90 protein-coding genes, 1 riboswitch and 1 other annotated feature (2 of these 92 cut by a window edge) are annotated in these 115,343 nt (G+C 50.2%); of the genes, 19 read left to right on the top strand and 71 right to left on the bottom strand.

All coding sequences use genetic code 11. The features are described 5' to 3' along the window. The 10 genes from pstA to ABCW45_RS05070 form a co-directional block, all read right to left on the bottom strand. Window positions 1-343 carry the 5' portion of a phosphate ABC transporter permease PstA gene (gene pstA / locus ABCW45_RS05115; RefSeq protein ID WP_343220424.1) on the bottom strand. It extends 536 nt beyond the left edge of the window, so 343 of the gene's 879 nt are visible here — the first part of the coding sequence; the start codon lies at window positions 341-343; its stop codon lies beyond the left edge, outside the window. 3 nt (window positions 344-346) lie between these two features. Then, complete coding sequence (gene pstC, locus ABCW45_RS05110) at window positions 347-1,330, bottom strand: phosphate ABC transporter permease subunit PstC (protein ID WP_343220423.1); 984 nt, start codon at window positions 1,328-1,330, stop codon at window positions 347-349. Between the two features lie 167 nt (window positions 1,331-1,497). After that, the gene (locus tag ABCW45_RS05105; RefSeq protein ID WP_343220422.1) at window positions 1,498-2,454 is read right to left on the bottom strand and encodes a phosphate ABC transporter substrate-binding protein; all 957 of its coding nucleotides are present in this window, start codon (window positions 2,452-2,454) and stop codon (window positions 1,498-1,500) included. A 534-nt stretch (window positions 2,455-2,988) separates the two neighbouring features. Then, window positions 2,989-4,749, bottom strand: coding sequence for an LCP family glycopolymer transferase (locus tag ABCW45_RS05100; protein ID WP_343220421.1), 1,761 nt, complete (start codon window positions 4,747-4,749; stop codon window positions 2,989-2,991). 16 nt (window positions 4,750-4,765) lie between these two features. After that, entirely contained in the window at window positions 4,766-6,184 is a 1,419-nt protein-coding gene (locus ABCW45_RS05095) for an undecaprenyl-phosphate glucose phosphotransferase (protein ID WP_117469303.1), read from the bottom strand. A gap of 329 nt (window positions 6,185-6,513) precedes the next feature. Further along, entirely contained in the window at window positions 6,514-7,500 is a 987-nt protein-coding gene (locus ABCW45_RS05090) for a glycosyltransferase family 2 protein (protein WP_343220420.1), read from the bottom strand. Then, window positions 7,497-9,695, bottom strand: coding sequence for a glycosyltransferase family 2 protein (locus ABCW45_RS05085; protein WP_343220419.1), 2,199 nt, complete (start codon window positions 9,693-9,695; stop codon window positions 7,497-7,499). Before ABCW45_RS05085 ends, ABCW45_RS05090 begins: the two co-directional genes overlap by 4 nt. After that, the gene (locus ABCW45_RS05080) at window positions 9,692-10,654 is read right to left on the bottom strand and encodes a glycosyltransferase family 2 protein (RefSeq protein WP_343220418.1); all 963 of its coding nucleotides are present in this window, start codon (window positions 10,652-10,654) and stop codon (window positions 9,692-9,694) included. Before ABCW45_RS05080 ends, ABCW45_RS05085 begins: the two co-directional genes overlap by 4 nt. Before the next feature lie 265 nt (window positions 10,655-10,919). Further along, window positions 10,920-11,873 carry an NAD-dependent epimerase/dehydratase family protein gene (locus ABCW45_RS05075; RefSeq protein ID WP_117469209.1) on the bottom strand — a complete coding sequence of 318 codons (954 nt, stop codon included), beginning with the start codon at window positions 11,871-11,873 and terminating at the stop codon, window positions 10,920-10,922. Window positions 11,874-12,030: 157 nt separating this feature from the next. After that, entirely contained in the window at window positions 12,031-14,007 is a 1,977-nt protein-coding gene (locus ABCW45_RS05070) for a thiamine pyrophosphate-binding protein (RefSeq protein WP_343220417.1), read from the bottom strand. A 432-nt stretch (window positions 14,008-14,439) separates the two neighbouring features. On the opposite strand from ABCW45_RS05070, the gene ABCW45_RS05065 reads away from it, so the two are divergent. Next, entirely contained in the window at window positions 14,440-15,762 is a 1,323-nt protein-coding gene (locus ABCW45_RS05065) for an N-acetylmuramoyl-L-alanine amidase family protein (protein ID WP_343220416.1), read from the top strand. 128 nt (window positions 15,763-15,890) lie between these two features. Here the strand turns inward: ABCW45_RS05065 and ABCW45_RS05060 are convergent, their stop codons facing one another. From ABCW45_RS05060 to ABCW45_RS05025, 8 genes are all read right to left on the bottom strand, one after another. Then, entirely contained in the window at window positions 15,891-16,082 is a 192-nt protein-coding gene (locus tag ABCW45_RS05060; protein WP_117469206.1) for a hypothetical protein, read from the bottom strand. Continuing rightward, window positions 16,082-16,228 carry a hypothetical protein gene (locus ABCW45_RS05055; RefSeq protein ID WP_015553355.1) on the bottom strand — a complete coding sequence of 49 codons (147 nt, stop codon included), beginning with the start codon at window positions 16,226-16,228 and terminating at the stop codon, window positions 16,082-16,084. Before ABCW45_RS05055 ends, ABCW45_RS05060 begins: the two co-directional genes overlap by 1 nt. 408 nt (window positions 16,229-16,636) lie before the next feature. Then, window positions 16,637-17,428: an HAD-IIB family hydrolase gene (locus tag ABCW45_RS05050; RefSeq protein WP_343220415.1), complete on the bottom strand. Its 792-nt coding sequence runs from the start codon at window positions 17,426-17,428 to the stop codon at window positions 16,637-16,639. A gap of 10 nt (window positions 17,429-17,438) precedes the next feature. Continuing rightward, window positions 17,439-18,626 (bottom strand): trigger factor, encoded by a 1,188-nt coding sequence (tig, locus tag ABCW45_RS05045; RefSeq protein WP_343220414.1) that lies wholly within the window; start codon window positions 18,624-18,626, stop codon window positions 17,439-17,441. 295 nt (window positions 18,627-18,921) lie between these two features. Next, window positions 18,922-20,313 carry an aminopeptidase gene (locus ABCW45_RS05040; protein WP_343220413.1) on the bottom strand — a complete coding sequence of 464 codons (1,392 nt, stop codon included), beginning with the start codon at window positions 20,311-20,313 and terminating at the stop codon, window positions 18,922-18,924. 141 nt (window positions 20,314-20,454) lie between these two features. Continuing rightward, window positions 20,455-20,910, bottom strand: coding sequence for a D-aminoacyl-tRNA deacylase (gene dtd, locus ABCW45_RS05035; RefSeq protein WP_343220412.1), 456 nt, complete (start codon window positions 20,908-20,910; stop codon window positions 20,455-20,457). A 109-nt stretch (window positions 20,911-21,019) separates the two neighbouring features. Continuing rightward, the gene (locus tag ABCW45_RS05030) at window positions 21,020-21,739 is read right to left on the bottom strand and encodes a GTP pyrophosphokinase (RefSeq protein WP_021905580.1); all 720 of its coding nucleotides are present in this window, start codon (window positions 21,737-21,739) and stop codon (window positions 21,020-21,022) included. 68 nt (window positions 21,740-21,807) lie between these two features. Next, window positions 21,808-22,704, bottom strand: a complete 897-nt coding sequence (locus tag ABCW45_RS05025) for a S1 RNA-binding domain-containing protein (protein ID WP_015553349.1) — start codon at window positions 22,702-22,704, stop codon at window positions 21,808-21,810. A 306-nt stretch (window positions 22,705-23,010) separates the two neighbouring features. Here ABCW45_RS05025 and ABCW45_RS05020 point away from each other — a divergent pair, with 306 nt between their 5' ends. Beyond that, on the top strand, window positions 23,011-23,739 hold the full coding sequence (locus ABCW45_RS05020) for a phosphatase (RefSeq protein WP_117469202.1): 729 nt from the start codon (window positions 23,011-23,013) through the stop codon (window positions 23,737-23,739). Between the two features lie 130 nt (window positions 23,740-23,869). Here the strand turns inward: ABCW45_RS05020 and ABCW45_RS05015 are convergent, their stop codons facing one another. The 3 genes from ABCW45_RS05015 to ABCW45_RS05005 form a co-directional block, all read right to left on the bottom strand. Next, the gene (locus ABCW45_RS05015) at window positions 23,870-24,313 is read right to left on the bottom strand and encodes a hypothetical protein (protein ID WP_015553347.1); all 444 of its coding nucleotides are present in this window, start codon (window positions 24,311-24,313) and stop codon (window positions 23,870-23,872) included. A gap of 201 nt (window positions 24,314-24,514) precedes the next feature. Continuing rightward, window positions 24,515-25,960, bottom strand: coding sequence for a sensor histidine kinase (locus ABCW45_RS05010; RefSeq protein WP_343220411.1), 1,446 nt, complete (start codon window positions 25,958-25,960; stop codon window positions 24,515-24,517). Next, a complete protein-coding gene (locus ABCW45_RS05005; RefSeq protein WP_343220410.1) occupies window positions 25,957-26,661 on the bottom strand; it encodes a response regulator transcription factor in 705 nt (234 codons plus the stop codon). Before ABCW45_RS05005 ends, ABCW45_RS05010 begins: the two co-directional genes overlap by 4 nt. 520 nt (window positions 26,662-27,181) lie before the next feature. Between ABCW45_RS05005 and ABCW45_RS05000 the strand changes: the two genes are divergently transcribed. The 3 genes from ABCW45_RS05000 to ABCW45_RS04990 all read left to right on the top strand — a co-directional run bounded on the left by ABCW45_RS05000 (window position 27,182) and on the right by ABCW45_RS04990 (window position 31,261). After that, a complete protein-coding gene (locus ABCW45_RS05000; protein WP_343220409.1) occupies window positions 27,182-28,627 on the top strand; it encodes an amidohydrolase in 1,446 nt (481 codons plus the stop codon). A 451-nt stretch (window positions 28,628-29,078) separates the two neighbouring features. After that, window positions 29,079-30,224 carry a glycerate kinase family protein gene (locus ABCW45_RS04995; protein WP_343220408.1) on the top strand — a complete coding sequence of 382 codons (1,146 nt, stop codon included), beginning with the start codon at window positions 29,079-29,081 and terminating at the stop codon, window positions 30,222-30,224. Between the two features lie 68 nt (window positions 30,225-30,292). After that, window positions 30,293-31,261 carry a D-2-hydroxyacid dehydrogenase gene (locus ABCW45_RS04990; RefSeq protein ID WP_343220407.1) on the top strand — a complete coding sequence of 323 codons (969 nt, stop codon included), beginning with the start codon at window positions 30,293-30,295 and terminating at the stop codon, window positions 31,259-31,261. Between the two features lie 130 nt (window positions 31,262-31,391). Here the strand turns inward: ABCW45_RS04990 and ABCW45_RS17905 are convergent, their stop codons facing one another. From ABCW45_RS17905 to ftsH, 16 genes are all read right to left on the bottom strand, one after another. Next, entirely contained in the window at window positions 31,392-31,643 is a 252-nt protein-coding gene (locus tag ABCW45_RS17905) for a hypothetical protein (protein WP_425518589.1), read from the bottom strand. Window positions 31,644-31,816: 173 nt separating this feature from the next. Beyond that, window positions 31,817-33,019 (bottom strand): pyruvate kinase, encoded by a 1,203-nt coding sequence (locus tag ABCW45_RS04980; protein WP_343220406.1) that lies wholly within the window; start codon window positions 33,017-33,019, stop codon window positions 31,817-31,819. 230 nt (window positions 33,020-33,249) lie between these two features. Then, the gene (locus tag ABCW45_RS04975; RefSeq protein ID WP_015553338.1) at window positions 33,250-33,462 is read right to left on the bottom strand and encodes a FeoA family protein; all 213 of its coding nucleotides are present in this window, start codon (window positions 33,460-33,462) and stop codon (window positions 33,250-33,252) included. Window positions 33,463-33,790: 328 nt separating this feature from the next. Next, the gene (gene tuf / locus ABCW45_RS04970; RefSeq protein WP_015553337.1) at window positions 33,791-34,984 is read right to left on the bottom strand and encodes an elongation factor Tu; all 1,194 of its coding nucleotides are present in this window, start codon (window positions 34,982-34,984) and stop codon (window positions 33,791-33,793) included. 140 nt (window positions 34,985-35,124) lie between these two features. After that, a complete protein-coding gene (gene fusA / locus ABCW45_RS04965) occupies window positions 35,125-37,251 on the bottom strand; it encodes an elongation factor G (protein WP_343220405.1) in 2,127 nt (708 codons plus the stop codon). A 15-nt stretch (window positions 37,252-37,266) separates the two neighbouring features. Then, on the bottom strand, window positions 37,267-37,737 hold the full coding sequence (gene rpsG, locus ABCW45_RS04960; protein ID WP_021905592.1) for a 30S ribosomal protein S7: 471 nt from the start codon (window positions 37,735-37,737) through the stop codon (window positions 37,267-37,269). A 256-nt stretch (window positions 37,738-37,993) separates the two neighbouring features. Then, window positions 37,994-38,413 (bottom strand): 30S ribosomal protein S12, encoded by a 420-nt coding sequence (gene rpsL, locus ABCW45_RS04955; RefSeq protein WP_117483763.1) that lies wholly within the window; start codon window positions 38,411-38,413, stop codon window positions 37,994-37,996. Between the two features lie 243 nt (window positions 38,414-38,656). After that, window positions 38,657-39,061 (bottom strand): PaaI family thioesterase, encoded by a 405-nt coding sequence (locus tag ABCW45_RS04950; protein WP_015553334.1) that lies wholly within the window; start codon window positions 39,059-39,061, stop codon window positions 38,657-38,659. A gap of 308 nt (window positions 39,062-39,369) precedes the next feature. Beyond that, complete coding sequence (locus ABCW45_RS04945) at window positions 39,370-40,299, bottom strand: collagen-like domain-containing protein (RefSeq protein ID WP_343220404.1); 930 nt, start codon at window positions 40,297-40,299, stop codon at window positions 39,370-39,372. A 128-nt stretch (window positions 40,300-40,427) separates the two neighbouring features. Further along, window positions 40,428-41,525: a glycosyltransferase gene (locus ABCW45_RS04940; RefSeq protein WP_343220403.1), complete on the bottom strand. Its 1,098-nt coding sequence runs from the start codon at window positions 41,523-41,525 to the stop codon at window positions 40,428-40,430. Between the two features lie 262 nt (window positions 41,526-41,787). Further along, window positions 41,788-42,858: a hypothetical protein gene (locus ABCW45_RS04935; protein WP_118736399.1), complete on the bottom strand. Its 1,071-nt coding sequence runs from the start codon at window positions 42,856-42,858 to the stop codon at window positions 41,788-41,790. A 238-nt stretch (window positions 42,859-43,096) separates the two neighbouring features. Beyond that, the gene (locus tag ABCW45_RS04930; RefSeq protein ID WP_343220402.1) at window positions 43,097-44,266 is read right to left on the bottom strand and encodes a cation diffusion facilitator family transporter; all 1,170 of its coding nucleotides are present in this window, start codon (window positions 44,264-44,266) and stop codon (window positions 43,097-43,099) included. Window positions 44,267-44,531: 265 nt separating this feature from the next. Continuing rightward, a complete protein-coding gene (gene rpoC, locus ABCW45_RS04925; RefSeq protein ID WP_343220401.1) occupies window positions 44,532-48,203 on the bottom strand; it encodes a DNA-directed RNA polymerase subunit beta' in 3,672 nt (1,223 codons plus the stop codon). Window positions 48,204-48,222: 19 nt separating this feature from the next. Beyond that, window positions 48,223-52,086, bottom strand: a complete 3,864-nt coding sequence (gene rpoB / locus ABCW45_RS04920) for a DNA-directed RNA polymerase subunit beta (protein WP_215705015.1) — start codon at window positions 52,084-52,086, stop codon at window positions 48,223-48,225. Window positions 52,087-52,326: 240 nt separating this feature from the next. Continuing rightward, a complete protein-coding gene (locus ABCW45_RS04915; protein ID WP_343220400.1) occupies window positions 52,327-53,538 on the bottom strand; it encodes a hypothetical protein in 1,212 nt (403 codons plus the stop codon). Between the two features lie 372 nt (window positions 53,539-53,910). After that, entirely contained in the window at window positions 53,911-55,761 is a 1,851-nt protein-coding gene (ftsH, locus tag ABCW45_RS04910; protein ID WP_215705017.1) for an ATP-dependent zinc metalloprotease FtsH, read from the bottom strand. Window positions 55,762-56,081: 320 nt separating this feature from the next. Continuing rightward, window positions 56,082-56,318: a binding site (T-box leader), on the top strand. A 197-nt stretch (window positions 56,319-56,515) separates the two neighbouring features. Between ftsH and ABCW45_RS04905 the strand changes: the two genes are divergently transcribed. The 3 genes from ABCW45_RS04905 (at window position 56,516) to ABCW45_RS04895 (ending at window position 59,422) form a co-directional block, all read left to right on the top strand. Further along, the gene (locus ABCW45_RS04905; RefSeq protein ID WP_343220399.1) at window positions 56,516-57,613 is read left to right on the top strand and encodes an ABC transporter substrate-binding protein; all 1,098 of its coding nucleotides are present in this window, start codon (window positions 56,516-56,518) and stop codon (window positions 57,611-57,613) included. Window positions 57,614-57,765: 152 nt separating this feature from the next. Beyond that, on the top strand, window positions 57,766-58,656 hold the full coding sequence (locus ABCW45_RS04900) for an ABC transporter permease (protein WP_343220398.1): 891 nt from the start codon (window positions 57,766-57,768) through the stop codon (window positions 58,654-58,656). After that, window positions 58,649-59,422, top strand: coding sequence for an ABC transporter ATP-binding protein (locus ABCW45_RS04895; protein WP_015553323.1), 774 nt, complete (start codon window positions 58,649-58,651; stop codon window positions 59,420-59,422). Before ABCW45_RS04900 ends, ABCW45_RS04895 begins: the two co-directional genes overlap by 8 nt. 282 nt (window positions 59,423-59,704) lie before the next feature. Here ABCW45_RS04895 and ABCW45_RS04890 read toward each other — a convergent pair whose 3' ends face one another. The 5 genes from ABCW45_RS04890 to ABCW45_RS04870 all read right to left on the bottom strand — a co-directional run bounded on the left by ABCW45_RS04890 (window position 59,705) and on the right by ABCW45_RS04870 (window position 67,917). Then, window positions 59,705-61,084 (bottom strand): MATE family efflux transporter, encoded by a 1,380-nt coding sequence (locus ABCW45_RS04890; protein WP_117551723.1) that lies wholly within the window; start codon window positions 61,082-61,084, stop codon window positions 59,705-59,707. 1,519 nt (window positions 61,085-62,603) lie between these two features. Next, entirely contained in the window at window positions 62,604-63,380 is a 777-nt protein-coding gene (locus tag ABCW45_RS04885) for an IclR family transcriptional regulator (protein WP_117469192.1), read from the bottom strand. Between the two features lie 141 nt (window positions 63,381-63,521). Further along, on the bottom strand, window positions 63,522-65,345 hold the full coding sequence (gene rho / locus ABCW45_RS04880; RefSeq protein ID WP_117483756.1) for a transcription termination factor Rho: 1,824 nt from the start codon (window positions 65,343-65,345) through the stop codon (window positions 63,522-63,524). Between the two features lie 334 nt (window positions 65,346-65,679). Then, window positions 65,680-67,014, bottom strand: coding sequence for a replication-associated recombination protein A (locus ABCW45_RS04875; RefSeq protein WP_117469301.1), 1,335 nt, complete (start codon window positions 67,012-67,014; stop codon window positions 65,680-65,682). A 93-nt stretch (window positions 67,015-67,107) separates the two neighbouring features. Continuing rightward, window positions 67,108-67,917, bottom strand: a complete 810-nt coding sequence (locus ABCW45_RS04870) for a polysaccharide deacetylase family protein (RefSeq protein ID WP_117471640.1) — start codon at window positions 67,915-67,917, stop codon at window positions 67,108-67,110. A gap of 871 nt (window positions 67,918-68,788) precedes the next feature. On the opposite strand from ABCW45_RS04870, the gene ABCW45_RS04865 reads away from it, so the two are divergent. Further along, complete coding sequence (locus tag ABCW45_RS04865) at window positions 68,789-69,472, top strand: helix-turn-helix transcriptional regulator (protein WP_015553315.1); 684 nt, start codon at window positions 68,789-68,791, stop codon at window positions 69,470-69,472. Between the two features lie 112 nt (window positions 69,473-69,584). On the opposite strand, the gene ABCW45_RS04860 is transcribed toward ABCW45_RS04865, so the two are convergent. From ABCW45_RS04860 to ABCW45_RS04830, 7 genes are all read right to left on the bottom strand, one after another. Next, window positions 69,585-71,183: an AAA family ATPase gene (locus ABCW45_RS04860; RefSeq protein ID WP_343220397.1), complete on the bottom strand. Its 1,599-nt coding sequence runs from the start codon at window positions 71,181-71,183 to the stop codon at window positions 69,585-69,587. 178 nt (window positions 71,184-71,361) lie between these two features. After that, window positions 71,362-72,321 carry a threonine ammonia-lyase gene (locus tag ABCW45_RS04855; RefSeq protein WP_015553313.1) on the bottom strand — a complete coding sequence of 320 codons (960 nt, stop codon included), beginning with the start codon at window positions 72,319-72,321 and terminating at the stop codon, window positions 71,362-71,364. Between the two features lie 119 nt (window positions 72,322-72,440). Further along, window positions 72,441-73,250, bottom strand: a complete 810-nt coding sequence (locus ABCW45_RS04850; protein ID WP_117469189.1) for a carbon-nitrogen hydrolase family protein — start codon at window positions 73,248-73,250, stop codon at window positions 72,441-72,443. Between the two features lie 229 nt (window positions 73,251-73,479). Next, a complete protein-coding gene (locus tag ABCW45_RS04845) occupies window positions 73,480-73,848 on the bottom strand; it encodes a hypothetical protein (protein WP_117471638.1) in 369 nt (122 codons plus the stop codon). A 188-nt stretch (window positions 73,849-74,036) separates the two neighbouring features. Beyond that, the gene (locus tag ABCW45_RS04840; protein ID WP_015553277.1) at window positions 74,037-74,453 is read right to left on the bottom strand and encodes a PaaI family thioesterase; all 417 of its coding nucleotides are present in this window, start codon (window positions 74,451-74,453) and stop codon (window positions 74,037-74,039) included. 68 nt (window positions 74,454-74,521) lie between these two features. Continuing rightward, the gene (locus tag ABCW45_RS04835; protein ID WP_343220396.1) at window positions 74,522-74,992 is read right to left on the bottom strand and encodes an LURP-one-related/scramblase family protein; all 471 of its coding nucleotides are present in this window, start codon (window positions 74,990-74,992) and stop codon (window positions 74,522-74,524) included. Window positions 74,993-75,006: 14 nt separating this feature from the next. Then, the gene (locus ABCW45_RS04830) at window positions 75,007-76,065 is read right to left on the bottom strand and encodes a tRNA dihydrouridine synthase (RefSeq protein ID WP_425518592.1); all 1,059 of its coding nucleotides are present in this window, start codon (window positions 76,063-76,065) and stop codon (window positions 75,007-75,009) included. 532 nt (window positions 76,066-76,597) lie between these two features. Between ABCW45_RS04830 and citC the strand changes: the two genes are divergently transcribed. Both citC and citX read left to right on the top strand, forming a co-directional pair. Continuing rightward, window positions 76,598-77,614 carry a [citrate (pro-3S)-lyase] ligase gene (gene citC, locus ABCW45_RS04825; RefSeq protein WP_117483755.1) on the top strand — a complete coding sequence of 339 codons (1,017 nt, stop codon included), beginning with the start codon at window positions 76,598-76,600 and terminating at the stop codon, window positions 77,612-77,614. 300 nt (window positions 77,615-77,914) lie between these two features. Continuing rightward, a complete protein-coding gene (citX, locus tag ABCW45_RS04820; protein ID WP_343220394.1) occupies window positions 77,915-79,420 on the top strand; it encodes a citrate lyase holo-[acyl-carrier protein] synthase in 1,506 nt (501 codons plus the stop codon). Window positions 79,421-79,592: 172 nt separating this feature from the next. Here citX and ABCW45_RS04815 read toward each other — a convergent pair whose 3' ends face one another. The 4 genes from ABCW45_RS04815 to ABCW45_RS04800 form a co-directional block, all read right to left on the bottom strand. Beyond that, the gene (locus ABCW45_RS04815) at window positions 79,593-80,048 is read right to left on the bottom strand and encodes a type IV pilin protein (protein WP_343220393.1); all 456 of its coding nucleotides are present in this window, start codon (window positions 80,046-80,048) and stop codon (window positions 79,593-79,595) included. A 181-nt stretch (window positions 80,049-80,229) separates the two neighbouring features. Further along, window positions 80,230-82,530 (bottom strand): xanthine dehydrogenase family protein molybdopterin-binding subunit, encoded by a 2,301-nt coding sequence (locus ABCW45_RS04810; protein WP_343220392.1) that lies wholly within the window; start codon window positions 82,528-82,530, stop codon window positions 80,230-80,232. Then, the gene (locus ABCW45_RS04805; protein WP_117471634.1) at window positions 82,527-83,009 is read right to left on the bottom strand and encodes a (2Fe-2S)-binding protein; all 483 of its coding nucleotides are present in this window, start codon (window positions 83,007-83,009) and stop codon (window positions 82,527-82,529) included. The genes ABCW45_RS04810 and ABCW45_RS04805 overlap by 4 nt, the downstream gene beginning before the upstream one ends. A gap of 61 nt (window positions 83,010-83,070) precedes the next feature. Further along, the gene (locus ABCW45_RS04800) at window positions 83,071-83,859 is read right to left on the bottom strand and encodes an FAD binding domain-containing protein (RefSeq protein WP_117483752.1); all 789 of its coding nucleotides are present in this window, start codon (window positions 83,857-83,859) and stop codon (window positions 83,071-83,073) included. Window positions 83,860-84,053: 194 nt separating this feature from the next. Between ABCW45_RS04800 and ABCW45_RS04795 the strand changes: the two genes are divergently transcribed. The 5 genes from ABCW45_RS04795 to ABCW45_RS04775 all read left to right on the top strand — a co-directional run bounded on the left by ABCW45_RS04795 (window position 84,054) and on the right by ABCW45_RS04775 (window position 88,652). Continuing rightward, complete coding sequence (locus ABCW45_RS04795) at window positions 84,054-85,160, top strand: ABC transporter substrate-binding protein (RefSeq protein WP_343220391.1); 1,107 nt, start codon at window positions 84,054-84,056, stop codon at window positions 85,158-85,160. Further along, complete coding sequence (locus ABCW45_RS04790) at window positions 85,120-86,130, top strand: FecCD family ABC transporter permease (RefSeq protein ID WP_117513713.1); 1,011 nt, start codon at window positions 85,120-85,122, stop codon at window positions 86,128-86,130. Before ABCW45_RS04795 ends, ABCW45_RS04790 begins: the two co-directional genes overlap by 41 nt. A gap of 6 nt (window positions 86,131-86,136) precedes the next feature. Further along, window positions 86,137-86,940: an ABC transporter ATP-binding protein gene (locus tag ABCW45_RS04785; protein ID WP_343220390.1), complete on the top strand. Its 804-nt coding sequence runs from the start codon at window positions 86,137-86,139 to the stop codon at window positions 86,938-86,940. Between the two features lie 142 nt (window positions 86,941-87,082). After that, on the top strand, window positions 87,083-87,445 hold the full coding sequence (locus ABCW45_RS04780) for a winged helix-turn-helix domain-containing protein (protein ID WP_343220389.1): 363 nt from the start codon (window positions 87,083-87,085) through the stop codon (window positions 87,443-87,445). Window positions 87,446-87,779: 334 nt separating this feature from the next. Then, the gene (locus tag ABCW45_RS04775) at window positions 87,780-88,652 is read left to right on the top strand and encodes an NTP transferase domain-containing protein (protein WP_158553037.1); all 873 of its coding nucleotides are present in this window, start codon (window positions 87,780-87,782) and stop codon (window positions 88,650-88,652) included. A gap of 141 nt (window positions 88,653-88,793) precedes the next feature. Here ABCW45_RS04775 and ABCW45_RS04770 read toward each other — a convergent pair whose 3' ends face one another. The 7 genes from ABCW45_RS04770 to ABCW45_RS04740 form a co-directional block, all read right to left on the bottom strand. Then, on the bottom strand, window positions 88,794-90,191 hold the full coding sequence (locus tag ABCW45_RS04770) for a uracil-xanthine permease family protein (protein WP_117469178.1): 1,398 nt from the start codon (window positions 90,189-90,191) through the stop codon (window positions 88,794-88,796). Between the two features lie 283 nt (window positions 90,192-90,474). Further along, complete coding sequence (locus ABCW45_RS04765) at window positions 90,475-91,503, bottom strand: transglutaminase domain-containing protein (RefSeq protein ID WP_117483748.1); 1,029 nt, start codon at window positions 91,501-91,503, stop codon at window positions 90,475-90,477. Window positions 91,504-91,734: 231 nt separating this feature from the next. Next, window positions 91,735-92,361, bottom strand: coding sequence for a uridine kinase (gene udk, locus ABCW45_RS04760; RefSeq protein WP_343220388.1), 627 nt, complete (start codon window positions 92,359-92,361; stop codon window positions 91,735-91,737). Between the two features lie 5 nt (window positions 92,362-92,366). Then, window positions 92,367-93,287: a carbohydrate kinase family protein gene (locus tag ABCW45_RS04755; protein ID WP_117469175.1), complete on the bottom strand. Its 921-nt coding sequence runs from the start codon at window positions 93,285-93,287 to the stop codon at window positions 92,367-92,369. Window positions 93,288-93,542: 255 nt separating this feature from the next. Continuing rightward, window positions 93,543-93,983: a ribose 5-phosphate isomerase B gene (gene rpiB, locus ABCW45_RS04750; RefSeq protein ID WP_015553253.1), complete on the bottom strand. Its 441-nt coding sequence runs from the start codon at window positions 93,981-93,983 to the stop codon at window positions 93,543-93,545. A 314-nt stretch (window positions 93,984-94,297) separates the two neighbouring features. Further along, entirely contained in the window at window positions 94,298-95,425 is a 1,128-nt protein-coding gene (aroC, locus tag ABCW45_RS04745; RefSeq protein WP_117513707.1) for a chorismate synthase, read from the bottom strand. 6 nt (window positions 95,426-95,431) lie between these two features. Next, window positions 95,432-96,484: a lactonase family protein gene (locus ABCW45_RS04740; RefSeq protein ID WP_117469173.1), complete on the bottom strand. Its 1,053-nt coding sequence runs from the start codon at window positions 96,482-96,484 to the stop codon at window positions 95,432-95,434. A gap of 315 nt (window positions 96,485-96,799) precedes the next feature. On the opposite strand from ABCW45_RS04740, the gene ABCW45_RS04735 reads away from it, so the two are divergent. Genes ABCW45_RS04735 through ABCW45_RS04725 form a run of 3 tightly spaced genes read left to right on the top strand, consistent with a single transcriptional unit; the run spans window position 96,800 to window position 100,630 of the window. Then, window positions 96,800-97,876, top strand: coding sequence for an ABC transporter ATP-binding protein (locus tag ABCW45_RS04735; RefSeq protein ID WP_021904493.1), 1,077 nt, complete (start codon window positions 96,800-96,802; stop codon window positions 97,874-97,876). Beyond that, the gene (locus ABCW45_RS04730; RefSeq protein WP_144364093.1) at window positions 97,869-98,690 is read left to right on the top strand and encodes an ABC transporter permease; all 822 of its coding nucleotides are present in this window, start codon (window positions 97,869-97,871) and stop codon (window positions 98,688-98,690) included. The genes ABCW45_RS04735 and ABCW45_RS04730 overlap by 8 nt, the downstream gene beginning before the upstream one ends. Next, window positions 98,690-100,630 (top strand): extracellular solute-binding protein, encoded by a 1,941-nt coding sequence (locus tag ABCW45_RS04725; protein WP_117551733.1) that lies wholly within the window; start codon window positions 98,690-98,692, stop codon window positions 100,628-100,630. Before ABCW45_RS04730 ends, ABCW45_RS04725 begins: the two co-directional genes overlap by 1 nt. A 304-nt stretch (window positions 100,631-100,934) precedes the next feature. Here the strand turns inward: ABCW45_RS04725 and ABCW45_RS04720 are convergent, their stop codons facing one another. From ABCW45_RS04720 to ABCW45_RS04670, 11 genes are all read right to left on the bottom strand, one after another. Next, a complete protein-coding gene (locus ABCW45_RS04720) occupies window positions 100,935-102,617 on the bottom strand; it encodes a DEAD/DEAH box helicase (protein ID WP_015553246.1) in 1,683 nt (560 codons plus the stop codon). Between the two features lie 273 nt (window positions 102,618-102,890). Next, window positions 102,891-104,084 carry an MFS transporter gene (locus ABCW45_RS04715; protein ID WP_015553245.1) on the bottom strand — a complete coding sequence of 398 codons (1,194 nt, stop codon included), beginning with the start codon at window positions 104,082-104,084 and terminating at the stop codon, window positions 102,891-102,893. A 258-nt stretch (window positions 104,085-104,342) separates the two neighbouring features. Further along, window positions 104,343-105,149, bottom strand: a complete 807-nt coding sequence (locus ABCW45_RS04710) for an HAD-IIA family hydrolase (RefSeq protein WP_343220387.1) — start codon at window positions 105,147-105,149, stop codon at window positions 104,343-104,345. Between the two features lie 18 nt (window positions 105,150-105,167). Then, window positions 105,168-105,857, bottom strand: coding sequence for a response regulator transcription factor (locus ABCW45_RS04705; protein ID WP_015553243.1), 690 nt, complete (start codon window positions 105,855-105,857; stop codon window positions 105,168-105,170). A gap of 30 nt (window positions 105,858-105,887) precedes the next feature. After that, window positions 105,888-107,375 carry a sensor histidine kinase gene (locus tag ABCW45_RS04700; protein ID WP_117469139.1) on the bottom strand — a complete coding sequence of 496 codons (1,488 nt, stop codon included), beginning with the start codon at window positions 107,373-107,375 and terminating at the stop codon, window positions 105,888-105,890. A 450-nt stretch (window positions 107,376-107,825) separates the two neighbouring features. Then, on the bottom strand, window positions 107,826-109,013 hold the full coding sequence (gene metK, locus ABCW45_RS04695) for a methionine adenosyltransferase (protein WP_015553232.1): 1,188 nt from the start codon (window positions 109,011-109,013) through the stop codon (window positions 107,826-107,828). Between the two features lie 107 nt (window positions 109,014-109,120). Then, a riboswitch (SAM riboswitch) is annotated at window positions 109,121-109,238 on the bottom strand. A gap of 318 nt (window positions 109,239-109,556) precedes the next feature. Then, a complete protein-coding gene (locus ABCW45_RS04690; RefSeq protein ID WP_015553231.1) occupies window positions 109,557-110,849 on the bottom strand; it encodes a UDP-N-acetylglucosamine 1-carboxyvinyltransferase in 1,293 nt (430 codons plus the stop codon). A 121-nt stretch (window positions 110,850-110,970) separates the two neighbouring features. Next, the gene (locus ABCW45_RS04685; protein WP_117513697.1) at window positions 110,971-113,448 is read right to left on the bottom strand and encodes a hypothetical protein; all 2,478 of its coding nucleotides are present in this window, start codon (window positions 113,446-113,448) and stop codon (window positions 110,971-110,973) included. A 20-nt stretch (window positions 113,449-113,468) separates the two neighbouring features. Then, window positions 113,469-113,813 carry a hypothetical protein gene (locus ABCW45_RS04680; protein WP_133304035.1) on the bottom strand — a complete coding sequence of 115 codons (345 nt, stop codon included), beginning with the start codon at window positions 113,811-113,813 and terminating at the stop codon, window positions 113,469-113,471. Between the two features lie 274 nt (window positions 113,814-114,087). Continuing rightward, entirely contained in the window at window positions 114,088-115,008 is a 921-nt protein-coding gene (locus ABCW45_RS04675) for a nucleotidyltransferase family protein (RefSeq protein WP_117503631.1), read from the bottom strand. Between the two features lie 236 nt (window positions 115,009-115,244). After that, a protein-coding gene (locus ABCW45_RS04670) for a chloramphenicol acetyltransferase (RefSeq protein ID WP_015553227.1) crosses the window boundary here: on the bottom strand, window positions 115,245-115,343 show its 3' end. 546 nt of this gene lie beyond the right edge of the window; the window shows 99 of its 645 coding nt (coding positions 547-645); its start codon lies off the right edge, out of view; the stop codon is at window positions 115,245-115,247.

The raw sequence follows: 115,343 nt of genomic DNA, 5'->3' as shown, positions 1-115,343 counted from the left end.
CAACGATGGACGGAAGGGAAGAAAGTGTCTCGATACACATTCTCAGAAACTTTGTCATTTTTCCCTGTTTCGCATACATGGCCAGATAAATTCCGGCGCAGACACCGAGGGGGATGGATACCAGCAGGGAGATAAATACGAGATAGATCGTGTTGAACAACTGGTTTCCGATGCTTCCTTTTCTCGCGAAGCGGAACATATCCGGTTTTGCCCCCATGAGACCGCCGATGATGACCTTACCCGCAAAGCCGATCAGAAGAGCGAAGAAGAAGATCGCAACCAGGTAGAAAATGGCTGTCATAACGCGGTCCACACCGCGTGAACGTCTGATCTTACTTTCCATGGTCTAATTTTCCCCCTTTGCTGCGAACTGCTTTACCGGCACTGCGGTCGTGCTGGTTTTCACAGAAGTGCTTGTTTTTTCTTCTTTCTCCGGCTTTACCGCTGTCACATGATGGATCAGGAAGATGAAGAACAGGGAGATTGCGAATAACAGCAGTGCCATGGTCCAGAGTGCGGATTTCATCTCGCCGCCCTCCATGGCGTTGCCCATCTGGGCCGCGATCTCGGTGGTCAGAGTCTTTGTCGTTGAAAAAATGCTTGTGGGAAGCGCTGTTGTCTGACCGATGACCATGGCAACCGCCAGGGCCTCACCGAAGGCTCTCGCGAGACCTAAGATCACGCCGGAAATGATTCCAGGCGCTGCCGCCGGAACTACGATCCGGTATATGGTCTGCCAGCGGGTGGAGCCAAGTCCGTACGCTGCCATTCTGCATTCCTTCGGTACGGAGTGAAGGGCATCCGCCGCAACACTTGTGATCGTCGGGAAGATCATGACCGCGAGGACCAGCCCCGCTGCCAGGATAGAATGTCCCACCTGACGGTCAAACACGGTCTTGATCGCCGGTACAAGCACTGTGAGTCCCACCCATCCGTAGACAACCGATGGGATTCCGGCAAAGATCTCGACTACCGGGCGGTAGAATTTCTCTCCGAACTTCGGGGAGATCTCCGTGATGAAGATCGCTGATCCCAGGGAAAACGGAGTCGCGATAAGAAGTGCCAGGCCGCAGGTGCAGAGCGACCCAGCGATGAAGATCAGCGCACCGATGCTGCCGCCGCCTGCCATATTATCTTCCGGTGCCCAGTCTGCAGATCCTAAGAATTCCAGGAAGGAATGTCTGTAAACCAGGAATGTGGATGATCCCTTGTATACAAGGAACGCGCCGATCACGATCGTCAGAAGAATTACGAACAGTCCACAGACGGTCATCAGATCCCGCCACAGATATTCTCTGACGAACATGCTTTTTTCTTTACCATTCTTCATAAGTCCTCCTGCTTCCTATATTCGAAGCAAATTCTATCATAAATCATATCGGGGCGGGCCAGATTCGTCTGCCCCGCCCCTGTTTCGCAGCTCTCTTGTCCATGTCCTCTTTTTTCTTTCATCCGGTCGGATCATGGCTCACTGCCCGGTCTTAAGTTTTGTCTCAATTAATGCTCAGTATTTGTCATCTTGGAAGATACGCCGTATCCTAAGGATTCCATCTTTGCGCCGTACTCATCGGACATGATGTAGTCAAGGAATGCGCTTACAACTTCGTCCGGCTCACCCTTTGTATACATATGCTCAAATGTCCATACCGGATATTTTCCAGCGTATGTATTTTCAAGTGTCGGCTCTGCGCCATCGATCGCTACGGTTGCAACTCCCGCATCACCTGTCAGATAGGAAAGTGCTACATATCCGATCGCACCCTTTGTATCTTTTACATTCTGAAGAAGAACACCGGAATCATCTGTTTCCATGGAAGTATTGGAAGCTTCCTCGTTTCCGTCGAGAGCGTATTTCTGGAAGGTTGCTCTTGTACCGGAAGATGTCGGTCTTGTTACAAGGACAATGCTCTCATCCGGTCCGCCAACCTCTTTCCAGTTTGTTGTCTTTCCTGTGAAGATGTCGATGAGCTGCTGTTTTGTAAGATTCTCAACGCCGCCTTCTTTTACATCGTTGTTTACGATCGGAGCCATTGTGACTACGCATACCTGATGATCAACAAGCTCTTTTGCCTGTGTCTCGTCAAGCTTTGCGGAGGCCTCAACATCGGAGTTACCGATATTTACGGTTCCCTCGGAAACCTGCTTTAAGCCCTCTCCGGATCCTCCTGCGTCGATCGTGATGGAAACGTCCGGGTATTTCTCGATAAACATGTCTGCTGCATCGTCAACCAGCGGTTTTAATGCGGAAGAACCTGCCGCTGTGATCGATCCTGTAAGATCTGCTTTTTTCTCTGCTGCTGTTGTCGCTGCTTCTTTTGCTGTCTCTGCTGCTGCCGCAGTTGTTGTCGCTGCTGCTGTCGTGGATGCTGTACTACTGCTGCTTCCGCATCCTGTCATCATGCTGACTGCTAATACTCCTGCACCTGCAAGTGCCATTACTTTTCTTGTTTTCATAATTCTTTTCTCCTCCTCAAAGGTCTTTGTTTTTGTTTTTTCGTAACTATTCAGTAGGTCTGCGCACTTGCTGCGCTGACCGTAAGAAAACATAGGCTGGAAGGCAAAAATCCCATCAGCGAAGCTGATCTGGAATGGATTTTTGCACGTAACTAATGAAGGTACTGAATAGTTACGTTTTTTCTTTCTCTGTACAGTATTATTTTTATCACGAATCCCCGAAACCAAAAACCATGGTTCGGTAACTACTTTGTATAATCTATGTAAATTGTAAATTCAGATTTTCGTTTGAAAATATAGCCGGGTAAAACCTTTCCACTGTGCCGGACTACCGCGAATTCAAAAAAATCAGCCATTTGTCGAGATTTTTCACAGTAGTACCGTTATCGCACAGGTATGGATATGGCCCGCTGCACGCAAAAAAAGACGCACCATCTGGTAGTCTGGAATATTTCTTCCAAATCAATCAGACGATGCGTCTTGATCCTTAAGATCCTATATTTCCTTTATAACCTTTTTGCCTGGCCCTTGTTCCTAAACTCCAGCAGCCGGACCTTCCGGTGCAACTGTTCCGCCTGGAACAGTCACAGAACTCGGTCCTTCTGTCTGGGCTGCCGGGCCGGCGCTTGTGGTCGCCTCCGGAACAGCGGTGGACTTTTCATATCCCGGTCCCACCGGATTCTCCGCTGTGGTCTCCTGCGGATTTGACGGACGGAACTCCTCCGTGGAAGTCTCCGCCTCATCTGTCGGGCTCACTGCGTGACTCTCTGTCGGCTTCACATAGATATTTCCATGCTCATCCGTCTCATAAGCGGCGCTGGTCTCATGGCTTCCGGAAGAAGTTTCGATCGGCTTGCCGTCCGGTCCTGTCTCAGTTTCACCCGTGCTCTCAGATTCCTTCTTGGATTCTTCGAGCATGGACTCCATCTGGGATTCTTCCTGACTCTCCTGCTTACTCTCCTCTTCAGCGGAAAGTGTCGTGGCCTCCGTCTCGCCCTTCGGGATATATCCCTGATCCGTCGCTACATGATCGATTTCCTTGCCAGCCTTATTCAGTCCAGTAAGTTCAGCGATCTTATTGCTGATCGTCTGGACCGTGCTGGATGGCTTGTAGTCCTCTTCACCATAGAGGAACTTGTGAAGGCTTGTAACATTGCTCACGAGTGTCTGCGGGATAACACAGGACAATTTCAGCTTGCCGATCTTCATCTTCTGCTCTCCGCGGGCTGCCGGGAATCCGGTCGTCTCACCGAGATGGTATTTCGTGACATTCTTCGCCATCGGAAGGATATCATTCATATTGATATTTGTCGCGCACATCGCGGACATATTGCCGATCAGGCTGTTTAATGTCGCAAAGTCTGCCTTTTTCGCCTTCTCGAATGCCTTCTGGATTACAAGTCTCTGGCGCTCTGTACGCGCATAGTCACTGTCCATCAGACGAAGACGTCCATAGGCAACGGCCTGTACGCCATCCAGATGGTTCACACCTGCTTTCTTTAACTGTACAGAACCAATTCCGGTACCTTTTACCGTCTCTGTGATGAACGCGTTGATGTAGTAGAACTCGGACTTACTGATATCGATGTCGACACCGCCGAGGATGTTGATCGCTGTTGCGACTGCCTTCCAGTTGAACGCTACATAGTGGGTGATGTTGAGATCCAGATTCTTATTCAGGGCTTTTACGGCCTGTTCCGGACCACCCATCGCATATGCCGCGTTGATCTTATTGTATGTGTTCTTGTCGCTCACATTCAGGTAAGTGTCGCGGAATACGGATGCCAGCTTGATCTCTCCGGTCTCACGATTTAAGTTCACGATCATGATAACATCGGACTGGTTGCCTTTTCCTGTGGAATTGTCACGGGAGTCCAGGCCAAATACCGCAATGGTCCAGTAGCCTTTTTCCATCTTATCTCTCATTTCCAGAGAGATGTTCTCATTCCGAACGTCCGCAATATCAAAATTATTCTGTCCGTTCATCTTTCCGAAGTTGTGCCGGATATAGCCGTAAACCGCTGCGGCAAAACCCAGGACCAGAACGATCAGGGCGATCAGAACACCGATGATGATCTTTTTCTTCTTGTTTCCGTTTTTCCGTCTTCTGTGATTGTGGGAAGCTGCCCCATGGCTCTTTGCTGCGGCACGGCCTGCACGGCTTCCCGGGTCAGCACTCATAGAATACAGATCTTCCGTCCTGTGAGTGCGGCGTTTTGCGGACGTCTCACTCTCGCTCTCACGCCGTCTGCTCTTTCTGGCGCGGGAACGGTCTAATTCGTCTTCATAATTCATGTCATTTGTCCTCGTCTTAGTAAGCGTTTTTATTGATGAATCCCTTGAAAACCGTCAGGAACATGATCTTGAAATCAAGACCAAGTGTCCAGTTCTCGATATAATAGAGATCATGCTCGATCCGTTTAATGATCGAAGTGTCTCCACGGTAACCATTCACCTGCGCCCAGCCGGTAAGGCCCGGACGGACCTGATGCTTGATCATATATCGCGGGATTTCTTCCTTAAATTTTTCAACGAAAAATGGCCGTTCCGGTCTCGGACCCACAAGACTCATATCACCAATCAGGATATTAAAGAACTGCGGCACCTCGTCGATGCTTGTACGGCGGATAATTTTTCCGATGAGAGTTACACGGGCATCTCCCTTTGTTGTCCAGCGGCTCTTCTCCTTGCCCGGATCCTGAACCGTCATGGAACGGAATTTATACATTTTAAACGGCCGGTTGTGAAGGCCGACACGTTCCTGACAAAAAATGATCGGTCCCGGAGATGTCAGCTTGATGAGCACTGCCACGATCAGCATGATCGGGGAGAAAAGTACGATCCCCACGATCGCACCCACGATATCGACGGCTCTCTTTACCATCGCATTCATCGGATCATTCAACGGAACGCGGCGGATATGGATCACCGGCAGGCCCTGGAGATCTTCCATATACGGGATCGTCGGGATAATGTTCCCGTAATCCGGGATAAACTTCGTGTGCACGCCGGATTTTTCACAGAGAGCAACGATATGGCGGAGTTTTTCATACTCGCTCAGGCTCAGTGTGACGGCGATCTCATCGAGACTGTTCTGCTCTAAAATATAGTCGAGGTCCTCGATGCAGCCGATGACCTTTACTCCCTTATACTCACTTCCGCGTTCCTTCGTATCATCAATGATCCCGCGGATCGTGTACCCCCATTCCGGATTCTTGTTTACCCGGTCGATAAACCCTTCCGCTGCGGAGGAATAGCCAACTAACAGGATATGTTTCTGATTGTATCCTTTTGAGCGCATGGAACGAAGCACGATCCGGATTCCATTCCGCTCAATGGTCATAAACGCCACGTTCAGCACATAGAAATATACGACCAGTCTCTGGGAGAAGTTGTAGAGATGCGGCTCTTTTCTTCCAAAGTACAGGATCAGACCAAAAATAAGGAGTCCGATCGTGTTTGCCTTGAATATCTTTCCGAATTCATTTCTGCGTCCGAGTACACGCTTCGGCGTGTACAGTCCAAAAAAGGAGTACAAAAGCAGATACGCCGGAATAATGACAAGGAGCGCGCCAAAATAAAAACCGACCTCAAGTGTCCGTTTTCCGAGCAGGTTCGCCCATCCGCTTCCGATTACGATAAACCATGCAAGCAGATAAGAGAATGCGGTCACGAAGGCGTCAAGCACAACGTGAAAACGGTTGAGGCTCTTCTGATTATCTTTGATCATATAATTTTCACCCTGTTTTCCAAGGAACATGCCGGTCAGAATTCTTTCCGTGGTCAGCGCATGCACAGCTGCGCCAGCCAATTCCCCACGGCAGGTATTTTCAACTATACCATGCCCCGGCAGACTGCCTTTCTAAGGTCACTCCTCCGGACATAGTACCGCCATCATAAAAAATATGCATACATAGTATACATAAAATTTACCTATTTGCATATAAACGATTTCTTAAGAAAATCTGAGATTTCCGTAAATTATTCGTTTATTTTGCATAAAAGCAGCCGTTCAGTCTATCCGCACTGAGCCGGCCCCACAGCGTCCGGCGAAGAATCTCAGGCTTTCGCTCCAAGCTTCGCCGCCTGTCTCCTGGAAAACTCATAAATATAGACTGCGGTTCCGGCGATCAGCTCAAGCTGGATCCCGATCTCCCGCTGTAATCTTCCCTTAAAGGAAGGGACGCGTTTACAGTCCTTTAATGTTTTGATCCCCTCAAGGAATCCGGACACATAGTCTTTTCCGAATCCCATCTTTTTAAAGAACAGGAACTTTACAAATGTTCCCGCGAGAAGACACGGAGAATTTAAAAGTACCTGCCAGGTGCGCATATTTTTGTAATTCAGATACACATTATTCCTCGCGGCAAGCTTCACCTTAAAGGAATTATACTTCGATCCGCTTGTCCCGCTGCCTACATGGTACACCACAGCTTCCGGGCAGAATACGTTGTCATATCCGTAAAGCTTCGCCCGGTATCCCACATCGATATCCTCGAGGTAGGCGAAATGCATCTCATCGAAGTATCCGATGGTCTCAAACACTTCCCGGCGGTAGATTGCCGCACCGGCACACGCCGTAAAGACGCGGCAGCTCTTTTTATAAAGCTTTTCCGGACGCCCGACGCCCCGCTGGAACGCCCAGCCGAGGACGCTGTACATGTCTCCGGCATCGTCCATGAGGTCCGGATGGTACATCTGGATCATCTTGCTGCTGACGGAAAAGATCTTCTCCGACCGGTCCATGGCCCTCTCCAACGCTTCGACGTAGTGGGGAGCCACTTTTGTATCATTATTTAATAAGATCACATAAGGCGTATCTGCCGCCCTGATCCCCACGTTTACTGCACCGGAAAAGCCAGTGTTTTCCGGAAGAAAGATCGACGGGATCTCCCGCTCCTTCAGCCACTCCACGCTGCCGTCCGTGGAACCGTTGTCCACCACCAGGATCTTGAAATCCTTTGTCGTCTGCTTTTCCAGTGCCTCAAAGCACGGTTCCATAAACGAAAGTCCGTTGTAATTCGGAATTATGATCGTTGTCTTCATTCGTCTAACGGTACCTCCAGTTTATATGGTTCCCCGATTTTTTCCTTTTTCAGGTCACGCAGCGCAAAATTTGATTTTCTCAGTGTCAGGTTCGGATTGTAGTACGGATCTCCGTCTCTCAGGATCTCCGGCCAGCGCTTCGCGAAGGTGGCGATCTCACGGTTAAATCGCTCCACCTTCTCCGGTGTGTCCTCAAGTCCGCGGGACTTGGATTCATAGTGGTGAAGCACCGCATAAGGCGCGTATACTACAAGTTTTCCGATCTTTCTCACCTTCATGCAGTAATCAATATCATTGAAAGCCACCGCGAGCTCTTCCGTAAATCCGCCCACAGCGTCAAATACGGAGCGCTTGCTCATCATGCAGGCCGCTGTGACCGCGCTGTAATCCTGGGCACACATCGCACGGTTGAAATAGCTGTTCTCGGATTTATGAAGTCCGATAAACGTATGACCGGCGATACCGCCGAAACCGATAACAACACCGGCGTGCTGGATCGTGTCATCCTCGTAGAGCAATCTCGCTCCGGCGATCCCCACGTCCTCCCTCTGGACAAAGCCAAGCATCTCTTCCACGAAATTCTTTGCGATCAGCTCGATATCGTTGTTCATGAACAGGAGATACTCACCCTTTGCGTGCTGTACGCCGAAATTGTTGATCGCGGAGTAGTTGAACTCTCTCTCCCAGCGGACAACGTGCACGTTCGGGAACTCCTTCTGGATTTTCTCGTAGTAATCCCAGGTCGCCTGTTCCGTACTGTTGTTCTCCACGATGACGAACTCCAGGTTCTTATAGGTTCCCTCCGTCAGCATCGGGCGGATGCAGTTATCGAGATCCACGGTGTGGTCCTTGTTCGGGATAATTACAGAGACCAGCGGGTCATCCTTGATCTCAAACGTCGTGTGATAGATCCCGTAATCCACACCCTTTTCCACCTTTTCTGCCTCAATGCCCACTCTCTTATAGTGGTCCATGATGGCACGGGAACCGGCTGTGAAGGCATAAAGCTTGCTCTCGGGGTTGCTCGCCGTGGAATTTGGGTGGCAGCGCCAGTGATAGAGCACCTTCGGGATATGGCAGATCTGCTTTGCATTCTCTGTACAGCGGAAAATAAAGTCGTAATCCTGGGCTCCGTCATATTCCGGCCGGAAACCGCCGACTTTATCGAGCAGTTCTTTTTTCACCACAAACAGATGGCAGATATAGTTGACGCTCGTCAACAGGTCCGGATTGAAATCCGGCTTGAAATGCGGGTCGAACAGTTCATCCCCATCCATGTCAAGCTTGTCCTCATCGGAATAGAGGACATCGCAGTTTTCATTCTCATTCAGTTTTTTCGCGCACTCAAAGAGCGCGTTCGGTGTCAGACGGTCATCATGATCCGCAAGAACAATGAAATCACCTTCTGCCATCTCAAGGGCGGCGTTCGTATTTCCGGAGATACCGCGGTTTTCCCCCAGTACCTGATAGCGGATCCTCGCGTCTTTCTCCGCATATTTCTTTAAAACATTCTCGACACTCTCACCCGCCGGGCTGCCGTCCGCGATGCAGAGTTCCCAGTTCGCGTAGGTCTGCTCCACGATGGAGTCCAGCATTTCCTTCAGGAATTTCTCCGGAGTCTTATAGACCGGGATCACGATCGAAAATTTCGGCATATAATCGAACTTCTTTTTCTTCTGCTCTTCCAGCTCTTCCTCTGACGGTTTCGTGAGATTCCACCACTCTGCGTAGTCGTAATCGTCATCAATCCCCTGGATCTTGTGCTTGGATTTTAAGATCAGGGCTTTCAGGCCATTTTCCTTTAAGAAGTCCCAGGCAACATGGACTGTCTCCATGTTCATAAGGTTCATGAGCTTCTGTACCTTGCGGTTTGCCGCGCCGGTTTTTCTGCGGATCGTCATATCGCTGTATTTCACACGGGTCGTCTTCTTCTCGCCGCAGATCACAAGATAATAATTCTTTCCATGTTCATACGGAAAACGGATATCAAAGCCGAGATCACGGTCGATGATCTTCTTATAATAGATCTGGCTCACGTCATCTCTTCTCGTCGGAACGATCTTTGCCTTCACCGGCTGTCCCGCTTCATCCTCGACCCGGTAGGTGATCACGGAATCCGGGTTGCTCTCAACAGCCCAGCCATTTAACTGGATCGTCTGCTCCCGGACTCTCATCACTTCAACACTGTACTTCATACTTCCTCCTGTGCACCGACCGGTGTATCAAAATTGATGCGCTCCTCCTCCACAACGAGCGGGCGGTGCATCACACGGGTATTGATGCTCATGATATACTCGCCAAGCAGGCCGATAAAGAAGATCTGGACAGATCCAAGAAAACACATTCCGATGAGAAGCGGTGCCATACCTGCCATAAAGCGGTCCCAATATAAGAGTTTCATGATCAGATATATGACTGCTACGATAAAGCTCACGCCACCGCAGAAGGCGCCGAAAAAGGTTGCCAGACGCAGGCCCGCTTTTGTGTAAGATGTAAAGCTGAGCATTGCTGCGTCATATAATTTATAGAAGTTATTGTGGGTCTTTCCCGCGCGGCGCTTCGGCTGCTCGTACGGGATCTCTTTTCTCTTAAAGCCTAACTCCGCAACGATCCCGCGAAGGAACGGGGTCGGATCGTTTAAGTTTCTTAAGACCTCGATAAACTGTCTGTCATAGAGTCCGGATCCTGTAAAGTGCTCGATCTGCTCCACGTCGGATAATTTCCGGATCAGTTTGTAGTAGCAGCTTCTGAGCCAGTACATCACCGGGTTCTCTTTGCTGCTCGTCTTGATTCCGATGACGATCTTATAGCCATTCTCCCACTCGTGGACATACTTCGGAATCAGTTCCACCGGATCCTGGAAATCCGCCACCATGGAGATCACGCAGTCACCGGTTACCTGAAGGATTCCATAATATGGAGAATTGAACTGTCCAAAGTTTCTCGCGTTGAAGATCGCCTTGATCTTCGGATTCTTCGCGCAGAGCATGCGGAGCAGTTCTCTCGTCTTATCGGTGGAGTCGTTGTCGATGAAGACCAGCTCATAGTCGTACTGAGGCAGTTCTTTTGTGATAATGCCGATGACCGCTTCGCTGATCGGAACGACATTCTCCTCCTCGTTATAGCATGGAATCAAAACGCTGATTTTTTTCATGTTATATTTTCTTCTTCCTTAAATTTTACCTGACCGGTACCTTCGGGCACCTTTGTCAGTTTCTTTCAGCAGTGCGGCGGGCGCCGATCTGCTGAACTTTTTTTCTAAATTGTTGCCTAGTCTTTAACTTTTATCATTGTAACCATTTTTTCTGTTTTGTCAATACTCGACGTATTTCGCGGCATTTTTTCCCAATCTGTGATCGGTCTGCATTTTCAACTGATTGCTGCCCTCTCTGCCACCCCAGAATTGCTTTCTCGTTCAGTTAAATGGTTCTCTTTCTGAGCGCGATCATCCTTGTAATTCCGGTCTTGAAATCGACCTCTGGCTTCCATCCCGTCACCGTCTCCAGCTTTTCGATGGACGGCATCAGATTGATCAGACCTTCGGCGTTCTCCCCGCGGGTGTTGTATTGGCTCTCGCCCTGTCCGCCGCAGAGTTCGTGGATCTCCTCCACAAATTCCTTTAATACCTTTGTCTCAGCACCGCCGAAGTTAAATACAGGATTTTCAAGTCCCTCAAACGCACTTTCCGGGGCTTCGCAGAGTGCCGCCATCCCTCTAGCCAGATCGTCGATATAGAGGAAATTCCACTTCTGGGTACATGCCCCCAGAGACATTTCCTTATTACTTAAGAATATGTCCAAACAGGACTCCACTAACGTCCACGGGTGGTCCCCGGGGCCGTAGGCGCTGAAGATCCTGGCGTGAATGTACCGCAGTCCCAGTTCATCACAGAGTTTTTCTCCCTTTTCCCGCATGGCAAGCTTCGCCTCTCCATACAAGGATTTCGGCTCGCAGACCGTGTTCTCCGTGATCAGATCCTGGTGCATTCCGTACTCCGCCTGGGAGCCGGAGAACAGGAACTTTTTACAGCCTAGGGCTTTCGCCGTCCGAATCGTCTCCAGGGAGATCTCCATATTCTTCTCCTGAAGCGCCTTGTCCGTTCTTGACGCGCTCCCGGATCCGCCCCAGCCGAAATGGCAGAACACGTCCTGCGGTTTTGTCACTTTTTCTAAAAGTTTTTCCGGCTCGGAAAGATCATTTTCCGTCACGAGAAGACGCCCGGATAAAAGTGCCTCCTCATTTCCCTCAAGGATCGTATCAAGTTTTGAGGATTTGGGGCGCACAATGGCGGTCACCGTGTGCCCTCTCCGTAAGAGTTCCCGCACCGTTGCTGCGCCGACAAAGCTCGTCGAACCTGTCATGATGATATTCATATTCTGCTGCCCCTTTCCTCATTTAACGCTGATCAATCATCCATCTTACTCCCGGTTGCCTGTATATTGTACATGATGTTACTGTACACGGGTAGAAATTTTCTGAACCATCTTGCATTTTCTTCTAAGTTCCATGTCCCAGGCACACTGAATCTTCTTATTTATTCTCTACTAACGGAATAATCATATTTTTCTTCAGCTCTTCCTCCGGAAGGAACGGAGCCAGATCCTCGAGCGGTACGGATACCATGGTTCCGTCCGGCAGCATCTTTGCGGCTGCCTTCGGCTCGAAGCCCTGTTTCATATCCACGAAGATCTCACAAATCACCGGACCGTCCATGGCAAGTGTCTTCTCGACCGCCTCGCCGAGCTCACTGTTGTGGTGGGCTGCCACATACGGATAACCGTATGCCCATGCAAGCTTCTCCATGCTCGGGAAGCTTAAGTCGTGGCTGTCCACGCCGATTCCCACTAACGGCTCATGGAAGTGGGTCTTCTGGGTCTGGCGGATGGAATGGTAACCGCCGTTGTTGATCAGGAAAATCTTGATTCCCATATGGTGATGAACGATGGTCTGGAGCTCCTGAAGATTCATCTGGATACTTCCGTCACCTGTCACAAGGATGATGTCCTTTGTATGGTCTGCGACCCAGGCACCGATAGCTGCCGGAAGGTCGTAACCCATGGACGCAATGGCAGAGTTGCTGATGAACCGCTGTCCTTTCTTCATCTCATAGGCATGTCCGCCTACCACGCACGCGGAGCCATTTCCCACAACGGTGATCTGATCTTCCTCGACGCGCTTACTGATCTCCTTGATCGCGGCATATACGTTTGCCGGTTCGTCGTCACCAGCCTCATAGTGTTTCGGAAGAACGACCGGATATTTTTCTTTCCATTCCTGACAGCGTCTGATCCACCAGTCTACGGCTTCTTTGTCCTTTGCTCCACCGTTTGGATCGAACTCTTCCTCATCGAGGACGAGCTCCAGCTTCTCGAGAAGGTCCTTGACGTCAGCATGGACCGGCATGTCAACATGGACCGTCGGTTTCTTTAACTCCTCGGCGTCGATATCATTGTAGATCACATAGGCCTCTCTCGCCCAGGTCGGGTAGTTATAGCCCACCTGACGGATTGAGAGACGGCTTCCCAATGACAATAAGAGATCGCTGTTCTGTACCGCAAAGTTTCCGGCACGGTCACCCATATGTCCGGCACGTCCCACATAGAGCGGGTCTGTGTCATACATGCAGTCGATGCTGTTCCAGCCAGTGACAACCGGGATTCCAAGCTTCTTTACGACTCTCGCGAATACATCGAACGCCTTTCCGATCCGGATTCCGTTTCCGGCATTGATCACCGGGCGCTTCGCCTCGCGGACCTTCTTTAAGATTTCTCTCGCCTGCTCTACTGTCACAGGATCCGGCAGTTTCACACGTTTTTCGCCCTGTCCGCTCACATCGGACGGGATCATTGCCGGTTTTCCTTCAACTTTATTCATCATGCAGATCGTACATCCGGAACATCCGGTTCCGTGACCGGACCAGCCGGTTCCGCCTGCTTCGTAATCGTCCTTATCAAATCCGAGAAGCGCTTCCGTCTCAATGTATGCCCCCTGAACATTCAACGGAATATCGAGCCAGCACGGGCCCGGTCTTCCTGTCTGCGCCAGATAAAGTGATTTCTCCAGACAGAAACGGATCCGCATCGGATCCAGCACCATCTCGCTGTACTTTGTCATGCAGTCGATCGCTTTTGTAATCTCGAATTCCTGATCCCCCATCGCACGGATCCCCAGTCCTGTGCTGTGGGCGGTCGTGTCATAGCGGACCTGTCCGGATAAGACGAGCATCGGGATCGAATCGAGCCATCCGCCGACTACTCCGGTGATCGCGTTTGTTCCGCCGGGACCTGTTGTCACGCAGAGAGCCGCGATCTTGTTATGGATCCTCGCGTAGGCCTCAGCCGCGATGGCACAGGCCTGCTCGTGATGGTTAAAATAGCAATGCAGTCCCGGCTGATGTCCAAGTCCGTCATCCAGGTGCATCGCGCCTCCGCCCGTCACCATAAACGCGTCGGTGATGCCCTCGTCTACCAGCTTCTGGGCAATATAATCAGAAACCTTCATTCTCATAAGTGAAACCTTCTCCTCTCTCAAGATAATACCTTTCTCGATTATACCATGCGGACCGCATACAGTCCAGTAGATCATATTTTTGTAAGGTTTTCAGTAACTGTTCAGTAGGTCTGCGCACTTGCTGCGCTGACCGTAAGAAAACCTAGGCTAAAAGGCAAAAATCCCATCGGCGTAGCCGATTTGGAATGGATTTTTGCATGTAACTGTGAAGGTACTGAACAGTTACGGTTTTCGCAGGTCTTCCCCGGCGGCACTCTCCGCCTTAATTTTCCGCATTTTCCATCCCATGAAATGCTTTCCACGGCGTTCCAGATATGCCAGGAACCTACACTGGAATCCGGCCTCCACAGCCTGTTATAATCAGCCCGTAAACGAAAACACCACGACAAAACATTTCAATTTTCATATCAAAAAGGAGAGAAAACGATTATGAAAAAACAGACAAAGATTGCTGCGGTCTTGTCCGCGGCAGCATTTATGATGATGGTCTCCGGCCTGCCGGTCTATGCGGCATCCTACGGCTGGGTGACAGAAGGCGACGCAAAGGTCTACTACGATGAGGACGGGTACCTCACCACCGATGCCTGGAGAAAGCGCGGAGAAGACTGGTTCTATCTCGGTGAAGATGGACAGATCGTAAAAAGCGCAAAGATCGACGAGTACTATGTGGATGACGAAGGAAAGATGGTCACAAACGCATGGGTGGAGTTAAAGAATGAGGAAGATCCGGACTCCCCGGAGACACCGGATACCTTCTGGTACTACTTTGAGAAGGACGGGAAGTCCGCTGTCTCCAAGTGGGTGAAATTCGACTCCAAATGGTACTATTTCGATGAATCCGGCCATATGGCAACAGGAAAGACGGAGATTGACGGGGCGACCTACTACCTCGGAACAGAAAAAGACGGTTTCATGCGGACCGGCTGGATCCGTTTAGAGGAAAACAGCCACGCACCGGGCGCTTCCGAGAGCTGGTACTACTTCAATTCCGACGGCAAGATGGTGACCACCCAGTACGATAAGAAGATCGACGGAAGCTACTACACCTTCATCGACGGAAAGATGCAGACGGGCTGGGTCCTGATGCCGTCCAAGTCTGACGTGACAGACAGCAACGCCGCATCCCCGAAGATCACCGACTACCAGTACTACGGAGCAGCCGGGGACGGAAAGCGCGCCGAAGGTTTCCGCTCCATCGAGGGCATTTCCGGGATCCACGCTGCAGATGAGGTCTACACCTTCTACTTTAAGGCCGGAAAGCCGTATGTTTCCGATAAAAAGGGAAATTCCCTGTTCACCATCAACGCGAAAAAGTATGCGTTCAGTGACCTGGGAATCATGCAGACAGGCAGACAGATCGCGAACGTGGCGAACGATGAGATCGCAAACTTTTACTTCGGTGAGGACGGTATCGTAAAGACCGGAAAACAGGCGATCTACAACGAGGAGACCGGTGAGACCGAGAACTGGTTCTTCCACACCGACGGTGACAAGAAAGGGCAGGGCTACCACGGTCTCCGCGACGGCATCCTCTACGTCTACGGAAAAAGACAGGACGCCACCGCCGACCAGAGATATGCACCGGCTGATTTAAACGGCGTGACCTACCTCGTAGGGACCACCGGAAACGTGCAGAAAGCATCCGCTTCCTCCACTTCCTCCGCGAAGCCGGAGCTGGGACGCGGATATAAGGACATCAAAGACGCGAACGGCAAGATCTGGACCGTGGATACGACCGGAATCGTGCAGTAACGCTGACCATCCACACCATAGATAAAGTTTGAGTCCTCTGGGACTCTTACAAAATGCATAATTGCAAAGGTGCCGGACTCTCTCGCTCAGAGTCCGGCACCTTTTATCTCTATACTGTAATTATCCTTTTATCTTCCTGCTTCTTCATCCCAACTGCCGTCCTCTTTTACAAGCCAGCCGTCCGGAGTTCTCTTCCTTGCGCACATAATTCCTCTGGTTCCGTCGGAGACAGGATTCAGATAATACCACCTTCCATCGATGAACTGCCATCTTCCGCTGATCTTCTCCCAGTGATACTCGCCTGCGCTGCCTTTCCTCACTATTTACTTTCCGTAATATACTCTTTCACCAGGCGGTTCAGTGTGCATTTCATCTGTACCACAATGTCCATCAGCCTGTCGTTCTCTTCGCGAAGCCTTTGGTTTTCTTCTTCCAGAGCATTTTTGCAATGTCTCTCCATGCTCATTGTTTTCGTCCCCCTTACGCCTCGTCAGCAGCCGCCCTTTCCTGCGTCCACTTCCTTTTACTTAAATATATAATACATTTTCCGGCAATTGAAAAGTGGTTTTTGAACGCAAGTTTCGACACGGTTCGAAGGACACACGATATGCATGGACAAAGTTCTGCGCCGCAAGACTCCTGCTGCCCACAAACGGCAGACCTCGTGCAACAGCGAAATCAATATAAAAAAGAATGTGCCTTGGCACATTCTCGCGCCTCGCGCGGTCGCTTGCGACAATCTACATCTTCGCGCGAGTGCGCATCTTTGGCACGTTAGTGCCTTTTTATGTAACAGGGAATTCCTCGGAATTTCCTGTTACATAAAAAAGCGGCAGTCCCGCCAAAAAAAGCAAGACTGCCGCCAGATTTTCTCTTATATGATATGAAGCTGCTCAAACGCCCAGGCGATCCCGTCGTCTTCGACATCTTTGGTGATGAAAGTTGCGTAGGGTTCAAGCCCCTTCGCATGATTCTCCATAATAATGCTGTTTCCGGCATACCGGATCATCGCCAGATCGTTCATGCTGTCCCCAAAGGCATAGGAATCTTCCCTCGCGATCCCATATCTCTTTAAGATCACTTCCATCGCCGTCGCCTTATCGTACCCCGTCGGCACGCACTCGTAGAGTCCGTGTCCCCGGTCGATGGCGGTCACGTCCGGTGCCAGGATCTTTAAAAAACCTTCCTCGTCACTGTTCTCGTCCGCAAGAACACAGAACTTATCAAAATCCACCAGCTCCGTATTCCAGTCCGCGCTGGCCAAGCCCTGGTTCTTGTAGACCACATTTTTCACATGCTCGATCTCATCCATGTGGGAGACACCGGTCTGCACCGTACATGCCTTCGGTCCCTCTAAGATTCCGTCAAGTTTACACTCGAGGATCGCCTTTTGGAGCTCCCAACGGCGTTTTGCGGAGATTTTTCTGTGGAGCAGGGCTTTTCCCTCCGCCTCTATGTAGGTTCCACAGCCGCAGAGGTAGCCGTCCACCGGTACTTTCCCCTCAACATCCTTCATCAGACATCTCGTCCTCCCGGAGTTGATGAAAACCAGGTGTCCGGCGCGGCGCGCCTCTGTTAAAGCAAGCGCCGCGCTCTTCGGGAGCTCCTTCGACGCATCCACCAGGAGCGTCCCATCGATATCAAAAAATAATGCTTTTCTCTTCATGATCTCCGTATTAGTTTGCTGCGGAACTGCTCTCGCTCTCCTCGGCAGCAGTCTCTTTCTCTTCAAGAATATTCTCAGCCTCTGTTGTCTCGGCTTCTGTCTCCGGTGCCTCTACATATGTGGAGTTGTCGATCAGGTAGTAGTAAACAGCGCCCATGTCGAAAATCTGCTTTGCGGAATCCTCGCCGTAGGTCGTGATCATCTGCGCCGCGTTCTTGAAGTAGTTCATAACAGCGAGCTTATCTTTCTGTTCATCTGTCGCAGAAAGGTTCTCCTCTGCCTGGATCGCGTTTAAAATGATCTGCTGTTTTACAAGGTTCTCTGCTGTGTCGCGGAGTCCGTCCTCGTCCGTTCCCAGGAACATGCTGAGGAACTGATCGAACTCAAGTCCATAGCTGCTTGCATAGCTGGAATATGTGCTCTTTAACTGGTTGAACATATCATCAACGGCATCCGGGTCAGCTGTAACCTCGGAGTTGTTGATGACCTCGTTTAAGAGCTCACTTCCTGCCGCGTTGAAGAACTGGCTGTCAGCCTCTGCCTGAAGCTCCGCACGTACTTCCTCTTTTAACTGGTCAAGAGTCGCTGTATCATCGTTGTAGTAACGTTTTGCGAGATCATCATCCACCTTGCTGTCGGCCTCAGATTTTAACTGGTTTAATTTTACATGGAAGACGACTTCCTGGCCTGCGAGGTCAGCGCTGCTGTAGTTGTCCGGGAATTTTAAGTTTAAGTCTTTCTCATCGCCGACATTCATGCCGATGACGCCGTCCTCAAAGCCGTCGATAAATGTGCCGCTGCCAAGCTTCAGGTCATAGCCCTCTGCGGTTCCGCCTGCAAATGCCTCGCCATCCTTTGTGCCGGAATAGTCGATATTTGCGGTGTCACCTTCCTGGGCCGGGCGTCCCTCGATGGTTACCGGGTACTCCGCGCAGAGTTCTTTTAATCTTGTCTCGATCTTGGCGTCAGTAACTTCCTCTTCCTTTGCGGAGAAGGTCAGGTTCTTGTAATCTCCGAGAGTGACGCTCTCCTCGTCGTGAAGTTCTTCCTCGGATTTTGTCTCTGTCTCAGTTGGCGCGGATGCTGTCTCCTCTACAGCCGCGGAGCTGCTCTCAGCATTCTGATTCTTATTTCCGCATCCTGTCATGATCATTGCAGCTGCAGCAACACAGATACCTGCTTTTATAATTTTTTTCATGTTCTCGTTTCCTTCCATTCTGTCTCTATTTCTCCGCGCGCTGCCCATTTCCTGGATCACCCGCGCGTAATATCCATTCTAACATACCGCCACGCGAAAAAAAAGTGTATTCACAGAATTTTAAGATATTAGTGTCCAAAGGTCTGAAGTCCGCCGCAAGCTTGCTTGCAGGAGGATTTTGGATCTTAGTATCAGAGAGGTCAAAAGACTTTTTGACCTCAACATCATTTTAAGAGAAAAGCAAAAAACATCCTGTAAGGATCATGATCCCGCCAGGATGCTTTTTTACTATCTCTTATTTATAGAATGCACAAAACGCCTTATATGTATTGTACACATCAAGCTTCGAAGCCAGCTCAAACGGCGCATGCATGGAAAGGATCGGAACACCGAGATCCACGACATCCACATCCATCATCGCCACAAACTGGGCGATGGTTCCGCCGCCGCCCGCGTCAACGGCACCAAGCTCACCGGTCTGCCAGTAAACGCCATTCTCTTCCATGATACCGATGACCTTCGCCATGGTCTCCGCGCTGGCGTCGCTACTGCCGGATTTTCCTCTCGCGCCTGTGTACTTTGTGAGCACACAGCCTTTGTTTACATAACTGGAGTTTCTGTTCTCGTAAACACTGGCGAACGTCGGATCATATGCCGCATTTACATCGGAGGAGAGGCAGATGGAATGGCGCAGAACGGTCTTTGTGTCCGCCCCAAAGCTCTCCGCAAGATCCTCAACCGCATGGTGGACGTAGTCGGAGTGAAGTCCCGTATTTCCGACGGAACCGATCTCTTCCTTATCTGTAAGGATCGTGAATGTGGTGTGCTCCGGATTCTTCGCAGCAATCTCCGCCATCAACGCTGTATACGCGCACACACGGTCATCCTGTCCATAGGAACCGATGAGGCCGCGGTCCAGTCCGATATCAACGGCCTTGTATGCCGGAACCATCTCGATCTCCGCACGGGTGAAATCCTTCTCCGTGATTCCGTAGCGGTCATTCAATAACTTCATCGCAAGGAGCTTCGCCGGATTCTTGATCTTCTCGTTCTCCTCGTCATGGTACGGGATGGAGCCGATGATGATGTTCAGCTCCTCGCCCTTTAAGCCCTCGCCGAGCTTTCTTCCGTTCTGCTCTGCCGCAAGGTGCGGGAGAAGGTCTGTCACGCAGAACTGCGGATCGCCCTCTTTCTCGCCGATGGAGACCTCAACAGTCTCCCCGTCCGCCTTCATAACAACGCCGTGCATGGATAACGGCACGGTGCCCCACTGATATTTGCGGATTCCGCCGTAGTAGTGCGGCTTTAAGTAGGCGATCTCGTCCTTTTCAAATAATGGGTTCGGCTTTAAGTCCAGGCGCGGGGAATCGATATGGGCACCGTTCATGCGCAATCCCTCGTTCAGATCCTTTGTACCGATGGTGGAAGCGATGATCGCTTTCTTTCGGTTTACCCAGTAGATCTTGTCGCCCAGCTTGTAGGACGCCTTCGGGTCAAATTCCTTGTATCCGGCGTTCGTTAAGAGCGATACCGCTTTTTTCACACATTCTCTCTCGGTCTTTCCCTCATTTAAGAATGTCTTGTATCCCTCGCAGAAATTCTGCGCCTCCGGAATCTGTTCCGGCGCTTTTTCTCCGATGTGCGGAGCTTCCCAGAGAAGTGCTTTTTCCAGATCTTTGCCGTTCATGCTAAAAACCTCCGTATGTGTATTTTATGAATTATAACAACTCACTCACGCTGCCTGGTCCGAATCAGTCTGTTTTATGGAAACCATTTTCGACCTGGACACATGTTCAAATCCCTGCATGCAGCTGTCGTGTCTTATCTCTTACTTTGTAAGCAGATCTTTACTGTCGAGCATCAGTGTAAATGGACCATCGTTTAACAGGTCCACCTTCATATCTGCCCCGAACTCCCCATGTGCCACCTTCTCCACATGCATCCTGCACCGCTCCATAAAGTATTCATAGAGGCGGTCCGCATGATCCGGCGCTCCGGCGTCAGTAAAGCTCGGGCGGTTGCCCTTTCTGCAGTCCGCGTACAGCGTAAACTGGCTCACAACAAGGATCTCGCCGCCCACATCCTGGAGTGAGCGGTTCGTCTTTCCGTTCTCATCCTCAAAAATGCGGAGCTTGCAGATCTTGTCCGCCATCTTGTCCGCAATGCTCTCGTCATCCGTGTCGGAGACGCCGAGAAGGATCAGGAATCCCTGTCCGATGGATCCCGTCTCCTGTCCGTCCACATGGACCGACGCGTGTTTTACTCTCTGTAATACGACTCTCATGTTTCCTCCGGCGCTCTGCCTGCACTCCATTTTCCGTACCGGCAGATCCGCCCACAAATTTTATATTTTCGCTGCTGGAATTCCCTGTCTTAACAAGAGCGGAAACGGCCTACGTTGGACCGTTTCCTGCAAGTTCTTCCTGTCTTTTTTCTGCCTTTTCCCGCTCGCGGCGCTTTTCTTCCTCAACACGCCGCTCTTCCTCCTCGACCGCCATGATCGCCTGGTTTAAGGAGAACATCTTCATGTCCAGCATATCCACCATATCGGCACAGGACTTCAACTCCCGCTCCAGATAATCCGGCGCTTTTCCCTCAAATTTATAGGCGATCTTGTGCTCTAAGGATGCCCAGAAGTCCATGGCGATAGTCCGGATCTGGATCTCGACCTTCGTGTCCCGCTTTCCTTCCGACAGATAGACCGGGATCGTCACTACCATATGGTAGCTCTTGTATCCGTTCGTCTTCGGGTATTTAATGTAGTCCTTGACATGCAGGACCGTGATATCCGCCTGTCTTGCGATCATATCCGCGATCGGATAAATGTCGGACATAAAGGAACAGATGATCCTGATTCCCGCGATATCATTTAAGTGCTCCACCATATTGTCGATCGAGACTTCACATCCATCATTCTTCAGCTTTTTCACAATACTCTCCGGTGTCTTCAAGCGGGAAGTGATATGCTCGATCGGATTGTAATTGTACAACTGGATAAATTCATTGTTTAAAATCTCGATCTTCGTGTTGATGGATTTTAACGCGGAGCTGTATAAAAACATCGTTGATTTCCACTGATCGATCTGATCAAAGCCTCCAGACTCTTTTGTCATGCTGACGCCCCCTTTCTTTGCAGCCGGGAACGTTCCGTCCATGCGACCATGTCTTCACGCGTTCTCTGCTACAGCTTCAGACCCTTTAAGAGATCCGCAAGACCTGTGCTTGCCTGACCTTCTTCCTTATATCCGTAGGTGTCCTCAGCTTCTCTCTCCTCTTCCTCCTCGATCAGCTCCTTCATAGACAGACTGATCTTGTTGTTTGCGGTGGAGATAATTTTTACACGTACTTCCTGTCCCTCTTTCAGAACAGCGCCCGGATGTTTGATCCTCTTTGTGCTGATCTGGGAGATATGGAGGAGACCGGTAAGTCCGTTCTCAAGCTCTACAAATGCGCCGTAGTCCTTTAAGGTCTCGACGGTACCCTTCATGACAGCGCCGACTTCGCATTTTGCAATTTTTTTGTTTGTCTCTTCCTGTTTCTTCTCTCTGGCTGCCTCGCGGCCGGATAATACGAGGCGGTGTGTCTCCTCGTCGGCGGTGATAACGGTTACCTCGATGGTCTTTCCGTCGAATTCCTTTAAGTCTTCCACATACTCGTCGCTCAGGCGGGAAGCCGGAATAAATCCGCGGATTCCTTCCAGGTACGCAACGGCGCCGGCGTTTACGATCTCTGCGATCTTTACCGGGACAACGGTGCGCTCTTCCATCATATTTTTCAGCTTATCCCACGCGAGGACCTGATTTGCTTCCTTCTTTGAGAGGACCATATTTCCCTCGCCGTCGTTTGTCGCCATCACGGTGGCTGTGATCTCGTCGCCCGGATGGATCATCTCTGCCATGTTGAAATCAGGATCTTCGCTCAGGTCGTCCTTGCGGATCACGCCGTCCGCGTAAGCCTTCAAGTCCACGATCACCGCGTCATCTGTCACATCGATCACGGTACCTGTCACAACATCGCCAACTCTAATTTTTTTAAGGGAAGCTTCCAGCTCCTCTTTGTAATCGTCCATGGATTCCATATGTCATCTCTCCTTTTCTCACCATCTGCCCTTACGCCGTTGGACGGCATAATTATGAATAGTAATTCCTTTCTCTATTTAACCATATTCTGTGAATATTTGCCATAGTTTTCACAAAAAAATCATGATAAAATGTGCATAGTAATTACTGTACACGGGTAGGAGTTTTCTGAGCTGAAAATTCCGTACAATACAGTGGCGGTAGTGGATTTTGCCGATCTGGAATGCGAAGCATCGGCAAAATCAGTTACTGTTTGCGCAAAGCGTGAGCAGTAACGCATAGTATATATTTTGGAGGCACTCACCATGAAAGATTATGCTGACCTGCATACCCATACCATCGCCAGCGGACATGCCTATGGAACCATCACGGAGATGGTCCATGCCGCCGCTTTAAAGGACCTGCCGATCCTCGGCATCACCGAACACGCCCCGTCCATGCCCGGAAGCTGCGGGGAGATGCAGTTTTGTAACTTCAAAGTGATCCCGCCGGTCTTGGAGGGCGTCCGCCTTTTATTCGGCTGTGAGTTAAATATCGTAGATTATAAAGGAACCATCGACCTGTCGGAAAAGATGTTAAAGCGGTTATCCTACACCGTTGCCAGTCTCCATGACCTCTGCTTAAAGCCGGGAACAAGGGAAGAAAACACCTTCGCTGTCGTCACAGCATTAAAAAATCCATATGTCACGATCCTCGGACACCCGGATGACGGAAAATTCCCGCTGGACTACGAGGCGGTAGTGAAGACCGCAAAGGAGCACCACCGGATGATCGAGCTCAACAACACATCCCTGACCCCGGGCGGATCCCGCATCCACGCATACGAAAATGACCGGATCATTCTTCCTCTCTGTGCAAAATACAAGGTTCCGGTTATCATGAACAGCGATGCCCACTTTACGACGGCTGTCGGGGAACATGGACGGGCGGAGGCCCTCTTAAAGGAGTTAAACTTTCCGGAGGAACTGATCGCAAACTATCATCCGGAGATCCTGAAGGAATATATTCCGGATTTAGCTGACTTCCAGGGTTGAATCATCTGATAAAAGGGGGCTTGCCTTTACTGCTGGCAGCATATTTCAGCTGTCTGACAGCACAAAAAACGGCTGCGAAGTTTTATTTCACTTCACAGCCGTTTCCTCTTTCGTAAAAATCATTCCAGAATTACTTCAGCAGTTTGTCGACCTTCGCCCACAGTGCCTGCAGTTCCTTCTGATCGCTCAGACGGTCTTTCTGGATCCGGATAATATTCTCCAGCGCCGCATTCGCGCCGTCCGCATTTAACTTCTCGTCACAGGTCTTCTTCGCCTTTGTGTACGGGTCCATGCTCTCCTGATCCTCTTCCTGCTCTGCCTGGAGCTTCCGGATCTTCTCCACAAGCTTTACCGCCTCGTCCGACGGGTTCTTTACATCCTGCCAGTTTAAAAGGTGGGTGTTGTTCTCCGCGTTGATCGTATCCAGTGCAATACTGTTCTTTAACATCGTTTTCCAGTTGTCCGAGATCGCCGTCTCATACGTCTGCTTCGCAGTCTTATTATCCGCAAAAGCTGTCAACGGCATTCCCGCAAGACATACCAGAAGACCGAATAAAAATAAAATCCTCTTCATCTTCGTGTCCTCCTCATTGCAAGCTGATAATCAATCTCTTGACACTTTCGTGCTCCCGAGATACTAAAACATCTGAAACCCACCCGATTTTACTTTTTATTCAATAGGTGGATATTTTCCATGTTCCGTTCATTCAAAGAATATCTGCAAATGTCTGCTTATCACACTTACAAGTCCACTCTCTGAACTGTTATCATCTTATCACACTTCTGTCCATTCTTCTACGGCAAAGCTGCGGCAATCCTGCGGCAGTATGATCGTAAATATGGCACCTTCCGGCGAGGCTTTTGCCGCAATATCGCCTCCCATGTACTCCATGGAGCGTTTTGCGATGGAAAGCCCCAGCCCGTGATTTCCGTTCTTCCCTTTATAAAAGCGATCGAACAGATGAGGAAGATCGTCTTCCAGGATTCCCGGCCCGTCGTCCCGGATCGTGATCTTTAGCTGTTCCCCGTTCTCCTCCACGGAGATCCAGACCATCTCCTTTGCGTATCGGATACAGTTTGATGTCACATTCGAGAACGCCCGGCCTAAAAGCATCACATCCGAGATAATTTTATGCTCATCCCCCGGCAAAAATTCCAATTTTATTTTTTTCTGATACGCAAGTCCCTCAAGGCGCTCGATCTGGTCCTCGATGTACTCCCGGATCCCCAACTCCACCGGCACGACCTGGTACCGCATCTGGTCCATTCTCGTCAACGTCAGGATCCCGTCAACAACTTCCGTCAGGCGGCTGCTCTCGTCCAGGATCACGCCTGCTGCCTGGGAGACGTCCTCAAAGACGCCTCTCTGGATTCCCTGGGCATAACCGCTGATGGACATAAGCGGCGTTCTGAGCTCATGGGACGCGTTCTGGAAAAACACACGCTCCGCCTCGTCTGCCTTTAAGAGATTGTCCTGCATCTGGTTGATCTCATTCTCCAGCTCGTAGAGCTCCTTTACGTTGGTCCCAGTCTCGACTTTCTTAAACTTCTTCTCACCGATTCCCCGGGCTGCTTCGCAGAGACGGCTCACCGGAGTCGAAATACTTCCCGCGACGAACCAGAACAGCACAATGGACACGCCCGCCATCGCTCCCATAATCATGAGCACCAGTCTCGACACCTCATTTAAGATCACGCTGGTATCGTGGATCGGACAGTATAAGAGCACATTCTGGACATGACCGGGCCGGTTCTGACCCACATCCAGAAAATAGAGCATATATTTTGTGTCACCGATGGTCTCCTCCGTGATCTCCCCGCTCTCGAACGCCGGATCATTTCCGGTCATTCTCGTCAGAAATTCCGAGTACATCTGGGTCATCTCCGGCTGGTCATCATAGTTTTTCGGGTACAGCACCCGGTAATTATTTCCAATGACCAGCATTTTCGACTCCCCGGACTCTGTCTGAGCCGCGTTCCGCAGGGCACTCAAGAGACTCTTCCCGGCATCCGGCGCATTAGTTTCGTCCGGCACGTCCAGGTTGCTGTATTCGTCCGCCAGTTCCTCCACGGTCTTCACCATCTGCCCAAGGTCACGCTTCGCGTTGTAGTTCATATGTCCGTCCAGCGCATAGCCGAACACGAACCACGCCGCAACCGGGAACGCGATCAGAAGAAACATCACCGGGAGGAATATCTTCATCCGGATACTCAATTTCATGCCTCTCCTCCACTCGTCAGGCGAAATCCGTAGCCCCATACGGTCTCGATCTTCACGGTGCTCTTCTGGTCCTTCAGCTTCTTTCTGAGACGCTTCACCATGTCATCCACAGCTCGGGTGTCAACTTCCCTGCTGTCCACCTTCCAGAGAGATTTTAACAGGTCATCACGGCTCGCCGCATGTTCCTGGCGCTCCAGCATATGGCACAGGAAGTCGAATTCCAGCGGTGTCAGGGCAAAATCTTTGTCCTTTAACTTCGCGGCACGGCGCTTCGGGTAGAGCTTGATATCCCCGATCTCATAGGAATCCTTCGCCTCTTCCTCCTGTCCGGAGAATGTGTCCACGCGGCGGAATAACGCCTTGACTCTCGTCACAAGTTCCAGCGGCAGGAACGGTTTTACCATGTAATCGTCGCTTCCGAGAGTGATTCCGGTGATCCGGTCTAACGGGGAATCCTTTGCAGAGACAATGATGATCGGAACATGGCTCGTCTTCCGGATCTGGGTGCAGACCGTGAGGCCATCCATCCCCGGCATCATGATATCGAGGATGCAGAGGTCCGGCGCTTTTTTCTGGAACGCGTCAAGAAGGGACTCGCCATCCCCGAAGCACTCCACCTCATATCCCTCTTTTTCCAGGAAATTTTCTATCAGAAAACAAATGTTTTTTTCATCATCCGCCACATAGATCAGCTTTGGCATAATTTTCCCTCCTGTATTTCTATTATCTGCCAGGATGCGCAGCCCATTCCGCCGCCTTTCGGCAGTCTGCGTTCCCGAGTTTTAGCTTCTTTGTTAACGCCCATTATACCATGCCTTTCCTTGCATGGTAAATACCTGCCGCAGAATTGCCGCACGACCGCCCGGACCCGCGTCTCATTCTAATCATCTGAATATTGTAACTGTTCAGTGCCTCACAGTTACGGGCAAAAATCCATTCCAAATCGGCTTCGCCGATGGGATTTTTGCCTTTAAGCCTATGTTTTATTACGGTCAGCGCAGCAAGTGCGCAGACCTACTGAACAGTTACTGAATATTTTCAATTTCTGCTCCTGCATCCCGGAACAGAGGACAAAACTTCGCAGAAAATTGTCCGCAAGACTCTTTTTCCCATTGTACTTTTCAACAAACTATTGTAAACTAACTCTATATCACAGCGCAGTGTGAAAGAAATGTTTTTCCCACTCGCCATCCAACATTTTCAGAAAGGACGGAATCTCACATGAATAAAGACCTGGAATTTCTCACCCGCGTGATCGACGAAAAATCCGCGAAGATCCTGGATGCCAACGATAAGATCTGGGAGTATGCCGAGCTGGCGTTCCATGAGACAAAATCGGCTGCCCTGTTAAAATCAATCTTAAAAGAAGAGGGCTTTGCCTTGACGGAAGGCGATGCCGGAATCCCGACCTGCTTTACCGGAACCTTTTCCTACGGAACAGGAAAACCTGTCATGGGAATCCTCGGCGAGTATGATGCCCTGTCTTCCTTAAGCCAGAAGGCCGCTGACCCGCACAAGGAACCTTTAAAGGAAGGCGCTCCGGGACATGGCTGCGGCCACTGCGCGCTCGGTACCGGCGCTCTCGCCGCTGCCCTGGCTGTCAGGGAATACCTGATCGCCAACAAGAAGGACGGAACCATCATCTACTTCGGCTGCCCGGCTGAAGAAGGCGCAGGTTCCAAGCAGTTCATGGCCCGCGCAGGCATGTTCGACGATGTCGATTTCGTATACTCCTGGCACCCGGCAACAAAGAACGCCGTCGAGTGCAATCACAGCAACGCCATCATGGGCGCAAACTTCTATTTTAAGGGTGTTGCCTCCCATGCAGGCGCAACCCCATACCTCGGAAGAAGTGCCCTGGACGCCGTTGAACTCATGAACGTGGGCTGCAACTACCTGAGAGAGCACATGATCCCGGAAGCGAGGATCCACTACGCTTACATCGATGCCGGCGGAACCGCCCCGAACGTCGTACAGGATCACGCGACGATCCGCTACGAGGTCCGCTCTCCGTGGGTCTACCAGGTAAAAGAGCTCTTCGAGCGCGTAAAAAATGTTGCCCGCGGCGCCTCCATCATGACCGATACCACCTTTGAGTGCAAGCTTTCCATGGCGTTCACCGAATATCTTCCAAACAACGCCCTGGCGGCGGTTGCGGACGAGTGTTTACAGGAAGTCGGCGCTCCGAAATGGGATGACGCGGATTACAGGATGGCAAAGGAATTCTTAAATACCTACCCGGCGACCACCCTGGAAAACATCAAATCCCAGATCATTGAGACTTACGGGGAAGACCGCTTAGAGGAGATTCTTGAAAGGCCGCTGGATTCCGAGATCCACCCGTTCAACCCGGATAAGATCAAGCTGACCGCCGGCTCTACAGATGTGGGTGATGTCGGATACGCCGCCCCTACCTTAAATATCAATATTGCCACCGCATGTATCGGAAATGTCGGACACTCCTGGCAGATGGTTGCCCAGTCCTGCAGCCCGTTAGCCCACAAGGGACTCCTGACCGCAGCAAAAGTCCTGGCTCTCTCCTGCATCCGCACCATGGACCGCCCGGATGTGATCGAAGCCGCAAAGAAAGAACTCCACAAGAGAAACGGTGGACACTATTCCTGCCCGCTGCCGGATTCTGTTGAGCCGCCGTTAGATACATACTAAACCGTCGATTCACGGTTCTCCGCAGACTCCATCTTTCACAATTTGAAACTGCTTTATCTGTAAAATCTTGTCTGCGTGAGTTCAGTCTTTCATACAAAAAACGGATATTTTGTTACAGTTCAGCCATGCGCTGGTTTGAATGAGAAAGTGTGTTGCAAGCTTGCTTGCATAAGCACTTTTTCATCCAAATCAGCATATGGTGGAACCACCAAGCTTCTTGTTTTCATGAATATGAAAACAAGAAGATGTAATGGCTGAACTGTAACGATATTTTTCAGTAAGTTGATCAGGGTACATGTTCGTACTCTGATTTTCTGTTATAATGATAATATTTCAATAGCCTGTTCCTATACGGAACTAACCGGAAAGTATAAGCTCTCGACTTAAAATCCATGCTTTATCAGCCACTCAATACAGTGGTTCTACTGTGTATACAAGGGAGGAACGGAACATGAACATACTGATCGCCGCAGATTCCTTTAAGGGAAGCTGCTCTGCCAGACAAGTGACCGATACCATTGAACGTGCCGCAAAAAATGTAATCCCGGATGTGACCATCACAAAGATTCCTGTCGCTGACGGCGGAGAGGGAACCGTTGATGCCTTGGTTGCTGCCATGAAAGGAACAAAAGTCAGCGTTCCTGCCCATGATCCTTTGGGGCGCCCAATAACCGCCGAGTATGGACTTCTCCCGGACGGCAGCGCCGTGATCGAGACCGCTGCGGCGTCCGGACTTACCTTATTAAAACCTGAGGAGCGGGATGCCCTGCACGCGTCCACCTTTGGAACGGGCGAGCTGATCCGTCACGCCCTGGAACATAGAGTTAAAAAGATCATCTTAGGTCTCGGCGGAAGCGCCACCACCGACGGCGGCGCCGGGCTGGCAGGCGCCCTTGGAATCTCGTTTCTCGATAAGGATGGGAAGGAACTGGAACCAGGCGGTGTCCACTTAAGGGAACTTGCCTCGATCTCCACGGATGGGCTTTTGAGGGAAGCCGCCGGATGCGAGTTTTTGGTTGCCTGCGATGTAAAAAATCACCTTTGCGGAGCCCTCGGAGCAGCTGCCGTGTTCGGACCTCAGAAAGGGGCTGATGAGGAGCAGGTGAAGATTCTTGACACGGCGCTCGCTCACTATGCCGCAGTTTTGAAGGATAAACTCCACTGCGCTGCCGCCGACACCGACGGGAGCGGAGCGGCAGGCGGCCTGCTCTGCGGAATTCTCCCGTATTTCCCGGTGACGATCTGCTCGGGAATCGACCTGGTTCTGGATCTCACGGATTTCGATGAGCATGTGAAGCAGGCGGACCTTGTAATTACGGGCGAAGGACGGATTGACTTCCAGTCCGCGCTGGGAAAAGTTCCTGTCGGTGTCGCGGAACGCGCAAAAAAAGTCAGGAATGTTCCGGTGGTTGCCATCGCCGGGGCGAAAGGCGACGGATGCGAAACGCTTTATAATTTCGGGATCGATGCGATCTTCGACACGGTTCCGGGCGTCATGTCGTTGGAGGATGTGATGAGTCGTGCGGAGGAGAATCTGCTGAATACTGCAGAGAATGTGCTTAGACTGTTTCAGATTGGAAATATTTTCACTTTCTGAGCCTTTTGGCGGATACTCTTCTGTGTTTTATCTGCCCACAATTTTTTCAAAAAAGGAGACGATTATATATGAAGCTTGTAGTTTTAGATGGATATACAGAAAACCCGGGCGATTTAAGCTGGAACGCGTTAAAAGAATTCGGTGACCTCACCGTCTATGACAGAACTTCCTTCACAGAATCACCTCTGATCACTGAACGTATCGGTGATGCCGAGATTATCATCACAAATAAGACCCCGATCTCCCGTGAGACCATCGACAAGTGTCCGCGTATCAAGCTGATCGCGGCTCTCGCCACCGGCTACAATGTCATCGACTATAACTACGCCGCTGAAAAGGGAATTCCTGTCGTAAATGTTCCGACATACGGAACCGCATCTGTCAGCCAGTTCTCCATCGCTCTTCTCCTTGAGATCTGCCATCACGTCGGCCACCATGACAAGACTGTCCATGAAGGAAAATGGGCTGAAAACATTGACTGGTGCTACTGGGACTATCCGCTGATCGAGCTGGAGGGAAAGACCATGGGCATCATCGGCTTCGGGCGCATCGGTCAGGCTGAGGGACGCATCGCGAAAGCGCTCGGCATGAACGTCATCGCCTATGACCTCTACCCGAATGAATCCGGCCGCGCGATCGCGGATTACGTTACCCAGGATGAGCTTTTCGCGAAGGCTGACGTGATCTCCCTGCACTGCAATCTGACCCCGGAAAACGCAGGACTCATCAACCGGGAAAATATCGCGAAAATGAAGGACGGCGTGATTCTTCTGAACAATGCCCGCGGGCAGCTTGTCAACGAGGTGGACCTCGCAGAAGCGCTTGCTTCCGGCAAAGTCGCTGCCGCCGGTCTCGATGTCGTTTCCACTGAGCCGATCAAGGCTGACAACCCGCTCTTAAAAGCTCCAAACTGCATCATCACCCCGCATATTTCATGGGCTCCGAAGGAAAGCCGCAGGCGGATCATGGACTGCACTGTGGAGAATATCCGGGCGTTCTTAAACGGAAAACCGGTTCATGTAGTGAACATGAAATAATTTTGACTGGGCATATCAGGCTTTTTAGCGCCACTGTGTCACAGGAAATTATCTGGAATTTCCTGTGACATTTCATTTCAAAAATTCCTGTCGTCATTTGCTATCCAGGAGAAAGGAAATGTTCCGTTCCTTACGATACTGAACTACATTTAAAATTATGAATGAATCGATCCACAAATATTTCCGCGTCGGTGCGCTCCAATGGATGAGTTTTCCCGACAAAGCCTCCCTCATGGAACCGGCTCCATACGCGGCAAAATTCGGCGCCGAGATGCGGATGACCCACAACAATTTCGGTCTTCTCGTAGATCTCTCCCACATCCCGGTCACCCATGAGACCAGCCAGTTCGTCTTCCGCACGCTCCGCCCTTACATCACCCATTTAAAAATACGTTCCATCCCGGTGTGCCAACGGTTCTTTCTAAGCTCTGGATGAAAGAATCGTACCTGCCGTAGATGGAACGTATTTTTTCGCTTTCTAGTCATTCTACTTATTTTTTCTTTCTGGATTTTTCGCACGTCAAGTGCATCAATTTGTCAAACACTTGCAATTGTTTATCTATTTTCTTCCTTCTCCGCGCTTCTCACCGTATTCACCATATACCGGATGACTTCCACCGGGTAATCTCCGACCGCAGTCTCCCCTGTCACCATGATTGAAGCAGCGCCATCCATCACAGCATGGAAGATATCATTTACCTCCGCACGGGTCGGGACAGGGCTACGCTCCATGGAGGCCAGCATCTGGGTCACTACCATGAACGGCTTTCCCGCCGCCCGGCACTTCTCGGCGATCTGGCGCTGGACACCCGGAAGGTCCCAGAGATGAACGGCATTTCCAAGGTCACCCCTGGCGATCACGATCTCATCCGCCGCCGGAAGAAGTTTCTCCAGTTTCCGGACGCCATCCATATTTTCGATCTTCGCGAAGAGCCTGATATCCTCCGCTCCCGCCTCCCGAAGCGCCTCTTTTACGCACTCCAAGTCACTGTGATCTCTCACAAATGGCTGCATGACACCGGTCACGCCCATCTCTTTTGCGATCTTAATGTTTGCAAGGTCAGAATTTGTCAGCGTCGGCGGATAGATCTTCGCGCCCGGAAGAGCCGCGCTCTTTCTGCTCTTTAGGAGACCGCCCCAGAGGACCTTTGCGAAATAACGCTTTTCCTGAGTGTTTTCTCCACCATTCTCGGTCACATTTTCCGCTTTTTCCACAATTTTTAAATGGATCTTCCCATCGTCCAGGAGAACTTCCTGGCCCGGAATCAGGTATGGGAAAGTGAGTTCCGGAAGCATGATCTTCGCATACTCTCCAGGTGCTTTCACATGGTCACGTTTATTTTGGGACCGATCAGCGTTTCCAGAACCTTTTCCAAATGTATTTTTCTCAGCTGGTATTTTCTCGATATCTTTATTTTCAGATTTCTGTGCGATTTCTTTTCTATCTGCCCCACCTACTGAGGAATCCTTCACTTTTTCTGGGATTCCGCATATCTCTACAATATCCCCATTCTTCAACGAAACAGGCTCAGAGATGGTTCCAGTTCGCAGTTCCGGTCCCTGAAGGTCCACGAGAAGCTGCGGTTTTACCCCGCATTTTTCTGCTGCGCGCTTCATCTTTCCAATCAGATCCCCTGACTCTGCGAGCGTAACATGGGACAGGTTCAGCCGCATTCCTGTCATTCCCAGTGAAAACATCTCCGCCAGCACCTTCTCGCTTGCGCACGCCGGTCCCAGCGTTCCGTATATATTCACCATCTAAACGTCCTCCTGATCCTTATTCTTCCTCAAGCATATCATAAGGCGATGGGATTGTCATCCAGTTTCCCTGCGGGAAGAACTTTTCCCGACTTTCCTGGCTACAGAACCTGCCACCGGCAGCTTTTTCCAGATGCATGGCAATATAAAAGGTGCGCCAGACCTTTTTTCTCTGTCCGCCACACCTTCTTTTATCGAAGATCCCATTCTTTATTTATCTTTCAAAAACCTTAAACCTGGATTCTATCCGCAACTTCACATCCGATCGCGACTCTGCACATGTCATTTCCAATGATCATCCAGTCATTGTTCCGCAGGATCACATCGATCGGGTTTCCCTCGCAGAAATCGTGGCGATGAAGAAAATCCATCACCTTCTGGTTTCCGAGCATCCACTTAATTGTATAACGTTCCCCTGATTTTGCCGTTGATAAAGCCTGCATAATAACGCCCCCTGATCCTATGCTTTACAATTGTTTTATCGGATATTGTCTGTAAATTTATATGAATTTATTCATTTTGTATCTTCTTTTTATAGAATACTCCTCAAACTATTGGTTAGTCAAGCGTAAAATCAGTTAGGTGCATGTAATCTTTTCGTCTACGGCAAAATCACAAATTCGGTACTGCTAACATAGCATATATTGTTTTTGTAACAGAAAAACCCGCAGAACAAAGTTCTGCGGGTCTCTTACGCTTGGACACAAATATCTCACGGAGATACTATATTTATTTTTTCGGTGCAAAGCACCTCGGTATTAGATTCGTTGATTACTCGATGATTGTAGCAACTCTACCGGAACCAACAGTTCTGCCGCCCTCACGGATAGCGAAACGAAGACCCTGCTCCATAGCTACCGGATGGATAAGCTCGATTGTCATCTCAACGTTGTCGCCCGGCATGCACATCTCTGTACCTTCCGGAAGCTCGCAAACGCCTGTAACGTCTGTTGTTCTGAAGTAGAACTGCGGACGATAGTTGTTGAAGAACGGTGTATGACGACCACCCTCGTCTTTAGTAAGAACGTAAACCTGAGCTGTGAATTTCTTGTGGCAGGTTACGGAACCCGGTTTAACAAGACACTGACCTCTCTGGATCTCTGTTCTCTGAACACCACGAAGAAGAGCACCGATGTTATCACCAGCCTGAGCCTGGTCAAGGAGCTTACGGAACATCTCGATACCAGTTACAACTGTCTTACGAGTCTCCTCGTGAATACCAACGATCTCAACCTCATCATTAAGTTTAAGAGTACCACGCTCTACACGGCCTGTAGCAACTGTACCACGACCTGTGATTGTGAATACATCCTCGATCGGCATAAGGAACGGCTTATCTGTGTCACGAACCGGATCCGGAATGTAGCTATCTACAGCGTCCATAAGTTCCATGATCTTGTCGCCCCACTCACCATTCGGATCCTCAAGAGCCTTAAGAGCGGAACCCTGGATGATCGGAGTGTCATCGCCCGGGAACTCGTACTCGTTAAGAAGATCTCTGATCTCCATCTCTACGAGCTCAAGAAGCTCCGGATCGTCAACCATATCGCACTTGTTCATGAATACTACGATGTACGGTACGCCTACCTGACGGGAAAGCAGGATGTGCTCTCTTGTCTGAGCCATAACACCATCAGTAGCAGCTACAACGAGGATAGCACCATCCATCTGAGCAGCACCAGTGATCATGTTCTTTACATAGTCAGCATGGCCTGGGCAGTCAACGTGTGCATAGTGTCTCTTCTCTGTCTGATACTCAACGTGAGCTGTAGAGATTGTGATACCACGTTCTCTCTCTTCCGGAGCTTTATCGATATCTTCAAAGTTCTCAGCTGTGTTACCTGCAACTCTTGCTGCAAGAACTTTTGTGATTGCTGCTGTTAATGTTGTTTTACCATGGTCAACGTGTCCAATGGTACCAATGTTACAATGCGGTTTGGTTCTTTCAAACTTAGCTTTTGCCATTTTAAAACGTCCTCCTTAATTTTGCGCCCATTGGGCTATCATATTTAACTTAGGCTGAATACTATTATATTCCATTCGAAAAAGTTTTTCAAGCCTATTCTTGCTATATGCAAGAGGAAACCGGAAATAATCCCGTGGGATTATTTCGCAGCGCCCTTTCTCTCAGCGATGATCTTCTCCTGAACGCTCTTCGGTACCTGCTCATACTTCTCGAAGAACATGGAGTAGTTACCACGACCCTGTGTTCTGGAACGAAGGTCTGTGGAGTAGCCGAACATCTCAGCAAGCGGAACATATGCCTTAACCATCTTGCCGCCGCCGATATCTTCCATACCCTCGATACGTCCACGACGTGCGTTAACGTCACCGATAACGTCGCCCATGTACTCCTCAGGCATTGTAACCTCTACCTTCATGATCGGCTCAAGAAGTACCGGGTTACCTTTCGCCATAGCATCCTTGAATGCCATGGAACCAGCGATGTGGAATGCCATCTCGGAAGAGTCGACCTCATGGTAAGATCCATCATATACATCTGCAGCTACGCCGAGTACCGGGAATCCGCCAAGGATACCGGCCTTTGTAGCCTCTTCGATACCTTCGCCGACAGCCGGAATGTATTCCTTCGGAATAGCACCGCCGACAACGGAAGAAGTGAACTTGAATGTCTCTTCGCCGTTCGGATCCATCGGTGTGAAGTGTACTTTACAGTGACCGTACTGTCCACGACCACCGGACTGCTTCGCGTACTTGCTGTCTACGTCAACAGCCTTAGTCATTGTCTCTTTATAAGCAACCTGCGGAGCACCAACGTTAGCCTCTACCTTGAATTCACGAAGGAGACGGTCAACGATGATTTCCAGATGCAGCTCACCCATACCGGAGATGATGGTCTGGCCTGTTTCTGTATCAGTATGAACACGGAATGTCGGGTCCTCTTCAGCAAGCTTTGCAAGAGCCTCGCCCATCTTATCCTGTCCGGCTTTTGTCTTCGGCTCGATTGCGATATCGATAACCGGCTCCGGGAATACCATGGACTCAAGGATTACCGGATGCTGCTCGTCACAGATTGTATCACCAGTTGTTGTGGACTTGAATCCAACTGCAGCGGCGATATCACCGGAGTAAACCTTGTCAAGCTCGTGTCTCTTGTTTGCATGCATCTGAAGGATACGGCCAACACGCTCTTTTTTATCTTTTGTTGCGTTTAATACGTAGGAACCGGAGTTCATTGTTCCGGAGTAAACACGGAAGAATGCAAGTTTACCTACGAACGGGTCTGTCATGATCTTGAATGCAAGTGCGGAGAACGGCTCATCATCGGAAGAATGACGAACTACTTCGTTGCCCTCAAGGTCAACGCCCTTGATCGGCGGGATGTCAAGCGGAGACGGCATGTACTCGATGATCGCATCAAGGAGCTTCTGTACGCCTTTGTTTCTGTATGCTGTACCGCAGCATACCGGAATTGCCTGACACTCGCAGGTTGCTTTACGAAGAACCTTCTTCATCTCATCAACGGTCGGCTCCTCACCCTCAAGATACTGCATCATGAGGTCATCATCGAGCTCGCAGATCTTCTCAACGAGTTCGCCGTGGTAAAGCTCTGCATCATCTGCCATATCTTCCGGAATGTCTGTTACGGAGATATCATCGCCCTTATCATCATTGTAGATGTAAGCCTTCATCTCGAAGAGGTCGATGATTCCCTTGAACTCGTCTTCCTTACCGATCGGGAGCTGGATGCAGATCGCGTTCTTGCCAAGTCTTGTACGGATCTGATCTACACAGCCGTAGAAGTTTGCACCAAGGATATCCATCTTGTTGATGAATGCCATTCTCGGTACGTTGTAGGTATCAGCCTGACGCCATACGTTCTCGGACTGCGGCTCTACACCACCCTTTGCACAGAAAACGCCAACAGCGCCATCAAGTACACGGAGGGAACGCTCAACCTCAACAGTGAAGTCTACGTGGCCTGGTGTATCGATGATGTTGATACGGTGCTCAAGTGCGCCAGCCTTCGGCTTTGTCTTTTCCTGAAGAGTCCAGTGACAAGTCGTAGCTGCGGATGTGATCGTGATACCTCTCTCCTGCTCCTGCTCCATCCAGTCCATGGTAGCTGTACCTTCGTGAGTATCACCGATCTTATAGTTAATACCAGTATAATAAAGGATACGCTCTGTCGTTGTTGTCTTACCAGCATCGATATGAGCCATGATTCCGATATTTCTGGTTCTCTCTAACGGATATTCTCTTCCAGCCAAGGATTTTTCCTCCTATTAGAATCTGTAGTGAGCAAATGCCTTGTTAGCCTCAGCCATCTTATGCATTTCCTCTTTCTTCTTTACAGATGCGCCTGTGTTGTTTGCAGCATCCATAATCTCGTTTGCAAGTCTCTCTACCTGGGTCTTCTCGCTTCTCTTACGGGAATAGAGAGTGATCCAGCGAAGGCCTAATGCCTGTCTTCTCTCCGGCTTAACCTCGATCGGTACCTGGTATGTTGCACCACCGATACGTTTTGCCTTAACCTCGAGAACCGGCATGATGTTGTTCATAGCCTCTTCAAATACTTCTACAGCGTCCTTACCAGTCTTTTCAGCGACCTCTTCGAAAGCGCCGTAAACAATCTTCTGAGCAACGCCCCTCTTACCATCAAGCATGATGTTGTTGATCAGCTTGGTTACAACTTTGTTGCTGTAAAGCGGGTCTGCTAATACGTCTCTTTTCTGAGTATGTCCTTTACGTGGCACGTTACTTCCCTCCTTAATTATAAAAATTATATCATCGGTACTCACATGTTTCCATAAAATGTGTTCGCGCGCGGTTTTCTATCTATTTCCTGCAACCACAGGTCAAATACCACCGGCACTAATATGCGTTGTACGCATTCACTTTATTCCTGTTAGTGATCCCTATGCGGTTGTTCAAGTTTCTATCGACCGCCACTTAAGACGGGAAACTCGAACTCCGCTTCGCTACGTTTGAGTAGCAATAATTGCTTCGCAATTATTTTTTATCTTTCGGTCTCTTTGCGCCGTACTTGGAGCGAGCCTGTCTTCTGTTGGCAACGCCTGCAGTATCAAGAGTACCTCTGATGATGTGGTATCTGGTACCCGGAAGGTCCTTAACACGACCACCACGGATCAGAACAACGGAGTGCTCCTGAAGGTTATGTCCCTCACCCGGGATATAGCTTGTTACTTCAATACCGTTGGAAAGACGTACTCTGGCAATCTTTCTAAGAGCGGAGTTCGGCTTCTTAGGAGTTGCAGTCTTAACAGCTGTGCATACACCTCTCTTCTGCGGAGCAGATGTATCTGTGGCTTTCTTATGAAGGGAATTGTATCCTTTCTGGAGTGCCGGAGCTGTAGATTTCTTTACAGTAGTCTCTCTACCTTTTCTTACTAACTGGTTAAATGTTGGCATTCTTTTCACCTCCTGTGATATTGACTGTTGGTTGCTGCTTTCAGCCTTTATGCGCACAAAAAACGGGACGTACCCGATGCACGCCCCATTATTATATACAGAGTTTTTCTGCATGTCAAGGAGAAACCTTAAATTTTCTTTGAAAATACGGCGTTTTTCGATCATGACACGCCTGGATGAGTTGTCTCAAATTTATCTCTTGTGATTTTGACAGGTTTGGCCTGTTTTTCTCCTGCCAGGAGACTACTCTCCAAGACAGAACATGTCCACGGTCACATCAGCGAGAAGATCTCCCTTTTCATCTGTCACTTCACTGCGGACGATTGTGATGGATCTGCCGCGGCGGATCAAGATGCCTTTTGCATAGACCGTTCCCTCCGATACGTTCCGGATAAAGTTTATATGGGCACTCTGGGTCACATATTTTCTTCCGTCGGCTCTGGCCGTGAGGCCTGTTACCACATCTGCCAGAGCATAGAGCATTCCGCCATGGACCATGCCCATCAGGTTTGTCACGCCGTGAGTGATCTTCATACTGATCTCACTGCATTCCGGGGAGATCTTTTCAATCTTCATATTGGTATATCCCATAAATGGATTGTGTTTTACATACTCGTCCGGGTCGAGGACGTTCCATGTTTCTTTCATGACTTTTTCCTCCTTCTGCGTTCCGGCAGTGTCAATAATCCCATCGCACAGCCGGTCCGGAATAGATTTTTGCCCGCAACTGCAAAGGTACTGAACTGTTACAAGCACTGTATATTTTCAGACAGGATTTTACCATACCGGAAATTTTCATGCAAGACCCCCGGTGCGATTTGATCCCCCCCGATGCGATTTAGTCCACATCCGATACACATTCTGGAACGATACCGCTCCCGGGCTGAACCGTTACAAATCTCTTTCGATCCTGAGGGAGACCGCATCTGCGGTCTCCTCTTTTAATCTATCCTTCGTTAGGGATTGGGTGCCAGAAGTCCAGCCGTTCTCAGATTTGCAAGTAATTCATTAAACTGATTCACCACGTTCTCCGAGTCTGTGGCATTTGCCACCGGAGCGGCCGCTGTCACTGTCCCTGCGGGACCTGTCGGACCGGTTGGCCCCTGTGGACCCATCGCACCTGTCGCTCCCACTGCTCCTGCCGGACCCATCGGGCCCATCGGACCTGTCGCTCCCACTGCTCCTGCCGGACCTATCGGACCCATCGGACCTGTCGCTCCCACTGCTCCTGCCGGACCCATCGGGCCCATCGGACCTGTCGCTCCCACTGCTCCTGCCGGACCCATCGGGCCCATCGGACCTGTCGCTCCCACTGCTCCTGCCGGACCCATCGGGCCTATCGGGCCTGTCGCTCCCACTGCTCCTGCCGGACCCATCGGGCCCATCGCTCCTGTCGCTCCCGGCGCTCCTGCCGGACCCATCGGACCTGTCGCTCCCACTGCTCCTGCCGGACCCATCGGGCCCATCGGCCCTGTCACCCCCGGCGCTCCTGCCGGTCCCATCGGGCCCATCGGGCCTGTCGCTCCCGGCGCTCCGTCAAATCCCGGAAACCCCTGTGGACCTCTCGGTCCTTCAGGCCCCGGGCATCCCTGAGGGCCTCTCGGACCCTGCGGTCCTCGGCAGCAGCAGGTTCCGTGTCTCCAGCCATATCCCCAGCCGCTTCCGCAATTTCCGCCACAGCCGCCTCTTCTGTTTCCTCCGCAGCCACAATTCCCACCGCAGCCACCTCTTCCATCTCCGCCACAGCCCTGCGTTCCGTCCCAGCGGTCTCTTCCGTCTCGGCCACAGCAACAGTTCCCATCCCAGTGTCCTCTCTCGTCTCCACCCCGGCAGCTCTCTGCTCTGCAGTCCTCGTTCTCCCAGAAATCATATTCATAATTGCGCATGATCAATTCCCCTTTCAGCATATTTTCCTGGCGGACATCCCATACAGGTTGTTCGCTTACTATAATCTATGCTGCCCGTCCGAAACTGCTACTTCTGCGATTTTTTGTCCAAAACTCCTGCTGTCACCTCACTGGATCCATTCAATTTGCCGCTCTTTTCTTTTCTCAAAATATTTCCTGTTTAACTGGCATGTCTCCGTCCCCGGCCGGCACCTCTCCGCCAGCTCATTATACCGCTCCGCCGTTTTCCATTCCCCCAGCCTGTCATAGCATACACACATCTGCAGATACGGAATATATCCCCGGCACTCCGGCATCACAAAACCGTCCTCCCCGGTCCACCTTCCGGTCTGAACTGCCTGCCCGTACCAGAAAATTGCGTCGCGATAGCGCCTGGCCGAGAAGAACCACCATCCGAGATCACAGCAGAGCTCCGGCTTCGGGATCCCCTCAGAAAGTCCGGAAAGCAGAAACTTTAGTGCCCGGTCCCGGTCTCCGATCCGATACATACAGTACGCTCCATGCCTGCAGGCATCCACCCGGTCTTCCCGCCAGCCATCCGGCAGTTCCAGATATTCCGAAAATACGGAAGCGGCATCCCGGTATCTTCTGTGGTAATATAATTCCTTTCCGTAATAATACTGATCCCGCGGAGATAATTTTCCATTCTCCCGGAGCATCTGCTCAAATATCCGAAGATTCCTGTCCGGATCCCCTGTCCCCACTTTCCGGTGCTCGATCATGATATCTTCCCGCACTACTTTTCCAAAGGGTTCCACTGCCTCGTGGATGCGCCCTTTCCATACGGCTTTTCCGCACCGCCTTAAAAGACGTTCTCTATAAAAGAAAAATGACGGTGCGCCATCCCCGTCATATCCAACCGCGTATTTCATCATCACCACATCCGGCCATTCGTCATCCAGCTGTCTCTTAAGATCCATTAATTTTCTCCGTTCCTCCTGCCTTACCACATCATCTGCATCCAGCCAGAACAGGTAATCCCCCGTTCCCCTGGAAAAAGCAAAATTTCTCGCCGCTGCAAAGTCATCCTTCCATTTAAAATCATAAACCTTGTCCGTAAAAGAAAATGCGATCTCCTTCGTCCGGTCCGTAGATCCCGTGTCCACAATTATGATCTCATCCGCAAATCCCTGCACGCAGGCCAGGCATCTTCCGAGGACCTTTTCCTCATTGCGCACGATCATGCATAGGCTGATGGATACCATAATCTCTCCCTCTTTGTCCTGTTTCTTCTATCTTAATATATGAGAGATGCTCCAATCTGCTATTCTCCCAGACGCAGCTGCAGGCAGATCTCATTACAGTTGAAACTCCATTTCTGCAAAGCCTGCCGCTTCCATCTGTGAACAGGGATTTCCTGTGGCACAAAAAGGCGCTGATCTGCCATGACCTCTCAGCCATACGCAAACCAGCGCCCATTTACACTTCACTTTTTAACGAGCCAGACCGGTTCCGATTCTACTGCCCCTATTCCGCATCTGCCACATAAGCCACAGCAATATCTTCGTAGCCATCTGTAGATGGGATCTCAAAATAAACTTCCTTGCCCGGATTCTTATATGTCATATTGATATCCATCTTATAGTTCATCTCATCAGCTTCGGATGTTGTATGATCTGTGACACTCATTCCGTAGTCCATAAACATCTTCATAGCCTCGCAATAGCCATCTTTGTTGACCGTCATCTCGCCGTTCGACTCATTGATCTTCATGTCCAGAGTGACCCCAAGCTCCTCGTAGGTCTCTGCGGTCGCGCTGGTAACTGCGGTCAGGATCTCGTTGATCTTCTGGTCATCAATAGTGAATGCAAGTTTCCTTGTGTCACCGCTTGTATACATTCTCAAGCCTTTGACAACATCCGTATCCAGATCCATGTTGATCTGTGTGGCCTGAGCTTTCGCAGCTTCCAGATCCATGGCCTGCCTGTACTTGATGCCCATAGTGTTCACATACATGTATCCGTCTGTGTAGAACATATCGATCGGCACTGCGGTTCCAAGCGTATCCGCGGTACCCTTGCATACAAACTGCATGTCTCCGTTCGCGTCCTCTTTCATCATCAGCTTCATATTCATGGACATATCAATATTCTGTCCGAGATAAGACATGGTGATCGTATAGTCCACATCGATATTCGCGCTCGGGAGAGACTCGCTAAGCTGCTGTGCTTCCTCATAGACCTTCAGCGCCTCCGGATCGTTCTCCGCGACAGCGGTCGGAACTGCCTTTACCTGGGTAACACCATTTACGCTCCAGGCACCATTTTTGTCGATCTCATATCCGTCCGCATGACCCGTATTTGTCTGCGCATATCCGGCATTCATCTGCAGATAACCGGAATTTCCAAAATAATAGCACTGTGCCCAGCCATCATGATCACCATCGATCCAGTACCAGCCGTTCCGGCAGTAGGAACCGTCATCGTTCTCATACCACCTGCCGTTCATATCCTCGTGCCATTCGCCCGCGAATGCCGGGAAGGACAGTGCCATTGCTAACGGCATCGCTGCAGTAAGGATCATTTTCCACTTTTTCATAAAAGAGACCTCCTTAAAATTCAACAACCGCGTCGGTCATCTGCACAAGTTTCCAGATGCCGGAGCGCCTGTTCTGTCACCCATCTGCCCACATACTTCCGTGAGTTCCATATCTCAAGTATAGCAGTTCAACCATGCAATCGCAAACCATTTTTCCTGTAGACTTCTTACGTTTTCTTTAACTGCAAAAATCCGGCAAAGCGCTTCTGCACGCTCTGCCGGATTCAATCTCTTTTCTTTATTCCAGATATGACTGCTCTGCCTGTATCACTGCGTAATAACCATCCCATTTCTCTGAGATCAGGTTCGCGATCCCCTGTTTTACCTCTTCGTTCGTTTTCCCATACTGGAATGGAACCACCGCATCGAAGATCAGGTTCGTATGGGTTGGACCCTGGATCATGCGGAAATCATGGATGGTGACGCCCGGAAAATGTTCGTTGATCATGTCAACAACTTCCTTTTTTGTCTCATTGATCGCCTCGTTATTCACGACGATCGGATCCATGTGGATCACGGCCTCACAGCCAAGTTTTTCCTTCAATTCCTTCTCGATCCGATCGATCACATCGTGGATCTCAAAGATATCGCAATCCCCGGACACTTCCCCGTGGAGGGATATCATGCGCCTCCCCGGGCCGTAATCGTGGACCACTAGATCATGGATCCCAAGGATCTCAGGATGAGCCATAACGATCGTCTTGATCTCATTTACAAATTCTCTGGAAGGCGGTTCTCCGAGAAGCGGATTCAGGGTATCCTTCGCCGCGCCAAATCCTGCATACAATACAAAGCATGCCACCAGGCAGCCGCACCATCCATCGATACTAATGCCTGTCACATGGGCCACAGCCATGGAGATCAGAACCGCCGTTGTCGCGATGGAATCGCTCATACTGTCCATAGCCGTCGCTTTCATGGTCTCCGACTGGATCTTTTTGCCGACTGTCCGATTGTAAAAGCACATGTATCCCTTTACACAGATGGAGACCACAAGGATCCCCACCGCCAGAGCGCCTGTCTCCACCGGCTCCGGATGAAAGATCTTCTCTATGGAAGTTTTGAAAAGCTCGATTCCCATGAGAATGATGACCATGGAAACTCCAAATCCGGAGACATACTCGATGCGCCCGTGTCCAAAGGGGTGATCCGCGTCAGCCTTCATGCCGGAAAATTTAAATCCCACAAGAGAGATAAAGGATGATCCTGCATCTGACAGGTTATTGAATGCATCCGCCGTAATAGCGATGGATCCACTGATCACACCCGCCAGATATTTTCCGGCAAACAGAAATACATTGAGCGCGATGCCCACAATACTGCAGAGCATGCCGTAGGCACGGCGCACATCGCTGTTCCCGAATTGATCTCTGTTTTTAATAAATAAGCCGGACAGTATCGTAATCATGTAAAACACCTCCATCGGTCCGCACACTTGCCGCGCCAAGCCAAAAATCAAGAAATTGTAATTCAGGTCTTCTCACATTCAGCACAGAAAGCCCATCGGCTCGCCGAATCGTTACAAGTTGCTTTCTTCTAACCATCTGTATACTCAAACAGCGAGGAAAAACATGATCTTTCATGTTCTCCTCGCTGTTCTTATATGCCTCAGCATACGGAAAAGTTCCTGTTTCCAGAAAGCTTTCCGATATATTTATTTGTCAAAATACCGATCACTCATCGACATCCTGTGTATCATCCTCGTTGAGAATGATTTTATCTGCTTCCTCAAGCGGAGCATCCGTCTCCTCCTGCGGTTCTTCAGCAACCGGTGCTTCCTGCTCCGGCTTCTTCTCCTCGATCTCGCCTGTGCTGAGCTTGATATTGCGGTAACGCTTCATTCCGGTACCAGCCGGGATCAGCTTACCGATAATAACATTCTCTTTCAGACCGATCAGGTGATCGACCTTACCGTTGATCGCAGCCTCAGTAAGAACCTTTGTGGTCTCCTGGAAGGATGCGGCGGATAAGAAGGAATCGGTTGCAAGGGATGCCTTTGTGATACCGAGCATGACCTGTTTGCCCTCTGCCGGCTGTTTGCCTGCAGCGATGAGCTCCTCGTTCATCTCGTTGAAATCAAGAACATCCATGGATACGCCCGGAAGAACGTCGGAATCGCCGCTCTCCTCGACACGGATCTTCTTTAACATCTGACGCACGATCATCTCGATATGCTTATCGTTGATCTCTACACCCTGTAAGCGGTAAACACGCTGTACCTCACGGATCATGTAATCCTGTACGGCACGAACGCCCTTAACCTTTAACAGGTCGTGCGGGTTGATGCTACCCTCTGTAAGAACGTCGCCGGCCTCGAGAACCTGTCCGTCCGCAACTTTGATTCTGGAACCATAGGGGATCAGATAAGTCTTGGAGTTTCCTGTCTCCTGGTCCGTAACGATGATCTCACGTTTTTTCTTTGTATCTTTAATTGTAACAACACCACCGAATTCAGCGATGATCGCAAGTCCCTTCGGGCGTCTGGCCTCGAAAAGCTCCTCGACACGGGGAAGACCCTGTGTGATATCGCCGCCGGCAACACCGCCGGAGTGGAATGTACGCATGGTCAGCTGTGTACCAGGCTCACCGATGGACTGTGCGGCAATGATACCAACAGCCTCTCCGACCTGTACCGGCTGGCCTGTCGCCATGTTTGCGCCGTAGCACTTGGAGCAGACACCGATATGGCACTTACATGTCAGGACTGTACGGATCTTAACAGTATTTCTGCCGAGCTTCTCAAGAACCTTGATAACGGCTGCGGCACGTTTCGGTGTACACATATGGTTAGCCTTAACAACAACTTCTCCGGTATCCGGATCTGTGATCGTCTCAGCGATATATCTGCCTGTCAATCTCTCCTGCAGCGTCTCGATGGTCTCTTTACCGTCCGTAAAGCCCTCGATCTCCATGTACGGGATCGTTCCCTTGCTTTCACAGCAGTCTGTCTCACGGATGATAAGGTCCTGGGATACGTCAACAAGACGTCTTGTCAGGTAACCGGAGTCGGCTGTACGAAGAGCGGTATCGGACATACCTTTTCTCGCACCATGTGCGGAGATGAAGTACTCAAGTACGTCAAGACCTTCACGGAAGTTGGACTTGATCGGGAGTTCGATCGTGTGACCGGTCGTATCCGCCATGAGTCCTCGCATACCGGCAAGCTGCTTGATCTGCTTATCGGAACCACGGGCTCCGGAGTCCGCCATCATGAAGATGTTGTTGTATTTATCAAGACCTGTCAGAAGGTCATGTGTCAGCTGGTCATCGGTTGCTTTCCATACATCGATAACTTCTTTGTAACGCTCTTCCTCTGTGATAAGACCACGGCGGAAGTTCTTAGCGATACGGTCAACGGTAGCTTCTGCGTCTGCAAGGAGCTGCTTCTTTGTTGCCGGGACAGTCATATCGGAAATGGATACGGTCATAGCTGCTCTTGTGGAGTACTTGTAACCGATCGCCTTGATATCGTCCAGGGTGATCGCTGTCTGGATCGCTCCGTGTGTATTGATGACTTTCTCGAGGATCTGCTTTAACTGTTTCTTCTTTACGAGGAAATCGATCTCCGGCTTTAACTCGTTGCCCGGGATCGTTCTGTCTACAAATCCAAGATCCTGTGGGATGATCTCGTTGAAGAGGATACGTCCGACAGTTGTATCAACGATACCAGTCATTGTTCTTCCATCCGGAAGAGTCTTTGTCACACGGACTTTGATTCTTGCGTGAAGAGTAACGGCACCGTTCTCATATGCAAGAAGTGCTTCGTTCGGGCTCTTGAAGAACATTCCCTCGCCCTTTGCGCCCGGTCTCTCCTGTGTCAGATAGTAGATACCGAGAACCATATCCTGGGAAGGAACGGCTACCGGACCACCATCAGACGGCTTTAACAGGTTGTTCGGGGAGAGAAGAAGGAAGCGGCACTCTGCCTGTGCTTCCATGGTAAGCGGAAGGTGAACCGCCATCTGGTCTCCATCGAAGTCCGCGTTGAATGCGGTACAAACGAGCGGATGAAGCTTGATCGCCTTACCTTCTACAAGGATCGGCTCGAACGCCTGAATACCAAGACGGTGAAGAGTAGGAGCACGGTTTAACATAACCGGATGCTCTTTGATTACATCCTCAAGTACGTCCCAGACCTCTGTCTGGAGGCGCTCAACCATCTTCTTCGCGTTCTTGATGTTATGTGCGGTTCCGTTAGCAACGAGTTCCTTCATAACGAACGGTTTGAAGAGCTCGATCGCCATCTCCTTCGGGAGACCGCACTGATAGATCTTAAGTTCCGGTCCAACGACGATAACGGAACGTCCGGAATAGTCAACTCGCTTACCGAGAAGGTTCTGACGGAAACGTCCCTGTTTACCCTTTAACATATCGGAAAGGGACTTTAATGCACGGTTTCCAGGACCTGTAACCGGTCTGCCGCGTCTGCCGTTATCGATCAGGGCATCAACGGCCTCCTGAAGCATTCTCTTCTCGTTGCGGACGATAATATCCGGAGCACCGAGCTCAAGAAGTCTTGCAAGACGGTTGTTACGGTTGATGATTCTTCTGTATAAGTCATTTAAGTCGGATGTCGCGAAACGTCCACCGTCAAGCTGAACCATCGGACGGATATCCGGCGGGATAACCGGAATCACATTCATGATCATCCACTCCGGTCTGTTTCCGGAGCTGCGGAATGCATCTACGACCTCAAGACGTTTGATGATTCTCGCTCTCTTCTGGCCGGATGCCTCCTGAAGAGCTTTTCTAAGCTCTTCGGAGTCCTTATCCAGATCGATATTCTTTAAAAGTTCCTGAACAGCCTCAGCACCCATTCCCACACGGAATGTGCCGTAGCCATACTTTTCAACAGCATCACGGTACTCTTTCTCAGAAAGGACCTGTTTTAACTGAAGACCGGTGTTTCCGGCATCCAGAACGATATAGGAAGCAAAGTACAGGACTTTCTCGAGGACTCTCGGAGAGATATCCAGAATCAGGCCCATACGGCTCGGAATACCTTTAAAATACCAGATATGGGATACCGGAGCAGCAAGCGCAATGTGTCCGATACGCTCACGGCGGACGCTGGATTTTGTTACCTCAACGCCGCAGCGGTCACAGATAACACCTTTATATCTGATTTTCTTGTATTTACCACAATGACACTCCCAGTCCTTGGTCGGTCCAAAGATTCTCTCACAGTACAGACCGTCTTTCTCCGGCTTTAAGGTTCTGTAGTTGATGGTCTCTGGTTTCTTAACCTCACCATGGGACCATTCCAGAATCTTTTCCGAAGAGGCAAGTCCGATACGGATCGCGTCGAATGTCATCGGCTGATAAGTTTCATTTGTCTCAGGCATGAACGGTACTCCCTTCTAATTATTTGTCGTCATCCTCGGTATAATCGTCATCGACATAGTCGTCTTTGGCACCGTCGTTTGTATAGTCATCGTCTTCCACATTGACAAGCTCGTCGCCCTTGAATTCCTGCTTCTGGAATCCGTAGTCGGATAAGTCTTCCTTATCGTTGTAGCGGCGGTCTCCCTCGATGATGGAACGAAGGTCATAGTTGGTATCGGAGTAGTCGATGTTCTCAGACATATCGACCTCTTCACCGTTGTCACGCAGCACTCTTACGTCCAGTCCGAGAGACTGTAACTCTTTTAAGAGTACCTTGAAGGACTCCGGAATACCCGGCTCCGGAATGTTCTCGCCCTTGATGATCGCCTCGTAGGTCTTTACACGTCCTACAACATCATCGGACTTCACAGTCAGGATCTCCTGAAGGGTGTAAGCCGCACCGTAAGCCTCAAGAGCCCAAACCTCCATCTCACCGAAACGCTGTCCGCCGAACTGTGCTTTACCACCTAACGGCTGCTGTGTTACCAGTGCGTATGGACCTGTGGAACGGGCATGGATCTTATCATCAACCAGGTGATGCAGCTTCAGGTAGTGCATGTGTCCGATCGTAGTCGGACCATCGAAGTATTCACCTGTACGTCCGTCGCGGAGCTGTACTTTACCGGTACGGCTGATCGGAACGCCTTTCCAGAGAGCACGATGGTCAAGGTGCTCGCCGAGGTATTCCATCGCATCCGGACGAAGGATATCCTTATACTTCTCCTGGAATGCATCCCATTCCATATTTACATAATCATTTGCAAGCTCCAGTGTATCCTGGATATCGTTCTCGTCCGCGCCATCGAATACCGGTGTGGAAACGTTAAAGCCGAGTGCCTTTGCAGCAAGGCTTAAGTGGATCTCGAGGACCTGTCCGATGTTCATTCGGGACGGCACGCCTAACGGGTTTAATACGATATCGAGCGGACGGCCATTCGGAAGGAACGGCATATCCTCTACTGGAAGTACACGGGAGACAACACCCTTGTTACCATGACGGCCGGCCATCTTATCACCGACAGAGATCTTACGTTTCTGTGCGATGTAGATGCGGACTGTCTCGTTTACGCCAGGAGCAAGCTCGTCGCCGTTCTCTCTTGTGAAGAGTTTTGCGTCGATGATGGTTCCGTAAGCGCCGTGCGGCACCTTTAAGGATGTATCGCGGACTTCTCTTGCCTTCTCACCGAAGATCGCGCGGAGAAGTCTTTCTTCTGCAGTCAGCTCAGTTTCTCCCTTCGGAGTTACCTTTCCGACTAAGATATCACCGGCACGTACCTCAGCGCCGATGCGGATGATTCCTCTCTCATCCAGGTCTTTTAATGCGTCCTCACCAACACCCGGAACATCTCTTGTGATCTCTTCCGGTCCTAACTTGGTGTCACGGGATTCGCATTCATATTCTTCAATATGAACAGATGTGTATACATCGTTCATAACGAGTTTTTCGCTTAAGAGAACCGCATCCTCGTAGTTGTAACCTTCCCAGGTCATGAATCCGATCAGCGGGTTCTTACCAAGTGCGATCTCTCCATCCTTTGTGGACGGTCCGTCTGCGATAACCTCGCCCTTCTCTACATGGTCTCCCTTGTAAACGATCGGCTTCTGGTTATAGCTGTTGGACTGGTTGCTTCGTGAGAATTTGATCAGGCGGTAAACATCGCGGTTTCCGTCAGAATCTCTCTTGATCACGATCTCATTGGACGCGGAGCGCTCAACAACGCCAGCATTCTTTGCAACAACGCAGACACCGGAGTCAACGGCAGCCTTGCCCTCGATACCGGTACCAACGACCGGAGCTTCTGTGGAAAGAAGCGGTACTGCCTGACGCTGCATGTTGGATCCCATCAGGGCACGGTTCGCGTCATCGTTCTGTAAGAACGGGATCATGGATGTAGCGACAGAGAATACCATTCTCGGGGATACGTCCATTAAATCGATCTGTCTCTTCTGGAAGGAGGAAGTCTCCTCACGGAAACGACCGGATACGTTGTTGTGGATGAAGTGGCCTTCCTCATCGAGCGGCTCGTTCGCCTGTGCTACGATGTAGTTATCCTCTTCGTCCGCGGTCATATAAACGACTTCATCGGTAACACGCGGGTTTGCCGGATCAGTCTTATCTACGACACGGTACGGAGCCTCAACAAAGCCGTACTGGTTTACCTTCGCATAGCTTGCAAGGGAGTTAATCAGACCGATGTTCGGTCCCTCAGGAGTCTCGACCGGACACATACGGCCATAGTGGGTGTAGTGTACATCTCGAACCTCGAATCCCGCACGTTCTCTGGACAGACCGCCCGGTCCTAACGCGGAGAGACGTCTCTTATGCGTAAGCTCGGATAACGGGTTGTTCTGGTCCATGAACTGGGATAACTGGGAGCTTCCGAAGAACTCCTTCACTGCTGCGGTTACCGGTTTGATATTGATCAGGGACTGCGGAGTAATTCCGTCGATGTCCTGTGTTGTCATTCTTTCGCGTACCACACGCTCCATTCTGGAAAGACCGATGCGGTACTGGTTCTGAAGCAGCTCGCCGACTGCACGGATACGACGGTTTCCAAGGTGGTCGATATCATCCTTAACGCCGATGCCGTACTCAAGGTGCATATTGTAGTTGATGGAAGCAAGGATATCTTCCTTTGTAATGCACTTCGGAACGAGCTCGTGGATGTTGCGGTGGAGTTCTGCTTTTAACTCTTCCTCGTCATCCCCTGCTTTTTCCAGAATCTCTTTTAATACCGGGTAGTATACTAATTCTGTAATACCTACTTCTTCCGGATTAAATGTTACGTATGCGGAAAGATCTACCATGAGGTTTGAGAGAACCTTCTCTACACGTTCCTCAGTCTGGATCCATACGTACGGGATTGCTGCGTTCTGGATCGCGATCGCCTGGTCCTTTGTGATTGCCTTTCCTGCTTCGGCAAGGATTTCACCTGTAGATGTATCGACGATATCCTCAGACGGAATCTGTCCTACGATACGGTTCTTCATGTGGAGCTTCTTGTTGAATTTGTATCTGCCGACCTTCGCGAGATCGTATCTTCTCGGATCAAAGAACATACCATTTAACAGGCTCTCAGCGCTGTCAACGGACAGCGGCTCGCCCGGACGGATCTTCTTATATAATTCAAGGAGACCATCCTGATAGTTGTCGGATGTATCTTTTCCAAAGCTTGCGAGAAGCTTCGGCTCTTCACCGAAGAGATCGATGATCTCGGCGTTTGTTCCATATCCGAGCGCACGAATCAGGACTGTAACCGGGACCTTTCTCGTACGGTCTACACGGACATAGAACACGTCGTTGGAATCGGTCTCATACTCTAACCATGCTCCACGGTTCGGGATCACGGTACAGGAGTATAATTCCTTACCGATCTTATCATGATCGATTCCATAATATATACCTGGGGAACGTACCAACTGGCTGACGATAACACGCTCGGCACCGTTAATAACGAAGGAGCCGGTATCTGTCATTAACGGCAGATCGCCCATGAAAATCTCATGTTCATTGATTTCATCTTTATCTTTGTTGCAGAGTCTCACCTTAACCTTTAAAGGTGCCGCGTAAGTCGCATCACGCTCTTTGCACTCTTCGATCGTATATTTGATGTCATCTTTGCACAGCGTGAAGTCTACAAACTCCAGGCTCAGATGTCCAGCAAAGTCAGCGATCGGAGAGATATCGTCAAAGACCTCTTTCAGGCCCTCGTCGAGGAACCACTGATAAGAATCCTTCTGGATCTCGATCAGGTTCGGCATCTCAAGAACTTCTTTCTGTCTTGAGAAGCTCATTCTTACGCTCTTGCCGGCCGGCACCGGACGCATTCTGCTTTTCTCCATTTGACGTTTCACCCCTGTTTTCTTTCTCTATAATCAATAGCCAATTTTGGGCATACTGGTACCATATGCACATGATACCACAATAGTGCACATTTCATACTATCATGGGTTTGTCAATCTGTCAAGCACTTTTTTACAAGGTTTTCCTGGACGTTGTTCACGTAAATAAAAGATGTGCTGCAGAATCTTTCAGATGATCCTGCAGCACATCTTTTATCAGTCTATATAATTTTTACCATTCTACTCTACGCTTGTGTAATACCCCGGCGCATACATCTGGATCGAATAAAAATCATCCCCTGACGGGCTTTCTTTACTTGCAAAAATCTCCGGTCCATAAGCTGTGGTAAATCCGTTGACACTGTCATCTGTCTTACTAACGATCATATCCTCGGTATTGATCAGTTCCTGATATACCTCCTGTCCGCTTAGATCCGTATCCAGATAGCCGAATTCCTGAAATGCAGCTTCCAGCACGTCCACGATCTGGTAAAAGGCCTCCTCATTGCTGCTGTAGGCACCGATCCCATGGAGATCATCCGTTGCCGTGTCAGCGTAGATGGTAATGCTTCCCACATACTCCCCGTCACGACTCAGATAATAGGCCTGATCTGTGTTGTACCAGCTCATATCGTCCGAAGCATAGTTGTAGCTGTATGTGTCCTCCATCGACCACTCAGAAAATCCGTACTGCGGCAGGAGCCGGTCCAGGGCGGCCGTCACATCCGCAAGCTGGGCGTCATAGTGACCGTAGTTTGTACAGTTTGTTCCGATGGCCCGCACCTCCTCGTCGGAGAGCTCGCCCTCTCCAAGAACCTCCACGGCGTTGGAATCGGCAGAGGACCAGAGATCGCCGCTGGACGAGTCGAAGATGTTCTCGATCCCGTAGATCGATTCCCGGATCGCATGGGTGATAAGGAACAGCAGGTTTCCGCCGACGGAAAATACCAGCCAGATGATCACAACGATCAGAATGCCGGTAAACGGCTTCTTCCGTCCCCGCTCGGAGTTTACGCGGTCCATAATGTTCTTCGCGGACTGGCTGCTGTAAGTTCCACTCTGGCAGGTATCTGCCTGGCTGCGGTACTGTTCAAGCTGGCTCTTCATACGTTCGAACGCATTCCGCTGTCCCGTCATCCGGTTTCCCATATTCTGGAATGGATCCGCTGTCTTCTTCTCCCGATTTGTCTTTTTCTTTCCGCCCTGTATTCTGGTTGATGTCCCATTCCCTTTAAATATGCCCGCGTACGAATCTGTACCGGACGTGCTGCTTCCAGGGTATTCGCTTCCGCCATCATGGTACAGGCAGTCTGACTCATGGCGAGGATGCCTCTCATTTAAGTAGTAATCCACATCCTGCACATATGGATGCCACACGATCCTTTTGCATCCGCTGCAGTATAGACCCGATGTCATTTTCTGGTCGCAGTATGGACAATATCTCTGTTTCATCCGTTATTCCTCCTGTCGGTATTCCTCTTTTCAGGTCATTTTAATTTTGTATTTTAAACCCAACAGCTAAATTTCCACTCTCATTTTAACATAGGTTTCCGGTATACACAATCGAGATTTTACATCGTCAGCCCGATGCCTGATTCTTGTTACAGTACACGGGCACTCCTTGCCCGCGCACTGTAACAGGATTTTGCCGATGCTTCGCATTCCGAATCGGCAAAATCCACTACCACCACTGTATTGTACGGAATTTTCAGTTCAGAAAATTCCTACCCATGAAAAGTAACTGATTCTTTTCCCAAAACGAAAAAAGACTCAGAGCAGCCACTTTGCATGGTCTCTGAGTCTTCTCACACTGATATACTGCTTTTACCGGTTCAGGATCTCCATAAATTCTTCCCCTGTGATTGTCTCCTTCTCGAGAAGATATCCGGCAAGTTCGTTTAATTTTGCTGCATGGTCTCTTAAGATTCCCATTGCCTTCTCGTACTGTGCCTTCACGGTAGCGATCACCTCGTCATCGATGGCTTTCGCTGTCTCCGGTGAGCATGCGAGGGAGGTGTCTCCGCCAAGGTACTGGTTCGTCACGGTCTCAAGGGCAACCATACCAAACTGGTCACTCATACCGTAGCGGGTCACCATAGCACGGGCAAGCTTTGTGGCCTGCTCAATATCATTGGAGGCACCGGTCGTGATAGAGTGGAACATAAATTCCTCCGCCGCACGGCCGCCGGTCAGGGTTGCGATCTTGTTAAGTGCCTCCTCCTTACTCATAAGAAGGCGCTCGCCATCCTCCACCTGCATCGTATAGCCGAGAGCACCCGATGTTCTCGGAATAATTGTGATCTTGTGGACCGGAGCGGAATTGCTCTGGCACGCAGCCACCAGGGCGTGGCCGATCTCGTGATAAGCGACGATCCGGCGTTCATTTTCAGATACGGACGCATTTTTCTTCTGGTACCCGGCGATAACAGTCTCAACGCTCTCCTCCAGGTCAGCCTGGGATACAACGCGGCGTCCCATGCGGACGGCACGGAGCGCGCCCTCGTTGATAATGTTCGCAAGCTCGGCACCGCTGGCTCCGACAGTCGCTCTCGCGATGGCGTTAAAGTCAACGGACTCATCCATCTTGACATCTTTTCCATGTACCCGCAGGATCGCCTCACGGCCTTTGAGATCCGGGAGTTCCACCGGAATTCTTCTGTCGAAACGGCCCGGTCTCAAAAGAGCCTTATCGAGGGTCTCTGGACGGTTTGTGGCCGCCAGGATCACAACACCCTTTCGTCCGTCGAATCCGTCCATCTCTGTAAGAAGCTGGTTTAAGGTCTGCTCACGCTCATCGTTTCCGCCCATGCCGCTTCCGTCACGCTTTTTACCGATGGTATCGATCTCATCGATAAAGACGATACACGGCGCTTTCTCATTTGCCTGCTTGAAGAGGTCCCGGACCTTCGCGGCACCCATGCCGACGAACATCTCAACAAACTCAGAGCCGGAGATTGAGAAGAACGGAACATGCGCCTCACCGGCAACAGCCTTTGCAAGTAATGTTTTACCTGTTCCTGGAGGGCCTACGAGGAGCGCGCCCTTCGGAAGTGTGGCACCGATATCGGAATATTTTTTCGGATCATGAAGGAAATCAACGATCTCCTTTAAGGCGTCCTTCGCCTCCTCCTCACCTGCGACATCCGCGAATGTAACACCGGTCTCACTCTCCGCGTAGATCTTTGCATTCGATTTTCCAAATGTCATCGCGTTTCCGCCCATGCGCTTCGCCATGCTGCGGCTTAAGATCTGTCCAAGTCCGATCATGATCATGAATGGAAGGATCCAGTTTGTGAAGACTGCCATGATAGCGGATTCCTTCCGCGGGATCACCTTGTCGAAGGTCACTCCCTTACTGTATAACCGTTCTGTCAGATCCGGATCATCCCAGAGACCTGTCTTGTAGATCTGCTGTTTCTCATTGCTGTCTTTTGTGATGAATACGATCTCGCCGTTCGTGTCATCTTTTTCCACCTGTGCGACCTGTCCGTTGTCCACCATGGTCAGGAACTCGTTGTAGCCAACTTCCTTTACCTGGCTTTTCAGTGCGGACGGGAATACGAGTCCGTTTAACAGGACCGTCATGACCAGAATTATGATCATATAATAGAAAAATCCCTTAAATGAATTGAGATCATTCGGGTTCGGCTTTTTTCCGCCGTCTTTGGTACCCATACGTCTGCCTCCTTGATTTTCATTTTTCTGCAGAGCTTTTCATCGCATCCGAGCCTCTGCTGTTACTTTTTCTGCCTTTTACATGCTTTGTTTTCTGAAGATCTGCGTGAGATGACACCCTGTCATTTCGTGTGATATTTATCCTATATCAGGAAACATTGAAAGTCAATGGAATTTATGGAAGTTTCTGAAATGTTATATTTTTTTTAGAAATTACCATTTTTCTTTCTGTCCGGCGGAGTTTGCAGGTTTCCAAACTTTTTTTATTGTTCTTCTTGACAAACAATCCTTTTCGTACTATGATACCCATAACCAAACAAGAAAAACCGTTGAGAAAGAGGAGTACATTTTCGATCGTGTTTTCACAGAGAGCTGCAGGCGGTGGGATTGCAGTATTGCACTGGAAATGGAATGGACTTTCGAGGGCAGTCCTGAATTTTAGTATGGACTGACGGCTACCGCAGTCGTTAAGAGAGCGGCGTATATGTTGGTATACGAAAAAAGCGGACCGAAAGGTCAAATTGAGTGGCACCGCGGATATGAAATTCGTCTCAAGCATCAGATTTTAAATCGATATCTGATGCTTGGGATTTTTTTTTACAAAAATAAGTGCTCTGCACCGTACAACATCCCGATCCCCATAAACCTTCGCTCCACACCTCCAACAACTACTCGGCAAAACGGCGGTCGCCGCAACAGGACCTGCCGCAGCTGCAAAACATCTTTATCAAAAGTAGAAGAGGAGAACAAAATTATGAAAAAATCCATCAAAGCAATCATCGCAGCAACCTTCACCGCAGCACTCCTTGCAGGCTGCTCTTCTAACACAGCTTCCACCACAACAGTTGCTGAGACAACGACAGCCACAGCAACAGAAGCTGCCGCAGAGACAACAACGTCTGAATCCGCAGACGCAGCAGATACAGCTCTTGCAGACGGTTCCTACACCATCGGCATCAACCAATTCGCAGTCCACGGCTCTCTCGACAACTGCCGCGAAGGCTTCCTTGAGGGGCTTGCAGAGAACGGTATCGTTGAAGGAAAGAACCTTACCGTATTAGAAGAGAACGCACAGGCTGACCCAGGGTTAGCAGCACAGATCAGCACAAACTTCGCCGGACAGAAGGTGGATCTCATCTGCGCGATCGCAACACCGAGCGCCCAGAGTGCATACAGCGTCGGCAGAAAGAACGACATCCCGGTCATCTATACAGCCGTTACGGATCCGGTTGCAGCCGAGCTCGCAAACGCTGACGGAACTCCGGTTGGCGAAGTGACAGGTACCAGCGACAAGCTTCCGGTCGAGCAGCAGCTCGAAATGATCCGCGCGATCCTTCCGGATGCGAAAAAGATCGGAATCATGTATACAACAAGCGAAGTAAACTCCGCTTCCACTCTGGCTGAGTACAAGGAAAAAGCCGCTGACTACGGTTTCGAGATCGTTGAATCTGGCGTTTCCTCCACAGCAGACATTCCACTCGCTGCTGACAGCCTCTTAGAGCAGGTCGACTGCTTAAACAACTTAACAGATAACACCGTCGTTGCCTCCCTTCCGCTGATCCTTTCCAAGGCAAATGCGAAAAACATCCCGGTATTCGGAAGTGAGATCGAGCAGGTCAAGATTGGCTGCCTCGCTGCTATGGGACTTGACTATGTAGATCTTGGAAAGCAGACAGGACGCATGGCTGCAGAAGTTTTAAAGGGCGAGAAGAAAGCAAGTGAACTGAACTTCGAGGTGATCGAGACTGCTGCTTTCTACGGAAACTCCAAAGTCGCTGAGGATCTTGGAATCACTTTCCCGGAGGATCTTGCTTCCAACGCAAAAGAGTTATTCACTGAGATCACACAGTAGTTCAACAAATTTCATCCACTTTTAATAAGGAAGTCGGATGATCGGCAACATAAACCATCATGGTCCGGCAAAGCGATTTTCCGCTTCTGCCGGACTTTGCAGCAACATGTAATTGCGGGATTTTCCCCAGTTACTGATTTTCGGAGGATATCATGGCAATCTTATTAGGAATCTTTGAGGAAGGGCTGATCTACGCGATCATGGCCCTGGGCGTCTACATCACCTACAAGATCCTGGACTTCCCGGATCTGTCGGTTGACGGAACTTTCCCTCTGGGCGCAGCGCTGACCGCAGGACTGATCGTAAAAGGAGTTTCCCCAGTGTGGGCACTTCCGCTCTCCTTCTTTGCGGGTGTTCTCGCCGGATGCGTGACCGGTGTCATTCATGTAAAATGTAAGGTCCGCGACCTGTTTTCCGGTATCATTGTCATGACAGCCCTCTACTCCGTAAACTTAAGGATCGCCGGAATGAAGGCAAACCTTCCGTTCCTGTCCCAGGATACGATCTTTGACAACGAGTGGACCAGAAACAGTCTTCCGGCATCCGTAAGACCGTACATCGTTGTGATCATTCTGGCTGTGATCGCCCTGATCTGCAAGTTCGTTCTCGACTGGTACTTAAATACGAGATCCGGATATCTGCTCCGGGCGGCCGGTGACAATGATGCTCTCGTTACATCCCTGGCAGAAGACAAAGGCCGGGTGAAGATCATCGGCCTTGCGATCGCCAACGGATTCGCGGCCCTTGCTGGCGGAGTGTTCGCCCAGAAGCAGGCATTCTTCGACATCTCCATCGGAACCGGAACCATGGTCTTCGGCCTCGCAAGCGTGATTCTCGGAACACAGCTGTTCCACCGTTTCGGAAAGCTGAAGGCGACCACCGCAGTTATCGCGGGTGCGATCCTCTATAAAGCGTGTGTCGCTTTTGTTATTTCCATGCGGATCGTAAAGGCAACCGACCTGAAGCTTATCACCGCGGCAATTCTTCTTCTGATCCTGATCGTCAGTGATTCCATGAAGAGAAAGGGGGCACACCATGCTTGAGTTAAAAAACATCAGTAAATATTACAACGCAGGCACTGTAAACGAAATGTGCCTCTTTAACGATTTCAACCTCAGCATCGATGACGGCGAGTTTGTTTCCGTTGTCGGCAGCAACGGATCCGGTAAAACTTCCATGTTGAATCTGATCTGCGGCAGCATTCCGGTGGATTCCGGCACCATCGTCATGGGCGGGACCGATATCACAAAAATGCCGGAGTACAAGCGCCAGCGCCGTATCGGCCGTGTCTACCAGCACCCGGCGATGGGAACCTGCCCGAATATGACGATCCTCGAGAACATGGCTCTCGCGGACAATAAGGGAAAGCCATTCAATCTTCTCCCCGGAACAAATAAGGCCCGCATTGACTTCTACCGCGACCAGTTAAAAATTCTCGGTCTCGGTCTTGAAGATAAGATGGGGGTAAAAGTCGGTGTTCTCTCCGGTGGACAGCGTCAGGCGATGGCTCTTTTAATGTCAACCATGACTCCCATCGAATTTCTGATTCTTGATGAGCACACGGCCGCTCTCGACCCGAAGACGGCAGATATTATTATGGAACTGACCGGAAAGATCGTTGCGGAAAAGCACCTGACGACCATTATGGTCACACATAATCTCCGGTTCGCTGTAGAGTACGGAAACCGTCTTCTGATGATGCATCAGGGGCATGCGGTCATGGATAAAAAAGGCGAGGAAAAGGCGAACACGAAGGTGGATGATATCCTTGACATGTTTAACGCGATCAGTATTGAGTGCGGCAACTAGTCCGCGTATTGTCTGAATTGATCTTGCAAATTTATGTAACAGGGAATTTCTCGGAATTTCCTGTTACATAAAAAAGAGCTGTATGCGGCCGGAACTGGAATGACCAGTTTTCGGGGCATATGGCTCTTTTCGTTTTTGGGGGTATTGACTCATTGAGTCGAATCGCTCACTCGCAAACACGCGCTTCGCGCTCTATTGTCTGCTTCGCAGACAGTTTGCTCGTTAGCGGCGCAGGAAAAACAAATGTCGCCGGAGGCGCCGCTTGTTTTTCCTCTGCGCTCGCTATATCTTTATTTTCGTCCACTTTCCACTCTTAAATCTCCAGTTCGTCAGGCACACTCTCACGATCTGGTCGCACACGATTCCGAGCCAGATACCGACAACTCCAATCTCCAGTACATAGCAGAACAGGTACGCACAGGACGGGCGGACGATGGTGATGCTGAGGGTCGAAGCACAGGTGGTGAACACCACATCTCCCGCACCCCTGAGGCAACCCATGTAAATGACCTGGGAGATCTGCAGGAGTACGATCACAGTCATGACCTGCATGATCCGGACACCCATGGCGATAATATCTTCCTCAACAAAGTACAGGTGAAAATACCAGTTTCCTAACGTCAGGTACAGGATCGACAATACGATGGAGATCATGTTTCCGATCCTCTGGCAGATTGTTCCATACATGACCGCCAGATCCGGGCGCTTCTCCCCGAGACTCCGCCCGCAGAGCGCAACGGCAGCCACCTGCATGCCGTCGCCGAAGGAGAATGACAGGTTCATGACATTCATGGCCACCTGGTGCGCCGCGTAGGCCGAGGTTCCTAGTCTCGCCGCCATGATCGATACAAGAAGGAAACCGGTCCGCATGAACACCTGCTCGATGAAAACGCTGGAGGCGATCTTTGCCATATTCTTTGCCGGTTCCAGGGTGATGCGGACGCGCTCTTTTATAATGTAGGGAATGCTGACAAAATTGTCTTTCGGGATCAGGGAGCAGATGCTCATAATGCAGGCAACCACGGTTCCAAATACAGTCGCCAGAGCCGCGCCCGCGATTCCCATCGCCGGAAAGCCAAGATGACCCTGAATCAGGAGATAATTTCCGATCATATTGACCACGTTAGAAGTCACGTTGGTTCGCATGGCGATCTTCGTGTTTCCGGCACCGCGCTGGGAGGCGTTGATGGCCATGGAGATGATATTGAAGATCATGCCGCCCATGATGATCCGGAAATACAGGACCGCGCTCTCCTGAGTGTCCTCGTTGGCACCGCAGAAGCGGATGATCGGTTCCGCAAAAACCACCGCCGCTATGCTGATCAAAATTCCGACAACGACTGTGAAGATCAGCGCCATCAGGAGAACCTGGTTCGCGCCGATCCGGTCTTTCTCACCGCGACGTCTCGCCACCAGGGCAGATACGGATACATTCATGGCGATAAAGATACACAAGCCGATGAATTTCGGCTGCGTTGTCAGACCTACTGCCGCCACCGCGTATGCGCCGATGGAGCTCACCATCAGCGAGTCCACCATGCCCGCCAGGGCAATAAAAAAGGACTCCATCACCGCAGGCCAAGCCATCTGGAATGCGATCTGGTATCCTTGTTTTCCTCCACCCATAAATTTCTGAAGTCTCGTCTTTTCGTTTTCCGGCATTCTCATCACTCCTGTATGTCTGCTTTTGGCATCTTTAAAATATTTTTCGGTGTGTTGCTCTGATTCTTATTAGATTTATTATACAATACGGTGAATGTAAAATCAAAGTAAAAATTAGTAACTGTGAAGGTACCGAATTTCTAACATTGAGGGCGTAAACAGTAACGGTACCGAACAGTTACAATAAATATAGTTTTATGGTAACTATTCAGTACCTTCATAGTTACGTGCAAAAATCCATTCCAGATCAGCTTCGCTGATGGGATTTTTGCCTTCCAGCCTATGTTTTCTTACGGTCAGCGCAGCAAGTGCGCAGACCTACTGAACAGTTACGTTTTATGTAATCTTGCTTCATCAGCACTTTTATCGTACAATTATTATGTTGTCCAACCGATACCCGGCAACGGGAGGAGGTGGGTCTTTTGAATTTGATACTTTCGTTTCTTGTCTCCTGTGCGGCTGGTGTAGCCTGCCACTACATCATCAAATGGTTAGATGGAGACAAGTAGGGCAACACTAGCCTGGTGGTTTCTTATCCACCATAAAAAATACGAAGAACCCCTCAGTATTCGCGGTACTGAGGGGTTCATTCTTTTTTGTCCTTTGAATCTGATACTTTCTTTGCCTAACGGCATTATATCATATGTGTTTTTTATTTGCAATATTCCAACACACGTTTAAAGCTGTATTTTTATATGCAGTGTTACTGTACACGCATGCGTGTACAGTAACGTGATTTTGCCGATGCTTCGCATTCCAAATCGGCAAAATCTGCTACCAGAAGTGTATCGTACGGAATTTTCAGTTCAGAAAATTCCTACCCGTGTACAGTAACTATGCAGTTACTGTTCCTCCTTGCGCAAACAGTAACTGATTTTGCCGATGCTTTCCAGATTGGCATAATCCACTGCCACCGCTGTATTGTACGGAATTTTCAGTTCAGAAAATTCCTGCCCGTGCACATTGACCGGTACCGAACAGTTACAATAAATATAGTTTTATGTAATCTTGTTTCATTTGTGGTTCTACCGTATAATATTTATGTTGTCCAACCGATACCCGGCAGCGGGAGGAGGTGAGCTTTATGCAGTTTTTATTTTCATTTCTTGTCTCCTGTGCGGCTGGTGTAACCTGCCATTACATCATCAAATGGTTAGATGGAGACAAGTAGGGCAACACTAGCCTGGTGGTTTCTTGTCCACCATAAAAAAATAAGAAGAACCCCTCAGTATTCGCAGTACTGAGGGGTTCTTTCTTTTTTGCTATATGCAGTTTTTATTTTCTTTGCCTAACGGCATTATATCATATGTATTTTTTATTTGCAATATCCCAACACACGTTTAAAGCTGTATTTTTATATGCAGTTACTGTTCCTCCTTGCGCAAACAGTAACTGATTTTGCCGATGCTTCGCATTCCAGATCGGCAAAATCCACTGCCACCATTGTATTGTACGGAATTTTCAGTTCAGAAAATTCCTGCCTGTGTCCAGTAACTATCTGCTGCCTGCACCATTATTCTCAACTTCTGGAAAATCCCAGTGTCTTCTCCAGATCCTTCTTAAACGTCAGCACATCTGTGGAAAGCTCCGCGATCCGGGCATCGGTCATGCGGCTTACAGGGGCGGAGATGCTGAGGGCATAGACCGGCTCCTTGTGGTAGTCCGGGATGCTGACCGCAATACAGCGTACACCTTCCTCGTTCTCCTCATCATCCATCGCATATCCGGCTTCCCGCACCCCGCGGATCCGATCCATGAGATCTGACAGACTCGTCACTGTATACGGTGTCAGGGAGGTGATCTCAGAACTGTTCCAGATATCTTCGATCTCAGGATCCGGCAATTCCGCAAGCAGCGCTTTGCCGACACCGGAGCAGTATAACGGGATCCGGCTCCCAACTCTCGACACCATGCGGATCGAGCTGACTGTGGACTCCACTTTATCGATATACACGGCCTCCGTTCCCTCTCTGCGGACCAGATGCACCGTCTCTCCCGTCTGCTCCGAGAGCTTCTTCAGAGACGGATGGATCAGGGACGCCATATTCGTCTGTTCCAGGATCTTACTTCCGATCTCCAGAAATTTTAAGGACAGCGCATATTTTAAGGATTCCTCGTCCTGACGGATATAGCCCATGTACTGGAGTGATGTCACGAGGCGGTGCGTCGTGCTCTTATGAAATCCAAGCTCAGCGCTCAGATCCATGATCCCCATAGGGCCATTTTCCGCCAGACGCTCGATCACCTGGAACAGGCGCTCTGCGACCTGGATCGGATTTTTTCCTGTTTCTTCCATTCTGCTTGTTCTCCTATCTAACCCGGCAGATCATTCCTGCCAGCCGGGTATTCGCGCAGATATAACTGCAGCTTCCTGCACAATTTCTTAATTTGTGCCTGTTTGGCAAATCTGCAGGATTGCCGCGCAGTCCACTGCCGATCATATAAACCGTGTCTTCTTCGTCATTTCCACGAACTCTCTGTTCGTCCTTGTGCGGGCAAACATATCCAGGATCTTCTCCACAGATTCTTCTGCCTTCATGGAGTTTGTCGCCTTGCGAACGATATCCACAGCTTCCGCTTCCTCGCTCGTAAGCAGGAGGTCGTCGCGTCTTGTGCCGGACTTTAAGATATCGATGGCCGGGAAGATCCTCTTCTCGGAAAGTTTTCTGTCGAGTACAAGTTCCATGTTGCCGGTACCCTTAAATTCCTCGTAGATCACGTCATCCATACGGCTTCCGGTATCGACGAGGGCTGTTGCGAGGATCGTTAAGCTTCCGCCCTCTCTCATGTTTCTCGCTGCACCGAAGAATCGCTTCGGCATGTGGAGAGCCGCCGGATCAAGACCGCCGGAAAGTGTGCGTCCGCTAGGCGGAACAACGAGGTTGTAGGCTCTCGCCAGTCTCGTAATACTATCCAGAAGGATCATCACGTCGCGTCCATGCTCTACAAGACGTCGCGCGCGCTCGATCACCATCTCAGAAACGCGTTTGTGGCGCTCCGGGAGCTCGTCGAAGGTGGAATAGATGACTTCCACGTTCGGTCCCACAACGGATTCCTTGATATCTGTGACTTCCTCCGGACGCTCGTCAATCAGGAGGATGATCATATGCATGTCCGGATAGTTTGTCGTCACGGCTTTTGCCACCTGTTTTAACAGGGTCGTCTTACCTGCCTTCGGCGGGGACACGATAAGACCACGCTGTCCTTTACCGATGGGGGCGAGAAGATCCATGACTCTCATGGCCGTCGTATTTTTTCCGCCTCTGACTTCCAGATTCAATCTCTGGTTCGGGAAGATCGGGGTCAGGTCCTCAAAGTTCGGGCGGCGTTCCACGACACTTGTCGGGTAGCCGTTGATCGTCTTCACATAGAGGAGTGCCGCAAATTTCTCTGTTGCGGATTTCACTCTGCGGCTTCCGCGGATGATATCACCGGTCTTCATATTGAAGCGGCGGATCTGGGACGGAGCTACATAGACGTCGTTGTCGCCCGGGAGGAAGTTCTCGCAGCGGATAAATCCGAAGCCATCCGGCATAACTTCCAGGATTCCGTTTGCCTCGATGCCGCTGTCAAGGTCCTGGAGGTCGTTCTTCGGGTCCGCAGTGTAGCTCTGGGTTCCCTGGTTTCTTGTCTGGTAACCTGCCTGGTAGGTTCTTATGCTCTCCTGGATGCCCTGGGCGTCCTGGACACTGTTCTGGCTCTGGCGGTCCTGATAGGAAGTGCCCTGTGTCTGTGCATCCTGACCTGCGGACTGGCTGTTCTGTCTGTCCTGATAACTGCCGCTCTGACGGTCCTGATAGCTGCCCTGACGGTCCTGGTAATTATTCTGGCGTTCTCTGTAGTTATTCTGGCGGCTCTGGTATCCGCCCTGGCGGTCATTTCTCATCTGGCGCTCGCCGCGGTCCTGACGATCAGATCTCTCATAGCGTTCGGTTCTCTCCTGACGTCCTGTATGTTCCTGACGGTCTGCACGCTCCGATGCCGCAGACGCCCTCTCCGGTGCCGCGCTTTCCGTTCTCGCGCTTCCAAAACCGTTTCCAGAAGCTGCTGCCTCTACAGCTGTCCCCTGTGCCGGCACTGCTGTACTTTCTCTATTTTCACTGTTTCCCGCCGCTGCCTTTTGGCTGTCGGCGCTCTCCGCTGTCTCGCAGAGACGGTCAATTAATTCTGCTTTTCGTAAGCCGCTGATATTCTTGATTCCCTGGCTCTTTGCCAGCTCTTTTAACTGAGTCAGCGGTAATGTCGCTAATTTTTCACGCATAATGGATACTCCTTCATTCTTATTCCGGTTTTATCGTCTCGTTGGGAATCATAAAAGATTGTAACAGCCTCTCCGTCCCCGGACCGGCTGCCTTTGAACCATTAGATTTGAAACTCTTCTCCGATGGGATCACCGCAATTACGCAGTATCGGAGGATCAGTATATCTCATTATAACGCACACATTATAAAAAAGAAAGAGGGAATTTTACAGATTTGGAATACGAAGCATCTGCACAGTTCCCTCTTTCTTTATTGTCTGCAGCATCTACAGCTTAATTGTCTTACCGCGTATACAGCGCTCAGGCAGCTCAGCGAATTATTTCACAAAATTCCTTATTCTGTCTCCCCGGCTTCTCTCTTGATAAACTCCATATGCTCCCGGATCTTCTTCTCATACCCGTTCTCCGACGGCTCATAGAACCGCATTCCCTCCATTCCGTCCGGCAGGTACTGCTGGGTGACATAGTGGTTCGGGTAGTCGTGGGCATACTTGTAGCCGAGACCATGTCCAAGCTTTTCAGCGCCCTTGTAGTGCCTGTCCTGAAGATGGGCAGGTACCGGCATGGTCCGCGTATCCGCCACGGTCTTCATCGCTTTTGCGATCCCCATGTATGCCGCGTTGCTCTTCGGCGCGGTGGCGACATAAGCTGCCGCCTGGGAGAGGATGATCTGGCTCTCCGGCATGCCGATCCGCTCAACGGCCTGGGCCGCGCTCACCGCCACCACCAGGGCGTTCGGGTCCGCGTTTCCCACGTCCTCCGACGCACAGATCATGATCCGTCGGGCAATAAATTTCACGTCCTCGCCGGCATACAGCATCCGCGCCAGGTAGTAGACCGCAGCGTCCGGGTCAGAACCACGCATGCTCTTAATGAACGCGGAGATCGTATCGTAGTGGTTGTCCCCGTCATGGTCATAGCGCACCACCCGTTTCTGGATACATTCCGCCGCCACATCGATCGTGATATGGATCTTTCCGTCATCGGATTTATCTGTCGTCAGGATTCCCAGCTCCACTGCGTTCAACGCCGCTCTCGCGTCGCCGTTCGCCACATCCGCCAGGAAATCCGCCGCCTCGTCGGTAATATCGGCGCCGTAGGTTCCCATTCCTTTTTCCGTATCATAAACCGCCCGCATCACAAGTTCCCGGATATCCTGCTTTTCCAGCGGTTTTAACTCAAAGATCCTGGATCTTGACAGCAGGGCGTTGTTCACCTCAAAGTACGGATTCTCCGTTGTCGCGCCGATCAGGGTGATCGTTCCATCCTCAACAAACGGAAGCAGATAGTCCTGCTGGGACTTATTAAAGCGATGGATCTCGTCCACGAAGAGGATCGTCTTCTGCCCGTACATACCGATGGAATCCTTGGCGTTCTTTACGATCTCTTCCATATCTTTTTTCCCGGCTACAGTCGCATTGATCTGCTCGAACCGGGCACTTGTCGTATTTGCGATCACTTTCGCCAGAGTCGTCTTTCCCGTTCCCGGCGGGCCGTAAAAGATCACGGATCCAAGCTTATCCGCCTTGATCGCACGGTAGAGGAGCTTGTCCTTCCCGATAATATGTTTCTGCCCGACCACCTCGTCCAGAGTCGTCGGACGCATCCTGGATGCTAACGGCGACTCCTTTTCCATCGTGTTCGCTCTCATATAGTCAAATAAATCCATGGCAGCTGCCTTTCTGCGTTTTGCAGCGCTCCGTTTCCGCATGAAATATCACCCATCTGCGCGCTGCATCCATTACCGCTCTTTTTGCAGGTCTTAATCGACCATCAGTTCGTCTACTGTAACAAAAGTATACCCTTTCGCTGTCAGGTTGTCAATGATTCGGAACGCCGCTTCCACAGAGGTTTTGAACTCGTCATGCATCAGGATAATGTCCCCGTCCTCCGTATCTTTCACCACTTTTGCGGTGACTTTCTCCGTATTTTTCAACCGCCAGTCGATGGAGTCCACATCCCAGAATACGGGAATCATGTCCACAGCCTCCTCCAGCTTCGCATTCCAGCTCCCATATGGCGGACGGACATACTCCGGCCAGTCCCCGGTTACTGCCCGGATCTTCTCCCGTGTGTCACAGAGTTCTTTCGCTGCGTCGGAAAGCTTCTCTTTTGTGAGGTCTTTGTGGGTCAGGCAGTGAACACCAATGAGATGTCCGTCCTTTGCCATCTGCTTTACGAGATCTTCATTTCCGTCGATGCATTCGCCCACGAGGAAAAAGGTCACGCGGATTCCGCGTTCCCTGAGGCCGTCTAAGAGCGGCTTTGTGTATTTGGGATTCGGGCCGTCATCAAAGGTGAGTGCCGTATACTTTTTTGCGATGTCTTCCTGCTGGCCGTACAGATCTGATACAGCCTTTTCCGATCGTCCGGCTCCGCTGTGATCATGTCCCGAAACCTCAGTGGTCATCCCTTCGCCCGGCACAGGGATTCTTCCCGTATCGACCGGTTTTCCCTCGTGCGTATCAAATATTTCCCCTCTTCCCTTCCACATCCGCACTGCCCCCCAAGCCAGGATCATATCCACGATCAGGATCACAATAAAAATAAAAACTTTCTGTTTGAATTTCATACGCTCCTCCAGCTGCATGTATTACCGATACGTAACTGTTCGGTACTCACAGTTACGCGCAAAAATCCATTCCAAATCGGCTGTGCCGATAGGATTTTTGCCTTCTATTCTAAGTTTTCTTACGGTCAGCGCAGTAAATGCGCAGACCTACTGAACAGTTACATCGATACAATATATGCGGCCGCCCCACACTTTACCGCTCTGTTTTCTCCCTCAAAAAAGACAAAGCCCCTGAAACAGCTGTATTGGGGATAAGCTGCTTCAGGGGCTCTGCCTGCTCAATATGTACCATAATATTTCCCTTTTCAGGGAAATCCACACCGGGAACATGAATTTTTTCGCCGTGGCGAGACAGCGGGCCTCCCGGCCTTCCATTTTCCTGGCAGGCATCCAATCTGCCAGAAAACCGGTCTCTATCACATCCACCACGATGTGATTCTGCAACGATCCGGCGTCTTCATAGCTGCATGATCTCGTAACTGTTCAGTACCGCTATCATTGCATGTTTTCTATAACAAGGAGTGAAATACATCTGTCTCAAGTGGGTGGACTCGGGATCCCTGTGAGTGGATCCCTGGTCCGGAAAAGGATGGGTATTTATAACTGAAAGTTTGTTTTCCTTCCTTTTTGTTTGGTGTCTTCATTATATGCCATACTATATGGAATGTCAATAGTTATTTCAAACTTTTTGTTTGCATTAATGTTATTTTGTTGACAAACAGTTTGTTATATGCTATTCTGGACTTACATCGAAGCCTGCAGAGGCATTTCTTTATACCTCTGTTTTGTTATTTTTTTCACATAGCGTATATACGGCGAACACCCCGGGGGAGATGTCCGTTTTTGACGCTTATCTTATGGGGGTACATTTATGGAAATTTCCCAGTATCTTGACTTTGACTTTCTGATCCGTTTTCTCGAGGGACTCCAGAAATTTTTAGGCGAAAACAGTGAGATCCTGATCCACGATTATCGGAAAGGATACGATCACACCATCGTTTACGCCTTAAACCCGGCAGTCAGTGGCCGTGCGGTTGGCGGTTCACCGAAGGGCGGAATGATCACGCAGCTCGGAAAAGATATCGAGCCGATGAAAGACAGCATTCAGACCTTCTCCAATGGACCGAAAGACCGTTTCTATAAATCTTTCACCACGCTGATCCCGGACGAAAACGGAAAGATCGTTGGCTCTGTCTGTGTGAATCTGGACGTCTCGGATCTCCTGAATGCGCAGCGTGCGCTGGGTGCTTTTGTTCAGTACCCGATGACCCATCACGCGCCGACAAATGATATCGATGCCCTGGCCACAAAAAATGTGGATGACATTCTTAAGTACTACATGAAACAGGCGGAGCTTCTGGTCGGAAAACCGATGGGACTGATGAACAAGGAGGAAAAGATCCGCGCATTGGACTACCTCGACCAGAAGGGTGTCTTCAAAATTTCCAAGACCAGCGTTCTTCTCTGCGAGACGCTTCAGGTATCAAAATATACGCTCTACAACTACCTTGAGGAAGCACGGAGCGGACGTGGGGATAACAGCAGCGAAGAATAGCTCGCTTCTCATAAAAAACCGGAGTACAGGCATCTTGATATACTTGTACTCCGGTTTACATTTCTCGCAACTGTTCAGTACCTGCATAGCTGCAAACAAAAAGCCCATTCTATTAGAGCTGTTTCTGTGCCACCTCAATAACACATTCATGTTTCTTAGTCACTCTGTCATAATTAATTCCAACCAATAGCAGATTTCCCTGATAATCTTTTAAAGCACTTCCATAATTCTTTTCTTTGATCTGGTTCAGCGCACCGGCTGCGCTTTTATCCCACTTCAGTTCAATCACCACCGCCGGTTTATCCAGATGCGTCTTGCGCGGAATCATACATATATCAGCAAAACCTTTTCCTGAAGGTAATTCGCGGATCATCGTATAGTATTCCCGTGCAAAATAGAATGCAAGATTGACCGTGCAACTGAGCGAATTCTCGTCATTATATTGAAGAATAGACATTTCCTCATGCGCTTTATCAATTCCGGAGGCGACAGTATCCGCATCCATTGCCCACAATGCCTCTAATAATTTTCTGGATGACTCCACGGAATCTGCAACTCCATGCCAGTTCATTGTACTGATCGCATTTACATACTCCTGTGAAACCTCTTTGTTTGGTATCGCTGCAGTTTCTCTGATACTGTCATAGGTTAAATATCCAAGATGAACCAGTAATGTCAGAATATCATCTTTTGTCGCAAATGTGGTCATATCATTGCTGAATGTTCCAATATTGATTGATACCGACTCACCTGCAAGCATTCTCACCACTGAATCCTGCAGACCATCCATATCCATTTGGATATAAATCTTCAGAGCTTCATATGTTTCTGTCTGATTCCAATAAGTACCGAATTTGTGCCGCAGCATGGCTTCAACAACAGACTTTGGACTGTACATAGAGTAATATCTGTCACCCGATTGATGATGAGCAATCAGATCATATCCATCATACCACTGTTTTGCCTCATCGAAACTCATTTGATACTTTTTACACAGGTCCGATACTTCCTGCTCTGTAAATCCAAAATATTCTGCCATATCACCAGGATCTGTCATGGAATACTCAGTAAACATGTTAAGTGCCGAATGGGATCCATATTTTTTTATAGGCAGAATTCCTGTCATATAAGCCAGAGCAACATAATCCTTGTCCTTAAGCCACGCGCGAAGAAAATCCAGATATTTTTTCTGCGCATTCTGATCCTGCTGATACTCCCGGAAAAGGCAGTCCCACTCATCGATCAGAATCACAAAAGAACGCTTTGTTTTCGCATAGATATCTTTCATCACCTGAATCAGATTATTTTCATCCCGGAACCGAATATCTCCAAAATGTTCCACAAGATCAAACACCAGGTATTTCTGCAGCATGGCCAGCATATCATCCATGTCGTGGGTCATGCTGAGAAACTCCTGCATATTGACTTTGATGACATCATATTGGTTCAGATGAGCATGGTAAGAAGCTGCCCCGCTGATTTTTAGAGACGCAAACAAGCTGGAGGAATCCTCTCCCCGGTCATAATACGCAGCCAGCATATCTGCTGCCATTGACTTTCCAAAACGCCTTGGCCGACTAACACACAGGAACTTCTGCCGGGTATTCAGAACCGCATTTGTCTTCTCGATCAGTCCTGTTTTATCCATATAAATTTCCGAGTTTAAACTTTCCTGAAATCCTTTGCTTCCCGGATTCAGATAGCTTCCCATGTGACTCCCTCCCTGCGAAATATATTTATATTACTCTTATTATACCTGATTCTGATTGAGATCACAAGAACCGTCCGTCTTTATGCCTTATGAAACCCCTTCCGATAACAGAGTGTCCTGATCACGAGCTACCGATGATCAGCCGAACGTCTGCCAGACCGGCAGGTTCAATTTTCTGTCAGATCGTCACATCCTCCAGCACCTTCAGCTGATCCAGCCCCGCGCTTCCACCTGAGATCAGGAAGCAGACCTTCTCATCCTTTTTCACCTTCGCAAGTCCCTGTAAGACCGCACCGACGGTGATGGCGGAGGACGGCTCGCAGAAGATCTTTCCCTCTGTCAGGAGCAGCTTCCATGCTTTTAACAGATACTCATCCTCCACATCAAAAAATCCGTCCACGTTCGCCGCCACATACGGATAGCACTGGTCTCCCGGCATCTGGGACACAAGAGCGTCCGCGATAGACTTCTTCTGTTCAACCTTCACCGGCTTTCCGGCCGCCAGACTTGCGCTGTATCTCGGAAGCGCTGCCGGCTCTGCCCCGTAGACCTTAACACTGTTATCCATACCCTTTACCGCCGTTGAGACACCGCCGATGAGTCCGCCGCCGCTGACCGGAACGATGATCGTATCGATCTCCGGACACTGTTCCAGAATCTCGATTCCCGCGGTTCCCTGTCCGGCCATAATCTCCTCGTCGTTGTACGGCGGAACCATGGTCGCATTTTTCTCCCTGCATATCCGCTCCGCAACGTCAAACCGCTCAGATGTCTCACACTGAACGACCTCCGCTCCCAGCTCTTTGATCGCATTTACTTTAATAGCCGGTGCCGTATACGGCATCACGATCGTCGCCTTTGCACCAAGCTTCTTTGCAGTATACGCCACTGCCTTTCCGTGGTTTCCCGAAGATGCCGCGACGATCCCGCAGCTTAACTGCTCCGGTGTCAGCATCCTGATCTTGTTGACTGCTCCGCGGAGCTTAAATGCGCCGGTGATCTGCATGCACTCCGCCTTCAGATACACCTGACAGCCAAGGTACTCGTCCAGCTTTTCCAGACGGATGAGCGGTGTTCTCGTCGTGTACGGGGCGATCCTGTTTTTCGCTTCAAAAATCTTTTCCAAGGTAAGAGACATATGTTTTTCCTCCTCTGCGTTGATGCTTTGATTGTACCATCCGAAACCCCAGATGTAAAACAAAAGAGAGCCAGATTTCTCTGGCTCCAAAAAAGGGTATTTAAACATATGAGATTGAGCTAAATATAAAGGGCAGGTCTTCTGTCTTTAAAGGATGGAAGTTTGCTCTCCACTTCCTTGATCCGATCCGTATCTACATATACCGGAATCAGTTCTTCTCTTTCATTTCCAGCTGCAAAGGCAACCCCCATCGGATCGACTGCTACACTCTCACCCATCGCTGTGCCTCCGCACTGATCACACGCAAGTACGAAAAATGTGTTTTCCAGTGCTCTGGAGGTAATCAGTGTACGGAACTGATGACTCTTTAAATCGCCTTTGAACCATGCAGTCGGCATAATGACAATCTCGGCTCCTTTGGCCTTCTGGTAACGTGCTACTTCCGGGAAACGAACTTCGTAGCAGACAAATAAACCGAGCTTTCCAAACGGAGTATCTACTGGCTCAAAGAACTTGTCTCCAGCTTTATACTCATTGGATTCCTTGTATCCGAACGCATCATATAAATGCGTTTTTCTGTAAGTCTGTACGATTTCTCCCTTGTTATTCACCATAACAACTGTATTGTAACAGCGATGATCAGCCGGATCCTCAATGGTCTCCTTCATTCCGAATGTGAGCCATACATCATGATCTGCGGCTAATTTTTTCATTCCCTGCACAAATTCTCCGTCCAGCGGTTCCGCAACCGCATTTGCTGTTGCAATGTCTGTACCAGCCGGAAAACGGCTCATAAAAGTTTCTGGAAAAATAATCATACCCGGATGATATTTTTCTGCTGCTTCCTTTACTAAGCTGTCAGCTTTCTCGAGATTATCTTTTGGATATTCAGTTGGTGCGACCTGTGCCATAACAAATAAGCTTTCCATGTCTTTCTCCCACAGAATTTATTTCCCTTATCATACTACATATCACACACTTTTTCTATATACAGATTCAGTGTTTTATTTGGCCCTAAAAAGCCATTTTTTAGATTCCGACAGAATACGGAAAGAGACAGGCATCCCCGTCTCTTTCTTATCGTACACAGTTCTTTCCCCCATTATCAGCTCTTTACGATCGACCGATTATCTTTATCCCCACACCATCTTTCTTTTCCTACTTAACCCACTTTTCAACCTTTTCCACATGGAATCCAACAGCATGGGCTATCTGCTCCAGCGGCAATCCTAGTTTTCGAAGATTTATGGCCGTCAATTCAGCCTGCGTCTCTCGTCCTTCCTCATAACACTCTTTTTCCACCTCATCCATTGTCCGGTACATCTCGTTCACTCCCTTCGAATTTTCCTTGAGATACCTTGTTCTTTCTGCCAGCAATCCGTAATGCATGTCATCTGCATCTGCGCAGTTGAAATCATGCATCAGCTTTCCAATGGCGGAATCGTCACGGTACTCTCCGTTCACATATAGAATATGTGCCCCATCACCAAACGGTTGGTTTAATGTCTGATTCATATTCTGGATCATATACACCGCCTTTCCCGCCTGATAATAATCCTTTTCTGTGATAAAAATCCCCCCCTCAAATTGTATTTTTTCAACAATCCTAAAAAAGCGGATCTGATATGAACTGTTGATTGTGTGACTTTTCCCCGTAGGGCTCGCCGAGATAGGTTTCGAAAACACGTGTTATTGCCGGATTTTTGTTTTTATCCCTACTCACCCATACAATAAAACGTAAATTCTCCTTCTGCCAGGAGCTTCCCCGTATCGGTCTCCACGACCTCGGCTTTTGTAAAGCAGACGGTCTTCCCGCGCTTTGTGATCTTCGCCAGCCCCTGAATGTTTTTTGCGCTGCTGCCGCGAAGGAAACGGAAGGAGCTGTCCAGAGTCACATATTTTCTTCCGTCATTCCTCGTTACAAGTCCCGCGGCAACCTCCGCCATCACGAACATCAGGCCGCCGTGGACGGTCTGCATGGCATTCAGGGAATCCTCTGTGATCTCAGCCCGGACCTCGGCCCGGTCTTCCGATAATGCGACCGCACGGATCCTGTTGTGAAGCATAAATGGGTTTGTTTGATTCACACGCTCCATCTGTTCTACATACGTTTCTTTTCCGGGATTCTCCATATCATTTCCTCCATATTTCTACTTCTGTCCTTCTGCTTTTTCACATGATCTTCTGTCTGTGACGATGATTATTTATTCGTGCAGTTCGCCGCGTCGATGGCGATCGCCAGCATCAGTGCCATAATTTCGTCCTTCGGATCCAGAATGTCGATCACATAGGTATCGCCCCAATGAAACGGCTTCTTTGAAATATGGACCACCGCACAGCACTCCTCATACACATCGTAGTCCCAGGCCAGAAAATCTCCCTCGCAGCGCCATCCGTTGTAATCCAGTTCATACTGCGGCTTAAAGAAGGAAAACTCTTTCTGCACACTTCCGAATTCTTTTCCATCGATCTCGATATCGAATGCCGGAAGCAGGGTAAGGAGGCGCTGTTTCACCATGCCGACTTCCCGTCCGCTCTTGTCGTATACGTGGATCTGATGCCCCAGCGCAAAAAATTCCGCTTTTACAAAATATTTTGGTTCTTCCTTCTCATCATACACATCATATGTATCCGTCCATGAGAAAACTCTCTGTTTGATCAGTAGCTGCATAAGCTTCTCCTTTCTTAAAACATCCGCTCCCATCCTGCAAATGCCTCATCCACCGCCGCCAGATATTCCGGCACATGCTGGGATTTGCGGATCTTTTTGGCCAATTTTTCACTGTCCGGAACCTCCTCTAACATATAGCTCCAGAGGTCTTTCATACGGAAAAGAAGATTTCTATCACCGGACATGGTCTCGCGGTAGTATTCAAAAATCTCATCGTGGAAGGCACGGATCCGGGGCATGAGATTGTCTCCCGTATTTCTGGACTCCGATACTGTCTTTTCCGTCTGCTCCGGTGATGTCTCTTTGTTTCCGGTTTCTGTTCCTGCACAGACCTGGACATTTTCCACACCGGCTTCTTCTATTTTTATCAACTCCGCCAGTGCCGGATTTCTGATGAGTCCCCGCCCGATCATCACATTCTCCACCGACGGAAATTTCTCCCGGAACTTTTTCATATGCTCTGCCGTGAACAGATCTCCGTTGTACACGATGGGATTCCGGCTCTCCTTTAAAATATCCGCAAATACATCAAGATGGGGAACGCCTTTATAAAACTCCTTCTGGATTCGCGGATGCACTGTCAGCTCGCTGATCGGATACCGGTTGTAGACCGCCATGATCTCCGGCCACTCTTCCACTTCATTCTTTCCGATCCTGGTTTTAACAGAGATCTGGAACTCCCCGTTTCTCACCGACGCATCCGAGAACACTTCATCAAAAAAACGATCCAGATCATCCGGGTAAAGTAAAAAACCGGAACCTTTTTTCTTCGCTGTGACCGTCCCCGACGGACATCCAAGATTCAGGTTGATCTCCCGGTATCCCATCTCTGCCAATTTCTTTGATGCCAGAAGGAAATCTCCCGCCCGGTTCGTCAAAATCTGCGGCACCACCGGTACCCCCGCATTATTCTCCGGCAGCACATCCCGCATCTCCTTCACGCTCATCCCCTGCTCCGGTCCCGGTGCCAGAAACGGTGTAAAATATTTGTCCACACCACCGAAATACTTGTGGTGCAGATTCCTGTATGGATATGTTGTGATTCCCTCTAATGGGGCGAAATATAGATGCAGCATGTCATGTTCCTCGTATCTTTTCGTAAACTCACAGTTCTTCCTGAACTGTTTTTCTTATCGTACCACATTTGGAACGCCAGGGCAAATTATAAAATCTTCTATAACATGCTAAGGTATGGATATCTGACAGCAATTCTTATTTCTTTTGCTCTGACTCATTCGGACCTGCTCGTCCACTTAACCATTTTTCTGCAGTTATTAACACAATCTATTTCATTTTTCTGCACGTATAAATACGTGTCTATTTTTCATTGACTAACACATCTGCACCTGTCATAATCAAAGAAGAAATCTATATGAAAACCTCAGAACTGATAAAACTGTTAAAGCGTGCGAAGTGCCGCAGAATTCGAAACGAAAGCCGTCATGACATCTGGTATAGTCCAATGACAAACCGTGAATTTCCTGTTACAATTTTCCCTTTTTTTCTCTGCCTTTTCTCTGGAAAACTATCCTTTTTTCATCTATACTATATTCATAGTCCCATTACGACATCATTGCTGTTTATCTCATTTGGAGGTGCTTTTATATGACAGAACTCAGTATTCATGAATTATCCCTTGGTTTTTCCCATGACAGACAGATGCTTGTGGAGTTTCTCGCAAAGCATCATTTAAATTATGAGGACGATATCGAAGCGGCGTTCGGCGTGTTTGATTCCGATGAGAATCTCACCGGATGCGGATGCTGCGCAGGAAATCTTTTAAAATGCTTTGCGGTGGATGAGAGTCTCAGAGGACAGAATGCTCTCGGAAGTCTCGTGTCCAGACTTGTCGAAAACCGGTTTGAGGCAGGGCATTACGATCTTTTTGTGATCACCAGACCGAAGAACAAAGTGCTTTTCACATCCTGCGGATTTTATCCTCTGGCAGAGACAGAAGCTGTCCTGATGCTGGAAAATAAGAAATCCGGACTGGACAACTATTATAAGAAATTTCTCGCCGGGACAGATACCGATGAGAACGTGGGCTGTATCGTCATGAACTGCAATCCCTTCACGAAAGGTCATCTCGCGCTGATCACTTATGCGGCAAAATCATGTTCCCTGCTCCATATCTTCGTGGTTGAGGAGAACCGTTCCTGTTTCCCGTTTGCAGACCGGCTCCGCCTTGTCCGTGAAGGAACCGATCATCTTCCAAATGTCATCGTACATCCATCCGGTCCATATATGATCTCCAACGCTACATTCCCGACCTACTTCTTAAAGGACTGCGAGGACGCGGCGAAGATCCAGAGTGAGCTCGACATCACGCTGTTCGCGTCGAGGATCGCTCCGATCCTTCATATTACAAAACGTTTCGCCGGAGAAGAGCCTTTTGATCCGGTAACAAGACGCTACAACGAGGCAATGATCCGCATTCTCCCAAAATACGGCATCTCCTTCATCAAGATCGACCGGATCACCACAGAGGGACCGGATGGAAAGCCGGAGGTCATCAGTGCTTCCAGAGTTCGGAAATTGTTGGATGAGCAGGGCGTGACCGACGAAGTTCTGTCGCTGGTGCCGGAGTGTACGGCGAAGTATTTAAAGGAAAGCTTTAAGTAACTGCGAATTCTCCTGCCAATTCTGTTCTCTGACGTTTTTCCAGATGCATGATAGCTGAAATGCTGTGCGAAAGTAAAGCGGACATTCGCAATCCGCTTCGCTACTTGCTCATGAACGCAGTCGCTTCGCGATCTGCCAGTGGGAGCTTTCAACTCCCACTGACATAAGCATCCCACTCACTCACCGCTTAGTGCTCCGCGCACTTGAAGCGGGGGAATGCTTATCTGCGTTCAAAAAGTCTTTGCACAGCATTTTCTGCATTCAGGGAGTTCGAATTAAATTCCAAATGGAGTGTTTTTTATGAACCTAAATAATGTAATTACCGGCTCACCGGTGACTTCCGGGGAACTTCGCGCCGTCAGAGACCAGCGTGTCCTGAAAAAATGGGAACTTCTTACCCCCGGCGGGGAGATCTGTCTTGTGGAGTTTTCCTTAAATATTGCCGGGACAGTCAAGACGTTTCCCTTCGCCCGGGCGGCATTCCAGGAGGAAGTACGGGAACTGTCTGACCGCCTCTCCCGTTTCTCTGTTCTGAAAACGGAGGTTTATGAGAAAAATACCGGTGACTGCGCGTTCTTTCTTTTAAAGTCCCAGGCCATACAGGTCAAAAAATTTCTCGTCTCCGTCGAGGAAAGCCACCCTTTGGGCCGTCTCTTCAACCTTGACGTCTGCGGTCCCGATGGAATTTCCGTAAAGCGGCATGATCTCGGACTTCTCCCCAGAACCTGTCTTGTCTGCGGGGAAGATGCCCATGTCTGCGCACAAAAAAAGTCCCATTCCATGGAGCTGATCCAATGGCAGACGGCAAAGCTCTTCCATGAATTCTTCCGGGACCGGGCGGCTGATCAGGCGGCTTCCGCGGCGGTACGGGGACTGCTCTACGAGGTTTCAACCACCCCGAAGCCGGGACTGGTGGACCGGAACAACTCCGGCTCCCACAAAGATATGGACTTTTTTACATTCCTTGACAGCAGCGCCTCCCTGATCCCCTGGTTCCGGGAATTCTTCTGCCTGGGATGGGATCACAGCAGTGAGTCGGACAGGCAGCTTTTTGAGCGGCTGCGCTACGCCGGACAACGGGCCGAAGCCGCTATGTTCTCCGCCACGGGCGGGATCAACACCCACAAGGGGCTTGTCTTTGCCTCGGCGATCCTCTGCGGGGCGCTTGGAAAAGTTCACGCGGGTCAGGAGCTTCCGCCGCCGTTGGAGGATGTGCTTCAGGAATGCAGGAAGTTAGGGGAGTGCTCTCTCGCAGATCTGCATCGACTTCCGAACGTGCAGACTCCGCTTCCCGGTTCCGAAATCCAACATATTTCCGGACATACACCTGACAAGATGCAGTCCGATCCGCAAAGCGCTTCTGCCCCCGACGTCAGAACACATTTCGTATCACTTTCTACGAACGGGGAACGCATCTTTACCGCCTACGGTATCCAGGGTGCCCGCGGTGAGGCGGCTGCCGGTTTCCCATCCGCAGTCCAGATCGGTCTGCCATCCCTGAAAAAATGGCTTTTCTCCGGTTTCTCTTTAAATGACGCCGCCGCCATGGCTCTTCTCACCCTGATCTCTGAAGTTGACGACACCAATATGGTTCACAGGGGGGGGCCGGAGCTTGCGAAAAAAAGCAAAGAGCAGGCAAAGCGCCTGCTCTCCACTGTCACAAAAGAAAATTTTAAAGAGACCCTGAACTCCCTGGACCATCAGTACATCACAGACAACTTAAGTCCCGGCGGCTGCGCAGACCTTCTCGCCGTCAGCCTGATGTTCTATTTTCTGGAATCTGCCGGTATGATTGCGGATATTTAAGATGGTCCAAAGGCGCTGCTCATACCGCGTGGGGACCGCTTCTTTCCACCCTGCCAGTAATTTCTTCTGAGTATGTGAGACCGGCAGCTTCCACCGTTGGCAGCTTCTTCTAAATATCTGACTGCTGAAAAGGCCAGCAACTCTGCTTATCTAAAGAGCTGCTGGCCTTTTCTTACTCCATCGTTACCTTCACGCCGTCGTCCTCAGTCCATCTGATCTCATACGTATCTGCAGTGTAGGTAAATCCATTGATCTCCATTTTTCCATCTCCGGTATTCTTGAAGGAAAGGGTGAAATCAGTACAGTCATCCGTGTCTTCTCCCACATACAGATAGAGCGGGCTGTCCGGATCATTCGGCTTTTTCATTATATTTCCGATTTCTTCCGCCATCTCACGCTTATCGAATTCTCCGGAAAGACCATATTCTGCTTCACAAATTTTAAACGCTTCCGCGATCCGATGTCCCTTTTCATAGAACACTGCGCTCCTCGCGCGATTTACGTAACCATTATAAACTCCAATGCTCACAGAAGCCAGGATCACCATGATGACAATTACCACCATCAGCTCTACTAACGAGTATCCTCCATGATCCAGTCTCTTCATTTTCTGCTTTCTTTTCGCCATACTCACCCCCAGCTTTCTTCGTTGAACCGGGGTACCCGATGACATTTTCCGTTATTCTGTTATTCCCCGGCTGGTTATTTGTTACATTGGGTACTTGTAACTGTAAAGTTACAGACAATTGTACTCTTTGTTTATAACATATGGTCACATGGCGTTCTATTGTCCAAATTATGTCACCAGATCAGGCCTGTTCTTTCTCCCGTTCTGCCACTGCCATGGCGATCTTTTCCGGTGTGATCGGGAGTTCGTAGAACCTGGTTCCTGTGGCGTTAAAGATCGCATCCGACACAGCCGGAAGCGGTGTATTGATCACGACTTCACCGATGGATTTCGCGCCAAACGGTCCCGCATCCTCGTAGCTGCTCTCAAACTCTACACAGATATGTCCGATATCGATACGGGTCGGGATCTTATACTGCATCAGGGAGTTCTCCGCAAGTTTTCCCTTCTTATTATAGGTAATATTTTCTGTCAGTGTCATGCCGATTCCCTGGAGAATACCGCCTTCCGCCTGGACTCTCGCAAGGTTCGGATTTACGGGTGTTCCACAGTCTACCGCAGCCGCGTAATCGATGACCTTCGCCTCTCCGGTCTCAAGATCCACCTCAACCTCCGCAGCGCCGACCATAAACGGCGGCGGAGAAAGCGGGGAGCTGTTCGTCACGGTGGCTTCCAGGGCGATATTGTTGCCGCACTGGGAGGCGGTGGCGATATCTGTGAGGGAGACCTGTATCTCCTTTGAATTCTCGTGCTTCACAAATTTTCCATCAAACACGACTTCACTTTCCGGACACTTTAACAGTTCCGCGCCTAGCTTGCAGATCTGCTCCCGCACCTTCAGCGCACACTGTTCTACTGCCTTACCGGTAACATACGTTGTGCTGGACGCATAGGATCCGGAATCGTAAGGCGATGTATCCGTGTCTGCGCCGAATACCGTGATCTCATCGATGGAACAGTCCAGGACCTCCGCCGCGATCTGAGCCAGGATCGTATCGCAGCCTGTTCCCATGTCCGCCGCCCCGATGGCTAATGTATAAAATCCGTCGTCATTCACCTTGATCGTCGCACTTCCCACGTCAACCGATGTGATACCTGAGCCCTGCATCGCCATTCCCATGCCGACGGCCCGGACCTTTCCGTTTCCCATATCGCGGACCGGGTACTTATTATCCCAGTCGATCATCTTCTTCACGCGCTCCAGACACCGGTCCAGGGCACAGCTGGTGTTTACCTGCCCGTAGTACGCCGGCATCACATCGCCCTCTTTGACGATGTTCTTCATCCGCAGTTCAAACGGATCCATATGCAGCTTCGCCGCCAGCTCATTCACGGCAGACTCCACAGCGAAAAGACCCTGGGTGGCACCGTATCCGCGGTAGGCGCCGGCGGACATCACGTTTGTATACACGACATCGCTGACGAATCGGAATGCCTTCGCCTTTCCATAAAGCGGGATGGATTTATGTCCGGAAAGTCCCACAGTCGTCGGTCCATGTTCACCGTAGGCACCGGTGTTGGACAGCGTGTACATGTCGATTCCGTTGACGATTCCGTCCTTGCTGGCGCCGAGGCGCACATGGACTTCCATCTCGTGCCGCGGAGTGGAGGCGGTCATGCTCTCCTCCCGGGTGAAGATGATCTTCGACGGCTTCTTCGTCATCCATGTCACATATGCCGGGTAGACTTCACTGATGGAAGTCTGCTTCGCCCCGAATCCGCCGCCGATCCTCGGTTTGCTGACACGGATCATGGATTTTGGAATATGCAGGGCGTTCGCGAGGATCCTTCTGCAGTGGAACACGATCTGGGTGGAGCTCACCACGTTCAGACGCCCGTAGGTGTCGATGGTACAGAAGGTCCTGAACGTCTCCATCATAGTCTGCTGACATGCCTTTGTGTGGTAGACGTGGTCGATGATCACATCGCTGTTCTTTAAGACTTCCTCGATATCCCCGGATCCAGTCTCGTCGTGGGCACAAAGATTTCTCTTATTGTCCGCCCCAACCGGAACAAGGCTCTCCCAGTTGTCTTCCGGGTGTACTAAGATCTTATTGTCCTTCGCCTTGTGGAAATCCAGAATCGGTTCAAGAACTTCATACTGGACCTTGATGAGCTTCAGCGCCTTGTCCACGCACTTCCCATCCCGTCCTGCCACGATGGCGACCACATCGCCCACATACCGGACATGGCGGTCCATGATCAGGCGGTCATAGGGACTCATCTCCGGGTAGGTCTGGCCTGCCTGTGTGTAACGTCTTCCGTCCTGCGGGATATCCTCCCAGGTGTAGATCGCCTCGATGCCGTCCACCTTCATCGCCGCGATTTTGTTGATAGAAGTCACGATCGCATTTGCGTGGGGCGAGCGGAGAAGCTTTACGATCAGGCAGTCCTTCGGCGCGATATCATCCATGTAGACCGGCTTTCCGGTCACGAGCTGCATAGCGTCTTTTTTGCGCACCGGCTTGTTTACATATTTCATGCCTCCGCCGCCTCCTTTCCGTTCTTTTCCTTCTTCCATTCCAGGAACGCCTGGATGCCGCGGAGCTGTCCCTCGTAGCCGGAACAGCGGCATAAGTTGCCCGCCAGATATTCCTTGATTTCGTCCTCATTCGGATATTCTATTTCCCGGAACAGCGCCAGGGCGTTCATGATAAATCCCGGGTTGCAGAATCCGCATTGTTCCGCTCCCTGGTCGGCGATAAACGCACCGAATTCTGCCGCCTCTTCCTGGAGGCCTTCCAGTGTTGTAACCGTTCTTCCATCCGCTCTCGCCGCCAGCACAGAGCAGGAGAGAACAGGTTTTTCGTCTAAAAATACGGTGCAGAGACCACAGTTTGATGTCTCACAGCCGCGCTTCACGCTGTAGCATCCGTGATCCCGCACAAAATCGATCAAAAGCATGTCCGCGTCGATGTCGGCGGAGATCTTCTTTCCGTTTAATGTCATGGTAATGTTCATGATATAATTCCTCTATAAATTTTTTTCACTTTCATCTGATTGATCCGGCTGGAATTCTTTCTTATTTTCCCGCCAGCTTACAGACAGCTCTCCTTACCAGAACTCCCGCCAGGTGTTTCCGGTACTCCGCGCTTCCTCTCGTGTTGGAGCCGGTCTCGACCTGTTCTTTTACACATTTCGCCGCATTTTCTGCCATGTTTTCCACATCTGCGGCTTGAATATCCGCGTCTGCAAGTTCAAAAAGTACTGCCTTTCCAGGTCTCGCCCCGATGGAAAACCGGTATCCTGCCTCCGTCTTTGCCGCCGCGCAGGTCAGTACCGGAAAGTCTGTCTGGCTGTTGCGGACAGACTGGTAATCGAACGCTGCCTTTTCTTTCTTCACGATGAGCCGCACCAGGATGTCCCTGTCATACGGCATCTTCGCATACTCCTTTAACGGAATGATCCCGCCTTTATAAAGCTCCACATAGCTGTCCATGGTCAAAAACATCGTCAGCACATCGGAAAATCCGTATCTTCCATAAATACTTCCACCCACTGTCGCGAGATTCCGGAACTGGACCCCGACGATATGGCGCACGGACTCCCTCGCCGCGCCGTCCGTGTATGAATTGAGTCCCGGATCAAGCTCCAGGTCTCTCAGTGTCACCATGCAGCCGATCCGGAATTCCTCCCCCGTCTCCTCGATGGTGTCAAGTCCGAGACTGGAGAGGTCGATCGCCGTACCGATCTGCATCTTTCCCATTTTCAGCCAGACCATACCGCCGAGCACGCGGTTGCTCTTCTTCTGATTTAACTGCCATGCCTCTTCCAGGCTTTCCGCACGTTTATATTCCCTGATAACTCTCATTCTTTGCTCCTTGTCGCTACAAAAACTTCATATCTGTCCAGCATTTTCACAGCCTGCGCAGACAAGCGTGTAATCCCTATCGAACAGTTGTAAAATATACTTTAATTTTAACATACTTTCTGTTATAATTCCGTTGTAGTTAAAAAAACATAACGAAATTTCAACACAAAAATATTGAAAGAGGACAAAAGATCATGAAAAAAAATCTCAAGAAGCTTTCCGCCCTGCTCTTAGCTCTCGCATTATCCGTGAGCACAACTGCATGTGGAAACAGCACTGCATCCACGACGACCGCGGCTGAGACAGCTGCTGAAGTTACCACAGAAGCCGCATCCGAATCCGCAGCTGAGACATCTGCGGCGGCCGGCGACGAAATGACTGTCACCTATCCAGTCACCATCACCGACCATCTTGGCCGTAAGGTTACGATCGAGAAACATCCGGAATCCTTCGTCAGCGGCTACTATATCTCCACAAGCCTGATGATCGCCCTTGGTCTCGATGACCAGTTAGTCGGCGTTGAGGCAAAGGCCGACAAGAGAAACATCTACAAATTAAGCGCTCCGGAACTCACAGAACTCCCGTCTGTCGGAACAGCGAAAGAGTTTGACCTTGAGGGCTGTGCCGCATTAAAGCCGGACCTTGTGATCGTTCCGACAAAGTTAAAAGATTCCATCCCGGCTATGGAAGAGCTTGGTCTCACCGTAATCGCTGTAAATCCGGAAGACCAGACAAAGTTATTCGAGACCATCGACATGATCTCCACAGCCGCAGACGTAGTTGAGAAAGGCCAGGAGCTGGAGTACTGGATCTCCGACGCTCTTGAGAGCTTAAAGAAATCCCTCGACGGCGTTGAGACTCCGTCCGTATACCTTGCAGGCAACAGCGCTCTGTTACAGACCGCTGGTCCGGAGATGTATCAGTCCACCCTGATCGAGAACGCCGGCGGCGTGAACGCGGCTTCCGACATCACTGATACATACTGGGCAGATACTTCCTACGAGCAGATTCTCTCCTGGAACCCAGACTACATCGTACTCGCTGCTGACGCTGACTACGATGTTGACTCTGTTCTGAACGATTCCGCTCTCGCTGACTGCACAGCTGTAAAAGAAGGACACATTGCCCAGATCCCGAGCGACATCGAAGCTCTCGATTCCCCGGTACCGGCAAGCTTTTTAGGCAGCTACTATGTCGCTTCCATTCTTCACCCGGACGTTGTAACTGAAGACGATTTCAAGACTACAGAAAAGAATTTCTATGAAACATTCTATGGCTTCACTCCGGAAAGCGCAAACTGATTCCAACCGGACAATGGCAATTTTAACTCTGGCGATGACATTTCTTGTCATCGCCTTTGTTTCAGCACTGACTACCGGAAAGTACCCGATCTCCCTGGCGGATCTTTGCGCAGGGGAACCAATGGCGGTCCGCACTTTTACCATACTCCGCCTGCCCCGCGCCCTCATGGGACTCGTCGGCGGCTTTGGCCTCGGTGTGGCCGGGTTCGTCTACCAGACGGTCTTCCGGAACCCGCTGGCGTCCCCCGATATCATCGGCGTCTCTTCCGGTGCCAGCGCAGGTGCCGCCTTCGCAATCCTTTTTACCTCCGCTGCATCGCCGTCCACCACGGTCTTCGCGTTTGTCGGCGGACTTCTCGCAGTTTGTCTGTCCCTTGGACTCACCGCCCTTTCCCCAGTAAAGGAACACTCTTCCATTGTTCTCGCGGGGATCGCGGTCCACTCCCTGGCGCAGACATTTCTCATGGTGCTGAAGCTCATGGCTGACCCGGAAAAACAGCTGGCTTCCATCGAATACTGGATCATGGGAAGTCTTGCGGGCGTCACTGCCTCGAAGATCCCGTTCCCTGTTGTGATCATTCTGTTTAGCTCCGCCGTTATTTTCCTGCTCCACCGCCATATACTGGCGCTGTCGGTGCAGGAGGACGAGGCACGAATGCTGGGTGTCTCTGTCCAGAAGACCAGGTTTTTCGTGCTTTTCCTCGCGACACTCACGGTGGCTGCCGCAGTCAGCGTCACGGGGCTTATCAGTTTTATCGGTCTTCTCGCCCCGCACACGGCGAGACTTCTCACCGGGCACAACAGGCGGTCATCCTGTCTTTTGAGCGGGATCATCGGAAGTGTCCTGCTGCTCACTGCGGACGTATTGGCGAAGTCCCTGACTGCGGTGGAATTGCCTGTGAGTATCTTCACATCGCTTCTCGGTGCACCGTTTTTGATCTATCTGATTCTCTCGGAAAGGAGGAGCTGAGTCAAAATGGCTGATTTTTTTTCTGTTCAGGATATCTCCCTCTGTCTCGGCGGACGGCAGATCCTGGATCATGTCTCCTTTTCTGTTGACACACCAGGGCGTGTGATCGGACTTCTGGGGCCAAACGGAGGTGGAAAGACCACACTTCTCCGGGCCATCTGCGGGGAATTGCCCCATGACGGGCATGTTTTTCTTGAAGGTGCTGAGCTCGCCGGACTGCGTTCAAAGGAACTGGCACGGCGGGTCAGCTATATTCCGCAGCAGAGCGGGATCTCGATCTCCATGAGTGCCATAGATGTGGTGCTGATGGGATTTTATCCAAAATTAAAGCTGCTCAGCCAGCCGTCCACGGATATGAGAGCGGCGGCACTCCGGGCTCTGGAACAGGTCGGGATGGCTGGTCTCGCAGACCGGGATTATCTGACGCTCAGCGGTGGAGAAAAGCAGCTTGTGATCCTGGCCCGGACGCTGGTGGAAGACACGAAGCTACTGCTCTTCGACGAGCCGGACAACTCGCTGGATCTCGGAAATAAGTACCGGATGGTGCGGATGATCATGGAATTAGTGCATGGGCGTCCTGGAAAAGCTGGTCTGATCTGCCTTCATGACCCGGTTCTGGCGCTTGCCTGCTGTGACACGCTGATGCTTTTAAAAGATGGCCGCCTGATCTGCACGCTGCAGCCAAAAACTGACTCTGTCCATGATATGGAAAAGGCGTTTTCTGAAATTTATGGGGCGGTAAGACTTGTTGCTGTTGCGGATCCGGAAATCTCGAACCATAAGCGGCTCATCCTGCTTCCCCTTCTGTAATGATTCTGCTGCGGATCTTTCTCCCGCAGTGCTGAATAATTTTACTGTTTCCAGATTGGCATTTATGATATTATGGTAACTGTTCAGTATCCTCACAGTCACATATTATGATCATAATAATTCTTGAAAGAAGGTGTTCTCCATGATATCCGACATCCGAGTTTTTCTCTGCGACGATGACCACCTCCGATTCTTTGGTGAAGGTCCCTGCCGTCTGCTCCATCTGATCGAGGAGACCGGTTCGCTGCGGGCGGCGGCGATGTCTATGGGGATGGCGTATACGAAGGCACTTGCCATCACGAGGCGAGCTGAAAAGAATCTCGGTTTTCCGCTCACGGCCCGCCGGATCGGCGGAAAAGGCGGCGGAGGAAGTGTCCTGACGCCGAAAGCAAAGGAGTTTTTACATGACTATGAAACCTACCGTGACGCCTGTATTCAGAGCAGCCGCGGGCTCTATACTCAGATCTTTTCTAAATATGCAGATGGGGGAGAAGACGGGGAATAAATTTGTGTCTGAAACAGCGGCAGCTGCAGGTATTCATAAAAAACGGCATTTGGTCATAACTGGCAGCCGGGGAATCGGGAAGAGCACGCTGCTGAGAGAAATTCTGGCACTGCCGTACTTTTCTGATTTAGGACCATTTCCAGGATTTACAACGCAGGCGTTTCCGCGCGACCGTGTGGAATTGACAGATAATCTTACTGGTGAAACTGCGAGAATCGGATCCTGCCATCCACCTAAGTCCTTCGCTGTTCCAAATTTCCCTGCAGATAGTTTTGTACAAAAAGCTTGTACTGCTGATTCTGCGCATCCTGATGCTCAACGATCCGGCAACCAAATGACACCGGCTATGGATGGCTTCCTTGGGCTCGGCATCACTTCTATAACCCGCTCCATTGAGTCCGCTTCCCAATGGGCGGTAATCGACGAACTCGGCTATCTGGAAAGCTCCTGCCCGGAATTCTGCGATGCTGTTTTCCGTCTTTTTGACCAGAAACAGGTCATCGCTGTTCTCCGCAGCCAATCCACACCGTTTCTCGATGCACTGAGGGCACGGAACGACGTGTTCCTTTACGACCTGGATCATCCGCTTCTGCCCATCGGATGCGTGATCATGGCGTCCGGGCTTGGAAAAAGATTTGGTTCCAATAAACTTATGGCAGATTTCAATGGAAAGCCAATGATCTACCGGATCTTATCCGCCACCGACGGTGCACTTTTTGCTGCCCGGATCGTTGTGACGAGATCCAGGGAAGTTGAAGCATTTTGTCGAGAGCGAAAGATTCCGGTCCTTCTGCATGCAATGCCCTACAGAAATCACACGGTCCTTCTTGGACTGTCTGCCTTATTGAAGGAATATCCGGAACTTGCGGGGTGTATGTTTGCGCTGGGGGATCAGCCGCTGTTAACAAAAGAGACACTTGAAGCTATGGTAATAACATTTTCTCAGTATTATCAAACTGCCTCTCCGATTTTCCGCCTGGCAGCTATCGCTGAGGATGATTCTATAATTCCTGGAAACCCAATTCTTTTCGGGAACCGATATTTTGAGGAGCTTCTCACACTCCCGGACAATCACGGCGGCAATGTTCTGCTGAAAAAATATCCCGACGTTGTCCGGTATTTCCCCGCAGGTGATCCTCTGGAACTCGCTGACGCGGACACCCCGGCAGAACTGGAGCAACTAAAAAAAGCGGAATTTAACCGGTAAGCGACACCTCGGTATCGCCCGGATAAATTCCGCTTTTTTATTAACCCTGCGCACAGATTTCTTATCAAAAAATTTTCAACGTACTTGATCGGGTCATTTTAACGATTTCAAGTATTTTATAAACGTTCAGCGCAAATCCCATCATTTTTTATCATTTGGAAGCACAATATTCAACAAAATTGCAACCATAGCCGCCGGAACAATTCCGGAACCGCCGAAGATCAGCTGGATCGCCTGCGGGGTCTGAGCTAAGATTGCCGTGTTCGCTCCCATTCCATAACCAACTCCAAGCGCTACAGAAACGATAGTCAGGTTCTTCGCTGTCATCTTCTCCTTTGTGACCAGCTGGATTCCGCTGATCACGATGGATGAGAACATCATAACGGCTGCGCCGCCGAGAACAGCCTGCGGCATAATAGAAACGATGGCGCCCAGCTTCGGAACAAGACCGCAGAGGATCAGGAATACTGCGCCTGTCGCGAGAGCGGTACGGTTCACTACTTTTGTCATCGTAACCAGTCCGACGTTCTGGCTGAAGGAGGTATTCGGAAGAATTCCAAACAGTGCCGCGAAAGAAGATCCGATACCGTCGCAGATCACGCCGCCGGAAAGCTCCTTGTCTGTCGCCTCACGGTTCATTCCGCCTTCAATAACACCGGAGATATCTCCGACCGTCTCAACAGCTGTTACGATAAACATGATGAGGATCGGCGCGATGGCACGGGCATCAAACACCGGCTTCACCGGAAGAAATTCCGGAATGCTGATCCAGCTTGCCTGGGCGACTTTATCCCAGTTCAGTACCCATGCTTTCGTGTACTCGGCTCCGTCTGCCGTGATTCCCGTTGTCGGAAGAACCAGGCTCATAACAAATGCCGCAATATATCCCGCAATGATTCCGATGAGAATTGCGGAGTTGCTTGCCATTCCGTTGGTCCAGTGTTTCACAGTAAGGATCACCACAAGGACAAAGATCGCCAGGAGAAGGTTCTCCATAGAGCCAAAGTCCTTCGCGCCGCTTCCGCCGCCGAAAGAATTGATCCCTACGGAGATCAGGGACAGTCCGATGGACAATACAACCGTTCCCGTTACAACTGCCGGGAAAAATTTACGCAGCGGCTTGATAAAGAATCCGAGAACACTCTCAAAAAGACCGCCGAGAATTGACGCTCCCATGATCGCGCCATAGGTGGCGAGTCCGCCGCCCATAGTGTCCGCCACACTCTTGAAAACTCCGATAAAACCGGAGCTGGTTCCCATGATGATCGGAACTTTACCTCCGATCGGACCAATCGCATAGAGCTGGACCAGAGTCACAACTCCCGCTACAAACATCGCGTTCTGTAAAAGACAGACCTGAAGATGGGCGAACTCCTCGCTTCCACTGATTCCGCATGCGCCGCAGATAATAAGAAGCGGGGTCAGGTTTCCGACAAACATCGCCAATACATGCTGGAGTCCAAGTGGAATCGCACGTTTCAACGGCATTTTTCCATAGAAATCATACATCGCCTGATCCGTTATCTTTTCTTTTCCCATACGTTTTTCTCCCCTGATGTAAATTTTTTCAGCTGCCTGTGTATGTACAGCCGTAATTTTCCACTGTCCCATCTGAATTCCGGCACGATTGCCATCGACAGGTTCACTTATTAACAGTGATTATTTTTTGTACCGTCATTATAAGCAAAAAAAGACAGCATGTAAATATGCTGTCGAAAATTTATATGTTCTTTTTTCGTTCTGGATCGTCAGTGCCGGATGCCTCCGCTGCAGCATGCAGGCTTTTCAGTTCGGAAATCCTTATCTATGTGGAGTAACGAGATCAGGACTCTTCCCCCTCATTGGCTTCTTCCATGGTGACGACAGCCTGGGATCTTTCATCCGTATAATGGATCCGCAGAACTGCCTGAGGCCAGTTGAGCTGGATATGAGCGGTCTTGTTCTGCTCGGCTCCGGCTTTTTCGATAAGTTCAATGAGTTCTTTCAGAACCTCACGGGTCAGGTAGCCGCCGCGCCAGTGGAATGTAAGTGTTTTATTCTTCTTTGCAGTCTGCAGGGAGCGCTTGTAAACTTCCTCCGTCTTTGTGAAGGAAAGTTTTTTCTCTTTATAGTAAAAGTGATCACCGTCCGTACAGGCCGGGGCGGGGGCGATCAACGGCTCATGGTCGCGGAAGACCGCCTTATCGTCCAGATTGAAGTAGTCGTAGCGGATCTCACCGCCGGTCTCAACGCATTTTCCAAGGCTGTTGTCGAAGGTGGCATCCAGGTGATAGCAAGTCTTACCGATCTTCACGATATTCCATGTATGGCGGTACTTGATCCCTTTTTCCGGATTGTTTCCGCATAAGGCGATCATACACCAGATTCCAAGCGCGTCGCAGAGGATCTTGACCGACTTTGCGATCCCCTCGCAGACGCCGACACCATGACCCAACGGTCCGATAATTTCATGGGAATAGGGCTTTTTCAGTTTATCGTAGTGGATATTCTCACAGATAAAATCGTGGATATACTTTTCCTTTTCCAGCTCCGGGAGCTTTGCCGCCGGTCTTGCGAGCTTTTCCACCCGGGCATTCATGGCTTTCTGGTGGTCTTTGATTTTGCTCTTCTCAAAAAGGTATTCCGGGATGAAGATCAGATTCGGGGAATCCGCGAAATACCGGTATTTAAAGCTGGACACCCAGAAAATCTCCGGGTGGTCAAGGCGGAGCTCAAAAAAAATATCGCTTAAGGCGTGACCGTCGATCCGGGGGATCTGGAAAGAGTCAGCAAGGCTTAACAGTCCCTGCTGCATGGCACGGTAAACAGCCTGTCGCTCTTTGTCCATGTGATTATAATAAAATGGTTCCATGATAGTTGTGATCCTTTCAAATCTCTAAAAATTTACCCGACTCAGTATAACGTATTTGTAAATGCTTTTCCAGTTAAATTCTGCGGAAAAACATTAACTGTACAATCGTTGTAAGGTTTAATATTTTTGTGCGCCAGTGCGTCAACGCAGAATTGGCTCGTGCGTCCGCGCAAAGCGAAAGAAGACCGCCCATCACCAGCACAACACTGACAACAGGCGGTCTTCACATATTCATATTTTATTCCCCGCACTCTCCAGCAGCTGCCCGATCTTCGAAACAAACAGATCGAACGCAACATCGTTCTTTCCGCTGTTGATAACGATATCGGCGAGAGCCCTCGTGGGCTCTACATACATGTAGTGCATGGGTTTTACGGTTGTTAAGTACTGGGTGATGATTCCTTTCAGGTCGCGGCCGCGCTCCTCTACGTCGCGGACGATGCGGCGGAGGATCCGCTCGTCAGCGTCGGCTTCCACATAGACTTTGATGTCCAGGAGGCTACGGATCCGCTCGTCGGCGAGAAGCAGGATGCCCTCAACGAGGATGATCGGTCTCGGCTCGATCTTGATGATCTCGCTGGATCGGTTGTGCTGGCTGTAGTCGTAGACCGGACACTCGATGGTCTTTCCGGCTTTCAGCTCCTTTAGGTGCTCCACCAAAAGATCTGTCTCCAGGGAATCCGGATGGTCATAGTTGACCTTCACACGCTGCTCAAACGGGATCCCGTCCTGTCTGCGGTAATAGTTGTCGTGGTAGATCACGACAACATCATCCCCGAAGTACTGCCTGAGCCTGTTCGTAAATGTCGATTTTCCTGAGCCAGACCCCCCGGCAACTCCGATAATAATAGGTTCCATATCGATTACCTCGTAAGTCCAAATTCTTCCGGCATGAATCTCGGACAGATATTCTCTGTCGTGCAGATCACCGTTGCCGCAAGTCTTGTACCGATTCTGCATGCCTCCTGCAGCGTCTTGCCGTAGGTAAGTCCGATGCAGACGCCGGAAAAGAACGCATCCCCGGCTCCCGTCGTGTCCACGATATCTACCTTACGTCCCGGATAAATTCCGGTGTGCCCGTCCGAATCAACAAAGACAGATCCGTCTCCTCCCATGGTGACCACCATGCGGGAGATCTTGGCGGAACGGATCCGGTCCGGAAGAATTGCCGCTAACTCTGCCGGAGTCATATGGTCATAGTCTTCCGAGAACAGGATTCCCGCCTCCTGCTGATTGCACACAAAACATGCAGTTCTGCGGATAAAATCTCTTCTCTCCACAGCGATCGTCATATTGGATACAAGCGCATAGACCTCTTTGTGATACTTTTCCGCATACATGAAGGTCTTTTTCACGATCTCCTTGTCTGTATCGATCTCGATCGCAATGCTGTCCGCATCCTTAAAGATCTCGTCCCCATGCTCATCTAAGATCTGCTCGATGGGCTTGTGGTCCGGTCTCTTTGAGATGGATGCCACCACGTCTCCCTCATGATCAAAGACGGCCAGCCATGTTCCCATGCCGTCCTTGACCTTCTTCATATACTTCGTTTCGACTTTATGGCGTTTCAGCTTCTGGATCACATCGTCTCCCATGGCGTTGTCATCCACCGCACTGATAAATGTCGGTTTCAGCTCGATATTTGCGATGTTCTCCGCCACGTTTCTCGCAACGCCGCCGTGGATCTGGATCACAGTTCCGGCATTTCTTCCCTGCGGAATATAAGGGGACAGGGAATACCCCTTAATATCTATAAACACATCTCCGATTACTACAATTCCCATCGTAATTCTCCTTTATCTATGTCCTTTATCTCTGACCTTTATCCTGTTGGGTCATTTGGGATATGATCCTTTGTGGTGTAATCTTAACACATGTTAAAATGCGTGGCAAGAGTCAGTTCTGTCATGATCTTCTCTCTTGAGGTCATATCCAAAAAAGATCCTGACCGGAGGCATTGCTGCTTCCAGACAGGATCTTTCTTCTATATAAAATAAGATTCCGTGTAACTGTTCAGTACCCTCACAGTTACGATTCAGTTACTTGTTCTCAATATCCATGATCATATCAACACGTCTCTGATGACGTCCGCCCTCGAAGCTTGCGCCAAGCCACTCGTCGACGATCATCTTTGCTAGTTCGCTTCCAACGACGCGTGCACCAAACGCGAGGATGTTGGAGTTGTTGTGCATTCTGGAAAGCTTTGCTGTGTACGGCTCGCTGCAGACACATGCGCGGATGCCTTTTACCTTGTTTGCTGCCAGGGAGATACCAACGCCTGTTCCGCAGATAGCGATTCCGAGGTCTGCCTCGCCGTCAGCGACAGCACGGCCGACTTTCTCACCGTATACCGGATAGTCACAGCTCTCCGTGGAGTCGGTTCCGAGGTTTAATACTTCGTAGCCTTTGCTCTCAAGATGCTCTTTGATGATGTTCTTCAGCTCTACTGCAGAATGGTCATTTGCGATTGCGATTTTCATTTCTTTCTTCTCCTATGATTGTGATAGTGTAACCGGAAATTATTTTGCCAGTTTTATAATATGATGTTGGGGTCAAAAGGTATTTTGACCCCTATGATACCGGATTGCTCCGTACTTCGTACTCCCGCAATCATCAAAAACATTCATAATTCGCTCATTTTTCTGCGAAAAATGGCTACTTATTCATGTTTTTGGCGGGTCCCAAGGTCAAAAATTCTCCTGCAAGCAAGCTTGCGTCGAACTTCTGACCTTTTGACCCTGGTATCATAATATTTTGAATCCGTCCAGAAAACTGTCCGGCTTCATGCAAATATTTAATTATCGCCGTCATCCGCATTCTCAACCTGAAAGAATATCTGGATCAGGTCGAGTCTGGATGTCATGGACACTAAGAGCATGTCCATAGCGGTGATAGCGGCCATGGATTCCACCACAACGACAGCTCTCGGAACAACCACCGGGTCGTGGCGCCCGTGGATCACGAGATCGATATTCGCGCCGTCCTTTGTGACGGTCTCCTGGGACTTTGCGATAGACGGGGTCGGTTTGAAGGCCGCCCGGAATACCACATCGCTCCCGTCGCTGATTCCTCCGAGAACGCCGCCAGCATGGTTCGTCTCCTTTACGATCTTGTCCCCGTCCATTCGGAACTCATCGTTATTCTCAGATCCGCATGCCTTTGTTGCGGCAAAACCGTCACCGATCTCAAAGCCCTTGACGGCACCGATGGAGAGGATTGCCTTTGCGAGGTTCGCGTCCAGCTTCTCAAATACCGGCTCGCCGAGGCCTGCCGGAAGACCGGAGATCACGCACTCGACGACACCGCCGACGGAGTCGCATTCCGCGATCTTCTGGTCAAGATAATCCTCTGCTGCCTTTGCTGCCTCCGCATCCGGAAAACAGAAGCGGTTATTCTGGATCTCAGCGAGATCCATCCGCTCCGGGGAGACTTCCACCGGTCCGATGGACTTCGCGTATGCGGTCACGGAGATATTCAACTGTTTTAAGAACTTCTCTGCGATGGCACCTGCTGCGACGCGGCCGATGGTCTCCCGGGCGGAGGAACGTCCGCCGCCGCGGTAGTCGCGGAACCCGTATTTTTCCTCAAAGGTATAATCCGCATGACCCGGGCGGAAACAGGAAGCGATATTGGAGTAATCCCTGGATCTCTGGTCCGTGTTCCGGACGATCATGGAGATCGGTGTTCCTGTAGTCTTTCCCTCGAAGACACCGGAGAGGATCTCGACCTCATCGCCCTCTTTTCTCTGGGTCGTAAAGCGGCTCTGGCCAGGTTTTCTGCGGTCTAAGAGCTTCTGGATATCGGATTCGTCCAGTGGAAGACCCGCCGGGCAGCCGTCGACGACAACTCCGATGGCCTTCCCGTGGGATTCTCCCCAGGTCGTTACTTTAAATATTGTGCCGATGGTAGAACCTGCTGCCATGTTATGTTAATCTCCAATCTTTACAATTTCACAGCAGTTTGGCTCATTGACCGTAATGCTGCGGTCGCTCATGACGAGAAGACCTTTTTCATAGTCGATCTTAAAGAAGGAAATACTTCCCTCGTGGTTGATGGATGCCAGATGCTTTCCGTCCGGGAAGATCGCGATGTCCTTCGGGTAATCACCGCTGATCGGGAGACAGAAGCGCATTGTCAGCATGCCGGTCTCATCATCGCGGTCGTACATGGATACCGTATTGTCTCCGGCGTTGCTGCAGAATAAGTGCTTCTCATCCGGGGAGAGGTGCATCGCGCAGGCTGCGGTCAGCTGGTTCGGCTTGCTTCCTGTAGAAGGAATCGTCTGGATCTTCTCCACGATCGGAACGCGCTCACCCTCCTTATAAGAATAAACCTCGATCATATTTTTCAGCTCATAGAGAACATAGAAGAAACGTCCGTCGGAGCTGAACATAAAGTATTTCGGAGCGGATTCCAGCTCGCAGCGGATCGTGTCCACGAGAGTGATCTTTCCGTCCTTGTGGTCGAAACGGTAGACCTTGATCTGGTCGATTCCAAGGTCCGCCACCATTAGGAAACGCTCGTCCGGAGTCAGGCGGCTGCAGCTCACATGCGGGCGGAAGCTGCGCTCCGCAACGGATCCGAGGCCCTTGTGGAAAACGCCGTCGGCGATCTGGCCCACGGCGCCGTCCTTATTCAGGTTGAGGACCGTGATCTTTCCGTCATGGAAACCGGAGATAAAGATATAGTCGTCGGCTTTGCTTGTTGAGAGATGGCATCCGCGCATGCCCCTGATATTTGCGCTGTTTAAGCGGGCAAGGCTTCCGTTCGAAAGAACGCGGAACGCCACAACACCCTCATCGGCGATGGAGTAGAGGATCTGTCCGTTCTGGGACGCTTTCAGATAGGAAGAATTATCGACCTCCACTTCGCAGCGGTAGATGAATTTTCCAGCCTCAACATCCACATCATATACAGTGATTCCCTTTGCCTTTCCCGTGTAGGAATAAGAACCCACATAGGCCATGTATTTTCCAGTCATAGGTAATTTCCCCTTTACTTTCAATTCTCCGAAAATGCCTCGTCCGGCAGCGTTTCGGAATTTCATAGATATGCTCATTTTATCATAATCTGCCCCGTTTGTTAATCGAAATCTGAAAAACTCCGGGAATCGTATGAAAGAAAAAACATACCTCAGATTTTATTTCGAAACGGGGTCGGAAATCTATTGACAGAACATGGAAATCATGAGTAAATATACAAGATGAAATTCTTGTCGCACAGTCATTTTTTGTGCTGTTCTGCGTCGAAAGACAGCAGGACGTTTGAATATTTTTACATTCAGGAGGAAAAAAGAATGGAGCATCCGCTCATTGATTTGTCCCATATTTGGAAGAGCTATGACGGCGATCTGATCCTTGATGATCTGAGCCTTTCTGTAAAGGAAAATTCCTTTGTGACACTGCTCGGTCCGAGCGGCTGTGGAAAGACCACAACTTTAAGGATCATCGGTGGATTCGAAAAACCTGACAAAGGCCAGGTGATCTTTGACGGCGAAGATATCACAAACACACCGCCGAATAAACGCCAGTTAAATACAGTTTTCCAGAAGTATGCCCTGTTCACCCACATGAGCATTGCGGAGAATATCGCGTTCGGTCTGAAGATCAAAGGCAAATCAAAGAGCTATATTGACGATAAGATCAAGTACGCGCTGAAGCTCGTAAACCTGGACGGTTTCGAGAACCGCAGCGTGGATTCCCTGAGCGGCGGCCAGCAGCAGCGGATCGCCATTGCCCGCGCCATCGTAAACGAGCCGAAGCTTCTTCTTCTCGATGAGCCGCTCGGTGCCCTCGACTTAAAGCTCCGCCAGGACATGCAGTACGAGCTGATCCGGCTGAAGAATGAGCTGGGAATCACCTTTATCTACGTCACCCATGACCAGGAAGAGGCACTGACCATGTCTGACACCATCGTCGTCATGAACCAGGGCTATATCCAGCAGATGGGAACCCCGGAGCAGATCTACAACGAGCCGGAGAACGCCTTCGTCGCGGACTTTATCGGCGAGAGCAATATCGTGGGTGGTACGATGATCCACGATGAGCTTGTTGAGATCTTCGGCGCGAAGTTTGCCTGCGTGGATAAGGGATTCGGAAACAATAAACCTGTGGACGTCGTGATCCGCCCGGAGGACATCGACCTTGTGAAACCGGAGGACGGCACGCTTCAGGGCGTTGTCACGCACCTGATCTTCAAGGGCGTCCACTACGAGATGGAGGTTACGACCCCGGACGGCTACGAGTGGCTGGTCCACAGCACGGACATGTTCCCGGTCGGACAGAAGGTCGGCATTCATGTGGATCCCTTCGATATCCAGATCATGAACAAGCCGGAGTCCGAGGACGAGGAGGCCGTGGGAGTCAATGAATAGAAAAGCATCCAGATTTCTGGCTTATCCTTATATGATATGGATGGCAGGATTTACGGTGATCCCTCTGCTCATGGTATTCTACTATGGATTGACGGACCGCAGCGGGGCATTCACCCTGGCAAACATCCTGGCCATCGGTTCCTCTGAGCATCTGAAGGCCCTCTGGCTCTCCCTGGCGCTCGCGGGAGTCAGCACCGTGATCTGCCTCCTTCTGGCGTATCCGCTGGCGCTGATCTTAAGAAAACGCCATATCGGAAAAGGCAGCTTCGTGGTATTCATCTTCATTCTCCCGATGTGGATGAACTTTCTCTTAAGAACCATGGCATGGCAGACACTCCTCGAGAAGAACGGCGTGATCAACACCTTCCTCACAATGCTGCATCTGCCGAACATTGCGATCATCAACACACCGGCGGCCATCATCCTCGGCATGGTCTACAACTTCCTGCCGTTTATGGTACTGCCGATCTACAATACCCTTGCGAAGATCGATGACAACGTGATCAACGCGGCCAGGGACCTGGGCGCGGACAACTACCAGACGCTCACAAAGATCCTGCTTCCACTAAGCGTTCCTGGAATCGTCAGCGGGATCACGATGGTATTCGTACCGGCACTCACCACCTTCGTGATCTCGAACCTCCTGGGCGGCAGCAAGATCCTGCTCATCGGAAACGTCATCGAGCAGGAATTTACAAAGGGAAGCAACTGGAACCTCGGTGCCGGACTTTCCATCGTGCTCATGGTATTCATCCTTCTCAGCATGACCATGATCGCAAAATACGATAAGGATGGGGAGGGATCTGCATTCTGATGAAAACCGCAAGAGAAAGATTTAAGAAATTTATTGAGGATTTCTATCTGGTGCTGGTACTGGTCTTTCTGTACGCGCCGATCCTCGTCATGATGGTCCTGTCCTTCAACAGCTCGAAATCGAGATCCCAGTGGGGCGGATTCACCTTAAAATGGTACACACAGATGTTTGAGAGCGCCACGATCATGGATGCCCTCTATAATACGTTACTGATCGCGTTCCTGTCGGCGCTTATCGCAACGATCCTCGGAACAGCGGCGGCCATCGGTCTCTCCGCGATGAAGAAGCTTCCGCGGACGATCTGCATGGGACTCAACAATATCCCGATGCTAAACTCCGATATCGTGACAGGGATCTCCCTGATGCTGATGTTCATCGCCTTCGGGATCTCCCTGGGCTTTAAGACGATCCTGTTCGCCCATATCACCTTCAACGTGCCCTATGTGATGCTGAGCGTCATGCCGAAGCTTAAGCAGACGAGCCGGAACACCTACGAGGCGGCCATGGACCTGGGCGCCGGTCCGTTACAGGCATTTTTCAAGGTAGTATTCCCGGATATTATGCCTGGTGTGTTATCGGGCTTTTTGATGGCGTTTACGATGTCTCTCGACGACTTTATCATCACCCACTTTACGAGGGGCGCCGGGATCAATACACTTTCCACCCTGATCTACAGTGAGGTGCGCCGCGGCATCAAGCCGTCCATGTACGCCCTGTCCACCGTGATCTTCGTGACGATCCTCGCGCTGCTTCTCATCACGAACTTTGCCCCGGCAAAACCACAGACGAAAGCAGGAGCCGGAAACTTCGGACCGAACACGGTGCCGGATAAAGGAAAGAAGCCGTTGTGGAACGGAAAGACAGCCATCGTGCTGGCGTCCTTCCTGATCGTGGGAAGCGTCTGCTATACAAGCTATCTTCACTTTGCGTCATCCCACTCCAACGAACTCTACGTTTACAACTGGGGGGAGTATATTGATGAGAGTGTTATCGATGAATTTGAGGCGGAGACCGGAATTCATGTGACGTATGACCTCTTTGAGACAAACGAGGAGATGTATCCGGTCATCGAGGCAGGAGCAGTCAGCTACGACGCGGTATGTCCGTCGGACTACATGATCCAGAAGATGGTGGAGAACGGACTTCTCGCCGAAATCAACTTTGAGAATGTGCCGAATATTGCGAATATCGATCCGGTCTACCTTGAAAAATCAAAGGCGTTTGATCCGGAGAACCGCTATTCTGTCCCGTATACATGGGGAACGGTCGGAATTATCTACAATGTCCAGAAGCTGGAAGAGCTTGGAGTCCCGGCGCCGACAAAGTGGTCGGATCTCTGGGATGAAAGATTAAAGGGCGAGATCCTGATGCAGGACAGCGTCCGCGACGCGTTTATGGTTGCATTAAAGGAACTTGGATATTCCATGAACACCACAGACGTGGGAGAGCTGGAGGAGTCGAAGAAGCTTCTCCTGGCGCAGAAGCCGTTAGTACAGGCATATGTTGTGGACCAGGTCCGCGATAAGATGTTAAACGGCGAGGCGGCGGTAGGTGTTATCTACTCCGGTGAGCTGTTATACCTTCAGGAAGAGGCGGAGACACTGGATCTCGATTATGATCTTGAGTACGTTCTTCCTAAAGAGGGAACAAACCTGTGGATCGATTCCTGGGTCATCCCGGACAACGCGAAGAATAAGGAGAACGCGGAGAAGTGGATCAACTTCCTCTGCCGCCCGGATATCGCGGTGAAGAACTTCGAGTACATCACCTACGCAACCCCGAACAAGGCAGCGTTCGAGATCCTGGATCCGGAATATCAGGAAAATAAATCTGTATTCCCGGATACAGATGAGCTGGAGAATTCTGAGGTCTACAGTTATCTTGGAACCGAGGCGGATGATCTCTATAATGCACTCTGGAAGGAAGTTAAATCACAGTAATATATGAAAGGAAACGGGAATCCGGCAGAAACAAACTCTGCCGGGTTCCCGTTTTTGATTTCTATAGTTCCGTATTTTATGATACCAGGGTCAAAAGGTCAGAAGTTCGACGCAAGCTTGCTTGCAGGAGAATTTTTGACCTTGGGACCCGCCAAAAACATGAGTAAGTAGCCATTTTTCAAAGAAAAATGAGCGAATTACGAATGTTTTTGAGAATTGCGGGAGCACGCAGTGCAGAGCAATTCGGTATCAGAGGGGTCAAAAGCTTTTGACCCCAACATCATATTTTACATCAATACTGCCCTTATCTCCGGTTCGCCTTCTCCACATGCACGCTCTTACCTTTGATCTTCACATGGTTCATTGCGTCCATAACGATATCGGCCTGCTCCTTCGGAACTTCCACGAAGGTATATTTGTCATACATATCGATACTTCCAACGAGACGGCCCGGAATTCCGGATTCACCGGCGATGGCTCCTAAGATATCGCCCGGCTTCACGTTCTGATTCTTTCCGAGGTTGATGAACAGTCTTGTCATGCCGCCTCTGGCGTTCTTTCTGTCCATGTACTCCTCGTCATCGCCTCTCTGGCGTCTGCGTCCGTTTCTTCCGCGGTCATTTCTTCCGCCGCGTCGGTCGAGATCGTCAAGGTCACGGAGCGGTCTTCCCTCATCCGCGATGTCCTCGTAATCGTCGCCCATGGCCATCTTCAGGAACGCTGCCGCAAGCTCTAAGGAAGTGTAATCCTCAGCAAGAAGACGCTTCTCGATAATATCTGTCATGCGCTCTAAATTGCTGTCGTCACCGATATGCTGCTGAACATCATCTAAGATCTTCTCTGCCTTGATCGCAGTCACATCATCTAAGGACGGGATCGGCTGCGGAACGATTTTTGTCTTGCAGAATCTCTGGATGTCGCGGAGCTTGTAGACCTCGCTTCCCACCGCAAGGCTGAATGCGCGTCCTTCTCTTCCGGCACGTCCGGTACGTCCGATACGGTGTACATAGTACTCGTCATCCTGCGGAATATCGTAGTTAAATACGGCTTCCACATCGTCAACGTCGATACCTCTCGCCGCAACGTCCGTCGCAACAAGGATCTCGGTAGCGCCATTTCGGAAGCTTCCCATTACACGGTCACGCTGCTCCTGCTTTAAGTCTCCGTGAAGACCTTCCGCAAAGTATCCGCGGCCCTGGAGTGCCTGCACCAGCTCATCCACCTGCTTTTTCGTGTTACAGAACGCAACGGAGAGCTTCGGGGAATAGAGATCCAGCAGACGGCACATAACTTCCACTTTATTTCTCGGTTTTACTTCATAATAATACTGGGTCACCTTCGGAACCGTCAGTTCCTTCTTTACGACCTGAACCATCTTCGGGTCCTTCTGGAACTTCTGGGCAATCTGGGCGATCGCGTGAGGCATTGTCGCGGAGAACATTACGGTCTGGCGCTCCTCAGGAAGCTCACCGAGGATCGTCTCCATGTCCTCGAGGAATCCCATGTTCAGCATCTCGTCCGCCTCATCGAGAACCACCGTGTGGATCGCGTCGGTGCGGATCGTCTTTCTTCTCATATGATCCATCACACGTCCCGGGGTTCCAACGATGATCTGGACACCGCCCTTTAAGGAGCGGATCTGTTTTACGATCTCCTGTCCGCCGTAGACCGGGAGGATCTTGATCCCGGACATGTATTTCGCAAGGCGGCGAAGCTCTTCCGCTACCTGGATCGCAAGTTCTCTCGTCGGGCAGAGGATCATTGCCTGTGTCTTTCTGTTTTCCGGGTCCATCTTCATGAGAAGCGGAATTCCAAAAGCCGCGGTCTTACCGGTTCCGGTCTGCGCCTGGCCGATCATGTCATGGCCTTCCATCTCAACCGGGATCGCCTGGGCCTGGATCGGGGACGCCGCCTCAAATCCCATATCTGTAACTGCGCGGAGGATCCGCGGGTCTAAATTAAGTTCGTCAAATCTGATTGTTTCCATTCAATATCCTTTCTATGTTGTCTGCATAACAATTCCATGCCAGGATACATTCATTCGACGACTCCTACGGACTCCCAGATCTCTATACCGGTCACAGAATTCTATATACAATACTGACGGCTCGTTAATATTTCAAGCCATACAGGGTGCAAATGTAAAATATCTTATAACATAGGGAGGAAAAAGTCAAGCGACGATGTCTAAAAAAACGGAAGGGCAGGTACTTTTTTAAGTACCACGCCCTTCCGGGGTGTATGTTAATTTAAACCAGTATCAAGCCTCTTTTTTGTGGTAGCACAGATATCCAAACGCCGCCGCAACGCCCACCGAGTAGATCACGAAGGTGCAGGCAAACGGAAGCTTCGCATTCACAGAGTAGATAAATCCCGCTGTCAGGGAACCCGCAATACTTCCCAATGACTGGGTCGCGTTGAAGAATCCCATGACGAGGTTCTTCTGCTCCGGCGATGCCTGGTCTGCCACCATGTTCTGGAGAACCGGGACGCTGACGGAATAGCCAGCGTAAACAAGGATACTGAACAGGATGAAGATTCCGATCTTCACGGATATCAATGTTCCGATGGAAGCCAGCGCACAGAACGCTGTGAGAACCACCATAGACTTTTTGACGTTCGTCTTCTTGATGATCCAGATACAGAGGCTCATGTTCGCGATAAAGGATACGAAACCGACGCCCGCCTTGATGATTCCGTTGTAGGAGGAAGTCAGGCCCAGCTGTGCCTTTAAGTAGTAGTTAAAAGCCTGGTCGAAACCGGTATTTCCGAAGTTGATAAAGATGTTGATCGCAAACAGGAACACGAAAGCCATGCACATGAAATTCCTGCTGTCGATGAACGCCTGGAATGGGTTCGCTTCCTTCATGAGCTGCTTTGCCGGAATATCCTTTAAATTCGCCGTGCTGTCCGGTTCACAGATAAGGAAGAAAGCAATTGCCACCGCGATCAGGGTTCCCGCCTGGACTAAGAACGCCAGACGCACGGAAAACTCGCCTAAAAATCCGCCTATCATGTAGCCGAAAGCGCTGGCCACGCTCTTGATCGTTGCACTGTATGTCAGGTATTTCCCCTGGTCTTCCGGGTCTGACTTGTTTACGATATAGGTCAGAAAGCTTACAAAGATACCGCCGGTGAAGAGTCCCGCGAACATTCTCGCGAGAATGATCATGAGTTCCGTCGTAGCGTAGGCAAACCATACCTGGGCCACACCGTATCCCAGACAACAGATCAATAAGGAAAGCCTTGAAGAAATATAGTTATTGATCTTACCCCAGAACGGAGATAACAGGAAGTTTGTGATCAGCATAACTGCTAACGCCACTCCAAACATGTAGTCGTGGAGCTGCAGCTCCTGAATTACCGTCGGTGTGACCGGGTGGGCAAAGTTGGCTGCCAGGTTAAATACGATCATGGCAGTGAAAAAGGCAGCAAATCTCAATTTGTACTTCATAAGCGTTGTCTTCCTTTGTCTTAATTTTCAGTTCCAGACTTCTGTCATTCTTCACGTCCCACTGAAACTGTTTCGTTTTTTCGCATTTTGCTTTATTTTTGCAGAAAATTCACATAATTCAAGTTTAAACTTATATCCGCTGAATGTCAAGCGCAAACAACCGTATGTTCTCTGTAACACTTTATCAGGATTTTTCTCCCCGCAGCAAAGGCACACCCCAAACATCAGGATGTGCCTATTACTCTTAGCTTTCGGTTTCTATTTTCCCGACATCTCTGCCATAATTTCCGCCATCTCTTTTAATCCTGTAAACACAGCATCCGGCACCGTGTCAGCGTTCTCCAGATCACCGGCCTTCGTCTCCCCGGAGAGCACCAGAATCCCGTGGGCTCCATTTGCCACGCCGGTCTTCACATCGGTATAGAGACGGTCTCCCACAAAGGATATCTTCTCCCGCTCGCTTCCCGTGAGTGTCAGCACCATATCCACAGTTTCCTTAAATGGTTTTCCCACATACTTTGGCTGCTTTCCCGTAGACAGTGAGATTGCCGCGCACATAGCACCACAATCCGGGATAAATCCAGCCCGCGTCGGACAGTTGATATCCAGATGTGTTGCCAGGAATACTGCCCCACTCCGGATGTAGGTACAGGCCCTCTCTAACTTCTCGTAGGTCAGAGTCATATCAAATCCGATGACCACAACATCCGGCATATTCTTTGTGAGGAGAATGCCGTTCTCCCGGAAATTTTCCTCCAGGTCCGGGGTTCCAACTAAGTAAACCCTTTTTCCCGGATAATACATTTTCAGATATTCGATCATCACATCGCCGGATGTAATGATCTGATCCCGGCGGATATGGCAGTCCATTTTCGCCAGCTTATCAATATAGGTCCTCGGAGATTTCGAGGAATTATTTGTAAAAAATACATACCGCTTTCCGAGACGTTCCACCTGTCTTAAAAATTCCAGGGATCCGTCCAGGATCTGCGTGTCCAGATAGAAGGTTCCGTCCATGTCCAGGACGAAAAGCTCTGTCTCCTCCAAAAGTTTTTTTCTGTCCATCTTCCTTTTCTCCCTGCCTTATACCTTGAACCGGTATCCGACACCCCAGATCGTCTCGATATACTGGGGTTTCGCGGTATTCATCTCGATCTTCTCGCGGATCTTCTTGATGTGGACTGTAACGGTCGCAATATCACCGATGGATTCCATGTCCCAGATCTTGGAAAACAGCTCTTCCTTCGTGAAGACGTGGTTCGGGTTCTGGGCTAAGAACGCCAAAAGGTCAAATTCTTTTGTCGTAAAGTTCTTCTCCTCGCCGTTTACATAGACGCGGCGGGCTGTCTTATCGATTTTTAAACCGCGGATCTCGATGATATCGTTCACCGGGGTTCCGCTTCCGATGAGTCTCTCGTAGCGGGACAGGTGGGCCTTGACTCTCGCCACCATCTCGCTCGGGCTGAACGGCTTTGTAATATAGTCGTCAGCACCGAGACCAAGGCCGCGGATCTTATCGATATCGTCTTTCTTTGCGGAGATCATGATCACCGGTGTGTTTTTCGTCTCTCGGATCTTCTTACAGATCTCAAATCCGTCCACTCCCGGCAGCATAAGATCCAGGATAAAGAGGTCGAACTCCTCCGAAATCGCCCGCTTTAAACCGGCTTCTCCGTCATTTTCTATCTCAACCTCGAAACCGGACAGTTCCAGATAATCCTTTTCGAGTTCTGCAATACTCTCCTCATCTTCTACGATCAGAATTTTGCTCATATAAGTTCCTCCTGTTATGGGTATTATATTTTACTGCTGCGCGTCCCCCGCGATCTTTCTGAGTACAAAGTGGATCTCTGTTCCGATTCCCAGCTTGCTGGTGGCCCAGATCTTTCCTCCATGGTCCTCAATGATCTTCTTTACGATGGAAAGGCCGATGCCGCTTCCGCCCTTGCTGGAATTTCTCGAGGAATCCGTCCGGTAGAAACGGTCGAAAATATACGGAAGCTCTTTCTGTCCGATGCCTTTTCCGTTGTCCTCGATCTCCACCTGGACAAAGTCACCCACATCCAGGATCCGGATATTGATGATCCCATTCTTTTTATCCATGTATTTTAAGGAATTTCCGATGATGTTGTTGATGACGCGCTTCATCTGCTCCGCGTCGGCGATCACCATCACGTCCTCATCTACAAAGTTAAAATAGCCAAGCTCGATTCCTCTCGCCTCGAGTTCCAGTCCTACTTCCTCCACACAGTCGCGGAAGTAGTTTGCCACATTGATCTTCGAGAAGGTATACGGGATCTTATTTGTGTCGATCTTTGAGTAGAATGTCAGCTCGTTGATCAGACGGTCCATATCGTTCGCCTTGTTGTAGATCGTCCGGATATATTTATCCCGCTTCTCCGGCGAGGACGCAACACCTTCCATAAGACCTTCCGCGTAGCCCTTGATGGCTGTGATCGGGGTCTTTAAATCGTGGGAGATGTTGCTGATCAGCTCCTTGCTCTCCTTATCATACTGGATCTTTTCTTCCGTCGATTCTTTCAGACGGATCCTCATTTCCTCGAAGTTCTGGCAGAGCTGCCCGATTTCATCATCGTCCTCCACATCGAGAGTGAAGTCCAGATTTCCGTCGCGGATCTGTTTCGTTGCCTCCTGAAGCTTTCCGATCGGCCATAAGATCGACCGGTAGACCCAGGCTGTCAACATACCGCCAGTGATAAAAAGGATCAGCACACTGCTGAAGAACATCTCTGTGATCATGGATTTTACCTCCGGGATCACATCCACAACGTTTGTCACAAGGTAGACCGCGATCCGGCTCCCATCTGCCAGTTCAAATTCTCTCTGTTTGATCAGATGTTCCGTATTTTTATCCAGATAATTGCCCCAGGAATCAGAGTCATTGATCTCCGCATAGTCCGATATCTCTCTCTCCAGGCTCGATGCTGTCTCGTCGTTTCCTATATAGATCAGTTTTCCATCCTTCGTCACCATCAGAAAGGAGTGTTTTTCAGTCATCCGGGCGTTCAAGTCGCCCAGATACGACTGGTCCGTGAAAATCTCCGGATCCTTCGCGATCTTTTCTTCGATCTCCTTCTGAATGCTCTCAGTCAGGTGGCTGAATACCCGGATCGACGCGCCGGCAGAGAGATCCACCTGGCCAACGTCGTAGGTCTCCCGGAACACCCGGTTCTGATAGGAACTGAGTCCTAAAATCGAGATATAGATCAAAAAGATCGGTACCACCGTGATCGTCAGAAATGTGATAAGTAATTTTGTACGTATTTTCATGAGCGGCTGCGCGCTCCCTTCTTATTTTTGTCCGCCAGTCTGAGAGGACATACCGGCTTTCTGATCGCTCCGCACTACGTGCTCCTACGTCTGTGCCCCGCACCGGCCAGTGCAAAGCGATCCGGTATCCGATGGGGCAAAGGATCCTTTGACCCCAACAGCATATGATAAGTATAACACAACTCTTGTGGGTAATTTATAAAAGTATTCTAAAAAAGAATGTGCCTTGGCACATTCTCGCGCCTCGCGCGGTCGCTTGCGACAGTCTACATCTTCGCGCGAGTGCGCATTTTGGGCACGTCAGTGCCTTTTTATGTAACAGGGAATTCCTCGGAATTTCCTGTTACATAAAAAAGCGGCGCAGTTTCCTGACCTTTCCGGAAACTGCGCCGCAGCTTTTCGATCATTTCTGTCCCTGAACATTCATGATCGTTCTATTCTTTTTCTCTATTACAGATACTTCTTTAAATCCTCAACCTTGTCAAGCTTCTCCCACGGAAGATCGATATCTGTTCTTCCGAAGTGACCGTATGCTGCGGTCTGCTTGTAGATCGGACGGCGGAGATCAAGCATCTTGATGATCCCTGCCGGGCGGAGATCGAAGTTCTCACGGATGATCTCGACTAACTTCTCGTCGGATACCTTTCCGGTTCCCTCTGTCTCAACCATGATGGAGGTCGGATGAGCCACACCAATCGCGTAGGAGAGCTGGATCTCGCACTGGTCAGCAAGGCCTGCCGCTACGATGTTCTTTGCAACGTAACGCGCTGCGTATGCTGCGGAACGGTCTACCTTTGTGCAGTCCTTTCCCGAGAAAGCTCCGCCGCCGTGACGGGCATACCCGCCGTAGGTGTCAACGATGATCTTTCTTCCGGTCAGTCCGCTGTCTCCATGCGGTCCACCGATCACGAAGCGTCCGGTCGGGTTGATGAAGAACTTTGTATCTGCGTCTACCATCTCCTGCGGAAGGATCTCATCAAATACATATTTCTTGATGTCCTCATGGATCTGCTCCTGAGTCACATTCTCATCATGCTGTGTGGAAAGAACGACTGCGTCAAGGCGGAACGGCTTTCCGTTCTCATCGTACTCAACTGTAACCTGGGTCTTTCCGTCCGGTCTCAGGTACGGAAGAGTTCCGTTCTTTCTGACCTCGGTGAGACGTCTTGCAAGCTTATGCGCAAGAGCGATCGGATACGGCATGTACTCCGGGGTCTCGTTTGTAGCGAAACCGAACATCATACCCTGATCACCAGCACCGATCGCATCCAGCTCATCGTCTGTCATGTTGTTCTCTTTCGCTTCAAGCGCCTTGTCAACACCCATAGCGATATCGCTGGACTGCTCGTCGATTGCAGTGAGAACACCGCAGGTATCACAGTCGAAACCATATTTTGCACGGTCATAGCCGATCTCACGGACGGTCTCGCGGACGATCTTCTGGATATCCACATATGCCTTTGTTGTGATCTCGCCCATTACCATAACAAGACCTGTTGTTGTGCATGTCTCACATGCAACACGGCTCATCGGATCCTGTTCCATTAACGCGTCGAGGATCGCGTCGGAGATCGCGTCGCACATTTTGTCCGGATGTCCTTCAGTTACGGACTCGGAAGTAAATAATCTTTTTTCCATTGTAGCTCCTTTCAAGTTGTAGGAAGACCGCACCTGCTCCCCGCAGTTACGGCAAAACAAAAGTCCGCTCATGCTAAGCGGACTTGACTGGTTTACGTGGTCAAATCCTCTTATTGCTCGATTTACTCGCTCAGGTTGGCACCTTCCTGCCCTCTCGCGTCTGCGATTAACAGGGGTTGCCGTGACTTCACCGGTCCTATGTACCTCCATCACTCTGAATAAGGGATATTGCGAACTTTTTTAAGTTTATTGGTAACTATTCCGTACCTTCATAGTCACGAGCAAAAATCCATTCCAGATCAGCTTCGCTGATGGGATTTTTGCTTTCTAGCCTATGTGTTCTTACGGTCAGCGCAGCATGTGCGCAGACCTACTGAATAGTTACGTTTATTATACTGTGAGCCACCCCAAAAATGACCCACGGACTGTATCTTATACGATTCATACGGGAATGTCAAGCGGCAATCGCAAAAAAGCCCGAAAATCCTGAGAAATCGGGAAAATTTCCCGGTATACCAGAACCTTCGGGCTTTCAAATTCTCATCAGCCGACTCTCAGTCTGAATTTCTGCGCTTCCTTCTCGGAATCCACGCGCTCGATCACAGCACCGAGAGAGCGGAGTTTCTCTTCAAAATTCTCGTAGCCGCGCTCAACATAGCCGATCTCGTCCACAGTCGTGTATCCATCTGCGGCAAGACCTGCAAGCACAAGAGCCGCGCCTGCGCGAAGATCCGGCGCAACGACCTGAGCCCCTGTGAAGCTTCCGACACCGTCAACGATGGCAACACTGCCTTCCACCTTGATATTCGCGCCCATGCGGGAAAGCTCATCCACGTATTTGAAGCGATTCTCAAAGATACTCTCCGTCACAACACTTGTCCCATCTGCCAGGGCAAGTGCCACCGTCATCTGAGGCTGCATATCGGTCGGGAAGCCCGGATACGGGAGTGTCTTAAAGTTCATGTGACGCTGTCTCGGTTTTCCGACTACGCGGATCTCCTCGTCGAACTCAACGACCTCACAGCCCATCTCGGTGAGCTTTGCGGAGATCGCCTCCAGATGCTTCGGGATCACATTTTTTACGGTAATATCACCGCGGGTGATCGCTGCGGCACACATAAATGTTCCGGCCTCGATCTGATCCGGGATGATCGAATAGTTTGTTCCGTGAAGACGTCTTACACCTTTGATACGGATCACATCCGTACCTGCGCCTTTAATGTTTGCGCCCATACTGTTTAAGAAGTTTGCGACATCAACGACATGCGGCTCTTTTGCCACGTTCTCAAGGATCGTCTCGCCTTCCGCCATCGTTGCGGCCATCATGATATTGATGGTAGCGCCGACAGAAACCACATCCAGATAGATATGACTTGCCACAAGATCGATCGCGTGGGCCACAACAGCACCGCGGACGATCTTCACATCAGATCCCAGTGCACGGAATCCCTTTAAGTGCTGGTCGATCGGACGGCTTCCGATCGTACATCCGCCGGGAAGCGGAACCTCCGCACTCTTATATTTTCCAAGAAGCGCGCCGATAAAATAATATGACGCGCGGATTTTTCTCATATGCTCATCTTCCACGGTCACCGCGTGGATATTTTCCGCATTGATCTTTACAGTATGGCGGTCAATACGCTCAACCTTCGCTCCAAGATGGCTGATTGCCTCTAAAAGAGCATTGATATCGCTGACATCCGGGAGATTATCGATCACAACGTCATCATCGGTCATGATCGCCGCCGCTAAAATTCCCAGAGCCGCATTTTTTGCGCCGCTTATAGTTACTTCTCCTACAAGCGGATTTCCGCCCTTCATGATGTACTGTTCCATTACGCACCTCTATCTATATATCTAAAAAGGGACAGAGCTATCCCGCATTCGTCCCAGCTTGTTTTCGTTATGATTATAGCATATCTGGGAAAAATGTAAAGTTTTTCTTAAGGAACGAAACCTATAGGGTTGGCACGCAGCATATGAAATCATACCCCGCTGCCCCAAGCATCTGGTTCGCCGTCTCCATGGACAGCACTTCTGTTGCCCCGCTCTCTGGATGATACACACGGACATGTGTCTGGTCATAGCCGGTCAGGTACATGGACGTTCCCTCTCCAGTGTAGGCTAACACCGGAATGTTCTGTCCCACAAAGTATAACACCTGGATGATCGTGCTGCCGGAGGCGTCCAGAAGGAAGGTTCCATCCTCCATCGTCTGGTTTATCTCAAAGGAATCGAGGTAGCGCTCCATCAGCCTTGACGCCGATGTGATATCCCTGATATAGGAAGCGCTCGCCCTGTTTCCGCGCACCCAGATGATCCGGTCACGTCCCGCTGTCACGAATCCCATACTGTTGTACGCCGTCTCCGCCGCGTCCGAGAACTCCACAAACCGTCCGAGGAATCTGCCCCGTCCGTAGGCGTAAAACTCTGTTTCCCTGCAGGCTGCTGTCGCGATCGGCTTTACAGTCTCTCTGCTCTCCGCAAGCTTCGGGGATGCCTGGCGGATCTTCTTTGCCGTCTCGATATCCCTGTCGAGCTGGACAAACAGGACCTGTCCTTTCTGATCCGACGCGTACCAGCCGATATCGTCGGCCTTTCCCGGAAGGATCTCCGCGTTGCAGACCAGCGTGTCCGCGGAATATGTCCCGAAGAATCCGTCCTTGCTTGTCACAGTCTTCATATGGATCCGGCTGTCATTCACAGACACCTCGCGGATCCAGGAACCTGGCTTCTCATAGTGCATCACGGACTTCATCTCCCTGTCCACGATATCGATGCTCTTTAAATAGACTCCCATTACACGGCCGTTGGACATCAGGTAATCCCCGCTGTCTCCGGTTCCGTAGATGCAGTCATTTCCGACAAAGCCGAAAATTCTTGATACGGACCCCGCCTGTCCGCCGAGCTGGGTCTTGTCCCCGGTGTCGAGATCCATGATCTGGATCGTCTGGGAATCCCAGATTCCTGTATTTTCCTGCCATGCCGCCCGGGAGTGATCCGCGCTGACCGCAAACTGGTTCTTTGTGAGACCGGAAGCAAGCGCCACATACTCCAGGCTCTTCAGATCGATCCCGTAGATTCCATGGTCCATATAGAAATAGAAGATTCCGTTCGTTCCGCGGTGTGCGAGGACGGAGAGATCGTCCTTCAGCTCCTCAAAAGGTTCCGTGGATGGAATAAAAAATTTCTCCTCCAGGGCATTCTGGTCCATCGCATAGTGATAGTAGGCGATTCCCGTGCTGCCCTCATGGGTTCCGCGGTTCATTCTTCCGTAGACGATAAAATCGATTCCGCCGTCCTCATCCACAGAAAGGATCTCGACGCCATGTTCCGGCACGTTGTCACGGATATCGTCGGATGCCGCGCCGCCGAAGGCGAACACTCTGGCTCCAACATTCTCGCCACTGTCGTATGCCCACAGCTCCCGGCCTGTCACAAACGCTGTGTACTGGCCCCCAGCACTCTTTACGGCATGGACTCCGTCACCGTTTCCGATTCCCAGAATGATCCGTTTTCCAGAGAACAGATCGGAATCTCCTGTGAAGAGCTCCGTCATGGTCCTCTCGTAATCCATCATGTAGATTCGCTGGGATGCCCACTTCATTGTAAAGTTTTCTGTCACCTCGTAGGTTTCCGTCTTCTCGCCATCCTTCGCCGTCACATGGGTCGCGATCTCCACATTGGCGAGATTTCCGGACAGTTCCTTTAATTTCGTGTATGCCTCACCGGTCCGCTCCACGCCCAGAGAGCCCCATGTGAGCTGGGTGAAAGTGTCTTTTAACGTCACAGTTCCCAGTGCCGAACTGTTTGCGCCGGGGGATGTCTCCATATACATGGCCAGGCTCTGGGCATCGCTGTACTTGTATGTCTTTGAGGAAAACTCCTCCGCCAGTGCCAGCATCTCGTTCACATGGCCCTGGTCCTGCTCCACGATCCGCATGTAATACCAGGCCTCGGATCCGTCGGGAAGACTCGCGCAGACGCCGAGAAGATACTCTTTTCCTGTCTCAAGAAGATTCTGGATCAGAAGCTCTGCACTTACGGCATTTTCGCTGTCTCCATTTATGGCTGCATCAAGAGATGTGACCTGGGTGCGCTCGATCAGATTTTCTGTGTCGAGGCTGCGGATCTCATAGCGCAGTCCCTGGATCTTTGTCGTACCGGCAAACCGTACCTTGAGTTTCCGGTCTTCCGGAAGTACGATCAGGCTGCCGCGGTCTGCGGTCACACCGCGCTCCTCCGTCTGGCCGAACACCGGCGCCATCTCCCGGTCTCCCATCGTCGCATAGAGTACCGGAAATTTCGCTTTCTCCATCGCCGTGTACTCCGTGATTCCATGCTCTTCTTTCTTCCCAACTGGGTGTATAAAATAAACGATCACTGCCGCCACAAAAATAAGCAGCAGGATCATGACTTTCTTGCCGGTCTTCATCTTACTGTTCCTCGCTCTGTCTATCTGTCACTGCTCTGATTTTCCATTCTGTTTAAGATCCGTCTCCTGTAGATCTCATTTATAAACAGTACCTGTAAAAGATCCTGTCCTTCTTTACCACCTGCGGTCTCCTCCGGATGACGCTGTCTCACTTTTGAAAGCTCCCGGTATAAGAATTCCCGGTCCGGGTATTCGTCATACATGGGACTTCCAGGGTATTCCAGAAGATCGCATGCCTCCTCCGCCAGGATCTGGTTCTGCTTTGCCGATGCCGGATAGAGACCTCGAAGATAATCTATCTCTGACCGGGATTCATTTCCGGTCAGCTCCGTTTTTCCGCTCTGCTCCTCTCTACGGTAAAGCATCCAGGGGACTTTCTTTGGCCCTTCGGACGAACAGGTCCTTTCTGGGTTAAAAATTCCGTAACTCTTTTTTACTTCCAGGGGATATCCCCGGTAAATCTTCTCCATAAAAACGTTCCCGCTCCTTTGCTGATCCCTATACAGGATTATCATATGCAAAAAGAGCGGGAAAGCTACCATTTCACTTTACTATGATCGTACCATGATCGGCTGATCAGGCTGTTCTTATCTGTTTGCAGACAGTATTGTAAACGTACATCCTCTCAGCGCAATGCTCTTAGAACAGTTTCTTCGGGTAAACGCCTGCATCTACCAGCTTCTGGATTGATGCGACAACTGCCGGTTTGTCTTCCTTATAAGTAACTCCAAACCATTTATCCTTTGTCTCAAGCACACGGACAGTTCCTTTTCCACTGTGGATGCACTCGTCGATCACTGCCGGAAGAAGATACTCCGCCTTCAGATCTCCCTCTTTCACATTAGAAAGGAACTCCGGGAATCCCTTTTCCAGTTCCTTTACGAAGGATGCCGGGAGACCGAACATGTTCATGGAGACATGCTGATCTTCTGACACGATAACCGGATTCCCGTCGTGGTCTGCCGCGTGCATGCCGTCCTCGGCCTTATATACATCATATGTCTCTGTGACCTTGGAGAGGTATCCATTATTGTCCACAGTGCACACGCCGCGGGTTACAGGACCGTTTTCGCTTAAGGTGTTGGAGAGGATAAATCCTGCCATACACATATCGAAGGTGTCCTTCGTATCATCCATCTCATTTACCATGTAATCATGGACGATCCTGAAACCTTCTTTTCCGTAATAGTCATCTGCATTGATGACAAGGAACGGCTCCTTAATTAAATTTCTCGCCGCAAGGATCGCCTGACCGGTTCCCCACGGCTTCTTTCTTCCTTCCGGAACAGAAAATCCCTCCGGGAGATCGTCCATCTCCTGGTACGCATACTCTACCGGAGCGATCCTCTCGATACGATTTCCGATGATCTCCTTGAAATCCTTTTCCAGATCTTTTCTTATAATAAAGATAATTTTATCAAAGCCTGCTTCCAGGGCATCATGGATCGAATAGTCCATAATGATCTCACCGCTCGGTCCAACCGGGGCAAGCTGCTTGATCCCGCCGCCAAAACGGCTTCCAATTCCTGCTGCCATGATGACAAGAGATGTCTTTTTCATGTAACAGTCCTCCTTTATCTGATGATTCTTCTCACACTCACTTGAAGACATCATAACACAAACCCCGTGGGTTTTCAATCAGACAAGTGCTTCCCCGCGTTTTTTAAGAAAATCGTAACTGTTATTTTACTTATATATTCTCGAATTTTTATTCATAATCTGCGAACTTCTTCTTTGTAATACCGGATTCTGTAAAACAGCTTTTTCTGTGTGGCAGGAAGCTTGAAAGCTGCGCTTTAAAGTTCGATCATGTCGATCAGTTTCTGAAGTTCGTTGATAAACATGGATGTGTGATATCCGTCAGCGGCTGCGTGGGCGATGTTGACGCAGAATGG

The sequence above is a fragment of the Pilosibacter fragilis genome, assembly GCF_032490495.1.
GTDB classification, from domain to species: domain Bacteria; phylum Bacillota; class Clostridia; order Lachnospirales; family Lachnospiraceae; genus Pilosibacter; species Pilosibacter fragilis.
Note: the sequence above shows the minus strand (reverse complement) of the source record. Positions and strands in the feature narration are given on the sequence as shown.

Coding starts and splice junctions, on each gene's coding strand:
- ABCW45_RS05065 (WP_343220416.1), top strand. CDS start 14,440: ATGAAAAAACAGACAAAGATTGCTGCGGTCTTGTCCGCGGCAGCATTT.
- ABCW45_RS04815 (WP_343220393.1), bottom strand. CDS start 80,048: ATGGCGAAAAGAAAGCAGAAAATGAAGAGACTGGATCATGGAGGATAC.
- pstC (WP_343220423.1), bottom strand. CDS start 1,330: ATGAAGAATGGTAAAGAAAAAAGCATGTTCGTCAGAGAATATCTGTGG.
- ABCW45_RS05085 (WP_343220419.1), bottom strand. CDS start 9,695: ATGAAGTACAGTGTTGAAGTGATGAGAGTCCGGGAGCAGACGATCCAG.
- ABCW45_RS04845 (WP_117471638.1), bottom strand. CDS start 73,848: ATGATCCAGAATATGAATCAGACATTAAACCAACCGTTTGGTGATGGG.
- ABCW45_RS04885 (WP_117469192.1), bottom strand. CDS start 63,380: ATGGAAGAAACAGGAAAAAATCCGATCCAGGTCGCAGAGCGCCTGTTC.
- ABCW45_RS04765 (WP_117483748.1), bottom strand. CDS start 91,503: ATGGAACCATTTTATTATAATCACATGGACAAAGAGCGACAGGCTGTT.
- rpoC (WP_343220401.1), bottom strand. CDS start 48,203: ATGCCTGAGACAAATGAAACTTATCAGCCGATGACATTCGACGCGATC.
- ABCW45_RS05040 (WP_343220413.1), bottom strand. CDS start 20,313: ATGAACGGCAAAGATCTGGAAAAAGCACTTCTCTGGGAAGCTCCGCAC.
- rpiB (WP_015553253.1), bottom strand. CDS start 93,983: ATGAAAATCGCAATCGCAAATGACCATTCTGCAGTAGAGCTGAAGAAC.
- ABCW45_RS04930 (WP_343220402.1), bottom strand. CDS start 44,266: ATGATTACGATACTGTCCGGCTTATTTATTAAAAACAGAGATCAATTC.
- ABCW45_RS04990 (WP_343220407.1), top strand. CDS start 30,293: ATGAAGCTTGTAGTTTTAGATGGATATACAGAAAACCCGGGCGATTTA.
- ABCW45_RS04860 (WP_343220397.1), bottom strand. CDS start 71,183: ATGGGAAGCTATCTGAATCCGGGAAGCAAAGGATTTCAGGAAAGTTTA.
- ABCW45_RS04870 (WP_117471640.1), bottom strand. CDS start 67,917: ATGAAATTCAAACAGAAAGTTTTTATTTTTATTGTGATCCTGATCGTG.
- ABCW45_RS04980 (WP_343220406.1), bottom strand. CDS start 33,019: ATGGTGAATATATACGGAACGCTGGGACCGGCGTGCGCAAGCGAGAAG.
- ABCW45_RS04725 (WP_117551733.1), top strand. CDS start 98,690: ATGAAAACCGCAAGAGAAAGATTTAAGAAATTTATTGAGGATTTCTAT.
- ABCW45_RS04680 (WP_133304035.1), bottom strand. CDS start 113,813: ATGCTTTACCGTAGAGAGGAGCAGAGCGGAAAAACGGAGCTGACCGGA.
- ABCW45_RS05105 (WP_343220422.1), bottom strand. CDS start 2,454: ATGAAAACAAGAAAAGTAATGGCACTTGCAGGTGCAGGAGTATTAGCA.
- ABCW45_RS04995 (WP_343220408.1), top strand. CDS start 29,079: ATGAACATACTGATCGCCGCAGATTCCTTTAAGGGAAGCTGCTCTGCC.
- ABCW45_RS04935 (WP_118736399.1), bottom strand. CDS start 42,858: ATGAAAAAGTGGAAAATGATCCTTACTGCAGCGATGCCGTTAGCAATG.
- ABCW45_RS04755 (WP_117469175.1), bottom strand. CDS start 93,287: ATGGGAATTGTAGTAATCGGAGATGTGTTTATAGATATTAAGGGGTAT.
- ABCW45_RS04735 (WP_021904493.1), top strand. CDS start 96,800: ATGGAGCATCCGCTCATTGATTTGTCCCATATTTGGAAGAGCTATGAC.
- ABCW45_RS04720 (WP_015553246.1), bottom strand. CDS start 102,617: ATGGAAACAATCAGATTTGACGAACTTAATTTAGACCCGCGGATCCTC.
- rpsL (WP_117483763.1), bottom strand. CDS start 38,413: ATGCCAACATTTAACCAGTTAGTAAGAAAAGGTAGAGAGACTACTGTA.
- ABCW45_RS04675 (WP_117503631.1), bottom strand. CDS start 115,008: ATGAAAAAGACATCTCTTGTCATCATGGCAGCAGGAATTGGAAGCCGT.
- ABCW45_RS04800 (WP_117483752.1), bottom strand. CDS start 83,859: ATGAGAGTTATCAGGGAATATAAACGTGCGGAAAGCCTGGAAGAGGCA.
- ABCW45_RS05025 (WP_015553349.1), bottom strand. CDS start 22,704: ATGGAATCCATGGACGATTACAAAGAGGAGCTGGAAGCTTCCCTTAAA.
- ABCW45_RS04775 (WP_158553037.1), top strand. CDS start 87,780: ATGACACCGGCTATGGATGGCTTCCTTGGGCTCGGCATCACTTCTATA.
- ABCW45_RS04715 (WP_015553245.1), bottom strand. CDS start 104,084: ATGAAGTACAAATTGAGATTTGCTGCCTTTTTCACTGCCATGATCGTA.
- ABCW45_RS04835 (WP_343220396.1), bottom strand. CDS start 74,992: ATGCAGCTACTGATCAAACAGAGAGTTTTCTCATGGACGGATACATAT.
- ABCW45_RS05030 (WP_021905580.1), bottom strand. CDS start 21,739: ATGACAAAAGAGTCTGGAGGCTTTGATCAGATCGATCAGTGGAAATCA.
- metK (WP_015553232.1), bottom strand. CDS start 109,013: ATGGAAAAAAGATTATTTACTTCCGAGTCCGTAACTGAAGGACATCCG.
- ABCW45_RS04905 (WP_343220399.1), top strand. CDS start 56,516: ATGAAAAAATCCATCAAAGCAATCATCGCAGCAACCTTCACCGCAGCA.
- ABCW45_RS04865 (WP_015553315.1), top strand. CDS start 68,789: ATGGAAATTTCCCAGTATCTTGACTTTGACTTTCTGATCCGTTTTCTC.
- tig (WP_343220414.1), bottom strand. CDS start 18,626: ATGAAAAAAATTATAAAAGCAGGTATCTGTGTTGCTGCAGCTGCAATG.
- ABCW45_RS04740 (WP_117469173.1), bottom strand. CDS start 96,484: ATGACTGGAAAATACATGGCCTATGTGGGTTCTTATTCCTACACGGGA.
- tuf (WP_015553337.1), bottom strand. CDS start 34,984: ATGGCAAAAGCTAAGTTTGAAAGAACCAAACCGCATTGTAACATTGGT.
- rho (WP_117483756.1), bottom strand. CDS start 65,345: ATGCGTGAAAAATTAGCGACATTACCGCTGACTCAGTTAAAAGAGCTG.
- ABCW45_RS04710 (WP_343220387.1), bottom strand. CDS start 105,149: ATGGACAGAAAAAAACTTTTGGAGGAGACAGAGCTTTTCGTCCTGGAC.
- ABCW45_RS05000 (WP_343220409.1), top strand. CDS start 27,182: ATGAATAAAGACCTGGAATTTCTCACCCGCGTGATCGACGAAAAATCC.
- ABCW45_RS04705 (WP_015553243.1), bottom strand. CDS start 105,857: ATGAGCAAAATTCTGATCGTAGAAGATGAGGAGAGTATTGCAGAACTC.
- ABCW45_RS04730 (WP_144364093.1), top strand. CDS start 97,869: ATGAATAGAAAAGCATCCAGATTTCTGGCTTATCCTTATATGATATGG.
- rpoB (WP_215705015.1), bottom strand. CDS start 52,086: ATGGAGAAAAGCAGAATGCGTCCGGTGCCGGCCGGCAAGAGCGTAAGA.
- ABCW45_RS04855 (WP_015553313.1), bottom strand. CDS start 72,321: ATGTCTCTTACCTTGGAAAAGATTTTTGAAGCGAAAAACAGGATCGCC.
- ABCW45_RS04850 (WP_117469189.1), bottom strand. CDS start 73,250: ATGGAAAGCTTATTTGTTATGGCACAGGTCGCACCAACTGAATATCCA.
- ABCW45_RS05090 (WP_343220420.1), bottom strand. CDS start 7,500: ATGAAGACAACGATCATAATTCCGAATTACAACGGACTTTCGTTTATG.
- ABCW45_RS05100 (WP_343220421.1), bottom strand. CDS start 4,749: ATGAATTATGAAGACGAATTAGACCGTTCCCGCGCCAGAAAGAGCAGA.
- ABCW45_RS04890 (WP_117551723.1), bottom strand. CDS start 61,084: ATGCCGGAAAACGAAAAGACGAGACTTCAGAAATTTATGGGTGGAGGA.
- ABCW45_RS04700 (WP_117469139.1), bottom strand. CDS start 107,375: ATGAAAATACGTACAAAATTACTTATCACATTTCTGACGATCACGGTG.
- ABCW45_RS05070 (WP_343220417.1), bottom strand. CDS start 14,007: ATGAGAATGAAGGTTTCTGATTATATTGCCCAGAAGCTGGTAGACGAG.
- ABCW45_RS05055 (WP_015553355.1), bottom strand. CDS start 16,228: ATGAGCATGGAGAGACATTGCAAAAATGCTCTGGAAGAAGAAAACCAA.
- ftsH (WP_215705017.1), bottom strand. CDS start 55,761: ATGGGTACCAAAGACGGCGGAAAAAAGCCGAACCCGAATGATCTCAAT.
- ABCW45_RS05020 (WP_117469202.1), top strand. CDS start 23,011: ATGAAAGATTATGCTGACCTGCATACCCATACCATCGCCAGCGGACAT.
- dtd (WP_343220412.1), bottom strand. CDS start 20,910: ATGAGAGTCGTATTACAGAGAGTAAAACACGCGTCGGTCCATGTGGAC.
- ABCW45_RS04950 (WP_015553334.1), bottom strand. CDS start 39,061: ATGAAAGAAACATGGAACGTCCTCGACCCGGACGAGTATGTAAAACAC.
- ABCW45_RS04770 (WP_117469178.1), bottom strand. CDS start 90,191: ATGGGAAAAGAAAAGATAACGGATCAGGCGATGTATGATTTCTATGGA.
- ABCW45_RS04810 (WP_343220392.1), bottom strand. CDS start 82,530: ATGAAATATGTAAACAAGCCGGTGCGCAAAAAAGACGCTATGCAGCTC.
- ABCW45_RS05050 (WP_343220415.1), bottom strand. CDS start 17,428: ATGAAGAGAAAAGCATTATTTTTTGATATCGATGGGACGCTCCTGGTG.
- ABCW45_RS05015 (WP_015553347.1), bottom strand. CDS start 24,313: ATGAAGAGGATTTTATTTTTATTCGGTCTTCTGGTATGTCTTGCGGGA.
- ABCW45_RS04895 (WP_015553323.1), top strand. CDS start 58,649: ATGCTTGAGTTAAAAAACATCAGTAAATATTACAACGCAGGCACTGTA.
- ABCW45_RS05095 (WP_117469303.1), bottom strand. CDS start 6,184: ATGATCAAAGATAATCAGAAGAGCCTCAACCGTTTTCACGTTGTGCTT.
- ABCW45_RS04840 (WP_015553277.1), bottom strand. CDS start 74,453: ATGGAGAATCCCGGAAAAGAAACGTATGTAGAACAGATGGAGCGTGTG.
- ABCW45_RS04780 (WP_343220389.1), top strand. CDS start 87,083: ATGATATCCGACATCCGAGTTTTTCTCTGCGACGATGACCACCTCCGA.
- ABCW45_RS04805 (WP_117471634.1), bottom strand. CDS start 83,009: ATGAACATTACCATGACATTAAACGGAAAGAAGATCTCCGCCGACATC.
- ABCW45_RS05075 (WP_117469209.1), bottom strand. CDS start 11,873: ATGAATATCATCATGACAGGTTCGACGAGCTTTGTCGGCGCAGCAACG.
- aroC (WP_117513707.1), bottom strand. CDS start 95,425: ATGGCAGCAGGTTCTACCATCGGCACAATATTTAAAGTAACGACCTGG.
- ABCW45_RS04795 (WP_343220391.1), top strand. CDS start 84,054: ATGAAAAAAAATCTCAAGAAGCTTTCCGCCCTGCTCTTAGCTCTCGCA.
- ABCW45_RS04690 (WP_015553231.1), bottom strand. CDS start 110,849: ATGGAACAGTACATCATGAAGGGCGGAAATCCGCTTGTAGGAGAAGTA.
- ABCW45_RS04685 (WP_117513697.1), bottom strand. CDS start 113,448: ATGAAGACCGGCAAGAAAGTCATGATCCTGCTGCTTATTTTTGTGGCG.
- ABCW45_RS05005 (WP_343220410.1), bottom strand. CDS start 26,661: ATGCCAAAGCTGATCTATGTGGCGGATGATGAAAAAAACATTTGTTTT.
- ABCW45_RS04790 (WP_117513713.1), top strand. CDS start 85,120: ATGAAACATTCTATGGCTTCACTCCGGAAAGCGCAAACTGATTCCAAC.
- ABCW45_RS04875 (WP_117469301.1), bottom strand. CDS start 67,014: ATGGATTTATTTGACTATATGAGAGCGAACACGATGGAAAAGGAGTCG.
- ABCW45_RS04785 (WP_343220390.1), top strand. CDS start 86,137: ATGGCTGATTTTTTTTCTGTTCAGGATATCTCCCTCTGTCTCGGCGGA.
- ABCW45_RS04975 (WP_015553338.1), bottom strand. CDS start 33,462: ATGCAGGCTTTATCAACGGCAAAATCAGGGGAACGTTATACAATTAAG.
- citC (WP_117483755.1), top strand. CDS start 76,598: ATGACAGAACTCAGTATTCATGAATTATCCCTTGGTTTTTCCCATGAC.
- ABCW45_RS04915 (WP_343220400.1), bottom strand. CDS start 53,538: ATGAAACAGAGATATTGTCCATACTGCGACCAGAAAATGACATCGGGT.
- ABCW45_RS05080 (WP_343220418.1), bottom strand. CDS start 10,654: ATGAAAAAAATCAGCGTTTTGATTCCATGCTATAACGAGGAGGAGAAT.
- ABCW45_RS04945 (WP_343220404.1), bottom strand. CDS start 40,299: ATGCGCAATTATGAATATGATTTCTGGGAGAACGAGGACTGCAGAGCA.
- ABCW45_RS05010 (WP_343220411.1), bottom strand. CDS start 25,960: ATGAAATTGAGTATCCGGATGAAGATATTCCTCCCGGTGATGTTTCTT.
- ABCW45_RS17905 (WP_425518589.1), bottom strand. CDS start 31,643: ATGGGTGATGTAAGGGCGGAGCGTGCGGAAGACGAACTGGCTGGTCTC.
- udk (WP_343220388.1), bottom strand. CDS start 92,361: ATGGAACCTATTATTATCGGAGTTGCCGGGGGGTCTGGCTCAGGAAAA.
- ABCW45_RS04900 (WP_343220398.1), top strand. CDS start 57,766: ATGGCAATCTTATTAGGAATCTTTGAGGAAGGGCTGATCTACGCGATC.
- citX (WP_343220394.1), top strand. CDS start 77,915: ATGAACCTAAATAATGTAATTACCGGCTCACCGGTGACTTCCGGGGAA.
- ABCW45_RS04940 (WP_343220403.1), bottom strand. CDS start 41,525: ATGGTATCCATCAGCCTATGCATGATCGTGCGCAATGAGGAAAAGGTC.